At 44.3% G+C, this 92,256-nt stretch carries 95 protein-coding genes, 5 tRNA genes and 1 other RNA gene (1 of these 101 running past the window's edge); 59 read left to right on the forward strand and 42 right to left on the reverse strand.

The window, feature by feature from the left end; genetic code table 11:
- The 7 genes from J4227_02745 to J4227_02775 form a co-directional block, all read right to left on the reverse strand.
- Window positions 1-1,072, reverse strand: partial view of a hypothetical protein gene (locus J4227_02745; GenBank protein MBS3109423.1) — the 5' portion only. It extends 185 nt beyond the left edge of the window; only the first 1,072 of its 1,257 coding nucleotides appear in the window; its start codon is at window positions 1,070-1,072; its stop codon lies beyond the left edge, outside the window.
- A 24-nt stretch (window positions 1,073-1,096) separates the two neighbouring features.
- Complete coding sequence (locus tag J4227_02750) at window positions 1,097-7,702, reverse strand: S8 family serine peptidase (protein MBS3109424.1); 6,606 nt, start codon at window positions 7,700-7,702, stop codon at window positions 1,097-1,099.
- Window positions 7,703-7,805: 103 nt separating this feature from the next.
- Window positions 7,806-10,805, reverse strand: a complete 3,000-nt coding sequence (locus J4227_02755) for a hypothetical protein (protein ID MBS3109425.1) — start codon at window positions 10,803-10,805, stop codon at window positions 7,806-7,808.
- Window positions 10,802-11,059 (reverse strand): hypothetical protein, encoded by a 258-nt coding sequence (locus tag J4227_02760; GenBank protein MBS3109426.1) that lies wholly within the window; start codon window positions 11,057-11,059, stop codon window positions 10,802-10,804. The genes J4227_02755 and J4227_02760 overlap by 4 nt, the downstream gene beginning before the upstream one ends.
- Before the next feature lie 483 nt (window positions 11,060-11,542).
- Window positions 11,543-12,496: a VWA domain-containing protein gene (locus tag J4227_02765; protein MBS3109427.1), complete on the reverse strand. Its 954-nt coding sequence runs from the start codon at window positions 12,494-12,496 to the stop codon at window positions 11,543-11,545.
- Between the two features lies 1 nt (window position 12,497).
- Window positions 12,498-13,412 carry a DUF58 domain-containing protein gene (locus tag J4227_02770; GenBank protein ID MBS3109428.1) on the reverse strand — a complete coding sequence of 305 codons (915 nt, stop codon included), beginning with the start codon at window positions 13,410-13,412 and terminating at the stop codon, window positions 12,498-12,500.
- Between the two features lie 80 nt (window positions 13,413-13,492).
- Entirely contained in the window at window positions 13,493-14,479 is a 987-nt protein-coding gene (locus J4227_02775; protein ID MBS3109429.1) for a MoxR family ATPase, read from the reverse strand.
- Window positions 14,480-14,700: 221 nt separating this feature from the next.
- Between J4227_02775 and J4227_02780 the strand changes: the two genes are divergently transcribed.
- On the forward strand, window positions 14,701-15,549 hold the full coding sequence (locus J4227_02780; protein MBS3109430.1) for a stage II sporulation protein M: 849 nt from the start codon (window positions 14,701-14,703) through the stop codon (window positions 15,547-15,549).
- Between the two features lie 46 nt (window positions 15,550-15,595).
- Here the strand turns inward: J4227_02780 and J4227_02785 are convergent, their stop codons facing one another.
- The 4 genes from J4227_02785 to J4227_02800 form a co-directional block, all read right to left on the reverse strand.
- Entirely contained in the window at window positions 15,596-16,318 is a 723-nt protein-coding gene (locus J4227_02785; protein MBS3109431.1) for a hypothetical protein, read from the reverse strand.
- Window positions 16,319-16,364: 46 nt separating this feature from the next.
- The gene (locus tag J4227_02790; GenBank protein ID MBS3109432.1) at window positions 16,365-18,386 is read right to left on the reverse strand and encodes a minichromosome maintenance protein MCM; all 2,022 of its coding nucleotides are present in this window, start codon (window positions 18,384-18,386) and stop codon (window positions 16,365-16,367) included.
- Between the two features lie 51 nt (window positions 18,387-18,437).
- Entirely contained in the window at window positions 18,438-18,977 is a 540-nt protein-coding gene (locus tag J4227_02795) for a TATA-box-binding protein (protein ID MBS3109433.1), read from the reverse strand.
- Window positions 18,978-19,411: 434 nt separating this feature from the next.
- Window positions 19,412-19,699: a hypothetical protein gene (locus tag J4227_02800; GenBank protein MBS3109434.1), complete on the reverse strand. Its 288-nt coding sequence runs from the start codon at window positions 19,697-19,699 to the stop codon at window positions 19,412-19,414.
- Between the two features lie 404 nt (window positions 19,700-20,103).
- Between J4227_02800 and J4227_02805 the strand changes: the two genes are divergently transcribed.
- From J4227_02805 to J4227_02820, 4 genes are all read left to right on the forward strand, one after another.
- A complete protein-coding gene (locus J4227_02805; protein MBS3109435.1) occupies window positions 20,104-20,298 on the forward strand; it encodes a MoaD/ThiS family protein in 195 nt (64 codons plus the stop codon).
- Between the two features lie 8 nt (window positions 20,299-20,306).
- Window positions 20,307-21,302, forward strand: a complete 996-nt coding sequence (locus J4227_02810; protein MBS3109436.1) for a TIGR00269 family protein — start codon at window positions 20,307-20,309, stop codon at window positions 21,300-21,302.
- Between the two features lie 53 nt (window positions 21,303-21,355).
- Window positions 21,356-22,051, forward strand: coding sequence for a hypothetical protein (locus J4227_02815; GenBank protein ID MBS3109437.1), 696 nt, complete (start codon window positions 21,356-21,358; stop codon window positions 22,049-22,051).
- Between the two features lie 153 nt (window positions 22,052-22,204).
- The gene (locus J4227_02820) at window positions 22,205-22,570 is read left to right on the forward strand and encodes a hypothetical protein (GenBank protein ID MBS3109438.1); all 366 of its coding nucleotides are present in this window, start codon (window positions 22,205-22,207) and stop codon (window positions 22,568-22,570) included.
- Window positions 22,571-22,626: 56 nt separating this feature from the next.
- Here the strand turns inward: J4227_02820 and J4227_02825 are convergent, their stop codons facing one another.
- From J4227_02825 to J4227_02835, 3 genes are all read right to left on the reverse strand, one after another.
- Window positions 22,627-23,097: a hypothetical protein gene (locus tag J4227_02825; protein MBS3109439.1), complete on the reverse strand. Its 471-nt coding sequence runs from the start codon at window positions 23,095-23,097 to the stop codon at window positions 22,627-22,629.
- Window positions 23,087-23,884, reverse strand: coding sequence for an amidohydrolase family protein (locus J4227_02830; protein MBS3109440.1), 798 nt, complete (start codon window positions 23,882-23,884; stop codon window positions 23,087-23,089). The genes J4227_02825 and J4227_02830 overlap by 11 nt, the downstream gene beginning before the upstream one ends.
- Before the next feature lie 57 nt (window positions 23,885-23,941).
- Window positions 23,942-24,026, reverse strand: a tRNA-Gly gene (locus J4227_02835).
- 160 nt (window positions 24,027-24,186) lie between these two features.
- Between J4227_02835 and J4227_02840 the strand changes: the two genes are divergently transcribed.
- The 6 genes from J4227_02840 (at window position 24,187) to sufC (ending at window position 31,150) form a co-directional block, all read left to right on the forward strand.
- Window positions 24,187-25,668 carry a leucyl aminopeptidase gene (locus J4227_02840; GenBank protein MBS3109441.1) on the forward strand — a complete coding sequence of 494 codons (1,482 nt, stop codon included), beginning with the start codon at window positions 24,187-24,189 and terminating at the stop codon, window positions 25,666-25,668.
- A 208-nt stretch (window positions 25,669-25,876) separates the two neighbouring features.
- Entirely contained in the window at window positions 25,877-27,286 is a 1,410-nt protein-coding gene (sufB, locus tag J4227_02845; GenBank protein MBS3109442.1) for a Fe-S cluster assembly protein SufB, read from the forward strand.
- 49 nt (window positions 27,287-27,335) lie between these two features.
- Window positions 27,336-28,634, forward strand: coding sequence for a Fe-S cluster assembly protein SufD (gene sufD / locus J4227_02850; GenBank protein MBS3109443.1), 1,299 nt, complete (start codon window positions 27,336-27,338; stop codon window positions 28,632-28,634).
- A gap of 4 nt (window positions 28,635-28,638) precedes the next feature.
- Complete coding sequence (locus J4227_02855; GenBank protein ID MBS3109444.1) at window positions 28,639-29,868, forward strand: SufS family cysteine desulfurase; 1,230 nt, start codon at window positions 28,639-28,641, stop codon at window positions 29,866-29,868.
- A gap of 2 nt (window positions 29,869-29,870) precedes the next feature.
- The gene (locus J4227_02860) at window positions 29,871-30,326 is read left to right on the forward strand and encodes an SUF system NifU family Fe-S cluster assembly protein (GenBank protein MBS3109445.1); all 456 of its coding nucleotides are present in this window, start codon (window positions 29,871-29,873) and stop codon (window positions 30,324-30,326) included.
- Between the two features lie 65 nt (window positions 30,327-30,391).
- Window positions 30,392-31,150 (forward strand): Fe-S cluster assembly ATPase SufC, encoded by a 759-nt coding sequence (gene sufC / locus J4227_02865; protein MBS3109446.1) that lies wholly within the window; start codon window positions 30,392-30,394, stop codon window positions 31,148-31,150.
- 52 nt (window positions 31,151-31,202) lie between these two features.
- Here the strand turns inward: sufC and J4227_02870 are convergent, their stop codons facing one another.
- The 4 genes from J4227_02870 to J4227_02885 form a co-directional block, all read right to left on the reverse strand.
- Window positions 31,203-31,661 (reverse strand): hypothetical protein, encoded by a 459-nt coding sequence (locus tag J4227_02870; GenBank protein ID MBS3109447.1) that lies wholly within the window; start codon window positions 31,659-31,661, stop codon window positions 31,203-31,205.
- A 20-nt stretch (window positions 31,662-31,681) separates the two neighbouring features.
- Window positions 31,682-32,035: a DUF4346 domain-containing protein gene (locus J4227_02875; protein MBS3109448.1), complete on the reverse strand. Its 354-nt coding sequence runs from the start codon at window positions 32,033-32,035 to the stop codon at window positions 31,682-31,684.
- Between the two features lie 93 nt (window positions 32,036-32,128).
- The gene (locus J4227_02880; protein ID MBS3109449.1) at window positions 32,129-34,486 is read right to left on the reverse strand and encodes a DNA polymerase II; all 2,358 of its coding nucleotides are present in this window, start codon (window positions 34,484-34,486) and stop codon (window positions 32,129-32,131) included.
- A 393-nt stretch (window positions 34,487-34,879) separates the two neighbouring features.
- Entirely contained in the window at window positions 34,880-35,503 is a 624-nt protein-coding gene (locus J4227_02885) for a hypothetical protein (GenBank protein ID MBS3109450.1), read from the reverse strand.
- A 246-nt stretch (window positions 35,504-35,749) separates the two neighbouring features.
- Here J4227_02885 and J4227_02890 point away from each other — a divergent pair, with 246 nt between their 5' ends.
- Window positions 35,750-37,021, forward strand: a complete 1,272-nt coding sequence (locus tag J4227_02890; protein MBS3109451.1) for a citrate transporter — start codon at window positions 35,750-35,752, stop codon at window positions 37,019-37,021.
- A 54-nt stretch (window positions 37,022-37,075) separates the two neighbouring features.
- On the opposite strand, the gene folA is transcribed toward J4227_02890, so the two are convergent.
- The 3 genes from folA to J4227_02905 all read right to left on the reverse strand — a co-directional run bounded on the left by folA (window position 37,076) and on the right by J4227_02905 (window position 39,273).
- A complete protein-coding gene (gene folA, locus J4227_02895; protein MBS3109452.1) occupies window positions 37,076-37,558 on the reverse strand; it encodes a type 3 dihydrofolate reductase in 483 nt (160 codons plus the stop codon).
- Window positions 37,559-37,592: 34 nt separating this feature from the next.
- On the reverse strand, window positions 37,593-38,438 hold the full coding sequence (locus tag J4227_02900; GenBank protein ID MBS3109453.1) for a thymidylate synthase: 846 nt from the start codon (window positions 38,436-38,438) through the stop codon (window positions 37,593-37,595).
- A 286-nt stretch (window positions 38,439-38,724) separates the two neighbouring features.
- Window positions 38,725-39,273, reverse strand: coding sequence for a DUF1003 domain-containing protein (locus J4227_02905; protein ID MBS3109454.1), 549 nt, complete (start codon window positions 39,271-39,273; stop codon window positions 38,725-38,727).
- A gap of 340 nt (window positions 39,274-39,613) precedes the next feature.
- Here J4227_02905 and J4227_02910 point away from each other — a divergent pair, with 340 nt between their 5' ends.
- A complete protein-coding gene (locus J4227_02910) occupies window positions 39,614-40,252 on the forward strand; it encodes a hypothetical protein (protein MBS3109455.1) in 639 nt (212 codons plus the stop codon).
- Between the two features lie 23 nt (window positions 40,253-40,275).
- Here the strand turns inward: J4227_02910 and J4227_02915 are convergent, their stop codons facing one another.
- From J4227_02915 to J4227_02950, 8 genes are all read right to left on the reverse strand, one after another.
- Entirely contained in the window at window positions 40,276-40,599 is a 324-nt protein-coding gene (locus tag J4227_02915; protein ID MBS3109456.1) for a hypothetical protein, read from the reverse strand.
- A 157-nt stretch (window positions 40,600-40,756) separates the two neighbouring features.
- Window positions 40,757-42,844: a VWA domain-containing protein gene (locus J4227_02920; protein ID MBS3109457.1), complete on the reverse strand. Its 2,088-nt coding sequence runs from the start codon at window positions 42,842-42,844 to the stop codon at window positions 40,757-40,759.
- Between the two features lie 100 nt (window positions 42,845-42,944).
- Entirely contained in the window at window positions 42,945-43,250 is a 306-nt protein-coding gene (locus J4227_02925; protein MBS3109458.1) for a hypothetical protein, read from the reverse strand.
- Between the two features lie 71 nt (window positions 43,251-43,321).
- The gene (pcn, locus tag J4227_02930; protein MBS3109459.1) at window positions 43,322-44,065 is read right to left on the reverse strand and encodes a proliferating cell nuclear antigen (pcna); all 744 of its coding nucleotides are present in this window, start codon (window positions 44,063-44,065) and stop codon (window positions 43,322-43,324) included.
- Between the two features lie 108 nt (window positions 44,066-44,173).
- Window positions 44,174-45,511 carry an RNase J family beta-CASP ribonuclease gene (locus J4227_02935; GenBank protein MBS3109460.1) on the reverse strand — a complete coding sequence of 446 codons (1,338 nt, stop codon included), beginning with the start codon at window positions 45,509-45,511 and terminating at the stop codon, window positions 44,174-44,176.
- A gap of 48 nt (window positions 45,512-45,559) precedes the next feature.
- Window positions 45,560-45,907, reverse strand: a complete 348-nt coding sequence (locus J4227_02940) for a hypothetical protein (protein ID MBS3109461.1) — start codon at window positions 45,905-45,907, stop codon at window positions 45,560-45,562.
- Window positions 45,908-46,089: 182 nt separating this feature from the next.
- Window positions 46,090-46,173 (reverse strand) — tRNA-Leu (locus tag J4227_02945).
- Between the two features lie 133 nt (window positions 46,174-46,306).
- Window positions 46,307-46,552, reverse strand: a complete 246-nt coding sequence (locus tag J4227_02950) for a hypothetical protein (protein MBS3109462.1) — start codon at window positions 46,550-46,552, stop codon at window positions 46,307-46,309.
- Between the two features lie 191 nt (window positions 46,553-46,743).
- On the opposite strand from J4227_02950, the gene J4227_02955 reads away from it, so the two are divergent.
- The 4 genes from J4227_02955 to J4227_02970 all read left to right on the forward strand — a co-directional run bounded on the left by J4227_02955 (window position 46,744) and on the right by J4227_02970 (window position 48,947).
- The gene (locus J4227_02955) at window positions 46,744-47,142 is read left to right on the forward strand and encodes a hypothetical protein (protein ID MBS3109463.1); all 399 of its coding nucleotides are present in this window, start codon (window positions 46,744-46,746) and stop codon (window positions 47,140-47,142) included.
- Between the two features lie 125 nt (window positions 47,143-47,267).
- Window positions 47,268-47,387, forward strand: a tRNA-Leu gene (locus J4227_02960).
- A 287-nt stretch (window positions 47,388-47,674) separates the two neighbouring features.
- Entirely contained in the window at window positions 47,675-48,391 is a 717-nt protein-coding gene (locus J4227_02965; GenBank protein ID MBS3109464.1) for a hypothetical protein, read from the forward strand.
- Window positions 48,357-48,947 carry a recombinase family protein gene (locus J4227_02970; GenBank protein MBS3109465.1) on the forward strand — a complete coding sequence of 197 codons (591 nt, stop codon included), beginning with the start codon at window positions 48,357-48,359 and terminating at the stop codon, window positions 48,945-48,947. Before J4227_02965 ends, J4227_02970 begins: the two co-directional genes overlap by 35 nt.
- 70 nt (window positions 48,948-49,017) lie before the next feature.
- Here the strand turns inward: J4227_02970 and J4227_02975 are convergent, their stop codons facing one another.
- Window positions 49,018-49,953: a hypothetical protein gene (locus J4227_02975; protein ID MBS3109466.1), complete on the reverse strand. Its 936-nt coding sequence runs from the start codon at window positions 49,951-49,953 to the stop codon at window positions 49,018-49,020.
- 109 nt (window positions 49,954-50,062) lie between these two features.
- Here J4227_02975 and J4227_02980 point away from each other — a divergent pair, with 109 nt between their 5' ends.
- Entirely contained in the window at window positions 50,063-50,281 is a 219-nt protein-coding gene (locus J4227_02980; protein MBS3109467.1) for an HTH domain-containing protein, read from the forward strand.
- 362 nt (window positions 50,282-50,643) lie between these two features.
- Here J4227_02980 and J4227_02985 read toward each other — a convergent pair whose 3' ends face one another.
- The 3 genes from J4227_02985 to J4227_02995 all read right to left on the reverse strand — a co-directional run bounded on the left by J4227_02985 (window position 50,644) and on the right by J4227_02995 (window position 52,183).
- Window positions 50,644-51,216: a hypothetical protein gene (locus J4227_02985; protein ID MBS3109468.1), complete on the reverse strand. Its 573-nt coding sequence runs from the start codon at window positions 51,214-51,216 to the stop codon at window positions 50,644-50,646.
- 5 nt (window positions 51,217-51,221) lie between these two features.
- Window positions 51,222-51,920, reverse strand: coding sequence for a DUF5131 family protein (locus tag J4227_02990; GenBank protein ID MBS3109469.1), 699 nt, complete (start codon window positions 51,918-51,920; stop codon window positions 51,222-51,224).
- Between the two features lie 86 nt (window positions 51,921-52,006).
- Window positions 52,007-52,183: a hypothetical protein gene (locus J4227_02995; GenBank protein MBS3109470.1), complete on the reverse strand. Its 177-nt coding sequence runs from the start codon at window positions 52,181-52,183 to the stop codon at window positions 52,007-52,009.
- A gap of 381 nt (window positions 52,184-52,564) precedes the next feature.
- Here J4227_02995 and J4227_03000 point away from each other — a divergent pair, with 381 nt between their 5' ends.
- Window positions 52,565-53,416 (forward strand): hypothetical protein, encoded by an 852-nt coding sequence (locus J4227_03000; protein ID MBS3109471.1) that lies wholly within the window; start codon window positions 52,565-52,567, stop codon window positions 53,414-53,416.
- Window positions 53,417-53,446: 30 nt separating this feature from the next.
- Here the strand turns inward: J4227_03000 and J4227_03005 are convergent, their stop codons facing one another.
- Window positions 53,447-53,941 carry a hypothetical protein gene (locus J4227_03005; protein MBS3109472.1) on the reverse strand — a complete coding sequence of 165 codons (495 nt, stop codon included), beginning with the start codon at window positions 53,939-53,941 and terminating at the stop codon, window positions 53,447-53,449.
- A 505-nt stretch (window positions 53,942-54,446) separates the two neighbouring features.
- Between J4227_03005 and J4227_03010 the strand changes: the two genes are divergently transcribed.
- Entirely contained in the window at window positions 54,447-55,109 is a 663-nt protein-coding gene (locus J4227_03010) for a hypothetical protein (protein ID MBS3109473.1), read from the forward strand.
- Between the two features lie 128 nt (window positions 55,110-55,237).
- A complete protein-coding gene (locus J4227_03015) occupies window positions 55,238-55,729 on the forward strand; it encodes a hypothetical protein (protein ID MBS3109474.1) in 492 nt (163 codons plus the stop codon).
- A gap of 79 nt (window positions 55,730-55,808) precedes the next feature.
- Here J4227_03015 and J4227_03020 read toward each other — a convergent pair whose 3' ends face one another.
- Genes J4227_03020 through J4227_03040 form a run of 5 tightly spaced genes read right to left on the reverse strand, consistent with a single transcriptional unit; the run spans window position 55,809 to window position 58,326 of the window.
- Window positions 55,809-56,456 (reverse strand): HAD family hydrolase, encoded by a 648-nt coding sequence (locus J4227_03020; GenBank protein ID MBS3109475.1) that lies wholly within the window; start codon window positions 56,454-56,456, stop codon window positions 55,809-55,811.
- A gap of 39 nt (window positions 56,457-56,495) precedes the next feature.
- Window positions 56,496-56,777, reverse strand: coding sequence for a peptidyl-prolyl cis-trans isomerase (locus J4227_03025; GenBank protein ID MBS3109476.1), 282 nt, complete (start codon window positions 56,775-56,777; stop codon window positions 56,496-56,498).
- Window positions 56,778-56,803: 26 nt separating this feature from the next.
- Entirely contained in the window at window positions 56,804-57,187 is a 384-nt protein-coding gene (locus J4227_03030; GenBank protein ID MBS3109477.1) for a hypothetical protein, read from the reverse strand.
- Window positions 57,188-57,198: 11 nt separating this feature from the next.
- Complete coding sequence (locus J4227_03035; GenBank protein ID MBS3109478.1) at window positions 57,199-57,432, reverse strand: hypothetical protein; 234 nt, start codon at window positions 57,430-57,432, stop codon at window positions 57,199-57,201.
- A 12-nt stretch (window positions 57,433-57,444) separates the two neighbouring features.
- Window positions 57,445-58,326, reverse strand: a complete 882-nt coding sequence (locus J4227_03040; GenBank protein ID MBS3109479.1) for a hypothetical protein — start codon at window positions 58,324-58,326, stop codon at window positions 57,445-57,447.
- 249 nt (window positions 58,327-58,575) lie between these two features.
- On the opposite strand from J4227_03040, the gene carA reads away from it, so the two are divergent.
- From carA to J4227_03160, 24 genes are all read left to right on the forward strand, one after another.
- Window positions 58,576-59,667: a glutamine-hydrolyzing carbamoyl-phosphate synthase small subunit gene (gene carA / locus J4227_03045; protein ID MBS3109480.1), complete on the forward strand. Its 1,092-nt coding sequence runs from the start codon at window positions 58,576-58,578 to the stop codon at window positions 59,665-59,667.
- Window positions 59,668-59,695: 28 nt separating this feature from the next.
- A complete protein-coding gene (locus J4227_03050; protein ID MBS3109481.1) occupies window positions 59,696-60,208 on the forward strand; it encodes an NUDIX domain-containing protein in 513 nt (170 codons plus the stop codon).
- Between the two features lies 1 nt (window position 60,209).
- Window positions 60,210-63,452: a carbamoyl-phosphate synthase (glutamine-hydrolyzing) large subunit gene (gene carB, locus J4227_03055; protein MBS3109482.1), complete on the forward strand. Its 3,243-nt coding sequence runs from the start codon at window positions 60,210-60,212 to the stop codon at window positions 63,450-63,452.
- Between the two features lie 143 nt (window positions 63,453-63,595).
- Entirely contained in the window at window positions 63,596-64,513 is a 918-nt protein-coding gene (pyrB, locus tag J4227_03060; GenBank protein MBS3109483.1) for an aspartate carbamoyltransferase, read from the forward strand.
- A gap of 44 nt (window positions 64,514-64,557) precedes the next feature.
- Window positions 64,558-65,742 carry a dihydroorotase family protein gene (locus J4227_03065; protein MBS3109484.1) on the forward strand — a complete coding sequence of 395 codons (1,185 nt, stop codon included), beginning with the start codon at window positions 64,558-64,560 and terminating at the stop codon, window positions 65,740-65,742.
- Window positions 65,743-65,771: 29 nt separating this feature from the next.
- The gene (locus J4227_03070) at window positions 65,772-66,419 is read left to right on the forward strand and encodes an orotate phosphoribosyltransferase (protein ID MBS3109485.1); all 648 of its coding nucleotides are present in this window, start codon (window positions 65,772-65,774) and stop codon (window positions 66,417-66,419) included.
- Between the two features lie 37 nt (window positions 66,420-66,456).
- Entirely contained in the window at window positions 66,457-67,167 is a 711-nt protein-coding gene (locus tag J4227_03075) for an orotidine 5'-phosphate decarboxylase (GenBank protein MBS3109486.1), read from the forward strand.
- A 44-nt stretch (window positions 67,168-67,211) separates the two neighbouring features.
- Entirely contained in the window at window positions 67,212-67,856 is a 645-nt protein-coding gene (rpe, locus tag J4227_03080; GenBank protein MBS3109487.1) for a ribulose-phosphate 3-epimerase, read from the forward strand.
- A gap of 47 nt (window positions 67,857-67,903) precedes the next feature.
- The gene (locus J4227_03085; GenBank protein MBS3109488.1) at window positions 67,904-68,239 is read left to right on the forward strand and encodes a hypothetical protein; all 336 of its coding nucleotides are present in this window, start codon (window positions 67,904-67,906) and stop codon (window positions 68,237-68,239) included.
- A gap of 48 nt (window positions 68,240-68,287) precedes the next feature.
- Complete coding sequence (coaE, locus tag J4227_03090; protein MBS3109489.1) at window positions 68,288-68,860, forward strand: dephospho-CoA kinase; 573 nt, start codon at window positions 68,288-68,290, stop codon at window positions 68,858-68,860.
- Between the two features lie 4 nt (window positions 68,861-68,864).
- Window positions 68,865-69,380 carry a pantetheine-phosphate adenylyltransferase gene (coaD, locus tag J4227_03095; protein MBS3109490.1) on the forward strand — a complete coding sequence of 172 codons (516 nt, stop codon included), beginning with the start codon at window positions 68,865-68,867 and terminating at the stop codon, window positions 69,378-69,380.
- 128 nt (window positions 69,381-69,508) lie between these two features.
- On the forward strand, window positions 69,509-71,215 hold the full coding sequence (locus J4227_03100; protein ID MBS3109491.1) for a hypothetical protein: 1,707 nt from the start codon (window positions 69,509-69,511) through the stop codon (window positions 71,213-71,215).
- A 55-nt stretch (window positions 71,216-71,270) separates the two neighbouring features.
- Complete coding sequence (locus tag J4227_03105) at window positions 71,271-71,933, forward strand: hypothetical protein (GenBank protein ID MBS3109492.1); 663 nt, start codon at window positions 71,271-71,273, stop codon at window positions 71,931-71,933.
- Window positions 71,917-72,873: an SMC-Scp complex subunit ScpB gene (locus J4227_03110; GenBank protein ID MBS3109493.1), complete on the forward strand. Its 957-nt coding sequence runs from the start codon at window positions 71,917-71,919 to the stop codon at window positions 72,871-72,873. The genes J4227_03105 and J4227_03110 overlap by 17 nt, the downstream gene beginning before the upstream one ends.
- Before the next feature lie 64 nt (window positions 72,874-72,937).
- Complete coding sequence (gene gyrA / locus J4227_03115; GenBank protein MBS3109494.1) at window positions 72,938-76,603, forward strand: DNA gyrase subunit A; 3,666 nt, start codon at window positions 72,938-72,940, stop codon at window positions 76,601-76,603.
- Between the two features lie 56 nt (window positions 76,604-76,659).
- The gene (locus tag J4227_03120; protein ID MBS3109495.1) at window positions 76,660-77,799 is read left to right on the forward strand and encodes a hypothetical protein; all 1,140 of its coding nucleotides are present in this window, start codon (window positions 76,660-76,662) and stop codon (window positions 77,797-77,799) included.
- A gap of 65 nt (window positions 77,800-77,864) precedes the next feature.
- Window positions 77,865-78,350, forward strand: coding sequence for a nucleotidyltransferase domain-containing protein (locus J4227_03125; protein ID MBS3109496.1), 486 nt, complete (start codon window positions 77,865-77,867; stop codon window positions 78,348-78,350).
- Window positions 78,347-78,775: a hypothetical protein gene (locus tag J4227_03130; GenBank protein ID MBS3109497.1), complete on the forward strand. Its 429-nt coding sequence runs from the start codon at window positions 78,347-78,349 to the stop codon at window positions 78,773-78,775. Before J4227_03125 ends, J4227_03130 begins: the two co-directional genes overlap by 4 nt.
- Before the next feature lie 379 nt (window positions 78,776-79,154).
- An RNA gene (gene rnpB, locus J4227_03135) (RNase P RNA component) lies at window positions 79,155-79,498 on the forward strand.
- Between the two features lie 349 nt (window positions 79,499-79,847).
- Window positions 79,848-80,024, forward strand: a complete 177-nt coding sequence (locus tag J4227_03140) for a preprotein translocase subunit Sec61beta (GenBank protein ID MBS3109498.1) — start codon at window positions 79,848-79,850, stop codon at window positions 80,022-80,024.
- Between the two features lie 8 nt (window positions 80,025-80,032).
- The gene (locus J4227_03145; protein ID MBS3109499.1) at window positions 80,033-80,371 is read left to right on the forward strand and encodes a nascent polypeptide-associated complex protein; all 339 of its coding nucleotides are present in this window, start codon (window positions 80,033-80,035) and stop codon (window positions 80,369-80,371) included.
- A 253-nt stretch (window positions 80,372-80,624) separates the two neighbouring features.
- Window positions 80,625-81,110: a hypothetical protein gene (locus J4227_03150; GenBank protein MBS3109500.1), complete on the forward strand. Its 486-nt coding sequence runs from the start codon at window positions 80,625-80,627 to the stop codon at window positions 81,108-81,110.
- Window positions 81,091-81,543, forward strand: coding sequence for a hypothetical protein (locus J4227_03155; GenBank protein MBS3109501.1), 453 nt, complete (start codon window positions 81,091-81,093; stop codon window positions 81,541-81,543). Before J4227_03150 ends, J4227_03155 begins: the two co-directional genes overlap by 20 nt.
- Before the next feature lie 96 nt (window positions 81,544-81,639).
- Window positions 81,640-82,233, forward strand: coding sequence for a hypothetical protein (locus J4227_03160; protein ID MBS3109502.1), 594 nt, complete (start codon window positions 81,640-81,642; stop codon window positions 82,231-82,233).
- 3 nt (window positions 82,234-82,236) lie between these two features.
- Here the strand turns inward: J4227_03160 and J4227_03165 are convergent, their stop codons facing one another.
- Entirely contained in the window at window positions 82,237-83,583 is a 1,347-nt protein-coding gene (locus J4227_03165; protein MBS3109503.1) for a phenylacetate--CoA ligase family protein, read from the reverse strand.
- 64 nt (window positions 83,584-83,647) lie between these two features.
- Window positions 83,648-84,058, reverse strand: a complete 411-nt coding sequence (gene msrB, locus J4227_03170) for a peptide-methionine (R)-S-oxide reductase MsrB (protein MBS3109504.1) — start codon at window positions 84,056-84,058, stop codon at window positions 83,648-83,650.
- A gap of 130 nt (window positions 84,059-84,188) precedes the next feature.
- Between msrB and J4227_03175 the strand changes: the two genes are divergently transcribed.
- Window positions 84,189-84,869 (forward strand): helix-turn-helix domain-containing protein, encoded by a 681-nt coding sequence (locus J4227_03175; protein ID MBS3109505.1) that lies wholly within the window; start codon window positions 84,189-84,191, stop codon window positions 84,867-84,869.
- Between the two features lie 122 nt (window positions 84,870-84,991).
- Window positions 84,992-85,591, forward strand: coding sequence for a hypothetical protein (locus J4227_03180; GenBank protein MBS3109506.1), 600 nt, complete (start codon window positions 84,992-84,994; stop codon window positions 85,589-85,591).
- A 46-nt stretch (window positions 85,592-85,637) separates the two neighbouring features.
- On the opposite strand, the gene J4227_03185 is transcribed toward J4227_03180, so the two are convergent.
- Window positions 85,638-85,708, reverse strand: a tRNA-His gene (locus J4227_03185).
- A gap of 202 nt (window positions 85,709-85,910) precedes the next feature.
- On the opposite strand from J4227_03185, the gene J4227_03190 reads away from it, so the two are divergent.
- From J4227_03190 to J4227_03245, 12 genes are all read left to right on the forward strand, one after another.
- Window positions 85,911-86,447, forward strand: a complete 537-nt coding sequence (locus J4227_03190; protein MBS3109507.1) for a 30S ribosomal protein S13 — start codon at window positions 85,911-85,913, stop codon at window positions 86,445-86,447.
- Between the two features lie 10 nt (window positions 86,448-86,457).
- The gene (locus J4227_03195) at window positions 86,458-87,195 is read left to right on the forward strand and encodes a 30S ribosomal protein S4 (GenBank protein MBS3109508.1); all 738 of its coding nucleotides are present in this window, start codon (window positions 86,458-86,460) and stop codon (window positions 87,193-87,195) included.
- A complete protein-coding gene (locus J4227_03200) occupies window positions 87,192-87,617 on the forward strand; it encodes a 30S ribosomal protein S11 (GenBank protein MBS3109509.1) in 426 nt (141 codons plus the stop codon). Before J4227_03195 ends, J4227_03200 begins: the two co-directional genes overlap by 4 nt.
- Window positions 87,618-88,403 carry a DNA-directed RNA polymerase subunit D gene (locus tag J4227_03205; protein MBS3109510.1) on the forward strand — a complete coding sequence of 262 codons (786 nt, stop codon included), beginning with the start codon at window positions 87,618-87,620 and terminating at the stop codon, window positions 88,401-88,403.
- Window positions 88,404-88,509: 106 nt separating this feature from the next.
- Window positions 88,510-88,593, forward strand: a tRNA-Leu gene (locus J4227_03210).
- A gap of 136 nt (window positions 88,594-88,729) precedes the next feature.
- Window positions 88,730-89,311 carry a hypothetical protein gene (locus tag J4227_03215; protein MBS3109511.1) on the forward strand — a complete coding sequence of 194 codons (582 nt, stop codon included), beginning with the start codon at window positions 88,730-88,732 and terminating at the stop codon, window positions 89,309-89,311.
- Window positions 89,312-89,320: 9 nt separating this feature from the next.
- Window positions 89,321-89,671 (forward strand): 50S ribosomal protein L18e, encoded by a 351-nt coding sequence (locus J4227_03220; protein MBS3109512.1) that lies wholly within the window; start codon window positions 89,321-89,323, stop codon window positions 89,669-89,671.
- 18 nt (window positions 89,672-89,689) lie between these two features.
- Complete coding sequence (gene rplM, locus J4227_03225) at window positions 89,690-90,106, forward strand: 50S ribosomal protein L13 (protein ID MBS3109513.1); 417 nt, start codon at window positions 89,690-89,692, stop codon at window positions 90,104-90,106.
- Window positions 90,103-90,501, forward strand: a complete 399-nt coding sequence (locus J4227_03230; GenBank protein ID MBS3109514.1) for a 30S ribosomal protein S9 — start codon at window positions 90,103-90,105, stop codon at window positions 90,499-90,501. The genes rplM and J4227_03230 overlap by 4 nt, the downstream gene beginning before the upstream one ends.
- 18 nt (window positions 90,502-90,519) lie before the next feature.
- A complete protein-coding gene (locus tag J4227_03235; GenBank protein ID MBS3109515.1) occupies window positions 90,520-90,717 on the forward strand; it encodes a DNA-directed RNA polymerase subunit N in 198 nt (65 codons plus the stop codon).
- 64 nt (window positions 90,718-90,781) lie between these two features.
- Complete coding sequence (locus tag J4227_03240) at window positions 90,782-91,420, forward strand: hypothetical protein (protein ID MBS3109516.1); 639 nt, start codon at window positions 90,782-90,784, stop codon at window positions 91,418-91,420.
- Window positions 91,421-91,432: 12 nt separating this feature from the next.
- Complete coding sequence (locus tag J4227_03245) at window positions 91,433-92,140, forward strand: hypothetical protein (protein ID MBS3109517.1); 708 nt, start codon at window positions 91,433-91,435, stop codon at window positions 92,138-92,140.
- Window positions 92,141-92,256 lie beyond the last annotated feature (116 nt).

A 92,256-nucleotide genomic window follows, 5' to 3' on the forward strand; every position in this document is an offset into this window, starting at 1 on the left:
CAGACCAGTTGAAAGAGCCAGACTCATTTGAATGGTTCGCAACTTTGTACTGGAAATACGCAGACGCTGACTGCTCGCTGTCCCAGAGGTAGTCTTCGGCGCTCAGGTTCACATCAACATAGGAATTGCCGTCGTTCCTCAAGAGAAACGGCGGGGGGGAAAGGTCAGTTGTATTGTCCCTCTGGCCTATAAGCATGCTGCCGAAATCAACTGTGCTGTCAACCAGGGTCAGGCTGATCAGCGAATTCATTGTAAAATTGAAGACAGTGCTGTTTTTCGCATTCCCGAAACTGTCGTAGACAACAACCCACCACTGGTACCAGTAATTGTCATCGCCAAAATATCTCAGGTCAGCCGGGATAGTATAATTTGAGTAGTTGATAAGGTTGTACTGCCTATTGTCAACTGCACAGCCGCCCTGGCATGTTATGAAAAGGCTGAATTGAAGAGTATCATTGTCATAATCAGACGCATTCCACTGGAAATTTGGAGTGCGGTTTGTTATTATGGAATTGTTTGCAGGATAAGTCAGGTTCATGGAATTTGGCGGATTATTCAGCCTGCAGCAGATTTTCCTATTGTACTCACTGCAAGAGCCAACATGCGCATTTGTATCGTTGTTGTCAGTTGCTACTGACGATGCTATTGATGTCAGGCAAGAGTAATTTGCAGGGCATGTGTCGTTGTAATGGCCACATGTAATGTTGCCATAAACAGAATTTATGCAGGCGCTGTTATTGTATGAGCTGAAAGTGGAAATCTGGGCATGGGAGTCTGTTGTCTTGTTAAGGTTAAGGAATTTTGTCCCAAAGCAGGAAGTATTGACCGTATTGTTTGACATCGAAGCGTCGCAGCACAAAGCAAAGGGATAGCTTGCCACTGAAGGCAGTTCAGCATGCGCATTGTAATAGCCTGCTGAGTCATTCCTGAAAAAAAGGTAAGATGAATCGCTGCATGTCCCTGCAGTGGATATTGTGCAGTTGAGCCCGGCGCCTATGGAAGCATAGCTATATATTAATGCCAGGCCAAATACAAGCGCAAGCAATACTGCCCATTTGTTGTTTAGTCTCATCTTTTGCATCCTGCTGATTGCATCTTATCCTGTGCCCTGCACAAGCCTTCCTCCATTCTCCTTTATTAGCCTCGAGCTTCCATACTTGCTCACATTGCCCGCATTTGTCACGTTCGCGCCAAGAATTGTCATGTTGCTGTAAGTCCAGAGGTATATATTCTTTTTTTGCAGGTCGCAGTTATCCAAAATTATGCAATTCAATGCACTTAGGGTCCAGTTGCCTGATGAAGGACAGTTGCAAAGAGGCGACTGCACAGTTAGCCCCTGCTGTGATGTCTGGTTCAAATTGCCTGCCAGGTCCTGCACATATGCAGTATAAGGGTATGCGCCAGGGCTCAGGCTTGTATAATTCTGGTACAGCTTGTATGTTCCTGCCCTGTAAGAGGCATTAATTTCCTGAATGGAAATAATCCTGTTCCATATCTTTACTTCATCAAGGATTCCAAGGTATGCCTGGGTTTCATCAAAGCCGCCGCATGCAGCGTCTTCCTCTTGCCCCAGAACAAGACACCCTGTGATTTGCAGGCTTCCATTTGACATGTTTTTTGAAATTTTTGGCACACCATCCTTGTACATGTAAACAGTTCCATTGTCGCCATCCCTTAATATCACAATATGATGCCAGTCACCGTCATTGAGCGTCACTCCTGTACTAAACGAAGCATCCTTAATGAAAACACTTGCGCCATAATTGAAAATCAAGAACTCATTATTCCCGGTTGCGGATGAGCCATGAATAGGTGTGCCAGACTTCGAAGTGTCTGAAGACTTGGCCCAGAATTCAACTGTAAAATTATTCAGGCCATCCATTGCTGACCTGCTTAGGTTCACCCAGCTGGATGTTGTGCCGTGCAAAAGCACGCCGCTTCCAAACCTGCCGCTTGTTGTTGAGCCTGAAAAGACTGTCCCATTATTCCCGTAAGTTGACCAGTCCCTCGCAAATGTGGAATTTTCCCCTGATTCCCTGTTGAATCGCCACCATCCTTTCAGGCTTCTGCCGAAATCAACAAATGCTGTTCCAAGATAATCGTCTGAAACAGAAACATTCACAATAGCCCATGGCTCTGTTGTTATCAGCCCATTACTCTCAGTTGCCTCATCAAATGATATCTGCGGATAGACCTTGTCCACCTTTAGCTCAATCAATTCTGTTGCATTTACATTTCCCGCCCTGTCCTGCACATAAGCCTTGAAATTGTAGCTTGTGTTGTCAACAAGGTCTGTGAAATTGCGGTAGAGACTGTAAACGCTTGCATTATAAGTTGCGTTGATTTCCTCTGGCGACAATGGGCGGTTGAAAATCTTGACGTCATCAATGAAGCCCGGGAAATTTCGCCATGCACCATTCTGTGTCCCTCCGATAAAAATTGAATTGTTAGTTTGTGAGGCATCCATGACCCCGCTTACAGCAGTTATTGTTATTGTCCTGCCGTCAATATAGGTCCTAATGTGGGTTCCATTGTAGGTCCATGCAATGTGGTGATAAGTGCGGTGGTCAAGAGTCACAGAAGAGGAATAATAATTTGTGCTGCCTATATATGTCTGGGACCTGACAATAACTGAGCCAGGATTGTCAAACAACTGCACCCCATTCCCATTTCCCCAAAGGCCGTGGTGTATTATTTGTGTCTGGTTCGTGCCACCCCATTCCTGGGTCTGGTTGCGGACCTTGAACCAAAGCGAATATGTGACATAGGAAAAATTCAGGGACGCATCAGCCGGAACCACGATCCTGTCCACAGCGCCATCAAATTCCATCCCTCTCCCCATTTTGCCTTCAGCATAAACCGGGCAGCTGGAAGGCACGCATGTTGCATTATTCTCATAGCTTGACCAATCCCTGAAATAAGTGTCATTCTCGCCTGTCTCATTGTTGAATCTCAGCCATAAAACCAGGCTCTTGTTCCAGTCAAAGAATGCAGTAACATTTGTGCTGTTGTCAAAAACAGTCACATTAACCCATGTCCAGTTCCTGCTGATGTAACTGCCATTCCTGTCATTTGTGTAGTCGAACGTGATATTGGGCTTGTCGCCATCGTACCAGGTTCCTGCCAGGCACACTTCCAATATGCCATCGCTGTCCGGGTCAGTTGACACATTATTGGCATAGCATGCAGAATCGTAAACGCATTTGCTGGCCTCATTGCAGCATGCCCTGTCGCTTGAGCTTGTTGTGCAGCTCCCTAAATCACATGTCCTTGAAAGCCCGTTTTCCCCACTGTCATCGCCGCAGCAGGCCGTAGCAGTGACATCCCCGCCAAGGTCCCAATTGCTTCCTCCTGTGATTGCAGTGCAGATTTCTGAAGTGGAGTCCCCTCCCATCCAAAAACTGCCATGGCAGTATGCCTTTGTTGGGATGGCTCCAACCATTTCGCCTGTGTCATAGCATGTGTTGTTCAGGCCACAGCTTGTTCCACTCCTGCAGCATGTGTTGTTTGTTGTTGCGTTATATCCTGTTGGGACATCTACCCCTCCCCTGTCATAAACATTATATTCTGTGCCATAGCTTGTCCTGTAAGCCTCAAGATTGTCAATAACAATCTGCATTTCAGTATCAGAATTTGAATAATCCCACATTCTCCAGTAATAATCAGGGTTGGTCTGCGCAGGGGTTGTCAGTGTGCCATTGAAATGGCCTGACTCATTTGCCTTGCACGTAAATCCAGACATGCTTTTGGTAAATACTGAGCCATTGGCCAGATGGACTGTCCCTGTTGTTGTGGCAGCATCCTGGCAGCATGAATGGTTGTTGTCCCTGAACCGCATGTACCATCCAGAACCTGAAGAATCATTTATGCATTTGTAGTCGAACTCCACAGTAAAGGCAGTGCTTGGGAAATTTATTTCCGGAGTCCATTGTGCCATAACCTGGTCCCAGGTAGAATCGCCGTCAGCCTGGATATACCAGCTTCCGCCGTCTATGTTTTTCCCGCTGGAAATGACATAAAAGCAAATGTTTGCAGCGCCGCAGGTAGTGTCTTCTGTCCAGTTCCATCCGTCAGAGCCGCTGTATTCTGAAAACCTTCCATTTGTGAAAACAGTCAAGTCATCCCCGCAGCAGCCTAAGGTCGATGTGTCAGGATATTCCCCCACATTGCTTTCTCCTGCGTAAGCGGCATTCCAGCTTATGTTCAGGGCAAAGGTGCTGCTTCTTGGGCTGATGACACCCTTCTCACGGCCGCAAACATAGCCGCACCAGTAATCTGCGTAATCCGATGTATCGCATTGCAGCCATGTTCCTGTCCCGCCAGATGAATAGCAATAGCCTATACTGTCATTCCCGCCAAGATTCAGATGATTATATGCAGAATTCGAATTTACAGCAGGAGTGGCATCTGGAGTGAAACATGATTCACCTGCAACGCAATCAGACGTTGCGCTGCAGCATGCATCTTCAGCATTAACAAAAACAAGCTCAGAAGAGGAGCTGTAGTTCCTCTCTATTATTGTATTTTCATTTGAATCGTCGCCGCAACACGTGCTGTAAGAGCCTTCGCCGCCAATGCTCCAATTATATGTTGATGTGCAGCCTGATGCAGATGATGTGCAAAGTGACTCGTTTGTGTCCCTGTCATAAAGGTAAGCGCTTATTGTGCAATAGCCTGCACCGCTGCAATTCTGGCCTCCATAGAATGTTTCGGATGAACAAAAGTCAGTATTGTTGCACTGGCCTGTCACTGTAGTGCCGCTGCCAGAGCAATAAGTCCCAATATTGTTATTATAGCTGGTGGTAGCGCATGAAGCAGCACCGCCTGTGCAGAAGCCCGTTCGCCCTGTTGTAACACAGACGCTTGCGCATGAAGTATTGGTCGCTGAACAATCATTGTTTGGATCGTCATTTGCATTGGCATAGGTGCACGTTCCACTTCCACTGCAATACCGGCATGTGCCTGAGCATGTTGTTCCAACTGTGTCTTTTGTGGCGTTTGCAATATTATTGCATGTTCCTGCGCCATCACATTCCTTGCAATCGTAGCAATTTGCTGCTTCCTGCCCTGATGCAGGCGTCTGGCAGGTTGAATAGCCAGCAGTGCATTGGCTTGCGCAGGTTCCAGAGCATGTAGTTCCGGTGTTATAGCCGCAGGTTCCTGAAGTTCCTGAGCATACTGAACTGTCCAATATTGTCTGGCCAGAGCATGTGTAGGAGCCTGTGCAATCACCTTGCGGATCAGTGTTTCCAGGAACTATTTCACAAAACTCATCTCCAAATCCATCCCATTCACAGCACGTGCCTATATCATTACATTCAACTTGTGTATCACAAAAAACGCCTGTGCAAGTGCTGCCACAGACACCCTGGCCGCGATACTGCGTATCATATCCTGTGCCATTTACTGCAATGCCTGTGAAATTGTTTGTAATGTTATTTGTTATTGCATTGTAAATATTCAACCGCGACCATACTACTGTCTCTTCATTTATTATGCTCCCTGTTGCTATCAGCAATTTTTTCATTTGTGCATTATCCAAGGAATCATTGTACTGGTAAACCAAAGCAGCCCCTCCTGAAACAAAAGCTGCAGATATGCTTGTTCCTGAGGCAAGTTCCGCATTTGCATTATGGTCAACAGAATCAATGTCCTCCCCAGGGGCCAAAAGGACAATGGCATTATTGGAGCTGGTAAGGGCAGATAGACGGTCATTTTCTGTGGACGCACCAACTGGAAGAGCTGTTTCTGCACAAGCAGGGCTGACAATTGTGTTGTTGTACGTGTTTCCTGCTGCTGCAACAGTAAGTATGCCAAGCCCGCTCAGCTCATCGACTTTTTGCGCAACCGGATTATCATAGCATATCCCAGTATATCCCCCTGCACCAATGCTCATGGATATTATGTCAACATTTTGCTCCTTGCAATATTCCAGCCCTGCGAGAATGTCTGATTCATAGCCAATTCCCTGGGAATCCAATACCTTCACTGCTATCAGCTGGGCAGCAGGCGCCATCATGTATGTGATGTACGAAACCAAGGTGCCGTGGCCATTGTCATCCTGGTAATCATTGGTCTGGGCCAGGACATTATACCCATACGCAGTGTTCTGCACAACTGATGGGTTTACTCCTGTGTCAAGGGCGCAAATCTTTATTCCTGAGCCGTCCAATTGCAAGCCATAGGCTGTGTTGAGATAATACTCTTTTGCCTCACCAAGCATGATTATCTTTGATGAGTTTTCAAACAGGAGGCTGACTGGCTGGTCAAGATAAACCTTTTCAATGCCCTTATTGCCTGTCAATTTCGACAGCCTTGTCTTGTCCATATGGGCAACATCAATATCATCAGTAACAGCTATTTCGCCTATTTTTTTGCTTGATGGGGTTTTGTACTTCACAATAACCCTAATGGGCTCAGAAGCCCTCTCCAATTCATGGATTACATTCTTGTCAACATGGAACTGGTATCTTGCAAATATCAAATCCTCTTCTGTGTAATTGGAGGCATTCTCCACCCAGCCTTGGTCCAGGTCAGGAAACAGGCCAGTGATGAAGGACAATCCTTTCCCAGATTCATTACCTGCCTGGCTTTGGTCCATGTCTGTGTCCATTACATAATCAATTCTGTCAATTGTGACAGCTGAATCATCAACTTCAAAAACCAGTGAATAATTTTCCCCTGGCAAAGAAATGTTGCAGGTGTCTTTGCATTCAAGGCTGAAATCCCGGATATCAGGCTCAACAAATGATGCAGGCAACTCTGCCCATTGGCCTGAATAAACGCTGTCATCAGCTTCGTCGTAATACACCACCTGCGCCCTTACTATGTTGTCATTTCCAGCTGAATTTTTCCCAACAAAAACATTGTAAGCGTCATCCCATCCTGGCGCTGATGGAATAAACCCAAGGACATTGCAGCATGATTCGCTGCCATAGCATTCATATGACGATTCAGCAGTTTCAATGTTTTCAATTTCCCATCTTGTGCATGTGCCCTCAACTTTTGCATCAATTGAGAATTCTGTTCCACTGGCATCAAAATCAACCACGCCTTTTACAGATTCAACGCCGTTGTCATCCTGGTCAAATGCGGAGCCGGAATTGTAGGCAAGCTTCACTGAAATGTCCTGCGCCGGCACAAAATCTTCCTGCTTCACTGCTTCACTCGGGGCTGATACGGGGAAAGATTCTCCCTGCCCAAGGCTGAGTATCTCCAATCTTGTGCCATTGAAACCAAGGTAAACCCTGGCAGGCCCTTCGCCAACCACTGCGCCAGTAAGCTTTACTGCAAGCAGGTTTCCCGGCACAGCAGGCACCCAGGCGTATTCACTGTTTTCTGAAAAAGTTTTGCCAACGGGCAAAGAGTACCCTATACCCTGGGCAGGCTCTTCAAGCACGGCAAGGCCAGTAATGCCTTGCCGCAGAAATAGAAAAAAGCCGGATATGAACACGATGGCCAGGAAAACTGCCAGGCCAACTGCCAAATATGTCTTGCCTGATTCAGTATGTTTCTTGATGGCATTTTCAAGCGTGGCAATATGGCTCTCGCTTTTGCTAATCCAGTGCAGCAGGTTTTCCCCCTTAATCCTTGTCTTTGGATTCCTGGCCTGCAGCTGGAGAAGCCTTGTGTGGAAGCGTTTCCACTCTTCCAAGCTTTTCCTAAGTCTCTCTAATCTACCCTTTCTTTCCGATGCTTTCATCGGCAACCCCGGCCTCTTTATTGATAATCAAGCGAATAATCGTAACCCACAGAAGGAACCAGCCTGCGAACGCTATGCAGGAATGGTTTTTTCATTGTGAGGCTTATGGACATGTTGCATCAATTGTGTTTGTTGATTGTATGATAATGCAGCCGGAGGCGTTTACAAAGATTGAATTGGTGCCGGACTCAAAGGCAATAGCTTCAACTGTGAGGTTGCCTGTAATCACAACTTCGTCATCAGTCCCGGCTGACAATGTTATTTTGTCTATTAGGACAGTGCCTGCCTGTCCAATTGTTATATCATCATTAGCTGCGTCAAAGCTCAGAATATTCCTCATGCTGGAGCCATCACCTGAATATATGGCACCTGTTCCTGACGCGCCTGTCTGCCATACCATGACTGCATCAGTTTTCCCGTCGAGAGACTGATTGAAATAGCCAGGAGTCACATTCAAGGGGCCGGATGTGAGATTTGCAGTTACTCTTGCGCTGCCTTGCACATGAAGGGTGTCTTTCGGGCTGCTTGTGCCTATGCCGACTGTTCCTGAGTTGTTGATGACCATGGCGATGGTTCCGGTGCCAGGCCCTGATGTCGCGCCAACCTCGAAAACCAGGTCATCCCAGGATGCGAGCTTCAGGCTGTTCACGCTTCTTGTCATGCTGAAAAGGTGTGTTGAACTGGAATAGCCCTCAAACCCATCGCCTCCGCTGGCCACTTCTGACCTTATGTTGCCGCCTGAAATATGCAGCTTGGTAGATGGAGCAATACCTATTCCTACGTTGCCTGTCCCATCAACAAGCAGGCCAGAGCCTGAACCGCTGCCAGTCACATTAAGAGTGCCTTTCAGATGCAAAGTATAAGAGGGAGTGGTTGTATTGATGCCGACATTCCCATTTTTGTCCAGAGTCAAGCCATCTGACCAAGTTACAGTGCCCCCGGCCGCGACATCCTTTGCATATCTCATGCTGAACAAATCGCTGTATTTATATAATGCAAAGTTTGATGTTGATGAGCTTTTCCAGCTCCCTGCCCAGTAGGCATCGAAAACAAGGCCTGTATTGTTGTGGCTATAAGCCAAAAGCTGTGCCACCGGATGAGTATCTGCAGTTGTATGGAACTGTAGATGGGGACCTGCTACACTTCTGTCATCTCCATAAATCCTTAATTTTGCCCCGCCCGAACCTGAATAATTTATTGGGCCAATGCTAACATTACCTGAGCCGTCTACAAATAATACTCCCGGGCCAGTTGCGTTGCCGGAGACATTCAGCGTTCCACGGACTTCCAATGCACTTGTCGGGTTAGTAGTGTTTATCCCAAATTCCCCGGATGTTTCAATAACAACCCGATTAGTGGCACCATCTCCAGTGGCAATATAAAATTCGTTACCGCCTGTTCCTGCAACGTCACTGTCCATTAAGCCATGTGACCACTCCGTCGCGCCACCACCTGTTGCATATCTCACCCTTGCACCCCGGTTTGTCGCAGCCCTGTCCAATGAGAAATCTGCATTGTCAGCAGAATCAACTGTAACACCTGCTGCTGTACCAGCCACTGTGACATCACCGCCTGTCGGGGTTATGGTCAAATCACCATTGGTGTCAGAAAGGAATGTTGTGTAAGATGAGCCATCAGCAAAAGTTAGCCGCAACTGGTCCGTGGTTGATGACAAAATATCCAGTTTTGCATCTGGCCCTGAAGTGTCTATCCCAATCAGTCCTGTGCTTTGCACCATTACTGAGCTGTTGAGCGAGCCGGAGCTGTTCCATAATGCAATATATCCAGCCGCGCCTGAGCCGTTGACAGAGCCTGTTCCGGCACCCCCTGAATCAGAACCACATGTCCCAACTCCGCTGCTCCATTTGAGAACTTGGTCATCCGCACAGTTGGTGGCAAGGACAATATTTGTTGCATTTAATGTTCCGGAAACAACAAGTTTTGAGCCAGTTATGTTGGTGCCAATGCCAACATTTCCGGAAGAATCCAGAACCAAAACCTCACTGCCCTGCGCCGCCGAGCCTGGATAGAAATTTATGTCACCCGAAGCTTCTATATTCAGGGCATTTGCCTTTTGTGCAAGGCCGCTTCTTCCGACATTTATTTTTGCGAAGGCTGCATCAGCTGTGCCCATTATTAAGAATGTATTCTGGTTTGCAGCTGTGTTGTTTATTAGTACACCATTTGTGCTTGAAGATGTGATTATTGTCAATGGTGCAATGGGGGCGGACGTCCCGATGCCTACCTTGCCAGAAGAATCAACCATTAATCCCGTTGTCCCTCCGGGAGACGCGTTGAACGTTCCTTGTATTTGGAGTGTTTGCGTAGCGTTGGATGTGTTTATACCCACTTTTCCATCGGAGTCGATTCTTAATCGTTCAGTCATTATACCTGCATTTTTTCTGGTCTGGAATGTAATGGCTGTATCAAGATTTGTGGCATCGGTAATAATTGCACTTATCCTACCAACATTTGCCCATGTACCACTAGCGCGTTGCGCATTCATAATAATTGCAGTTCCAATTCCATCTTCGGCAGTTCCTGTTGTTCCATGCCAAACCGAAAGAACATCGGTAACAGCATTGTTTGTCGAATCATTGGCCCTGACATCCAACACATGCGCTGGCCCTGTTGTTCCAATTCCAATTAATCCCGCACTCTGATAAATTGTTGAGCTATTAATCTCATTAGTGCCATTCCACAAGGCAAGATAACCAGCAGTGCCTGAGCCATTAACACTACCTGAACCACCACCTCCTGCCTGCGAATCAACATAAGCCTTAGTTGCTGCATCTGTATCTGCAGTTGGCGTGGCAAGGCCTATTATCTTGTTCCCCGCCATGCTCAATACACCTGATAAATTCAATGTGCCGGAAATATTCGCATTGCCTGCGACTGTAAGCCTAAATGAGGGATAGGTTGACCCAATTCCAAAATAATTTGTGATAAACAAGCTATCCGGGAATGTGTAATTGCCTGACTCAAATGTGCCAGAGGCTATGGCAGCAGCTCCGTGGCCAGGGTCTGCTGCGAAGCTTTGCTGCGAAAGCAAAGCTACAATGAGCACCATTGCAATTGTCCACTGAAATTTGTTGCTCCTCATTTTTTCCTTTTCTCCCTGGCCCTGTTGTAGCATGTCCAGATGGTCCTGTCATCCCTGTTCAGCATCACGGCAATCTCATGGTATGTCAGCCCCATGGAATCCTTCATGAACTCAGAAATTGCCTCGAGCACGCTGACCTGCCTGTCCTGGAAGATATGGGTTGGCAGGAGGATTTCAGCCGATTGCTGCATAGCAGTTGCTTTAGAATCATTCTTTCCTTGCTCCCGTTCCCTCTTTCTATTCGCCACTATCACAACTCTTATTGCCGGAATGTTATTTACTTACATTGTAAGGACTATAGTTTTTTTATTTATCGACTATAATTTAGTACATTGTAAGTAAACCTCTATTTATATTTTTTTATTTTGTCCTGAAAACAGTCCCCCAACGAAAAAATACTTACAATGTAGGTATACCTTATTTATATTTATCGGAGTAATATTATTGCCTGAAGAAATTGACTGACAGTGTAAGTATTTATATTTTTTTCTATTAATCATTATATAATACAATATATCTTTTCTAATACATACAATGTAAGTATTAATTTTCGGCAATTATTTTTTTTAAATTTCTTACATTGTAAGTATACTAAATTAAAACTTTTTTTGTACTGACAATGTAGGTAATCCATATAGAAAACTTTTTGCCAGGACTGGAAGGGCAATTGAATCTTTACTTACATTGTAAGTAACAAATATCATAACTAAGAAAATTAAACCAGAAATCGGATTTCACTAGGGCAATGTCCTGTATCTTGTGTTAATCAGGCCCCAAGAAAGGAATATCATTGCCAATCCTATGAGAAGAAGGGGCAGCTGCAATTTCATGTTGATTTTTTGCTGGCCCGTTGTCACAATTGTATTGAACGCCTGCTTCAGCGACTCAGGGTCTGAAGCAATAAAAAAACTGCCGCCGGTTGTCTGGGCAATGTACTTGAGCGTGTCCTCATCTAATGTGGAGACTATGTCCTGCCTGATAAAAGTCCCGCCTGACTCTGTTGCCATTCCGATTGTATGGATGACTATGCCGTGGCTTTGGGCATAGTCAATGCCTTCTATCACTGGAGTGCCCACTGTATCCCTCCCATCTGTCAAAAGCACAATGCTTCGGCTCATGTCTTCACTGACAAGAATATTCCCGGAAGTTACCAACGCACCGCCAATATCAGTCCCGCCAACGCTTTTTACAGTTATCTTGTCTATGACCGGCTTAAGGTCATCCAGATTGTCGGTAATCTGGCTGTCCACGAATGCAATTCCTGAAAATGAAACCAGGCCAACCCTTGTGCTGGAAGGCAGGGCGTCAAGAAAAATGACAGCCGCGCCTTTGGCTGCCTCAAGCCTGTTTGGCTCAAAGTCATTCGCAAGCATGCTGCTGGAGGCATCTATTGCAAGCACAAAACTCTGCTCGCTGCTTTTTCCCAAAAAAGTGTAAACAGGGTCAGCAGCTGACATAATCAGAGTGGTGATTATCAAAATCTGCACGAGCAAAAGCCAAATGTTTTTTGAAATGAGGGTGCTGTTTCGTATATTTTCCTGGTCACCGCTCACCCTCTTTATCGCTTCAAAATTCGCAAAAACCCATGACCTGGCGCGCAAAAACCTCAGCGAAAAAAGGTGGATCAGGATCAACAGCGGAATGCTGAGAAGCAGCCAAAGGTATTTTGGGTTAAGGAAAATCAATTCCATTTCATTTCCCCCTGAACAAGACCTTTCTCAGCTTTTCAACAAAAGGCTCGTCAGTATGAAGAACAATGAATGTGCTTTGCGTCATGTGGAACATGTATCTTATATGCTCGAGCTGCTCTTCGTTGTATTTTTTGTACTTCTCTGCAATCCTGTTGGGGTCCATGAGAATCTGGTCTTTGCTGAAGGGGTCGGAAATGACTATCTGCCCTATATGGTGGCCTGGCGGAAAAGCATCGTCCAAGGGGTCCCTGACCATTATCCCTACAATCTCATAGCGCGCAGATGAAAAAGTCTTGAATATCTCCTCCCATCCTTTTTTCAGGCCAAGAAAATCGCTTATAATTATGACCAATGCAGGCCTTTTTTGGTAGTTCATAAGCTGGGAAATCGCCCGCCCAAAATCACAGGGCCCTTCATAATAGATGGGGTTGGTAAGCTCCCTGACAATTTTCATGAATTGCCTCTTGCCAGCTGCTGGCGGAATAATGTTGCTCAGCCTGTCAGTGAACATCATCAGCCCGATGTTGTCGCCTGAATCTGCAAGGGCGTAGCTTAAGGTGGCAACCAGCTCTGCAGCGTATTCATTCTTAAGCTTGTCATGGGAGGCATACGACATGCTTGAGCTTACGTCAAGGAAAAATAGTATGTCCTTGTTCTGCTCCTCAGAATAAATCCTGATGAGGGTTTTTTTCGCCCGAAAGCTGGCAATCCAGTCTATTCTTCCTGCATCCTCACCAGGGACAAAATCACGGAATTTTTCAAATTCCACGCCTTTAGAGCCGAAGATGGCCCTTCTTGAGCCGACCTGCCTTTTTCCTGAACCGGTCTGCTTTTCCTGGGAGCCTGCTATATCCTTCTTTGCCATGATGAACGCCTTTCTCATCAATGGCTTCAGGTCCAGCCTAATTTCTTTCATATCAAAGCCCCTTTATTATCCTGATAAAAAACATGCATTCATAATGACAAGCTTTTCCTTTCCTGAAGATTGCATGGCAACTATGGGATTGGCACTTTTTCGAGCATTTCCTTTATTACCATCTCAGATGTGACGCCTTCTGTCTGGCCTTCATAGTTTATTGATATCCTGTGCCTGAGAGTATCCAAGGCTACCTTCTTTACATAGTAGGGGGTTACAAAATTCTTGCCAGCCATCAGGGCTTCTGCCTTGGCACCAATGAACAATCCAAGGGTTGCCCTGGGCGATGCGCCCCATTCAATGTATTTTCCCAGCTTCATATCATACTTGATTGAGTTTCTTGTGGCATCCACTATTGAGACAATGTACCTCTCAACTTTATCATGCAGGAAAATATTCTTTGCCGCCTCCTGGATGTCAAGAATCTTGTTTTGGTCCATGATGGGCTTGAGGCCAAAGGATTCAAACTTGTTGATGGTCATGTTCCGCCTCAAAATTTCCTGCTCTTCGCGGATATTGGGGTAGCCAACATTGACCTTGAACATGAACCTGTCAACCTGCGCTTCAGGCAACGGGAATGTTCCAAGATTCTCAATTGGGTTTTGGGTTGCCATGACAAAAAAAGGGGCCGGCAATTCGAATGTCTCCCTGCCAATTGTGACCTGCCTTTCCTGCATTCCCTCAAGCAAGGAGGACTGCACTTTTGGCGGGGCTCTGTTGATTTCGTCTGCCAGCACAAAATTGGAAAATATCGGGCCTTTCAGCACGTAAAAACCCCTGTCCTTTTCATAAGTATTAATCCCCACAATATCAGATGGAAGGAGGTCTGGCGTGAACTGGATTCTCTTGAAGTCGCATCCCATCACAGTTGCAAGCGCCCTGACAAGCAGTGTTTTTCCGATTCCAGGCACGCCCTCAACAAGAATGTGGCTGCTTGCAATAACCCCCCTGAGCATGGCATTCACAGTTTCGTCCTGGCCAACCATGACTTTTGCTATTTCCTGCCTTACTGCCTGCAGCATTTCGCCATATTCCTTTATTTTTTCTTCAGCGGTATCTTTAGCCATAATGCAAGCATTCCATTACATATTATATATATTTGTTGCCTTACTCTGGAATGGTAACGATCAGGGGGCATATCCTGTATAACCTGAGGCTTCTCCAGGCCCTGCTAATTCGGGCAATACTTATCCCAAGAATGCCCGCAAAACTGATGGCAAAACGTAAACTTTTCTACTAAGCCTCCTGCCCCAAAAAATATTTATACTGACTCGATAAAGAGACAGGTATGGTTTTGGAGTCGCTGATTAACCCGTTTGCAGCGGAAAGCAGGCCGCAAAAGATGATTCTCTACGGCGCGCTCTACAGCTCAATAGCAGTTTTTCTGAGCCTCTGGATTTTCGAAGGCCAGGCAAGCCTTGTCATGGTATTTTTGACGACAATGGCATGCATACCTCTTATTTACAATACCATAAAAATGGAGGAACAGAAGGACGAAGAAATAGCAGAAGAGAAAAGCCTGCTGAAGGAGCATGCAAAGGCGCTTGAATTTTTCCTTTTTCTCTTTCTTGGCATGGTCATGGCAATGGCTTTCTGGTACATTGTCCTTGATGCTTCAATTGTTGAACAATTATTTTCAGTCCAGTCATCAACAATCAACAGAATAAACTCGCCAGTCACCGGCAATGCAGTCCAGAATGCGCTTTTTGTCCAAATTTTGCTCAACAACCTGCAAGTCATGATGTTTTCTCTGCTATTTGCTTTCTTATACGGGGTAGGGGCAATCTTTATCCTGACCTGGAATGCTTCAGTGATTGCAACCGCTGTTGGGAATTTTATAAGGACAGGCATTGCAGAGGCAGCAACAATGCTCGGCCTGGCCAAGAGTGCGGCATATTTCAAGGTTTTTTCGCTTGGCCTGCTGAAATACGCCATCCATGGAATCCCTGAGATATTTGCCTATTTTGCAGCTGGGCTGGCAGGCGGGATCATTTCAGTTGCCATGCTAAAGCATGGGCTTGACATGGACAAATTCAAGCGAATAATCATTGACACGCTTGATATAATCCTGATTGCGCTTGGCACGGTTCTCCTCGCGGCATGGCTCGAAGTTTACATAACCCCCCTTGTTTTCTAGAGAATTCAATTGCTTTCAGGCAGTGAAAGCAGGAGACTGAGATGGCTTATTGCAGAACCTTGTATTTGCCAGTTCTCGCCTCAAAAATCTCTCCCTGCTCCATCAATGTCCTCAATACTTTATCGAAAAGCCCTGCATCAATCCCAGACTTCTCCTTAACATCATCTATGTCTGCCCCTTTGCCACTGTCCATTTTCTTTATGAGCTCATATATTTTCTGGGCAGGGCTCACAGCATCCGGCTCTTCAGGTTGCCCAACAGCCCCATCAGTTTGCATTTCCCCGATATTTTTTGCTTCTTCTGCCACAGCCAAATTTTCACCTTTTTCTTTGCCTGGATGCGATTGCAGGCCTTCAGTGCCTGTTTCTTCCAAATCCTGCTTGAGAAGCTCCAGTTTTCTGACATCAAACCAGCGCATGTCCTGCAGAACCCTTATCGTTTCAGGGAGAATATATATCTCATCATTATACTGCCTTACCTTGCCAATGACATTCACTATCTGGCCAATGCTTAGCCCCTCAGGCATAGCAGGCTCGCCAAAAAACCTAAGGTTGATCATCCCGGTGCCATCATCAATACCTGCAATGCCCCTTTCAGGAGCAACCGATACAACTGTCCCCAAGAGATTCAGCCTGGAAACCCTTTTTTCATTTTCTGTCAGGACATAATTTGGCTCCCATCCTTCCATCTTGATGAATTTGCCCCTAAGAAGGTCAACAACCCTGATTTTATGCGACACCAGACGGTTTACCGGAGTTTCAGAAACCATTTTATTCTCCTTGCCTGCGCTCTTCTCCCCCTTCCAGACCTAAGCGCTACATCCTGCTGATATGTCCGCGCCTTGGCTCAAAAATATCGCCGCTGCGCTTCAGCTTTTCAATTGTCTCTTCGACCTTGTCTTCCTTGATTCCTGCTGCCTGGGCTTCCTTTACAATCTCCTCAATTGGGATAACTTTTCCAAACCTCCCCTCAAGCTCTGTGATGATTTCCTTAATGTTGGATATCTTGACCCTTTCTGTTGCCGGGACGCCGGTTGTTATCCTGTCTATGTCTATTTTTCCTGTCTCAGGGTCAACGCCAATCTCGGCCAGGCAGTAATGCAGCAGTTCAACTGCTTTTTTAGCGTCAGCAATCTCAACAACATTTGAGAGCCTGATTCGGGCTGCTGCCTCGGCAAGCCTTACGAGGGCTTCAAGCTGCCTTGCAGAAATCGGGATGCTTCTTGAGCCTGATTCCTCTGTATAGCCCTTGCTTCTCATGCTCAGGTAATATTCCTTGATTTCCTCGAGGGCATCATCAGTCAGTGCAGGATGGATGTTCCTTCGCGCATAGGCAATGTATTTTTTCAGAAGCCTTGACGGCACTTCAGGCTCGTCCATTTCAGGATTCTTATGCAAGGTGAGTATATGGTCAGCAACCCTCTGGTCCTTGTCACGGTCAGGCAAGTCTTTTATTGGAAAGATAAGGTCAAACCTGTTGATAAGCGTAGGTGGCAGGTCAATCTGGTTTGCCAGGACTTCATAAGGGTCAAACCTGCCAAATTTTGGGTTGGCTGCTGCAAGCACAGTTGTCCTGGCTATCAATGTTGCCTGGATATTTGCCTTGCTGATGCTTATTGTCTGCTGCTCCAATGCTTCGTGCATTGCAGCCCTGTCATCTGTGCCCATCTTGTCCATCTCATCAATGCAGCAGATTCCATTCGAGGCAAGAACCAGCGCGCCAGCCTCAAGGGCCCAGCCTTTCAGGAATTCGTCCCGGACAACAGCTGCTGTCAATCCAGCGCCGCTCACACCTTTTCCGCTGACATACCTTCCTTTAGGGGCTATCATATTGACCCTTTTCAGGAGCTGTGACTTACCGCTTCCCGGGTCACCGACAAGCAAGACATGCATGTCTCCCCTTGTGACCATGCCATCGCTTCTTTTTTTCTGAACGCCGCCCGCAAGCTGCAGAAGCAATGCCTCCTTGACTTTTTCGTGGCCGTAAATTGACGGCGCCATTGACCGCACAAGCCTTTGGTAAAGCATTGGGTCTGCTCCCAGCTCCAATATCTCCCTTTCCTCGGCCGGTGAAATCTCAATGTCAAAATAATCCTCTTCAACCCCCACAATATTGTTTGCATCCACAAAAAGGTCAAACCGTGTAGACTGGCCGCCTGTCTTGAGAATAATCGGCACTTCCTTTACCATGCCAACAACCCTAACCTTGCTTCCGGGGTTTGTTTTTTTCTCAGTTATCGGGCTGACAAGGTCTTCCTGGAGAAAAACATTGATTCTCTTTGGCTGCTCGCCTCCTTCCAGGTTTTCAGGGGCTTCCTCAAGCACAATGCCCTGCGCATCAACCAGTTCCTTGCTGAGCAGGCGGAATTTTCCCTTTCTCCCGCATCCGCATTTTGTCGGCTCCTTGAATTTGGAGTCAAGCTGGAGGACTGAAATAACATTGCCGCAGCTAGGGCATTCGAATTTTGCGCTTGTGACCTGCGGCCTCACATCAGATTTTTGCCTTACAACACCCTCCATGAAAAGAAGCTTGCCGATGTGGTTGCTCCTGATGTTCCTTATCATTATTGTCTGGTTTTTTGGCAGGTTGTCAATCCTGACCTTGAAATTTTTTTTCTCGCCAGGCAAGTCAAAGCTCTGGATTGCAATTTCAGCAGCCCTGACAACTTCTTCAGGCTGCTCCAGCATTATGTCCGCAAGATCCGGGTCAAACAACGAGAGAACCTTGAAATCAATATGGATAAAATATTTGCCCGCCTGGGCGTTGCTGACAAGCTTGTCAAAATATTCTTTCTCCACAAACTCTTTTAGCCTGTTCACCTGTTCAGTTGCATCCACGATAGCTACACCTATGCCTTTGATTATTTTCGGTTATGGCGAAAATCTTGCTCACACAACTTTTTTTAGATTTTCAATCAGCTTGTCAAGAGCCTTGTGCACTTCTGCCTCACTCTTGGTTCCGGTGCACACCACTTTGCCATTACTGAAAAGCAGGAATGTGGCTTTGGCCTGTGGCAGCTTGTAAACAAGCCCCGGGAACTGCTCAGGCTCATATTCTGTGTTGTCCAGTTTCATGGCCAGTGTATTGAGGTTAAGGTCCATCCCAACTGTGCCTGAGGCAACTATGTTCTGGATCTTGATTTCAGGCTTGATTGTGATCTTGACATTTATTTTTTCCAGGCTTTTGATAATTTTCTTAATGCTTTCTTCCACTTTGTCCATGCTCCTGGCTCCTGTGCATACAATCTTGCCAGAGCTGAAAATCAATGCAGAAGTCTTTGGCTCCTTAATCCTTATAACAAGCCCAGGGAATTGTTCCGGATTGTATTCTGTATTGCTGAGGGTGGCAGCCATTTTTTCCAATGGGATGTCATGTTTCAGAGAAGTGCTTACCACGATGTTAACCACTTGAATTTCCTTTTTTCCCATAATAACACCTCGAATATTTTCGTTCTGGCCTAACTGCCATTTGCATGTTTTTTATAGGGGTTGGCCGTCATTAAGCCACCTGCGCTAAAATGAATGCTCCCCCTCCAATCAATACATAACCCCTTATTGAATCAACGCTGCAAAAGCAATCAGCTGCAGCCGGCCAAATTTTTTTGGGCTTTTGGCCATTTTCGCCAGCCGCCGTCCTTTAAATACCATTTATAAACCTATAAAAAGCTTGGCATTTATAAAGACTTTTGTTGGGCGATATATAAATCAGAGAAGATATGCCTCCATTGCTTCCTGTGGAATTCACGACGGCAAGGCTAAATAAGAGTGCATGCAATCTATAAACTGTTTGCCTAAACCATAGCAATATTGGGCAATTTCATAAGAAAAAAAGAAAAAAATGGAGCCCAAGCCCCTGCTGAATCCTAATTAAGCATCATGCTTTTGCCCAATAAGAGCTCATCATCATATCCCTCAATTTCAAGCTCCTCGGACAGTGTGTCAAATCCAATCCCGGCGTTGAGGATAGCTGAATTAAGGATCCTATTGCCACAAATCTTGCATATTCCTTCGTGGAGCAAATAGCCAAAAGAGTCGCTTATGACTCTGGCTATTTCCGGGCCGGCGCCGTCATTCATCCAATTGCCAATCTCCTTTTCAAGGCAATACTGGCAAACTGCTTCCTCACTGGGTATGTGCTTTTCCTGTGGCATTTCAACCGCCTCCGTTTTTTTATAGCCCAATGCCTGGTCCAAGCATCCTGGAGTAGAATTATATGGTCGAAGACGCCCCGCAGATGCCTGAACCCGGTTTTTTGGGCTTTAGCGTCTTTTAGGGCAATTAATTGTTGTTCGCTTAATGGCAGAGCCCAAGCTATTATATGAATTATGCCAGAACATTGGCATTTGGGAATTTTTCCCGGTTGTGAACTCAGGGCCTGACATTTTCATAATTCTCTTTACAATCGTTACTTATATTTAAATATTTGTGATATGCCGATTCCAAGCGGAATATTTAGCCGATTAACCAAAGCTTTAATTAAACTTAAAATCCACCCATCTCCTATAAGCACCGTGCATGAGATAAACCGGGCAAAGCACATCATGGGCAAGGAAAAATGAAAATCTTTTTGGAAAGGCAGAACCAGAAAATAAGCAGGAAATTCAATGGCAAGGCACTTGACCTTATCAAGCAGCTTCGCCTGAACCCTGAAGAAATACTGATTGTAAAAAACAGCAGCCTCGTTACTGAGGATGAGCCCTTGTCTGATTCTGATGAGGTCAAAATATTGTCTGTAATCTCCGGCGGTTAGATAGCAAGATGAAATGCACAACATGCAATGAAAGGGCAGTTTTCTCCAACCCAAAATTATGCAAAAATCATTTTACTTCTTACTTTGAAGGCAAGGTGAAGGACGCAATAAGGCGTTTTAGGCTGTTTTCGCGGAAAGACAGGGTAGCTGTTGCAGCATCAGGCGGAAAGGACTCCACTGTGCTCCTGCACCTGCTCAGGAAATTGGGCTACAATGTTGAGGCACTGGCAATCGACGAGGGAATTAAGGGATATCGCGACAAGACCCTTGAAATCCTGAGAAAATTCTGCAATGGGCATGAAACAGGGAAAATCAGGCTCAGGATTTACTCATACAAAAAGGAATTTGGCGCAGAGCTGGACAAAATGCTCACACGCATGAACTATATCCCGTGCTCAATCTGCGGCACTTTCAGGAGGTACCTGCTCAACAAAATGTCAAGAGGATATGACAAGCTGGCAACAGGCCATAACCTGGATGATGAAGCCCAATCAATAATGATGAATTACCTCAAGAACAATCTCAGCATAACTGCCAGGCTTGGGCCGTCATCAGGGATTGCCAGGGACAAAAAATTTGTAAACAGGGTAAAGCCCCTGTATTTCTGCTCTGAAAAAGAGGTCATGGCATATTCATTTTTGCACGGGCTCCAATCTGATTATTCTGAATGCCCGCACGCGCCTGAATCCTTCAGGGCAAAAGTCAGGGACGCGCTTAATGAATACGAGCGGGCCAGGCCAGGAACAAAAAAAATGATTGTGGAAAGGTTTGTCGAGCAATTGCCCATGCTGAAGCAGCATTTCAGGAAAATAGAGAAGAAAAGAGGCCTGGCCGAGTGCGAAAACTGTGGGGAGCCAAGCCATTCCAGGATATGCAAAGCCTGCCAGTATTCAGAGGAATATTCTGAAAGCGTAAAAGCGCGCGGAAAATCCCCCCGAAATCACCATGGCAATAATGACAAAGGCTTAAATAGCACAAAAGCTCAGTTTTTGCAGGTTAAATAAAATGCCGAAACAGAAAGAATGGTGCAGAAATAAATGATGGAATGGCGATAAAAATGATTGACATTGTTTTTCCCAATGGAAATGAAAATGACTTTATCAAAATGGCCAGCAGGCTGGGCTATACAGCAATTTGTTTTGCTTACACCGGTGAAAAAATAAAGGCCCCGGGGAATACTGCTGAATATAATGCATTAGGCAAACAGCTCAATGTTGAGATCTTTTTTGCTGCAATTGCAGGAAAATCCGGAAATTACCCTTTTTCTGAAAACATAAGCCTGAATATTGCAATTGCAGAGCCTTTTCAGGACCTCAGGCCTTATTTTGAGGTAAAGCGGACAGACATTATGCTTGGCCTGGAACAGAACCAGCCGAGGGATTCCTCGCATTCACGCAATTCCGGGCTCAACCAGGTCTTGGCATCGCTGTCAAAATCAAATGAAATCTCCATTGGCTTTTCCTTTGCGCAAATCCTGGATTCCAAGGGGATGCTTAAGTCGCAAATTCTTGGGAGAATCAGGCAAAACATACGCCTGGCCAGGAAATTCCGGCTGGATACAACTATGGCCAGTTTTGCAGCAAATCCGCTCGGAATGCGGAATCCACATGACATGGCAAGCCTTTTTGCTGTGCTTGGCATGACGCATGCAGAAGCGGCAAAATCACTCGAGCATGCGCATAGGCAGGCCTTGGCAAATGCCGAACAGAAAAGGCCAGGCTACCTTGGCAAGGGCATGAAACATGGTCCCTGAAAACCCAATCAAAGAAAAATATATATAATCAGAAATATTTACACCTGGAGAGTAATACGGCCAGTATGCAAATGGCATCGCAGTACAATTCACCGGATGCCAAAGGGCAGATAACTGAAGGCACTGGCACGGCCAAACAACGGAGATGAAATAATGCTTGAAAAACAGATTATGGTTTCGTGCAGAAAGTGTGGAGCTAAGACGCCATCAACCCTTTTGAAAATGGACCTGGATGAAAAAATGATGGTGTGCCCCAACTGCCTTAAGGCCAAAAAGACTTTAGCCCATGACAAAAAAACAGACCCTGACATTGTCGCAGCACATACTCCTGCAACAGAAAGCTCAAGATTGGGATCCGCAAGGATTGGAGGGCCAAGGATTTCAAGCATTGAAAGGAGAGGCGAGACGCCAAAGGTCATTAATATCTGCAGCGCCTGCCATTATAAGTACAATTTTAATCCTGAAACGCAAACACCAAGAAACTGCCCGTACTGCGGCAAATCCCCGTCAGCATTTTGAAGCAGGACCACTAATTTTCCATATTTATTTTTAGAATTATCTCCATGCCCACCCTATCATGTGTATAGCATTCTCAAAACACACACATTCTGGGCTATGTGAATTCTGGTCCGCAGCCTTTCCTTGTCAGGCATTGCCGCAGGATCCTTCATCTGGTCCATGGCATAATCAATCAAGCTCCTTATTTTGGCTGCATATTTTTCCTCGGCCGGCATTTTTTCCCTCAGCTCCGTATTAAGCGCCAGCTCCAGATAGTATTTGGCTTTCTCAATGTTGCCCCTTTCAAAATAACTGTCAGCATACAGAAGGCTGGAATAAATCCTGAGATAATAGAGCATTTTCTTGTTCCGGCTCCTGATAAATGGGTCAAGGTTTTCCACAATATGCCTGACAGCCCGGCTGTCGCCTGCAACAAATTCAAGGTTGCCAAACAAGTCTGAAAATCTTTCAAACGGATTGCCTATGCTGGCGCCTTTCAAAATCTTTTCAGCATATTCCTCAATCACATTTTTTGGCTTATCTGCCATCCAAGCACCTTTGCAGATTATTCTTGAATATATTGGCCAGTGCATCACTGTCAATATCTGCTGCTTCTGCTATGTCCTTCAGGAGCTGGACTCCTGCCTCCATGTCACCATATGGCACATCTGAGCCGAAAATAATCCTATCCGCTTCGACCCTGTCAATGAGGTCGATTAAATCATAGGCCTTGACAACAGATGTTTCAAAATACACATGGCGGTTGTCCACAGAGCGCACAGCGTCTATTACATTGTCAAGGTCAGCGATCCCGGCATGGCCGAAAATGAGCCTTAAACTGCCAAATTCTGACAAAAGCTTTCTGACATCCAGGCCAATTTTTCCCATGCCAAGGCCGGTATGCATTAGGATTGGAATCTTATTTTCAGATGCCCAGCCGAAAACCTCCTTTGCCTTTGGATCAAGAATCTTGAACTTCTGCGCCCTCGGGTGGAGCTTTATCCCCTTGAAACCCTGGGACTTTCTAAGCACGGCCTCATTTTTCCACGCTGGAAAATTCGGGTTTATCCTGAAAAAAGGGATAATCCTGTCAGGGTATTTCATAAATGCCTTGTATATCCTGTCATTGGGCGCATGAAAATCCTCACCCGCAGCGACTTCATCAAATGGAAAGGCAACACATTTTTGCAGCTTGCTTATTTTCATGAGCTGGAGCAGCTTCTCTGCCTCAAGGCTTAAGCCATCCCTGTCAGTGCCTATGTGGGTGTGGCAGTCCCAAACCTCAAAATCGCGGGGCGCTTCAGTTTTCAGAAAAGGCATCTTTAATTTAAGCATTTTTTAACAATGATTGGGCAATCTATATGAATTTTGCGGCACCTGCCATCCTATGAATGCGGCTGCCGGGATTCGAACCCGGGTACCAACCTATCTTCTGCTCAAATGGGAGGGTTGTATCCTACCGCTAGATTACAGCCGCAGAATGTGAGATAACACCCTGGCGTAAGCCAATTGACACACCCAAGAAAACCCAATAAAATAAAAAGCTTCACATGGATGCAGCCTATTTACAACCATGCCATACGAATTCTGTGCCATTAATGATAAAGATTTTAAATCAGGCGCGATTTTAACCAGCAATGCGAGTCAAAGTAACTTCCAACAAGCATTGGGTTTCCACAAAGGACACGGTATTTCTCGGGCTGTTTGAAGGAGAGACAAAACTTGCCCTGCAGGGCCTGCCTGATGAAGACAGGGAATTTTTGCATGACAGCATGAGATCACTAAGCTTTACAGGCAAGGCTGACCAGGTATTGAGCTTAAGGCTGCCAACCAAAATAAACGCAATTGCAGTGGGCCTGGGCCCACAGGAGGGATTTTCCCTTGCACAGCTTAGAAACGCAATTGCATCAGCCATTAAAGCAGCAAACAAAGCAGGAGTAAAGGAAATCGCGTTTTCCCTGGCAATTTCTGAGCTTTTCAACAAATCCGATGCTGCAAAATCAATAGCCGAGGCAGCCATTATGTCCGGCTACAAGTTTGAAAATTTCAAGGCAGAGAAGTCACAGCAAACAGTTGAAAATATAGTCCTGAGCGATGCCAATGATGAGGAAAAAAAGGCCATTGAGGCTGCAGCAGATGCGGGCCAGCTTTTTGGGGAATTGAATATCAAGGCAAGGGATTTGGTTAATACCCCTCCTTCAATTGCAACCCCTATCTATATGGCAGACCAGGCCAAGGCAATAGCCAAGGACTGTGGCCTGGCACTAAAGGCATATGGCCTGAAGGAAATCCAGGGAATGGGCATGAATGGCATACTTGCAGTCAATTCCGGGGCACATGCCGAGCCCAGGCTTGTGGTTATGGAATACAAGGCAAATTCAGACAGGACAATTGCACTTGTCGGCAAAGGAGTCTGCTTTGATTCAGGCGGCCTGGACATTAAGCCTGCTTCTGCAATGGATACGATGAAGATGGACAAGGCAGGCGCAATTGCCGTTATGGTGGCAATGGAAGCTGTTGCAAAGCTGAAGCCAAGCATCAATGTGGTGGGCATAATGCCGTTTGTCCAGAACCTTGTAAGCGACTCATCGTACAAGCCAGGGGATATCATCAGGACAATGTCAGGCAAGACCATAGAAGTCCTTAACACAGATGCTGAAGGAAGGGTCATACTTTCAGATGCGCTGCATTTTGCTGTTGAAAAATACTCGCCAGAGGCGGTCATTGACCTGGCCACCCTGACAGGAGCCGTAATAATCGCGCTTGGAAATAATGTGGCAGCCCTGATTGGCAATGACCGCGGCCTTGTTTCAAAGCTGATAGTAGCCGGTTCAAAAACCTATGAGCGCCTGTGGGAATTACCGATGTTTGAAGATTATGCCGAGCTGATGAAAAGCGACCATGCAGATGTAAAGAATGTCATATCAAATACCCCCGGAAATCCAGCAGGCACCATAACTGGCGCAGTTTTTCTTTCGCATTTTGTCGGCGAAGCCAAGTGGGCGCACCTTGATATTGCAGGCACAGCCTGGGCAAATGAGGAAAAAGGGTATAACAGCAAAGGCGCTACGGGATTTGGCGTCAGGCTGCTGGCGCAATTTCTCATGGATTATGAATAATTGCACAATTAAGAAGGTACAAATTCCCAGACATTATTCTTCACATCTGCTTTTATGCTTATAGGCAAACTTTATAAATAATTAACAATAGTTAATTAATGCTTATTGCTTTTTCCTTTTGCTATGACAATTAACCCCGTTAATGACTTAACATTATAAAGCGCAAAATCAATCCAGAATATGGCCCTTTGGCTAAATTACCAATACCATGGATCCCGACAATATCATCCAGGCAACAATCTCCAAGGAAGACTTGGACACGCCCAATGAAGAACGGTACAAGTTCAAGGCATCGCTTGGCCTAACCAGGGAAATAGTGGAAACCATATCCAGGATGAAGAATGAGCCAGACTGGATGCTCCAGAAAAGGCTTCATTCCTTTGATGTTTTCATGCAAAAGGACATCCCAAAATGGGGGGTTGACCTGTCGCCTTTGGACCTTAAGCAGATTATCTACTACATGCGGCCCGACGCCGAAAGAACGCAAAAATGGGAAAACCTTCCTGAGGATATCAAGAAAACATTTGAAAGGCTCGGCATCCCTGCTGCTGAAAGAACGGTTCTCGGGGGTGCGGGTGCGCAATACGAGTCTGATGTTGTCTATCACAGCCTGAAAAAGGAATGGGAGGACAAGGGTGTAATTTTTGAGGATTGTGATGTTGCTGTCAAAAAATATCCGGAGATTGCGAAAAAATACTTCATGACAAAATGCGTCCCTGCAGAAAACCACAAGTTTGCGGCGCTTCACGGCGCTGTTTGGAGCGGTGGCACATTCATTTACGTTCCTGAAGGAGTCAAGGTAACGATGCCACTGCAGGCATACTTCAGGATGAATGCCAAAAACATGGGGCAGTTTGAGCACACCTTGATCATTGTTGAAAAAAATGCAGAAGTGCAGTATATTGAAGGATGCTCTGCACCACAATACAGCGTTAATTCTTTGCATGCCGGGTGCGTTGAGATATTTGTCGGCGAGGGGGCAAGGGTAAGATACAGCTCAGTTGAAAACTGGAGCAGAAACACCTGGAACCTGAACACCAAGAGGGCGATTGTGGAAAAAAACGCAACCATGGAATGGATTGGCGGGAATATGGGGAGCGGGGTCACAATGCTTTATCCCTGCAGCATGCTGGTCGGCAAAAATGCACGGGCTGACCACATAAGCATAGCTTATGCAGGGAAAGGCCAAAACCAGGACACTGGAGCCAAGGTTTTCCACATGGCGCCTAACACAACATCCATAATCAAGTCAAAAAGCATCAGCAACGAAGGGGGCATTGCATCGTACCGCGGCATGCTGAAAATCATCAAAGGCGCTGTGAACTCAAAAAGCATGGTCAATTGCGATGCGCTAATAATGGATGACATAAGCAAATCCAACACTTTCCCGTTCATGGATGTAAAGGAGAATGCTGTAGATATTGGCCATGAAGCTACTGTTGGCAAAATCAGCGATGACCAATTGTTTTATCTCATGAGCAGGGGGCTGTCAACAGAACAGGCAACTCAAATGATTGTATCTGGATTTATCGAGCCCATTGTCAAGGAACTGCCCCTTGAATATGCGGTGGAATTAAACAGGCTTATACAACTGCAGATGGAGGGGTCTGTTGGCTAAGGCAGCTGTGCGATGCACGTCCTGCCTTTAATTGATTAGACTGAAGGAAATGGCAATAAGGCACCAAAACACAGAACAAGATTTTGCCCAACATGGCAAAACAGGAAAAATACAGCAATGGCTTGAGGCCATGAGAAAAAAGGCTGAAGAAGCTTTCTTCGACCAAAAGATGCCCGACAAAATCCATAGCATGAACCTTGACATGGTCAATGGCATGATTGGCGACGGGAAACAGGCAAAAAATGAAAGGGATTCTTCGAACGCGCAAAGGATGCCGCAGGGAGTGAAAATAATTTCCGAAAAAAGCCCTGATGCCCTTGCCAGGCAGGGCATAATCATCACGAGCCTTGCAGAGTACCTTGAAAAAAATCCAGGAATGGCCCAAGGCAGGCTATACTCGCAGAGCTTCACGGAAAATAAATTTGCAGCCATGAATTCAGCTTTCTGGAACAGGGGGATTGCAGTGCACCTGCAAAAAAATGCAAGGTCAGATGACCCAATTCATATTTCATATGAACTTACTGAAAAGCTAAATTTTGACAGGGCATTGATTGTGGCAGAGCCAGGCAGCAAAGCCATAATCATGGAATCAGTCCATGCCTCTCCCAATTCTGCTGTTGGCAATGATGAAAAAATATTGAGAAGCCACGCAATTGAGGTTTTTGCAGAAGACAGCTCTGAGATTTTCTATGGGAAGATACAAAACATGCCTGACAATGTATATGACATCAGCATAAAGAAGGGAAAGATTTCCAGCAATGCAAAAATTGACTGGATGGACTGCACTTTCGGCGGCAGGACAACAGTGTCAGAATGCTTCACAGACTTGGCAGGGCAAGGCGCCAAAACCAACAACTGGGGTTTATTCTATGGGAACAAGTCCCAAAAATTCGGCATTTTCCTGAGAAACCAGCATTCTGCACAGGATACAGTCAGTGACATGCTGACCAAGGGAATTTTGGATGACAAGGCGAATTCAATCTATGAAGGCACTGTGAAAATACGGGAGGGTGCAAGGGGCTCAAACGGCTATCAAAAGCAGGATGTTTTAATCCTCAGCCCAAAGGCAGCTGCAGATGCAAAGCCAAACCTTGAAATTGACAATAATGATGTGAGATGCACGCACGGAGTCACGATTGGGCAGCTCGACAAGGAAAAAATGTTTTACCTCATGAGCCGAGGGCTGAATGGGCAACAGGCAAAAAGAAAAATGGTGGAAGGCTTTCTTGAAGCAATGCTTTCCAGGCTGACTGTGCAACGGCTAAAAGACCAAACCTCGCAAATAATCGCTGAAATAATGGAGAACATGCCAACTGACAATACCAAACCAAATGGCGGTGCTGCCTGAAATGCTGGACGTCACAAAAATCAGGAAGGATTTTCCGATTCTGGGCAGGAAAATCAATGGGAAGAGCCTGGTTTATCTTGACAACGCAGCAACCTCCCAAAAACCGGTTTCTGTAATCAGCGCCATCAAGAATTATTATGAAAAAAGCAATTCCAATATCCACCGGTCTATCCATACCCTGAGCCAGGAAGCAACAGAGTCTTATGAGGGCGCAAGGAAAAAGACTGCAAAACATGTGAACTGGGAGGAAGAGGCCACAATATTCACAAGAAACACAACAGAAAGCCTCAACCTGGTAATGCGTGCATGGGGCATGAAGAATATACGAAAAGGCGATGAAATTGTGCTCACAGAAATGGAGCATCACAGCAACCTTGTGCCATGGCAGTTCCTTGCCAAATCCAGGGGAGCGCAGCTGAAATTCCTGTCAGTAGACGCCAAAACCGGAAAAATAAAGACTGACGAATTCCACAATAAAATCACAGGAAAAACCAAGCTTGTAAGCGTCTGCCACATGTCCAATGTGCTCGGAACCATAAACCCTGTCGATGAAATTGCCAATATTGCGCATGAGAATGGGGCGATTTTTGTGCTTGATGCAGCACAGTCGGTTCCGCATTTCCCATTCAACGGAAAGCAGCATGACTTTGATTTTGTCGCATTTTCAGGCCACAAAATGCTGGGCCCCATGGGAATTGGCGTCCTGCTTGGAAAAAAAGATATCCTGGAAGAAATGGACCCTTTCCTTTTTGGAGGGGACATGATTGCGAGGGTGGAGCTTGAAAAAACAGAGTATGACACGATTCCGGGAAAGTTAGAGGCAGGGACACCAAATGTCGCAGGCGCTGCAGGACTTGGGGCAGCAGTTGATTATTTAAACAAGATTGGCATGGGCAATGTGAAGTCCCATTGCGACAGCCTGACAAAATATGCCCTTGAAAAATTAAGCGAAATCAATCAATTGACACTGTATGGCCCAAAAGACACGAAAATGCGCGGCAGTGTTATTTCCTTCAGCCTGGGGGATGTCCATCCACATGACCTCTCGACTTTGCTCGACCGGGATGGGGTTGCAGTGCGGGGCGGCCATCATTGCGCAATGCCGCTCACAAAAGTTCTGGGCGTGACTGCCACGACCCGGGCAAGCCTTTACCTCTACAATACCAAGGAAGAGATTGACCAATTGGCATTGTCACTGAAAAAAGCATCAGAGGTTTTCAAGCTGGATAGATAAAAATGACACAGAAGCCAAGCCATGACACAGGAAAAGGGCAGGGTGTGAATTTCCAGGACCCCCTTTACAGGGAAAACATACTTGACCATTACAGGCATCCAAGAAATTTTGGCAGGATTGAAAACCCAACTGTCACATTTCACGGTGATAATCCAATTTGCGGGGATGAAATTGATATAGCCCTGCAACTGGACAAAAATAAAATTACCGATGCCAAATTCATTGGCAGGGGCTGCGCAATCAGCCAGGCTTCAGCTTCCATGCTGATGGAGACCCTGCCTGGCAAGACGATGGAGCAGGCTTCGGGAATTTCAAAGGACAATATAATGGAAATGCTGGGCGTTGATGTGAATGCAACACGGCTCAAATGCGCCATATTGCCGCTCAAAGTGCTGGAAGGCGCCCTTTTCCTGCACAAAAAAGAGAATGAGCATAAGCTGAAAAAAAGGAATGGCTGATTTGGGATGGGCAATCCAAGATAATATTGAAATTAAGCATTGCGGATAAATTAAAGGTGATTGAATTGAAAGAGCTTGAAATACAGAATTTGCATGTCGAAGTTGAAGGCAAGGAAATACTCAAGGGAATAAACCTCACGGTCAATAAAGGCGAAGTTGCGGCATTGATGGGCCCCAATGGCTCGGGCAAAAGCACGCTGGCTTATACCCTGATTGGCCATCCTAAATACAAAATCACAGAAGGAAAAATATTTTTCAAGGGAGATGACATCACATCCCTGCCTGTTGACGAAAGGGCAAAAAAGGGCCTATTTCTCAGCTTCCAGTACCCGCAGGAAATCCCCGGGGTGACAATGGGCAACTTTTTGCGCACAGCATGGATGTCGCTCAAAGGTGAGAAGATTTCTGTCATGGATTTCATGAAAAAAATGAAGGAAAAAATGTCAATGCTGAAAATGGACCCTTCCTTCTCCACCAGGTACCTCAATGAGGGCTTTTCAGGAGGCGAGAAAAAGAGGGCCGAAATATTGCAGATGGCAGTGCTTGAGCCGGAAATGGCAATACTTGATGAAACAGACTCAGGCCTCGACATCGATGCGCTGAAAATCGTGTCAGAAGGGGTAAACAGCCTAAAGGGCCACAACCTTGGCGTGCTTATCATCACGCATTACCAGAGAATACTCAATTACATCAGGCCTGACAGGGTGCACATACTTGTCAATGGGAAGATTGCCAAGAGCGGCGGGGCAGACCTTGCCCATCATCTGGAAGAGTTTGGCTATGACTGGTTGCATGAGGAGGATGCCACAGGCCAGCCAAAATAATTTTTTGCATTTCAAATTTTCCGCCAGCCACACACTTGGCATGCCATAAAGATCAGACCCTGATTGGGATTTCTTCCTTGCTTATCCTGTCCACCGTCTCAAACATGCTCCTCAATCCCATCTCAAGGCTGTCTTCATCGCAAATCTTAGAATGCGTATATGGGTAAATTATCCATTTTTTGTCTGTCTGTGAAAATGGGTTGGCAAAGTACACGCAAAAATTCCTGTGCTTCACCAATTCCTTCCAGTTGTCCAGGAGGGCCTTGAAAGCCTCAGGAGTATTGAAAGTTACAACAGCCAGATGCATATCCTCATCAGCTGCAAAATATTTCAGGGCATCATAGAATGACTGCAAGACCGGCCGGATAAGCACAACCTGTTCCCTGTCCCTGTATTTTACCAGGAGCTCAGAGCCCTTTTCCTCAATTGCATTGAGGTTTTTGGCAATCAGGTTTTTGTTCTTAATGAACTCCCTTGCCCAGTCCATGAGAAACTGCGTTGCCTTTTCCATAGCCAACCCTTTTTTTGCCGCTACTTCCTTTTGCCCTTGATTTTATTTTCCTTGTTAACCAGCTCATCATCCTGCACATACTTCAGGCCGAGCTGCATGGCAACATAGGCCTTCTCAAGCTCCTTCCCAAGATAGGCGGCGTGGTCCAGCCTGGAGACCATGCCAAGCTTTGCCATTGTGAAATATATTTCCTGCGGGGTCTTGCCTGTCACCATTGCCTTTATGCCGTGCTTTCCCTTTTTTGGCAGCCCGGGGCAGTAGCCTACTTCCATCCTCTCGAGCCTCTGGTTTATCCTTATCAGAAAATAGCCCTTTGGGTCCATTTTCCAGTCCTTGTACTTGTCATAGCTTCCCTTGATAATGCGCATCTTCATGCCCCAGCAGAATTTGCATCAATATATAAAATTTACCAGCGTTAGATGGGAATCTATTTTTCTTCCCCGCTCCAGCCGAAACAAAGCATGAATTTATCCAAAATCAGCAAGCGAGGACTGCTTATGGCCTTTAATGACCTCGTCAAAGCTCTTGTCGAAGAAAACAAGCACTGAATCTGCGAGGGGCTTCACCTGCTTTTCTATGTAATGCTGGTAATCAATCCTGCTTTTCCTCATTTCAACAGGCTCGGGGCCGTTTTCTGTCATGTAATACTCAATAAGCCCTGATTTTTTCCTGCCCATCATTCTTGCAGCCTTTATATGCGGAGGCGTTGTTTTGGTGTATTCATCAACAGATTTCCTGATGGCTTTTTTGTAGATGAGCAGGCCATCATATTCCCCTTTTTTCAGCTTATCAACAAAATCATTTACAAACTCGTCGATTCTTTCGCCCTTGAAAATAAGCTCGAGCATTTCAAGCTGGAATTTCTTTGCGAGGCCGGTCCAGTCCCTTCTCACAAATTCCAGGCCAACGAACTCCATCTTGTCCTGCCCCTTCACCTCAACAATGCCCGCATACCTTTTTTTGGCGCCCTCTTCGCTTCCTCTCACTTTTGGCATGAGGAATTTCTTGTAGACTTTCTCGAATTCCAGCTCAAGGACACTGTCCCTCCCGTAATTGTCCCTGATATACTTCCTGAAAAACTCATTCATGCCGTCCTGCAATTCATGCCCTATCCTAACTGCGTCCTTGTATTCCAATACTGTCTCAGGCTTCACAAAAATTGAGTCGGTGTCGCCATAAATCACCATGAAACCCCTGTCAGCTATTTTTTCAGCGCAGAGCTTGATGAAGAACTGCCCAAAATGGGTAATCGCATTGGCAATCTCCAGGTTGTAAAACCTGCATGTCGGGTTTGCCAGGACGCCGAACAGGGAGTTCATCAGTATCTTGATTGCATTTGATTCCAGCTTGTTGTTTTCCTTCTTTGCCCGGTCCCTCTGCTCCCAGAGCTGCTGGATAAGCCTCGGGAGGATGCCATCCCTGTTCCTGAAATGAGCGCCATTGGGCGCCTCAATCAGCTCATCCTTCTTGAAAGAATGAATCCTGTCCCTTTTCACAAAATCCAGCGGGTCAATATTCATTGTGCGCATGATGCTCGGATACAGGCTCTTGAAGTCAAGGACAATTATGTTCTCATAAATGCCAGGGACTGATTTTCTCACAAAGCCCCCCTTGATCCTTTCGTCAGACTCATTCGCAGCGCTTGAAGGCGCAACATAGCCGTTTTTCTGCAGCTCTTTGAGGTAAAGGGAATCAAGCGAGGCGACGCTTGCATTTACCCTGTCCAGCTGCATCCTTGTCAGCATGCTTCTACGGATTGTGAGCTCAACCAGCTTCTGCTTTTCCAGGATCTCATAAACAAGCTCGGAGTCATGAAGGTTATAATTTATCAGGTGCTGGGGGTCTTTTTCGAATGCCTTTTCTATTTCCTCCTTCCAGCTTTCACCCTGCTGGATTATCTTTTCCTTGCCAAGGAGGCTTTTTGCAACTGTATTGAGCTTATAGTCCTCCATTTTCACGAACGACATCTTCATGAGGTGTATGCCGTCAAGCACGGCCCTGCCAACAACATCTGCCTTGGAGTCCAAGAAGAACGAGTCCGTCATCCTGAGCTTGCTGGCTTCATTGCCCCTGCCAAGCGCAAAGGGGATTTTGTAGCGCTCCATCCTTTCCTTGATAACCTTCAAATCAAAATCTATAAGGTTCCAGCCTGTTATAATATCCGGGTCAAGCTTATCGACCAACTCCTTGAACCGCAAAAGCATCTCCTCTTCATTGTTGAAGCTTTCTGCATGCTGGAAATCACCGGGCTTTGCAATAAGGACTTTCTTGTAATCCTCTGCATAAATTGAAATGCTGAATATCCTTGTAGCCTCGCCGTCGGTTTCAATGTCCATGGAAAGAATCCTGAGATTTGGCTGGTAAACAGTCGGAGAAATCCCAGGCTCATAATAGACCCTGTCCACTTTTTCCCCTGCTTCACGGCCTGCCTGGTGCTTGCCTTCAATTTTTATGCAGCCCTTGATGTCCTGGTCGATCAGGTACCTATATGTGAACCTGATATCAGCTTCATAGCATCCAATGCCATTTTCCACAAGGACCTGCTTGGCGCCTGGCACATCCCTCGGATTCCATAGCACAACCTTGGACACTTCATTCTCATCAAAATCCCTTAGGCCCGTATCCTCATAATCTGCCTTGACAACAGCTTCTGCCTTTTTCCTGTCTGCTTTTTTGATGAAGAAATATGGCCTGGTGTGCTTAATCACAAGAAAGCTTTCCCCACTTTCCAGGCGGCCATAAAGGTAGATAAACGCCTTTTCGAGATTGTCAACAACCCTGATTCTATATGTCGGGTACACGATAAATCCATTAATGCTGTCCATACGCCTAAAAAATGGAGGGAATTATATAAATCTTAAGTAAGAATGGGCGCTGTCCAGAATCTCGCCTTCGGCTCGAGTTTTGGCATCTGTTCGCCTTCAACTCTAGGAAAAAATTGCATTTTTCTCTCTGGAACTTGACATGTCAGAAATCGACTTCGCACGCTCCGAGCTTTAGCTCGGTGAAAGAATATCGATTTCTGAGCATGATGGAAATCTTCGATTTCCAGCATCCTTGATGCTCAAGAACTGCTCACTTTTTAGGCAGTATCCAAACACGCTGCCTGCTTTAGCAGGCAGTTCTTGACAAGCCTCACAAAATTGATGCCAAAACCAAGTCTCTGGACAGCGCTGTAAGAATGAAACCCAAACAAACAGGAAAGAAATAAGAAAAAATTACGCAAAAGCGTATTTCTTGTCAACTTCCACTGCACCTGATGTCCATTTTTCATCCAATTTAGCCAATATTGTGTTGAACAATATGTAAGTGAATGCCATGCCAAGTGCAAACAGCCCCCTTTCGTAGGCGATAACAGGGATAAGGCCTATCCACTGGCTTGCAGTCATCGGCACTGTCCAAATCCAGAGTGCGCCACCAACTGCATGCTGGGTGAATGTGGCGCCAAGGCTTTTCAGCATAAGCATGTCCCCGTACTTTTTCGGAAGTATATATGGCAGCATCGGTATTGTCCAATACAGCGTGAAAAACCAGACAGTTCTGCCAACAGGATGCAGCAGGAACATTACAATGGCCATCGCCGGTATAAATATGCCAAGCCTCTTTTTATTTCGGGAACCGAAATAAAATGTTGCGAATAAAACGGGGATGAGTCTCAACATGTTGAGCAATGTCCATTGGCTTCCCTGCAGCAAATGGTTGGAAACCTCTGCCAGCAGAACTGCTGTAATTCCGAGAAAAGGACCAAGGAATATGCCTGCAACAGGCGCAAAAAACTGAAAGAGCGTAAAAAACTGGTTCTCAGCGCCCACAAGGGCTGAAAAATTGATTCTTTGTGCCACAAGCGCCAAAACGAAAAAGATGCCAAAAAAAGCGATTTTTTTAGTGGTCAAATTTTTTTTCAAGAATTTTTTTAGATGCAATGTCTCACCCTTTTTCTGACAAAAGTCCAGTCATTTAAAAAGCTTTTGAATGGCCCGATTTTTTGGCGCCTTCATCCATGTCAATTGGCTTGCATTGCATTCAAAGCCATACCAAAACTATTTAAACTGGGAAAAAATGAATTTGGCAAGAGAGGTTTTGCGATAATGGATTTCTTAAAGTTCGCCACACTGCTAATTTTCTTAGTGGCATACATACTTATGGTTGGCTATTACAACAAAAAAGCAAGAATTATCTGGGCTGCTGTCATGGCCCTGCTTTTGCTGACTGTCATTTCACCCATGGAAGCACTTTTTGCCATCAATGGGAACGTGCTCGGCATCTATATCGGGATGCTGTTCATAAGCGAGGTTTTCATTTTCTCAAAAGTGCCTGATTTCCTTGCTGTTAAGCTTGTCAACAAGGCAAGCCGAATGTCAACGGTGCTTATCCTGGTCGCTGTGCTTTCAGGATTACTGTCGATTGCGATTGAAAATGTGGCGGTTGTGCTGATCGTTGCGCCGATTGCATTGGCCCTTTCCAAAAAGCTTGAGATATCCCCTGTTCCACTGCTGACGGCAGTTGCAATTTCCTCAAACCTGCAGGGCGTGGCAACCCTAATTGGCGACCCGCCAAGCATGCTGCTTGCGGGATTCGCGAAAATGACTTTCAATGATTTCTTCTTTTTTGATGGGAAGCCTTCCCTGTTTTTTGCTGTGCAAATCGGGGCGGCTGCGTCACTTTTTGTCCTCTATTATTTTTTTAGGCGCCATTCAAAGCCCCATCAACAATTCGAGGAGGCACGGCCAAGGAGCTTTTTTCCATTGTTCCTGCTTTTATTTTTAGTGTTGGCCCTGGCATTTTCATCATTCCTGGACCCTGAATTTCGCTATATGGCCGGGTTAATCTCGATGGTTTTTGCGCTTGCTGCAGTTATTTGGTACTCTTTCCAAAACAAGCCTGATGTGCAGCCTATGCTCAAAAGGGTTGATTGGGAAACAGGCGCGTTCCTTGCCGGCGTATTTATTGTGGTTGACAGCCTTATCAAAGTGGGGGTCGTGCAGGACATGGCCCGGCTTATTTCAGGGTTTACAGGAACGAGTGTTTTTTTTACATATATAGTGATTGTTGTCGCTTCCCTGGTTTTTTCAGCCTTTGTGGACAATGTCCCCTACATCGCAACCATGCTTCCTGTTGTCTACCAAGTTTCTGAGATAATGCATGTCAGCCCCTACCTCTTTTATTTTGGGCTCCTGATAGGCGCAAGTGTGGGCGGCAATATAACACCCATAGGCGCATCAGCGAATATTGTCGCAATGGGCATTGCCAAGAAAGAAGGGCATAATCCCCGATTCTGGGAATTTGTCAAAATGGGGCTGCCTTTCACAATTGTCTCAGCAACAGCATCATCTGTCTTTGTCTACCTATGGTTTGCCTAGAAAATCTTGCAGCAATTTAGACTTTACACATGTGTCAGACCTTAGGCATTAATCTCAAGCCTTTTCCAAATTGACAAAAGAATATTTCAGCCCATCTTCATCATTGACCTGGCTTTCTTCGCTGACAATTACCCAATCATCACTGTTGTATTCAGGAAAAAATGCATCGCCTTCAAAATCTGCATCAATAAGCGTAAGATACATCCTCTTGGCCAGGGGCAGGAACATTGTAAAAACCTGTTCTCCTCCTATTATCATGGCTTCACTTGCGTTCCTGCACAATTGAATGGCTTCTTCAATTGAAGTGGCAGTCTGGCAGCCTTCCTGCCTGTAGCTTTTGTCCCTTGTAAGGATTATATTTATCCTGTTGGGCAAGGGCTTTCCAATGCTTTCGAATGTTTTTCTGCCCATGATGACTGGCTTGCCGGATGTTATACCCCTGAACCTTTTCAGGTCAGCAGAAAGCTTCCACGGCAGGGAATTATTTGTTCCAATCACCCTGTTTTTCCCGATTGCGGCTATTATTGAAATTATCATTTTAGCCTGTCTTATATTATCTTGCGCTAATAAATCAAACTGCCATCGGCGCCTTGATGGAAGGGTGGCTTTGATAATTGTCCAGCCTTATATCCTTCATGGCAAATTTGTAAATGTCCCTTATCTCTGGGTTGAGCCACAGGCCCGGAAGCGGAAATGGGGTCCTGGCCAGCTGTTCCCTTACCTGCTCAAAATGATTGTGGTAAATATGGGCATCTCCCAGCACATGCACAAAATCGCCTGCCTTCAAGCCAGTTGACTGGGCAACCATGTGCAGCAACAATGAGTAGGATGCAATGTTGAATGGCACGCCAAGGAACATGTCACATGACCTTTGGTACATCTGCAATGACAGCCTGCCACCAGCAACAAAGAACTGGAAAAAAGCATGGCACGGAGGCAGGGCCATCATGTCCAATTCACCGGGATTCCAGGCATTGACTATGATCCTCCTGCTTGTGGGATTTTCCTTGATCATCCTTATTGCTTCTGAAAGCTGGTCAATTTCCTTCCCAGATGGCGATTTCCATCTTCTCCACTGCACACCATAAACCCGCCCGAGGTCGCCTTCGAATCCTGCCTTTGGCTTCCAATAGTTAGCTTCGCCATTGGCTGTCCAGATTGTCTTTTTTGAATTATCCCTTGTGCCATAAAGTATCTCGGCCAGCCGTCTTTCATCATTTGAGCCCTCAATGAACCAGAGAAGCTCAGAAACAACGCTGTTCCAGGCGAGCTTTTTTGTTGTCATGGCAGGAAAGCCGTCTTCCATCCTGAACCTTAGCTGCATTCCAAAAATTGCCCTTGTGCCAACACCTGTCCTGTCTTTCCTGTCAGTGCCGTGCTCAAGAACCTGTTTTAGGGCGTCCAGATATTGTTTCATAGCCCAGAATTAAAACACGACTTTTAATAAGATTTTGCTTTTTCAGGCTCTGCTTGTTTAGGCTTTGCCCAAAAACTCGCCTTCCGGCTCGGTTTGGGCATCCGCTCAGCATTGCAGCTTTTTATGCATTGCATTTTTCTCCTCTGCAACCCCGAAAAATGCTTCAACCCACCAGGAATGGGCTTCGCAAAATTGATGCCCAAACTCACTTTCGGGCAAAGCCGCTCTTTTATAGCTGCCGGAAATAGGAACTGGGCCAGCGCCAATGCACCACTCATGTACCTGGCTAAGCGTCCTGTCCATCATCATGTGGCCAGGGCTCTTCAATTTTCTCGATGCCTGCGCCGCTCAGCAGGCTGTCGCCTTTAGTCGCATCAGGTTCACGCGCTTCTTTCTTTTTGCCTTTTCTGCCCCTTGGCTTTCTCGAGGCTTCTTTTATAATTTTCTTGACTGGCTCGCCGAAGGCATAGTTTTCCTTTATTTCCTTCAGCATGGCCAGGATTTCAGCAACTTCCTTTTCTGTCTTGAGATTGACCTGATAGTCCAGCTCGGCATTCAGCTCTGCCTGCCTTGCCATTATATTCTGGCTGATCATGATGAATGTGGACAGGTAAATTGCCTCCAGGCTGACTATCATTGTGAGAAGACCGAATGGATATGGGTCAAAGACATATTTTGGGCCAAAAAGGCCCTCATTCATGAGCATCCACAGCCCGAACCAGACTGTATGGAAATACACAAAACCCATTGTTCCGGCAAAATGGGTTATCTTGTCGGCAATCCTGATCTGGAAAGTCTCCAGCTTTTCGAACTCAATGTTGAGGTTCTTGGACATGAAATGGACGACTTCATTTGTCACATACCATTTCCCGTCCTCCTGCCTGCCTTCGTTTATGCAGTCTTCGCACCTGCTGAAGGATTCGGCCTTCTTGAAGGCGGTATAATTGTCGCAGATTGAGCACTCATAGACCCCTGAAGAGGGAACCCTCTCACCGACAAAGTAGCTTGCCTTGAATTTCTTAGGCAAGATGCTGAATACCTTCTTTTTTTTCTGGTTATTTTCCATCAACCCTGCAAATATCAGAGCCAAATAAATATTTTTTGCTGTGCAAGGGGCATCTGCAAAAAATTTATATAAGGGTCGTGGCAATGAATGAATCATTCAGGGCGTCCCAATGGCAGAAATTAACACCTCCTCAATCATGATTCCGGATATATCTCTTTCCAACCTCTCTGTCACAGACTTCTTTGCAGACATCAAGTCCCTGGCCCTTTTTGTGCTGGCAATGGTCATCTATTCAGTATTTGTCTTCAAGTTCTATCTTTTCCTTTCCAGACGGGACATCCTGAAGCTCAAGGATTACGAGGCTGCCGGCGGATTTGCCGGCTTTATGAAGTTCCTTGCCAGGGTCACCGGCCATACTGTACAAAACCTGGTGCTTATTCCAGTGCTTGTCTTTTTCTGGTTTGGAGTGCTTTCAATCCTGATGCTCTTGCTTTCGAGAAACCATACACCTGACACAATACTCTTAAGCACAATCTCAATCGTTGCCGCTGTCAGGATTACAAGCTATTACAACGAGGACTTGTCAAAAGACCTGGCCAAGATGATACCTTTTGCATTGCTGGGAATTTTTCTTGTGGACATATCATATTTTTCCCTTGAAAAGAGCATTGAAGTCGCTACACAGCTCCCTCTATACTGGAAACAGTTTTTTTATTATCTGGTATTTGTTGTTGCAATAGAATTTGTTATGAGGGGAATTGATTTTCTGAGGCACGGCTTTAAAAAACCCGATAATGGAAAGGAATAGAGCTGAATTAGCCACTAACCTGATTAAGCTGAGTAATTGCCGCCAGGATTGTAGCTTGCAGAATAGGCAGACCTGGATGCGTTGTATCCAGATGAACCCGGGGCAGAAACTGAGCTGTATTTTCCAACATTGCTGTCGCTGGCCAGCATTATGCCTATGCCAATAGCAGCGGCTGCAGCAACTATGAGGCCAATATTTGCCCCTCCGCCTGATGACTGGGATGGCTTGGCATGGCTGTCATGGGAGTGGGATTCTGGCTTAGCATGATGCTCCCCTCCATGGTGGTCAGCTTTGGCAGGACTGCTGTGATGCTCCCCTCCATGTGCCTCAGCTCCGTGATCACTCATCCTTTCACCTTTACACTTTCATATTTTTGTTTGCTTTGCGCTTGCCAAGCACGCTTAGTGCTTTTTGCTTGGAGTTGTAGCGTTAAACGGTTGTTTATATAGTTTTTGGAGCCTTCTGCCAGGCACAGTTTCATGTCCACTAATTTTTCCTTATAGCCTACTGGTCCCAGAACATTACTTTTCCCAAAACAGCGTCCTCCAGTGCAAGAGTGGGGTCGCCCAAGGCTTCAGCTTCCTTTTCAAAATAGATTTTGAAATCACTTACCATCCTCACATACTCATCAGAAACATGGAGTGGCACCGACTGCCTTTCCCAGCGGCCGAGCGCAATTTCCATATCATCAGGTGGGACTATTATGCCTGTTTCATAGTTCATTACCGGAACAGCAGGCCTGCTTTCTGTCATGCCTGCCCTTTCATCATTGACCCAGTTCTTCATCAGATTTACATATCTTGCCAGCAAAATCCCTTTTCTTATGCCTGTATTGTCAAACCAGTCGGCTTCCCTGTCAGGCAAGGTGATTGAAACCTCATCCCCTCCAACTTTGCCTTCCCTGTCCTCATAACTGGATTTGAGCACCAGGGAATTTGATGCGCCTGTTTTCTTCAATTTCAGAATGACAATCCCACCTTTTGTCTCGCCGCCCTGCCTTTTTGACGGGAAAAGGGTGTTTACTTTCATTATTTCCCCTGTTGCCTCATTTGCCTCAGGAGAGCCATAGACTTTCTCAATTTCGTAGCCTACTGATTCAACTTTCAGCAGTAGATTGAATACCAAAGGAGTAACCATATATTCAAACTCGTCATCCATCCTGGCCTTGAATTCGCTGCCAGAATGGACAGAATAATAATTTGCGCCCCTTATCTTTGTTATGTATTCAATCAGCTCTGTGTTGAAATCAACACCAACGCCAATGAATGTGGTGTACACCTTGTTATCCGCGTTTGCCCTTGTCATGCCAAGCAGGCCTTCTTCTCCTGTCATGCCTATATTCGGCATTGCATCTGTGATGAATATTATCCTGTTCTCATATTCAGCAGGGTCTGCATTAATGTATTCCTCAAAAAGCCCAGACCCATCCTTGTATCCCGCTTCAAAATATGTTCCTCCTCTTGGCCCGATCTCGAGAATATGGGACTTGATGGCTTCCATGTCCGTGTCTCCAACCCTGCTTATCCTCTTGCCAAGGTAAGCATGGTCGTCAAAAAGCACCATGCCGAAGCTGTCGTCAGGCTCCAAATGGCCCAATAATGCGGCAACAGACTGTGTAGCAATTTCCATTTTTGTCATCCCTTCATATTCATCAGGCTCTTCCTGGAACGGTTTTCGGTTTCCAAACTGGTCATAATAATACTTGTTGAACCTGGATGACATTGAGCCGGAGATGTCCAGGACAATCACCAGATTGAGCTTTTTCCTCTGGAAATCAGCTTCCTTGATTCCGGAATTAAGGCCAACCTGCAGGTAATATTCGTCCTCTTTGGACAGCGGATCCTTTGAAATAGCATAACTGTATGACGGGCAAAAAAGCTTGTCACAAGGCTTTGCTTCGCCTGTGTCAAAGAAATAATCATAATACAATCCTTCATATGTTATATCCGTTGGGACCGGAAGGTAGCCATTCCTTATGTTCTCCCTGAAATTGTTTATGTCCTTTGCGCCGCCAACTGAAAAGCCAATGGTGTCTGATGCTGAACCAGCTGATTCCATTAGAAGTGCGCCACCGACTGAAGAGCTCCTGATAGTTATGGTACCGTAGAGGCCTTTCATAAATAATGGCACAAGCATTGCAGCAGCAAGCAAGACCACAAGAATGAAAATCGATATGAGCGCAATTTTTACACGATGCCTGATAGAGTAATAAACACCATAAATCAGGGCAATAATCCCCGCTGATGAAACAATAATTGCAGCTGTTTCCAGCTGGAATAAAAACGCTGCCAATATCATCAATCCACTGAAGACGAACGGATACAAGACAAGGGCAATGCCAAGCCTTTTCCTGCGGTTGATTCCTCTCTCATCAGGTGTCCCCTTTGCAATCAGGTAAATGCATGTTCCAAAATAGGCCAGCAGCAAAACAATGCCTGCCCATACAACATAATTGTTCATAATTATGCTTGACGCAGGGGAATAAACCCAATCATCTGTGCCCCTCACCAACCTGTTTACAATGTATAATAATATGAGGACCCCGGCAATTACCGTCGGAATTTTTACTTTGTTGTGCTTGAAGTCTATCATTATTGGCATAGCAATGCTTGTTGATATAAATAAGTATCCTTGGCTTTAAGATGGATGGAAGTCTTTGCAAAAAATCAAACCGAATGCATGGATTCTTAACCTAGTGTGGAAATAGAAACTCTCCGAGCAAGAAAAGAATACCCCCTACTCCCATTAACATTGGTATGTACAGCAACCATGCCCTGTCCTTATGCTTAATAGTGGCAACAACGGAACTTATTCCTCCAGCTATGACCAAAAGCATTGCAACCAGGCCAGGGATTATGACATAAAATCTCGCGACGTCATCATTACCGGGTCCGGCTATCATTATTGCAACCCCATACTGGATATGGATGTATGCAAAAGCAGAAACAGTTAACCAGAAGGAAACCTTGCCTATTTTTGTCTTGGGGAACCAATACATAACATTCCCTTCGTATAAGACGATGTTGGCCTATTAATAATAAAATTTTTTAAAACCATTCTGCCAGGGCACTAGTCCTTGTCAACCCTCGGCGCAAGAATGAATGCAAGCATTATCTTGTCCACTTCCTTGTACTCAAGCTTCAGTGGATAATCCTTGTTGAACTGGATTGTGACATTCTCTGATACCTTGCTTCCCTGTATCATTTTTTTAAGGTATTCAATAGAATATTTTGCCCTTATCTTTTCTTTTGACTCGCTGATTATCTTTGTGTCAGCATCTTCCTTGACATCGGTCCTTGAGTTGCTGAGGTCGCCCTCTGCTTCCATATGGAACTTCTTGCCATCCACATTGAATGAAACCGACTCTCCTACAATATCAGCATCCTCAATTGCATCGTTCAGGATTGAGCTGGTTGTCTTGACAGCAACCGGGAACTTTAATTCGGGCACTCTTTGCTCTTTTTCATCCATGTCAATGACTGCGAGCGAGAAAGTCCTTGTTGTCGCGCCCTTTAAGGTGAGCTTTAGCTTGTTATCTTCCATTTCAACTGTAAGAGTGTCGTTTGGCTTTGCCCTTCTCAGCACCTGCTTGAGGTTTGAGAGGTTTATGCCAATATCCACTTCCTTCTTGACATCGTATTCAACAAAGCAGCTGCTAAGAAGCTTGAAAATCACCATGGCCACATTTGCCGGGTCCATTGCCACAAGCTCTATGGCATCAGGAGTAACCTTGAATCTGGCCTCATTCACCAGCTCAGAAATGATTGAAATGCTGTCCTTGAAATATTTTGGCTCTGCAAGTGATAGCTTCATTTTACACCCCTATGTTCAAGCAATGTGGTAATCTTGTGATATTTAAAGCTTCACATTTTTGGCATAAAATATGCACATTTAACGTCGGCAAACTCGGATTTTCAGAAATCACTGCCTGATTTCAATCCTTCCGCCGTTTCGCATCAGAAATACATTTCTACCGCGCCTGTATCCCAATTCTTCCGCAAGGGTCAGGAGCTGGCCGGTTTTTTCAGGGTCGCCATGCGCCGGGATTATGTTCTTTGGCCGGAGTATCTCCAAAAGCTCCCTTATATCCTCGCGCCCGGCGTGTCCTGAGACATGGATGTCCCTGAAAATCCTGACATGAAATTTGTTGAGCTTGCTTTCAAGGGCATCCCTGCAGGTCCTGTTCAGCTCAGTCGGAATGACCTTGCAGGAAAATATCACATGGTCATCAGGGTCGAATTTCCAGCCAAGTTCGCCCTCAACCATCCTGGACAATGTTGCCTTGGGCTCGCCCTGGTGCCCTGTTACAACCAGGAGGTATTTTGACTTGCCCTCTTTCATGATTTTTCGCATCCTTTTTTTGACCTGGCTCCGGTATTTTACGATCTCGACATCCTTGGAAAAATAGGCAATGCCGCAATCTTCAGCTGCATAGACATATTTGGACAATGACCTTCCCATGAAGACTATCTTTCTTCCCATCTTCTTTCCAAACTCGACAATGCTCCTCAGCCGTGCAATGTGCGAAGAGAATGTCGTGACAACCACTGCCTTTTTCCTGGAATCTGTCCCAAGCATGACATCCTTCAGCAGCTGCTTTGCAACGCTTTCAGATGGCATCTTAATCGGGCTTCCGGCATATGTAGAATCCACGACAAGGCAATGTATGCCTTTTTCCCCAAGCTTTTTCAGCCTTTCGAAATCAGGCTTTTTGCCCAGAGTCGGGTATAAGTCAAACTTGAAGTCATTGGCATAAACAACAATGCCTTCAGGCGTATGCAGGAAAGCCATTACAGTATGGGGAGTGGAATGGGTAATCTCAAAGAACTCGAGCTTGAGGTTATTGCTTATCTTGTATGTCCCGTTGCAGTTCAGCACCTTGATCTGGCTCCTGAACACCCTTTTATCATCTTTTACTATCCTGCTCAGGACCTGGGCTGTGTACGGCGAGCAAATGACAGGCGCGTTGAACCTGTTGGCAAGGAATGGGACGCCGCCCAAATGGTCCAGGTGCGCATGGGTGGGCACGATGGCCACGACTTTTTCCTTCCAGTCCTCAATTGCTGAAATGTCAGGCAAGGCCTGGACCTTTATCAATTCCCTTGTGTCCCAGACAACCAGGTCCTCGTCATCTGTGTACCTTATGTAATTCTCAAGATGCAGCCCAATGTCGAAAATTACAACTTCCTCGCCGACCTTGACTGCTGTGCAGTTCCGCCCAACCTCGTCAAAGCCGCCTACTGTGCATATTTCAACCATAAAAGGATAAGAGCCATTGTTTCAGTATAAATATATTTCCAATATGGATTAGCCTTCAGTCTCGTCAAAGAATAACTTAAGAATTTCACCGATTTCCCTTAGGGCATGATTCATTCCGAGGGCCCGTTCCAATGCGACAGCAGGGAACCTTCCCAGCTCCCTGAAATCATCTATGCCCCTGACATTTTTCCCTTGCCCGCTCAAGATTATGACCTCGGCATGTCTGTCAATCTCTTTAAGCAAAAGAGCGACTTTTGACCCTTCCTCATGTTCGTTCAAGAGTCTTTGGCAATGGACTCTAATGTCATCAGCCTTATGCATTATATCTTGCCTATCTGCACGATTATGAACTAAACCAACCAGCTCCTTTATCTCCCTATGGAGGCTTCTTACCATGCCATGATCATTTTAAGGATTAATATTTATAATTATTGTTCCACATTTAATCTGGATGTGCTGTGGTTATGATTTTGTTCAGAGATAGCCCAAGCTGCGCCATTAGCGATAATTCAAAAACAGGGAAATCGCGTCGAGAGGCTTTATGCCTCTCTTGTTTTTGTGCAGTTTTTCTCAAAAACTGCGGGGGAAGGGATTCGAACCCTCGTAAGCACTAAGCTATACGGCCCTGAACCGTACCCGTTTGGCCACTCCGGCACCCCCGCAAATGTAGCGACATTTGATAACGCACTTAAGTGGGGTCTTCCTCACTTTGTTCGGAAACCCCACGAACTCTATACCATTCGATAAAGTCAGCAGGAAGAGGCACTTTTGGATGTTTAAAAAGCTATTGCCACACTAAATAAATGGGATGCTTAATGCAAATACCATTACCAGTATTTTCAGAACTATATTTGCTATTATGCCGTATGCAAGAGGCCGATTTCTATTGTAGAACACAAAGACCAAAACCACCAATATTGCGGATTCCAGCCAAAAGTTAGTGCTCCATCCAATCAAAGGAAGCACAAAGCCCAGAACCAGGCCAATTAGCCAGTGGGCCACGAAAAGCCCGGCGAGGAACCAGAGTATCTCCTTTAGCATTCAAATCACAGATAATCCACTTGCAATAGGATATAAATAATTTACTATGGGGCTGTATGAACAGCACAATCAGTTTTGTGGAATGCGGTTCCTATCATTTTTTTGGCCAGTTCCATGATAAATCAATTTACTTAGTAATATTTATATACTGATTAATCAATATCTTGGCTTAGATATAGGTGATTACCAGCATGAAACTCATCTTTGCAGAGGAAGACTCAATTTTCGGGATTGTCATAGGCTTAATCTTGGTCGGACTTTCCGGGAAGTATTTTGGCTTGCCTAAAAACCTGGATATTCTCTGGGGCATATTGTTCTGCGTTTCGCTGATCCTTTCATTCCTTGATTTTTTCCATAGCTTTTCCAGGATTCACAGGCACATTTCCCTTGTTGCCCTTCACTGGATTACAAATGTGATTGACATCACGCTTGAGATTACTTTTGTGGCATTGTTTTTCAACATGAATATCCCCTTGGTGAGCACAATGACCGTGCCATTATTCCAGGACATGGCCTGGCTGTTCTATGCCGGGGCATGGTTTGTGGTAAGCAATGTATTCTGGACAATAATGTACCCGTTTGCTGAATAAGCCAGGATCCGCAAATTTCTGATTAACCAAAGACACGAGCTTACTGCCAGGGCGCATTTGAACTAGGGATCATTTAATTAGCTTTTTAAAAGGAAGTTCTTTTCATTTCTCCAAGCCAGATTCTCGCGGAGGTAGCAAAGTCTGGCCAAATGCGATAGACTCAAGTTGCCATGCGTAATGTTCGCTGGACCCATGATAAATCTATTCCCTTAGTGGGTTCGCAGGTTCGAATCCTGCCCTCCGCACCTCATCTTCTAATTTTATCGACGACAATTTCAAAAAGTCTGAAAATTATACACACGATTTTACACAAAATAATGCGTATAATCTTGCCATAAATTTCGACAAAAAAGACCAGTTTTTCGAGTTTATTGACCTTCAAAACTACAGTTCTTGCCACGTAATACACTTAAAATCCTACTACAAGAAGCACTTTCACAACAAGTCATTTGAAAGCCCTATAGAATTGCAGAAATACATACACACGAAAACTAAAGGTTTAAAGTCAATTATTATGACTGCTCGAGTATACTTGAGATTCTTAGAGCAATACGATATGCTACAAAATGCGATTGTTTTGAAATACTTTAAAGTGCTGAAAAATAAAGAAAGCAAAAAAGACTTTTTTGTCCCAATAGACGAAGAAGTCATCAAGACTTTCAATAAAATAAAGAGTCATAGTGCATTGCGATTAATCTACTTGATATTAGCTACTTCAGGAGTGAGATATGTTGAATGTCTGTCCTTCTTAAAAGACTATGACAAAGATAAGTTTACTGTTCATTCTAACTATGTAAGCTATAATGTGTCTGAGCTTCGACACACTAAAAATATTAACAATATCTATCTGCCATTGTTTGTCTACAATCAGCTTAAACCTGTAACAAATTCATATCACTGCTTGAGACAGAAATATCATCTCAGAAAGTGCAGTTTTTCGCTGAAATATCTTCGAAAATGGCAATACAATTTCTTGATATACAACAGTGTGCCTGAATCTGTAGCTGACTTTATTCAGGGACGAGCTAACAGGTCAATATCTGCCAATCATTACTTAGCTAGAAGCCAACAAGCTGACTTCTGGTATGCTAAAGTTTGTGACAAGCTAGAGTATCTATTTTCTGTTATGCAGCCTCAGAAAACTAGCACAAGTTCTCAGGCATACTTGGGCGAGCTAAATTCTGTTAATTCGGTAACTATTCGAGGTGAGACAAATGAAAGTAGGAATATACGCAAGAGTAAGCACTAAAGAGCAAAATGTCGAAAATCAAATGAGTGAGCTAACGAAATATTGTCAAGCCAGAAACTATGAAATCTTTAAAGTGTATACTGAGGTAGGAGTGTCTGGCAGCAAAGAGTCAAGACCCTCATTTGACTGCTTAATGAACGATGCTCATAAACGCAAGTTTGACATTCTGCTTGTCTGGAAACTCGACAGACTTAGCAGAAGTCTTAAGCACTTACTCAACACCTTAGACACTCTAAACTCGCTAAATATCTCATTTGTGAGCTACAATGACAACATAGACACAACTACTCCTCAAGGCAAGCTAATGTTCCAGCTAATTGGTGCCTTTGCTGAGTTTGAAAGAGAACTAATCCGTGAGAGAGTTTGTCTTGGTCTAAGACGTGCTAGGACCCAAGGTAAAGCTCTAGGACGCAAGAAGTTAGACATAAACAAGTATCAAGTAGCACAACTTCGAAGTCAAGGCATGAGCTTAAGAACTATTGCTAAAGAACTTAATGTTAGTGTTGGAACCGTCTATAACTTGTTAAGTGTTCAAAAAACCCTTCTGCCAAAATGAGTTTTATTTATAAGTAAAGTGAGCTAATTTGACTGTTCAAATAACATGTGTTTATTGAACACCAATCTAGTTAGTTAGACTGTTTTACACCACTGCATACGTTATATAGCTTAGAACAATAGGGTATATCATTTTGTTTACAATCAGCATCACTAAGACATTCTACGCATTCATTTAGTTGAACGTAGGTTTCATAATTAATTTTACACTTTCTTAGAAGTATTTCATCATCTCCGGAACCAGCGTGCCATCCCCATTGGTAGCAATCAGCATTAGATGTGCACTGAACACAAGTTCCCTTCTTACATGCAGGATGATTTTTATCCTTGCAGTTATCATCAGTTGAACATTCAACACAATTATTATTGATACAATAAGGCTTGAAAGAGAGACAGTCATTATTAGAGGCACATTCACCACATTTGCCATTAGTTCCACAATGTGGTTTATCTCCAGATTTGCAGTCTATATCACTACTACATTCCGTGCTTACACATTTATTATCCCTACAATAAGGTGTAGTGCTGTCACATTCACTATTGTAATTGCAACAACCAGCTATTTTTTCATGCTCACAAGTGTAAATAGTCTCCTTACTGCAAACCTCATTTGTGCAGACATCAAAATCATAGCATAATTCAGCACAATTATCAGTAAAGTATGATGCAAACCCGTCAACATACCAATTTCCTTTATCATATATCAAATGAACAGCTGGTGATTTGAGCTGAACAAACATATTGCCGGAAACAGTATAATAAGCATAAGCATCCTTTTCATTCTGAATAACAACCTTGTCATATATTATTTGAAAATTGTTTTTGTCTACCACACTTTTTACAATCATAAAAACAGTGAAATCAGTTTCGTTTCTCAATTCCCTTAATGAAGGTGTGAAATAATGATAGAGTGAAATCCAGTCTCCATTCTGAAAGGCGATAGCAAATCCTTGTGCAGTTTGAATAGCCTTATTTTCTTTATTTGAGCAAGCTGTTAGAATTAGCAAGCTTACAACAATAAAGAATAATTTTCTTTGTTTCGTGTTCTCACCTAGTTATACCTGTTACAATATTATGGCATCTTTTCATATATAAATCTTGGTATAATATTGTAACATGAAACGTAAGCCCTTAGAGATAAAAAAGCAGATTCTCAAGATTCTAAAAGAAGAACGTGAGATAAGTGTCAAGAAACTAGAAAGAAAAGTCAATACTAACTACCAGACTATTTTGAATAACTGTGAAGAGCTTGAGTTCTTTGGGCTTGTCAAGATAAGTAAAACTAAAGAAAAGAGTCTGAATGGAAGAGAGTATCTAACTGTAAAAATAATTTAGAAAATTCATTTCTGTTATGACAATTGAAATGAGCGAATGAAAAGCTGAGAGGCTATCTAGCCCTTTTATGTATAAAATACTCAATGTCCTGAAAACTTGAAAGAAACCTTAAGCCCTTTAATATGTAAAATGACGTTTAATTTGACTAAAAAAGAGTGTTTGCCCTTGGATTCTTAAATGCTAAAGTGTATATTGCCAGTATTGGAAATCCAAGGACCCTCTTTAATTCTTACACTCTATTAAATGTCTTCATTTATCACCTCTTTAATGCAAAGTCGCATTCTGCTTAATCACTTACTTAATCATTTAATATATATCTCACTTAATGAATATCTCTCTATTTTGATTAATATCTCTCTCTTTCATTGACTTTCTATTTCTTTCCATAAGTAAGTCTTTCTATTCTTATTATATACGCTAAAAGTTCTATCTTTCAAATTTGTAGTCTTCTTATTTGCAGATAGATAGTTTGCCAAGCAAATAAATGCATTCTTAGACAAAGCTAATGGAAATTCAAAGCTCATAAGCAACTGTCCCGCATTTTCATTATAGCCAATAACAGAATTTATTACATATGAGACTTGCTCACCTTCTCTGCTTTTAGCAAAGTAATGATATTTCTTGCATTTCCCACTAGCTTCTTTGAAAGTTACCTGCAAATTGACTTTCTCAGGAATCGTATTGTGCTCTCTTAGAATGCCTTCCGCAATCATCTTTTTAAATTCTTCATCATCGAATAAGCTAGATTTATCTAGATTATCAGATTCTTTATTGCCAATTAGCTGCCACAAAAAGTCAATTCTATCATCGCTTATTGCAATTCCAAGTTTATCAGCCAATTCTTTCAGTGTCTCTTTTCTGTTATAAGGAAATAGTCCTTCTTTCTTATATTCTTTATATGTTTTTAACAAATTTATCTCTTCTTCACTAAACATCTTTATCACCTATTTTCAACAAAAGACAAGATTTTTGCTTGCCCAACTAACCAATTAATTTTTGGAAATTCCTTTATCTTTTTTGCATATTTGAAATTGTCTTTCATCCAAACAGCAATACCAAGCTCTCTTGCCTGAGCAATTAGCTTATCAGCCCACTCTTGCTTTGGCTTTTCTGCATCATAATTCGAATTAGCTCCAATTATAATCCAATTAATACCAGTCAAGTCTATATTTATTTCTTCTAATAATGGCTCAAATGATATAAATTTCAGATTTGCTTTAGTTTCTTTCAGAAATTGCAAATTCTTATTAGCTCTTGCCTGAGTATCTAGTGTCGTCCCAATCCACACATTCTTATATTTTCTCCAATCCCAATACTTATATCTCTCAGGATTCTTAGTTAGCAACTGAAATGTGTGCTCAGAATGTTTATTGATATCAGCCAAAACAGCTTCAATCCAATCTACAATAACCCATTCTCCAAACATATCAGCAGCACTACCAACAAAAATCTTAGCTGACTTCTCTTTTATCTCATGAAATCGATTCAGTCTTTCAGCATGAAATCTCGGCGTCATATCATAACCCATTCTTATGAGATAACAATATGAACATCCATGAAGACATCCACTAACAGGATTCCATGAGTAATCGCACCAGTCAATTTTATCTTGACCTTGCTTATTGAATGCTTTTACCATTCTATCACCTCCTTTATAGCTCTCGCTAATATATTTCAAAATTCAAACAAGTTTAGCGAATCGTTAATTCAAATTACTAATAGAAATCATAACTTTATATCACCCCCTCTTTCGATAGAGATGATTCTATTTCTTGCAATTTCATAGATTTTGTTGCTTTTAGAAATCACAACAAAGTTGCTATCTTCCTTGAGAATTACGCCTTTAATAGCTATATCTTTGCCATTATCACTAAAGACAATCTTATCTTTATATTCATTCATTTCTAATTTTCATCTCTATTGCATTTCTAAGAATTCACTTTACTTCAATATCTATTATAAATGTATTAGTATATAAATCTTTCTATTTTTCACTATCAAATAGTAGTCCTTAAATCAGATTTTCATATATGAAGATAAATATAAAGATATTATATATGAAAATAATTAGTTCATGCTCGATAAAAGAATTCTGTTTTGTTAATGGCTATAAAGCTCTAACAGCAACAGACCTAGTGACTGAGCTAGAAAGAAGTAAAAAGCAAAGAAGCATCGGGAAACCCAGCTAGAGCCAGCTTGGTGTCAAAAGGTGAGTAGTATCTCTACCAAGCTTTATATATGGTAAATTTCTAGAATTGTGTGAATAAGCAATGGAGAAGAAAAATGTCACTTACAGTAACAAAGGAATATTTTTATAAGAACTTTGACAAAGAAGATAATAGATATGTTGGTGACGATATAAATTCTGAGAAAGCAAGAAGTTTTGATTTCAAAAACCATCAACAGATTGTCAAAGACATTAAGGAAATCTGTCTAGACAGCCCATTAAAAATTGAACGAATGCGAAATATTGTGAGTGTTTGTCTGAATATACTCATTGAAAATAAGAGAGACATTAATAAAATTTCAACTCTAAAAGAATTGTTTCAGCAATTTTCATTCTTTATGGCAACTACCAGTGAAGATGAAGTTTATTATGAATGTCCCTGCACACAACCCTATCTTTATGAACTAGATTGGTTTAACGTAAAGGGAACAGATAATGTTTTTTATGTTGGTTCAGAGTGTGTGAACAAGTTTGGAGATGAGGAATTCCAGAGTGACCATAAGAAGAAATTAAAAGAACAACTTACATTAGTTAAAATAGACAAAATTTTAGAAGGTCTAAAAACCAGTAAGGAAGACTTATTATTTTTTTGCAGGATTAATTATATTGAAATTTATGACAGCTTAAGGAGTAGTGATAGTTTAACTAACCCGCAGATGGACAAGCTACAACGGGTTGTTTCAAAAGAATGGAAAACATTCTTTAGTATAGTCAATGGGTCTAACTATGATGTAGGAGATTATGTTAAAGAACATAGACCTGCTTTTAGACATTATTTAGAGTTGATTGAAGATAGATATCAGCCACTGTTTGTAGCATTGCTTAGAAAGAGAAACTTAACTGGAAAACAATATAATGCATTAGGAGTGAGTGGAAAAATAATACTCAGAAAACTGCGAAGCGTTTAAAAGTAACTACAATCTTAATTGGGATATTATTTATTTAATATTGGAAAAACGTCTTTTTAATATCTCTCGTTTAACATTTTCAGGAGACATTGCTTGCTTTTTAGTTATACGAATAACACCCGACTTTCCAAAAGGTAACTCGTTCTGAGGAATACCTTTATAGACTAATCCCATTGAAATGGTCACAAGAGATTCAATAATTCTCATCTCAACTTCTTCATCACCCTTATAGATAAATATTAGTGAATCAACATCCTCTACTAAAAAAGACCGAATTACATCTGCAATAATGATATCTTGCTTTTGTTCTTCACTATCGAGAATTTCAAATATCATTTTTTTATTATTGCGAAGTTTGAAATATACATCTGGTTGATAGTTAACAACTAACTTTGAATTGTAGTCGGTGATTGACAATGGATGACCATTTCCTGTTAGCACTTTCTTAACTCTTTTGCGTTTTTGTAGCTCTTCTCCAACTAAAATAACTCCTTTTTGAACTGTGGAATGATAGAATGATACCATAAATTCATCTCCACGCAAAAAAGGATACTTTCCTTCTTTTTCTGCTTCCTTTTTTATGAACGTAAAATGACACTCTTCTTCTCGTCATATTACCACCCCCCCATAGTCAAATCGAATAGATTCTTACTTAAAAACACTTACAAATCTATTATAATTTATTTATATTATTAAAGTTTATTAATCTCCACTCTGTCGAGGCTACCAAACCTTTTATACTAATATCTCCTCAATAATGTGCATACTATATACATCGTTCATACGCATAAAAATGAAAACTCGAATCAATCTCACAATCGAAAATCAGCTTGTGAATTTGCTGAAAAGAAAGCGAATAAATATATCTAAATACGTCGAGAAACTTGTAACAGCAAACTTATTAAATATGTGTTCGAATCAAGACAATTGTTCCCTTAGTGGGTTCGCAGGTTCAAATCCTGCCCTCCGCATACATCTCTCTAAGTTTATTAGCGATAAAAATAAATAGAGCACAATAATGAATGTAAACATGCCGGCAAAAAAGATTACAATTCCGATTCTCATACATGTGGCAGGCGTATACAGACACACTGAAATCCATGGGAAAAAAGAGAGAAAGAAAAGCGATGCCTGGGTCAGGTATATTAAAAAAATAATCAAGAAAAACAAAGAAAATACAATAAGCGAATTATTGGATAAAAGTAAACCTGTATTTCCGAAAATTACCAGGGCAATTACATCTTTTGGAACTTACCTAGATGGAGATTGTCATTTTGAACAGCAAGTGCTGAATATTATTCACAGAAATCAAAAAAGATTTAACTTGCTTCAACACTTAGGATTTAACAATAATTCACAAAATGTTGGCAAATCACCTTTAAGCAATATTGAATTAGAATTCATAGTCATGGGCGGCGAGCTTAATAACTGTCATTTGACAGAATTTAAGGATGTATTGGCGTGGTGTGTTAAGAATGGGGGAAAATTTTCCAGATTAACAATTATTTTGCCAGCTGAAGGCATATTTGAAAGTGCGGTTCCTGCAGATCAGGTATACAATAAATATATACTGCATGGTTCTAATTATCATGACGTTTTTGAGAAGTACATTGAAGCATGCCATAGATATCCAACTCAAATTCAGATTGACCATTCTCAAAAATCTATCGTTGTGACAGTTATCAAGAAATGAGCAGATTTCTGCCTTATGGTTTTTATATTCAGACTACCAAATTGGTTATACTTGCCTACTATCATCCTGACATTTTCTTGGCTTTTCATTTGCCAAGCTTTTTAAATTTTATATCAGTTATATGCTCTATGGAGCGCAAGAGAATATTAATCCCATTAAGCAGTAAGAGTTCAAACTCCAAAACTGATATACCTAAATTTACCTTGCCCCAAAGATTGGTATTCAACGCATTGACGCTTCTTTTTAACAACAGGATGTATCATTTTGATGATGTCCATGAACTCAATGATTATCTTGCAGGCCATGTGTTTAGCTATCTGGACAGAATTTCATTAAAGGATGTTTTAATTGAAAATGTTTCGCCTTCTGGAGATGGGACTCTGCAGTATATCACTCTTGCTGACCCTGACGGGCGGAGCACCATAGATGCACTGGCGACACTGCCCAAAATAGACACAAGGGACGGATTACCTGAGGATAAATATGAGATGCTTAAAGCTTCGGAAGGGTTGCGCGGGAATGTAATCATCAGAAGATATGAAATGCCTTTGTCTGCTGTTAACTATATTGTCAATTTTGAGTCTGACCATCGCGGCCAAGTGCTGAGCCAGTCCCGCTGAAATCGGTGGAAATTTAACCTGCAAAATATTTTCAGGATTTCTGTTTAATTATCAAATTCAGCACTTTCCAAAAAAGAATTCACCTGAACAACGAAATAACATCAGCAACATGCCTGAATGTCAAGTTTGCCTTTGTTTTTCTCTGAGCTGACCAAACCAATGCGGTCAGAAGTTTCTCTTTTTTTGCCGGAATAATATCAGCCTCGACCCTGTCCCCGACATAGAGAATATTTTGAGGCGGAATTGGCCTGGTCAGCTTTACCATCTTCCTGAACCCGTCAGGATAAGGTTTTGGCCTTTCTACATCCTCATTTGTCAGAATATGCTGAAACAGTTTTGGATTAATGCCCAAGTGCGACAATATTTTTTTCACAAAAGCTTTCTTTCTATTGGTGAATATGGAGTGGCCAATGCGCATGGTTTCAAATGCCCTAAACATGTCAACAGTCCTTTTGTCCGGATGAATAAAAGGCATCAAATCAATTTTTTGATGCTCCTCCTGCCAAAAATCCTTGGATTTCCCAAGAGTCATGAATACTGATGAATGGCTGCCATGTTTTCTATAAAGCCCCATATATTCAGACTTCAATCCTTCACCAATAGGCTTCTTTGTTATCTTAGAATACAACTGAAATCTCCTTTGATACTTCACCTTTTCAAATTCAGGCGGCATCTTGTAGAGAGTTCCATCCAAATCCCACCAGATATACCTGACATTGGAAATCATATCTGACTATGGGGCGGATGCCTTAATAAATTTTAAGATTTACTGTGCATCAACCAGCTTGACTATATGCCAGCCGAACCGGGATTTCACTGGCTTTGAGATCTGGCCCCTTTCCATTGAAAAAGCGGCATTCTCAAACTCCCTGACCATCTGGCCCCTTCCAAACCAGCCCAAATCGCCGCCATGCTTCCTGGACGGGCAGATTGATTTTTCACGGGCAACTTCCTCAAAGCTTTTTCCATGCGTCACGTCAAAATAAACCACATTTGCCTCTGACTCGGTTTTTACAAGAATATGCGATGCCTTGACTTTTTTTGCCATGGAATTCACAACTATCTTAGAAAATATTATCTGCCCAGCTTGTGCAGCTTCCCTTCAATGTCGGTCAGTTCAAGCTCAAGCCTTTCCATCTCTGTTGCAGGCGACTTCTCCTCTTCCACAGAAACCCTCGGAGACGGCCTTTCCTGGCCCTGCATTGGCTTGCCCAGCCTGATGCTGGTCTTAGGGAGGAGACTTTTCAGCTTTGCATTCATCTTGGCGATGTCAGCCATGTTCTTTTTCAGCTTTTCAATCATCAGCCTTTTCATTTCCCTTTTTTCCCTGAACATCTCATACCTTTTCAGGACATCCACCATCTTTTTCGAGGCTTCAAGGAGCTGCCTGCGCAGTTCCAGGGGGCTTTCTATCCCGACAAAGAAATTCTCCTCCTCAGATTTGTTTTTAGTCGCCAAGCAGATCAACCTTAAAGTGACTCGGGCTCAAACAGGACCTTGTCAACATGCTCAACCTTCTTTTCAATCTCTTCAATTTCAGTATGCCAAAGGTCAAGCTCTGAATCCTCATCGTTTTTCATCTCATTAATCTTGTTGAGGGTTTCCTTTGCATCCTCAAGCTTTGCCTTGATGGTGCCAACCAGCTCCAGTATGTCCTTGTATTCGTCCACCTTCACAAAAATCTGGGCCCCTTCTTTTCTCATGCATTATCACCCTCATTCATTGAGCTCAAAAACTTTCTTGTCCACCAGCAAAAATCTTTTTTGCAGGTCTGCTATGTTGCGCCTCCAGCTTTCGAATTCCCTGTCCATATTGGCTTCTATGCCGGTGACTCTCTCAATTGTATCGCCTGCCTCTTTCAGCTTTGATTTGACAAACTCATTTTTTTCAAGTATGTCCTTGTAATCAGTCATGGTGATAAAAAGCGGGCCCCTGGCCTGCCTCTTCCTCCTGCCTTCCTCCATATCAGTCCTTTCAGCAGCAAAAAAGTCAGCTGAAGAAGCTGCAGGCGCAGCTGGCCTTGGAGGAGGCTCCAGCTCACTATCCTGGCTTTCCTGCCCGAAGAATGCATTGTCAGAAGAATCAATGGGCTCCGGAACATACGGCGACTTTTCAGGACCTGATGCTGCGCGAGGCGGTGCTTCCAGCTCCATTTCCTGCTCAGGGAGCATGCCCTTGATCTGCGGAGGCTCCTGTATCTGTGCGGAATCACTTGTCCAATCATCCTTCTCAGGCTCAAGGCCAAGCTCTTCCCTGCTTTTCAATCCTGGAGCAGAATCAAACTGGAAATTGTCAGGGGGCAAATCTATCTCCGGAGAAAACGGCTTTCCCATGATATCCCTGTCAGCCATTCTCGGCGGCTGCGCATAAGGCGGTGCCCCTGCTTCATCTGGATATCCACCTGGTGGCGGACCCAGCGGAGGGAAATCCCTCTGCGGCGGCATAGCCTGCATGCCTTTGCTTGCCTGCCTGGCTGCAGGAGGCATGTCCGGGAAAGAATCGCCATGCTCTGGCAATGGCGGAGGCGGCGGTAAATCAAGTTCGCCTTGGTTTGAAACCCCTTTATTCGTTTTCTTTAAAAACCCTAAAAAAGCCATTCACCCCACCGAGTAATAAAATAATCAAGACATTATTAAAAGATTTAGGACTATTCAAAAATGGCAACAACACCCATGGAACAATTCCAAATAATTTTTTTTCATATTGGCAATGGCACCAACAGTATGGCATGATGCCGGGCTTATTTATCCGCATTAATTTTTCTGCCTTTATGGTGCCTTTATAGGGGGTGGGCCCAGCTCAAAAGACAATCTTTAAATAGGGCGGGCACGCACCATATTTTTTTAATGGGGGACAATAAATCTTCACAGGAATCAAGCTTAATTCTCAGTGACGGCTCAATTTATTATGGCAAATCCATTGGCTCCACCGGGTCTGTTGCAGGGGAAGTTGTATTCAACACAGGCATGGTGGGATATCCTGAGGCCTTTACAGACCCGTCATACAGGGGCCAAATTCTTGTCCTGACTTATCCACTGATTGGCAATTATGGCGTGCCTGACCATGAAATGGAAAACGGCCTGCTGAAAAGCCTGGAGTCGGACAGGATACACATTGCAGGGCTGATAATAAGCGATTATTCATTCAACCACAGCCACTGGCATGCGGCAAAATCCCTTTCTGACTGGCTGAAGGAAGAGGGGATTCCGGCGCTTTATGGCATAGACACAAGAATGCTGACAAAAAAGCTGAGGGAAAAGGGAGTGATGCTCGGCAAGATTGAAAACCAGGGGCCCGTGGCATTCGACGACCCAAACAAGCGCAACCTCGTTGACGAGGTCAGCATAAAAAAGCCGGTTGTCTACAACGAGGGCAAAAAAACCAGGATTGTGCTGATTGACTGCGGCGCAAAATACAACATCATCAGGAGCCTGATAAAGAGGGACGTGACAGTCATACGTGTTCCATGGGATTATGATTTCTTTGGCATGAAATTCAACGGTGTGATGATCTCAAACGGGCCAGGCGACCCAAAGATGTGCAAGGCCACAATCAACAATGTGAAGAAATTGCTGGACAGGAAAATCATAACTTTTGGGATTTGCCTGGGCAACCAATTGCTGGCGCTTGCCGCAGGCGGAGACACCTACAAGCTGAAGTACGGCCACAGATCGCAGAACCAGCCCTGCAAGGAAATTGGCACGCAAAGATGCTACATCACAACACAAAACCATGGCTTTGCAGTTGACACAAACAAGCTTCCCAAAGGATGGCACCCCTGGTTTGAAAATGCAAATGACGGAACCAATGAGGGGATAAGGCACGAAAGCGGAAGGTTTTTTTCAGTCCAGTTCCATCCCGAGGCCGCGCCGGGCCCCGTTGACACAAATTTTCTTTTTGACATATTCACAGAGAAGGTCAGGAAAAATGCGAAATAAGAGAAAAACAAAATCAATGCAAAAAACCATGGCAAAAAAGGATGCCAAAGAAGAGGTTGCTGTTGTAGACAGGAATGACAGGCTGATTGGCAAGGCAGACAGGGAAAGCGTGATCAGAAACAGGAAATATTTCAGGGCAGTCAGGATTTTCATAAAAAACAAGTCAGGGGAGTTTACCCTGCTCAAGCGCACTGAAAGCAAGATTGTTTTTCCAGGCTGCTGGGAACTGGGTGCGGGCGGGGCAGTGAAGCCCGGGGAAACTTACCTCGCAGCAGCCAAAAGGGAGATCAAGGAGGAGCTTGGTATTACAGATCCCAACCTGAAGCTCATAAGAAAAGTGAGAATTGAAATCCCCGAAGAAAACCTGTTTGTCAAGGTTTACAGTCTAACTTACGACGGGAAGTACAAGCTGCAAAAATCAGAAGTGACTGATTTCATGACTTTGCCAAGGGAGAAAATAGCAGGCTTTGGCAGGAAAAACAAAATCCACTATCCAACCTTCAATTATTTTGCAAAATTCAGCAAGGAGAGGCTGTTGTAAAATGCCGGGCCCCGACAAAAAAACCAAGCAAATCATTAGGCCAAAAAAAGTCCTGATACTTGGCAGCGGCGCTCTTAAGATAGGCGAGGCTGGCGAATTTGACTACTCCGGAAGCCAATGCATCAAGGCAATGAAGGAAGAAGGCATCAAGACAGTCCTTGTCAACCCAAATATTGCGACAATCCAGACAAGCGAACACCTTGCAGACAAGGTGTATTTCCTCCCGGTGAACCCGGAGTTTGTCGCTCAGGTCATTGAAAAGGAAAAGCCCGAGGCAATCCTGCTTTCCTTTGGCGGGCAGACAGCATTGAACTGCGGAGTTGACCTGCACAAACAGGGAGTTTTCCAGAAGCATAATGTAAAGGTGCTCGGTACCCAGGTGCAAACCATAATTGACACAGAAGACAGGAAGCTGTTTGTAAACAGGCTGAATGAGATTGGAGCCAAAACCCCGAGAAGCGGGGCTGTTACAAACATCCAGCAGGCAAAAGAAATGGCAAAGAAGATTGGCTATCCTGTCATGACCAGGGTTGCATATGCACTCGGCGGCCGGGGCTCAGGCGTTGCGAGGAACGAGGCGCAGCTTGTCGAGATGGTGCAGAAATCATTTTCATTCACAAACCAGGTGCTGATTGAGGAATACCTGCATGGCTGGAAGGAAATCGAGTATGAAGTTGTGAGGGATTCATACAACAACTGCATCACTGTCTGCAACATGGAAAACTTTGACCCCATGGGAATACATACAGGGGAGAGCATTGTGGTTGCGCCTTCGCAGACCCTTACAAACCATGAATACCACAAGCTGAGGGAAATCGCAATCAGGGTCATCAGGCACCTTGGGATCGTCGGGGAATGCAATATCCAGTATGCGCTTGACCCAAAAAGCGACGACTACAGGATAATCGAAGTCAATGCCAGGCTGTCCAGGAGCTCTGCGCTTGCGTCAAAGGCAACAGGGTATCCACTGGCCTTTGTTGCTGCAAAGCTTGCATTGGGCTACTCACTTTCTGAAATCCAGAATTCCATCACAAAAAAGACAATGGCATGCTTTGAGCCTGCGCTGGACTACATTGTTGTGAAAATCCCAAGATGGGACCTCAATAAGTTCAGGAAGGTTTCCAGGAAAATCGGCTCAGAGATGAAATCTGTCGGCGAGGTCATGGCCATTGGCCGAAAATTCGAGGAAGCCCTGCAAAAGGCAATAAGGATGCTGCAGGTCGGGATGTACGGGGTTGTCTGCAATAATATGCACTTTGAGGATGTCAGGGAAGAATTGCAGAACCCGTCTGACAAACGGCTGTTTGCCATTGAAGTTGCCATGGAAAAGGGGATAACAGTTGATGAAATCCATGAGCTTACCAGGATTGACAAATGGTTCCTTTACAAGCTCAGGAATATCGTTGAGCTGAAGAAAAAGCTGTCAGGCAAAAGGCATGATTCCCTGACAAAATCAGATATCCTGGAGGCAAAGCAGCTTGGATTTTCTGACAAGCAGCTGTCAATAATCTTCAGGAATTCCGAGGCAGACATGCGAAAGCTCAGGCGGAAATTCGGGGTTTTGCCGTGCGTAAAGCAGATTGATACCCTGGCGGCTGAATACCCTGCGCAGACAAATTACCTGTACCTTACATACAACGGGGTGGAAGATGACCTTGATTACAAAAAAATACAGGTGCAGAAGGACAATACAGTGATTGTGCTGGGCTCAGGGCCGTACAGCATCGGAAGCAGCGTGGAATTTGACTGGTGCTGCGTGAGCAGCGTCCTATCGCTAAAAGGAATGGGCTACACCACTGTGATGATAAACTACAACCCTGAGACTGTCTCCACTGACTATGACATTTGTGACCGGCTCTATTTCGACGAGCTCAGCTTTGAAACAGTGCTGGACATCTATGAAAAGGAAAACCCAAAAGGCATGATAATCTCCATGGGCGGGCAGATTCCAAACAACCTTGCCCTGAAATGCCACAACGCCGGCCTGACAATCCTGGGCACGCCTCCTGACAGGATTGACGCAGCTGAGGACAGGGGGAAATTCTCAAGCCTGCTGGAAAAGCTGGAAGTGGACCAGCCCGAATGGAAAGAGCTGAAGAACCTTGCTAATGCAAAATCATTTGCGCAGAAAGTGGGGTATCCTGTCCTGGTCAGGCCATCCTACGTCCTGAGCGGCTCGGCCATGAATGTTGCGCGAAATGAAGAGGAGTTTGAGGTGTACCTCAAGAATGCAGCCACAATCTCTGAAGAGTACCCTGTTGTAATCTCAAAATTCATTACAAATGCAAAGGAAATTGAGATTGATGCTGTTGCCAGGGACGGCATAATCCTGATCTGGGCCATAACAGAGCACATAGAAAATGCCGGCGTGCACTCAGGGGACGCGACAATGGTGCTTCCTCCACAAAAGCTCTACATAGAAACAATCAGGAGGGTCAAGCGAATTGCCAGGAAAATAGCAGGCGCACTGAAAATCAACGGGCCGTTTAACATCCAATTCATTGCCAAGAATAATGACGTGAAGGTAATTGAATGCAACCTAAGGGCATCAAGATCGTTCCCATTTGTCTCAAAAGTGCTGAAGCATAATTTCATTGACATGGCGACAAGAATAATCATGAAGCAGCCGGTTGAGGCCGTGCAAAGCGCGCTCCTTGACATTGATTATGTCGGGATAAAGGCGCCGCAGTTCTCGTTTTCCAGGCTGCGCGGCGCTGACCCAATCCTGAATGTAGAGATGGCATCAACAGGAGAGGTGGCATGCATCGGAGACGATGCGCAAGAGGCTCTTTTGAAGTCCATCATATCAACAGGCATTGAGCTGCCGAAATCATCGCTGCTGGTAAGCGTATCAGGCGAGGCAAACAGGCTTGAGATCCTGGAAGGCATCAGGAGCCTCTATACAAAAGGATTCAAGATTTATGCAACAGAGTCCACCTCAAAGTTTTTGGCAAGCAACGGCATCAAGAATACCATGCTATACAAAATCCATGAGCAGAAAAAGCCCAACACTCTCGACTACCTTAAGGAGGATAAGCTGGACATGGTCATCAATGTTCCTGACCAGGCGCCGGAGGAGCTTGAAAATGTGGAGATAGATGATGATTACACTATCAGGAGAATGACAGTGGACTTTTCAGTCCCGCTGCTCACAAATATCCAGCTGACCAAGGCCTTCCTGGACGCTCTTAATGAGAAGCAGCCAAAGGACCTGGCAATAAAATCATGGGATGAATATGACTGACGGGCATGGCTGACCGACGTTTCAGGGCTGTGTTGGGCCAAACACTGTCACAATTAAGCAAATTTGGCAAAATTAGACTAAAATTTATAAGCCAGTTCGGCATAACCATGCCCGGGCAGCATACCCGGCTAAAGGGGGTTAGAATGAGTTTCAAGGGAAGGGACATAATTTCAATTGACAGCCTGTCGAAAGAAGACATACTCCATATCCTCGAGGTTGCGCATGGCCTGGAAACCAAGCCCAGGCCAACACTCCTTAATGGGATGATACTCGCCTCTGTTTTTATCGAGCCGTCAACAAGGACAAGGCTTTCATTTGAAAGCGCAATGTACAGGCTCGGCGGGAAAGTCCTGGGCTTTGGGGATGCGAGCCTGACATCAATGACAAAAGGCGAATCCCTTGCTGACACTGCCAGGATAACCAGCACATATTGTGATGTGATAGCTGTGAGGCACCCGACTCCCGGGACAGCGCAGATATTTGCAGACAATGCTGATGTGCCTGTAATAAACGCAGGAGACGGCCCAAACCAGCACCCCACTCAAACCCTTCTTGACATGTACACAATCAAAAAAGCAAAGGGCAAGCTTGACAACCTTACTGTCGGCTTTCTCGGAGACCTCAAATACGGGAGGACTGTGCATTCATTGGTAACAGCTCTCTCACATTTCAAGCCCAGGTTTTATTTTGTCTCGCCCAGGTCGCTTGCAATGCCTCCTGAGCAAATCAAGACACTGGACTCACAGGGAATAGAATACCATGAAACAGATGATTTCTACGGCACCCTCAAGCACTTTGACATTTTGTATGATACAAGGATACAGAAAGAAAGGTTCCTTGACCCTGCTGAGTATGAAAAGCACAAAGGGGTCTATGTCGTGGACAAAAGGATAATTGAATTCGCAAAAAAAGACATGAAAATACTGCACCCCTTGCCAAGGGTGGATGAGCTGAGCCCTGAGCTTGACGATACGCCCTATGCACTCTATTTCCAGCAGGCAAGGAACGGCATACCAGTAAGGCAGGCGTTGCTTGCCCTGGTGCTTGGAAAAATCAGCTGATAAAACATCCAACTGATAAACCATATAATTGGCGCAATTTCAAAATGCTAGTAATCAAGAATGCCCGGGTCCTGTCCAAGGGCAAACTCACAAAAAAAAACATCATTGTTGAAGGCAGCAGAATAAAAAAAGTGTCCAACAGCCTCACAGCACGCAAAAATATCATAGATGTGAAAGGCAAAATTGTCCTGCCTGGCCTGATTGACCCCCATGTCCACATGAGGGAGCCTGGCTTTGAGTACAAGGAGGATTTTTTCTCAGGGTCAAAAGCTGCAGCTGCAGGAGGCATTACAACCTTCCTTGACATGCCTAACAACAGGCCGCCTATAACCTCTGTTGCTGCGCTAAATGTCAAGCGCAACCTTGCGACAAAATCAATTGTCAACTATGGGTTTCATTTTGGCACAGACGGGGACAATATCGGCGAAATCCAGCAAGCCTGGAAGTCAAACATTGCATCTGTGAAAATATTCATGGATGAGTCAACAGGCAAAATGACTGTCACTGACCACAAAAAGATTAAACAGGTCTTTGAAAACTCAAAAGCCGTTGCCGTGCATGCCGAGGGCAAGAATGTGGAAACAGCAATGGCCATTGCAAAATCAACAGGCACAATGCTTTATCTTTGCCACCTATCCTCAAGGGAAGAAATGGCCATGCTGCACAGGCACAAAATGAGGAATGTTTTTGCAGAGGCAACGCCGCACCATCTTTTCCTGACAAGCGCGGACGCGAACCAGTACAACACCATGAAGCCTTTCCTGAAGCCCAAGGATGACCAAAATGCCCTGTGGGAGGCCATCAAAAAAGGGCTGATTCACACAATCGGGACAGACCATGCCCCTCATACAGCGCCTGAAAAAGAATTGGGGACTGTCTACGGCGTGCCAGGCCTTGAGACTGTGCTTCCGCTGATGCTGGATGCTGTTAACAAGAAAAAAATCAGCCTTGACAGGCTTGTGGAGCTAACATCAGAAAATCCAGCAAGAATATTTAAAATCAAAGGCAGGGGCCGCATAGAGAAAGGCTATTTTGCAGACCTTACAGTTATTGACATGGATATGGAAAAGGAAGTGCAAAACAGCAAGCTTTTTACAAAGTGCGCATGGTCCCCCTTCAATGGCTGGAAACTCAAGGGGTGGCCCGTGATGACAATAGTGAACGGCCAGGTTGTTCATGACAATGGAGAGATTCACCACATAATGAGTGAAGAAGTGACTTTTGGTTAAAATGAGGGGCATGAACGGGGAGGATGGAGATGGAACATAAAAAAACCGCAGAAAAGGTTGCCAAGCTTTTGCTGGAATTAAAGGCAGTCACGCTCAGCCCTGACAGGCCCTACACTTATACATCCGGGAGCAAAGGCCCGATTTATTGCGACAACAGGCTAATCCTGTCTTATCCTGACAAAAGAAAGGAGATAATCCGGGCGTTTGCCGCCATGGCAAAAGAAAAATTCCATCATTTTGATATTGTTGCAGGCATAGCAACAGCAGGAATTGCGCATGCAGCCCTGCTTGCCGAGGAAATGGGCAAGCCGATGATTTATGTGCGGTCTGAGGCAAAAGACCATGGCAAGCAGAACCAAATCGAGGGCAAGCTCGAAAAGGGGCAAAAAGTCCTTGTTATTGAAGACTTGATCAACACTGGCGGAAGCTCTGTAAATGCAGTGAATGCGCTAAAGGATGCAGGCGCAGAGGTTGTTGCATGCATGGCCATTTTTACCTACAGCATGCCCAAGGCAGAGCAGCTTTTCACTGATGCAGATTGCCCATTGCATGCGCTATCAGACTTTAATACTCTTGTTGAGCAGGCAGTAAGCACAGGCTACATAGACGAAATGCAGAAAAAAACACTCCTGGAATGGCACGCTGACCCAAAAGCATGGTCGGAAAAATTTAATTAGCATAATAACAAGCAATGCAGAAAAGCAGGGCATGACAATGAAAATCATCAAACAGGACAAAAGTGTAATCCCCTCACTTGATGTTGACACTATTGAAAGGATGAGGGAGATTGTTGAGGAAACATGCTCCATTGACGGGATAGGGGCTTATAAAATTGGGTTCGAGCTCGTGATCCCCTATGGCATGCAGCAAGTCACACAAACCATTCGGGAAATCACCGATATCCCAATAATATATGACCACCAAAAAGCGGCAACCGACATACCCGACACCGGATTAAAATTTGTGCAGGCCTGCAAGAAATCTGGCGCAGATGCGGTCATATTTTTCCCGCAATCAGGCCCGGCAACTGAGCTTGAATGGATTAAGGCTGCAAATGAGGAAGCCATGCCGGTTATTGTTGGCGGGGAAATGACGCACCCCAAATACATGGCATCGGATGAAGGGTTTATTTCCGATGATGCGCCCAGGAGAATATACGAAATTGCCGCAAGGAATGGAGTCCTGGATTTTGTCGTGCCCGGAAACAAGCCTGAAAGAATAATGTACTACCGCCATCTTCTGGAGTCCCTTGTTGTCAAGCCCACTCTTTATTCGCCTGGCCTGATAAGCCAGGGAGGGAAGCTAAGCGAATCAGCAAAGGCAGCAGGCGAACGATGGCATGCAATTATTGGAAGGGCCATATACAATGCCAAGAACATAAAGGCAGAGGCAGCAGAGATCTGCAAGGCATTAATGGAAAAATAGGACAGGACTGAAACACGGATTGACAAAGGAGGCTGTGGCATATCATGGGAAAGCATGAAATCAAGATTGTGCCGTCAGTATTATCAGCCAATTTCGGCAGGCTTCAGGAGGATGTGGACAAGGTTGCAAATGCTGATTTGATCCAGATTGATGTAATGGACGGGCATTTTGTGAAAAACATCTCTTTTGGGACAGTTGTAATGAAGGATATCAGGACAAAACTGAAGCTTGATGCGCACCTGATGATCGAAAATCCGGAACTGTACATAAAGGACTTTGCAGATGCAGGCGCAGACATCATCACATTCCATGTTGAAGCAGCAAAGGACCCGATGAAAGTGATTGGGCAGATAAAAGCCCTTGGCAAAAAAGCAGGCATGGCAATCAATCCCGAAACGCCGGCAAGCAGTGTTTTCGAATACCTTCCACACCTTGAGCAGGTCATAGTAATGACAGTAAATCCTGGCTGGGGCGGGCAGAAATTCATCGTCGAATGCCTTGACAAAGTCAAGGAAATCAGGGCAAGATGGGACGGGGACATAGAGGTTGACGGCGGAGTCAATGACAAGACCATTGCTGACTGCGCCAGGGCAGGCGCAAATTTGTTTGTTGCAGGGTCATTTGTTTTCAAAAGCAACGACCCAGCAGGCCAGGTGGAATTATTGAGGAAAAAAGCCAGCCACAAATAATAATCTATATCCTCATACGGCATTAACCTAAAAAGGGAGGGATGCAAATGGCAGAATGGTATCGAACAGTGACACCCTTTATGGAACAGAATAGGCTCCTTGCTGACCATGCGCAGCCGGTTAATCTGCTTGTGCATGGCTCGATGCACGACGTTGAGGGGCAATTTGAAACTGCCGAGCATTATTATGTCGCTGCATTGATGCAGGGGCCTGACACTCCAGCTCCCTACGATGCGCTCTTGAATTTGTATGGAAATTTACTGACGCAGCCAGAGCCTTTTAGGGCCAAGGAAGAAATCATGGGAAGGATGCAGGACCTCGAGGACCTTGCAGCGCAAAGAAGGCTTTTGGTCCACGCAGGCTCTGATACACTGGATGCATAATCCATTTGTCCGCATTGCTTATAAATACAATATCGCTTAAGGCTTGTCATGATAATCACTGTAACCGGCAAGGCAGGGAATGGCAAATCTACAGTTTCTAAAATTCTTAAAGCCAATCTCATGAATGCTAATGTGATTAGACCTGACATTATTGGCATCAGGCTGCTTTCAGAACCTGACCTCAGGAAAAAGCTGGCCAGGGCTTTTGGCAGGCAAATAATCGTGAAGGGCAAAATAAGCAGGAGGCGCCTGGCAAATGCAGCCTTCAAAAGCAAAAATTCACTCAGCAAACTGAATTCCATAAGCCACCCTGCCATGATCCAAAGAATTTTGAATAGGGCAAGAAGAAACAAAATCAGCATCATTGACGCAGCCCTATTTAAGGAACTGAAGCTTGACAGGATATCGGATGTTGTTGTGCTTGTAAAGGCAAAAGACGAGGCAGTACGGAAAAGGCTTTCAAAATCATTTTTCCGGAGAAGAAAATTCCAGAGCGAGCCAAAAAGGCCAGACTTTATAATACATAATAACTCCTCATTATCGGCACTGAATAAGGATGTTAAATCAGTTGCCATTGCTATCCGCAAAATGCAAGGCATGAAGCAAATCAAACTGGCTTGAGACCATGGAAAAAATAACTCAAAAGGCAAAAAACAATAACCTGGCCATTTATGCAGGATCATTTGACCCAATTACTTATGGGCATATTGACATCATCAGGCGGGCGCTTAAGCTGTTTGACAGATTGATAATAGCTGTTGGCGAAAATCCAAACAAAAAACCGCTTTTTTCAATGCAGGAAAGGACTTCAATGATACAGGAAGCAACAATAGGCCTGAATGTGAGCGTTGAAAGCTTCAGCGGCCTGCTTGTTGAGTTTGCAAGGAAGCACGGGTGCAATAAGCTAATACGCTCACTACGCGCTGTGTCTGATTTTGACTTTGAATTCCAGATGGCAATCATGAACAGGGAATTGGACGGCTCCATAGAAACTGTTTTTCTGATGACAGACAAGGAATTTTTTTATTTAAGCAGCGGCCTGGCCAAGGATGTTGCAAGGAAACAAGGAAAGCTGGAGAAGCTTGTCCCGCCGAATGTTGAAAAGAAGCTGAAAGCCAAATTTAATTTTCGAAATAAGTGAAATAAATCTGGGTTTTTAACATAAACCTGGAATTCCTGGGCTTTCTCATTATTTTTCAGCGGATTCCCCGGTTATTCTGTGGCTTTTGCCTGGAAAGGCATTTTAATTTTGCCGGACCTACCTTTCCAATGAAAAAATTTGTTGAAATTCTCAGGCACGGGATTAAGCATGGGATTAAATATCTTAAATATCCTAGGAGAAATTTTCGGGATGCTGCCCTGAATGTGCTTTTGCCGGATTATTCTTCTTTTTTCAGCATCGTAATCATCCTATCAGCAACATTCATGGCAATGCCCATGGGGCTATCACAGGCTGATGAGCGTGATTTGGCCATTGAAGCCACGCTGCCAGCTGAATTGGATTTGGGCAATTCAAGCTATCTATATTATGACCGGCTGTTCCGTATCACCAACCTTGGCAAAATGCCAGGCATTACTGATTCAATTGATGCAACTGTTGATTATAATGTCAGCACTGGCGAAACCATGCTGCATACCTCCCAGTTCACTCTTACCGGAATCAACAGCTATAAGGTCGCAGGCACTGGAAATTATAACTTTACGCAGCCGGGAAATTACACAATCTGCGGCAAAATTTCCAATGCCTCGGTTTTTGACCCAAACCCTGGCAATAATATAGCTTGCCAACTGACTGTTATCGCGGGCGCACACCTGCCTTCAAACATCTCCCTTAACCAAAGTGATGAATTGAATGAAAGCCCAATAAATATTACTTTTAACCAGTCCATCAACATCTCAATCAACGAAACCGGCAATGTTTCCCTGAATGAATCAGCCGGAAACACAACGCTTAATGCCAGCCTGAATGTAACTTGGACAACACCAAATTCTTCTGTCAAATGCAATATGACCCTGCAAATCAAAACACCCAAGGATCTTTTTGAGGACGAGAAAATCACATTCAGCCATGAAATATCAGGAAAAATTGAAAATTACTCAATTGTCTACTGGATTGAAGACCTTTTTGGGAATATCCTGAAGGAGCCCGTGGCAACTACCAATACAAACAGCAAGCAGTTCACACCAAAGCCACATGAAAATGATATGGTGATTGTGATCAAGGCAAAATTGGAGGTGGCTTGCCAGATTTTTGACAATAATTCGGCCATTGCCCAAAAAATTATCATCTTCAAGTCGGGAACTTACAATCCCCCTGTAAAAGGCGCAGGCTGCAGTTCAAAACCTGATTGCGACTGCGGTGGTGGGCAAGGCTCGGTTCTTGCCTGCCAGCCTGTGTTGAATGCAACGCGCCAGGCAAAGCCGGGAAAAATCAACAGCTTCTATACGCGGGCCAAAACCCCAGATGAGGAAATAAACCTATACTACAATGTGAACCCAAATCCGGATTCCAGGCTGTTGCTTTACAAGCTGGAACTCCTTGAGAATATAAGCATAGGCACGGCAGGCCAGAATGGAAACTCAAAAGGCAATTTAACAGCGCAATTGACATCAGGAGGAAATGTATTTGCATTAATGCTCCAGAAGGGGTCCAATCTTGATGACCTTTCCATGCTTTATTTTTGGAACCAGCCTGACACAACTGGCAATTCTGCCGGGGCAGAATCCGGCGAAGAAAGGCTCCTGCACAAAACAGAGTCCAATGCAAGATATGAGCCAGTCTCAGCGGCCAATGCCCAAGAAACTGCAGGCCAGAAGCTGGCTGCAGAATCAGAATTGCCTGCCAAGATGCCAACCGGAAGCGTTGTGTATGAATCCGGGCAATCAAAAGCAGGGAAAACCATACCCTACATTCTCGGCGGCACTGCTGCGCTGGCAGCCTCGACTCTTGTGTGGAAGAAGTTCAGGCCGGGCTAGCGTTGCAAAACTTGAAGTGGAAAAGCTTTTTAAGAGAGCCTAATTTCGGCATTTCATGGGTTTCTTCAGCAGGAAAAAGGAGGCTTCCGGGAAAAAGGCCAAGGAAGCAGGGCCAGCTGGCGTGAAGGCAAGCATGCCTGAAAGCGATAGGATAGAGGCTGGGCAGCTGCAGACCAGAATCATAGTGGAAATGATAGGCAAGCCAAAGGAGCACATGGAAGCCACTTTCAATGACCTGCTAAAAAAGTTCTCAGATGAAAAGGATATCTGCATAACAAAAAAGACAATATCAAAAACAAAAAAAGACGGGGAGCTTTTTTCCAGGTTTGCAGAGGTTGAATTCTGGGCAAAAGACCTATCGACCCTGTTCGGGATAGGCTTTGACTACATGCCATCAAGCGTGGAGATTATCAAGCCGGAACAGGTTGTCTTCCAGGTGCACAGGCTGAATGCCTACCTGAACGAACTGCAGGGAAAACTTCACCATGTTGACATGCTCGCCAAGACCGCCCAGACAGAAAAGGCCATTGTATCTGACAATTTTTTCAAGATGATGGCAAACTCAATAATGCTCAGCCTTGCCAATGGGCCACGGACCGCAATCGAAATAGCAAAATTCACCGGAATAAGCGCTGAAGTGCTCCAGAACAAACTGGCGTCATTGGCAGAAGACAAGAAAATCCGCAAAGAGGGAGACAAGTATGCCCTTGTCAGATGATGAGCTGAAAAATAAGGCCGAGGCCTTACTGTTCTCAATAGGAAAAAGCATTGACATAAATGACATGGCAAGGCTTCTGAGGTGCAAGGAAATCGGGCAATTGAGCGCGGTCCTGCAGGAAATCAAGGATGGCTATGCTTCAAGGCAGTCACCAATGATTGTTGTAAATGATGGAACGCAATGGAAGATTGTTGTGAGGGAAAGGTACACTCCTGTTGTAAAGAAAGTTGTTGCGGATGTGGAGCTCAGCAAGACCCTGATGGAAACCCTTGCCATGGTCGCATGGAAAAATCCAGTCAAGCAGTCTGAAATCATAAACATCAGGAGCAACAAGGGATATGACCACCTTAATGAGCTCGAGCGAATGGGGTTTATCACAAGGAAAAAGTACGGCAGGACAAAGCTGGTCAGCCTGACCGAGAAATTCTTCAATTATTTCGAGCTTTCAGGCCATGACGACATAAGGGAAGCCTTCAAGAAAATCAAGGAGCTTGAAGAGCAAAAAATACAGGAGTATGCCCATAAAAAAGCTGATGCTGACATGAAACGAGCCAAGGCCCAGGAAACTAAGCAAATCAATGAGAAAGCATTCCTGGACAAGATTGACAGGCAGCTGGAAACAGGGCCGGAATCAGAGCAAGCAACTGGACTTTCAGAGGAAAATCCCAAGCAGCCGCAGGCAGTGACTGAAGCTGACCTTGAGAAGGATGTGGAAAAGGCAGAGACAGAGGAGAATGCCAGGACAGGCGCTGATGAGGGTGATTTTGAAAAGCAGATAGAGCAATTCCAGGATGAAGAGGAAAAGGGCTTTGAAGAGGAGGACAGGGATGAGGATTATGATGAAAAGCTGGATATGGAAGGCATGCCTAACCTTGATGAAAATATAAAGAAACAGAAGCCCAAAAAAGATGATGAGGAAGAGGATTCTGGCTCAAAATAAGCAACATTTTACCATCCCAAAACCACAACCCTTTTAAAGCGAAATTTCTTTCATTTTACCGACGATGGAAAGTTCTCCGGAAAGCCCGCATAGGGACCAAAAAATTGTGCCAAAAATAATAGAAGAGGAGATGAAGCGCTCCTACATAGATTATGCAATGTCAGTCATTGTTGGCAGGGCACTGCCTGATGCAAGGGACGGACTAAAGCCTGTGCACAGAAGGATTCTTTTTGCAATGAATGAGCTCGGCATGCTGCATAACAGGCCGTTCAAGAAGTCAGCAAGGATAGTTGGCGAAGTCCTTGGCAAATACCATCCCCACGGCGACACTGCAGTTTATGATACGCTTGTAAGGATGGCGCAGGACTTTTCCATGCGCTATGCCCTGATTGACGGGCAAGGAAATTTTGGATGCTTCACAAAAGATACCCAAGTCCAGCTTGCAGATGGCAGAAAACTGTCATTTGGGGAACTTATAACGGAGGACACTTTAGGCAAATCCAATTATACATATACCCTTGATGAGTCTGGAAAAATAAAGATTGCCAAAATAATCAATCCTCGGCTTACCATCAAAGACTCCAAAATAATGAAAGTGGTGCTTGACAACGGGGAAAAAGTGAGGTGCACTCTTAATCACAGATTCATGCTTAAGACAGGAGAATATGTAGAAGCTCAAGATCTCAAGCAGGGGGATTCCTTGATGCCCTTTTATGCAAGAATTTCTGATAAAGAAGAATATTCCAAAGACTTGATAGGATACAACTTGATTATGCAACCCGCTACGCAGAAGTGGACTTTTGCCCATGTTATTGCAGATGCATACAACCTTGAAAAAGGAATTTATCAAAGATCAAGAGGGAAAGTTAGGCATCATATAGACCATAACAAGCTAAACAACAATCCTGAAAACATACAGAGGATGCACTGGGCCGAACATTTCAGGCTTCATGCAAGCCTTGCAAAGGAAAGACATGCCACAGATACGGAATATGTGAAAAAACTGGCGCTTGGAAGACAAGAATTCTGGAAAAAAGGAGAAAATAGAAAACTCTATTCAGAGAGGCTTTCTAAGAGAAACAAGAAAAACTGGCAGGATGACACTTATAGGAAAAAAATGTCAGAGACTCTTTCTAGGGTAAATAAAGAGCATTTCAGGAAAAATCCCCAATTGAAGCAGGTATTTAGCACAAGAGCCACCAAGACTCTGAAAAGACTCTGGCAGGACCCAGAATATCGGGAATTTATGCGGGAAAATATAATCAAAGGAAATAAAAACCATACAACCAACCAAACGGGAAAGAAGAAATTCCTGAGCATTTGCAAGGCAGTCCTTGAAAAAGAAGGAACATTGAACGAATATATCTATGAGGTTTACAGGTCTGTAATATATCCATATGGCCATGCACCAAACTGGGAAACCGGATTTGAAAAATATTACTCTGAAAAGGGAGTGCTGGACCTTGTCAATGAAGCATGTAAAAATCATCAAGTTGCATACACCGAAACTCTGGGCTATACAGAAGATGTTTATGATTTGACTGTTGATAAAACTCATAATTTTGCCTTGGCAGCAGGAGTGTTTGTCCATAATTCAGTTGATGGTGACAATCCTGCAGCCATGAGGTACACCGAGGCAAGGCTGTCCAGGGCCGCAGAAGAGCTGTTGCAGGACATAGACAAGGAAACTGTGGATTTCCAGCCTAATTTTGACGACAGCCTGACCGAGCCGACTGTGCTTCCATCAAAAATGCCCAATCTCCTGCTCAATGGAAGCTCAGGGATTGCAGTGGGCATGGCAACAAACGTCCCTCCCCACAACCTGAACGAAGTTGCTGATGCCACAATTGCATATATCGATAATCCAGACATCACAACAGAGCAGCTCATGAAGCATATCAGGGGCCCTGACTTTCCAACAGGCGGCATGATCTATTCATCCGGAATCCTGGAATCATATAATTATGGAAGGGGCAGGGTGATTATCAGGGCAAGAGCCCGGACTGAGGAAAATAAGGGAAAGCAAAGGCTCATCATCACTGAAATCCCATACATGGTCAACAAGGCGCAGCTTATAGAGCAGATAGCAGACCTGGTCAGGGACAAGGCAATTACAGGCATCGGAGACATAAGGGATGAATCAGACAGGGAAGGCATGAGGATTGTTGTTGAAATCAAGAAAGACTCTGACTCAGATGTTGTGCTCAACCAGCTTTACAAGCACACAAGGATGCAGACAACATTCGGGATTAACATGCTGGCTCTTGTTGACAACGAGCCAAGGACCCTCAGCCTCAAGTCAGTAATCGGCCACCATGTCCAGCACAGGGAAAATGTCATAAGGCGCAGAACGCAGTTTGAGCTGGGAAAGGCAGAGAAAAAAGCGCATATCCTGGAAGGCCTGATAATTGCGCTGAAAAACATTGATGCCATTGTCAAGCTCATCAGGGGGTCAAAATCAGTTGACACTGCAAGGCAAGGCCTTGTCGCGAGTTTCAGGCTCTCAACTGAGCAATCAAACGCAATTCTCGACATGAGGCTTTCAAAGCTCACGTCCCTTGAGCAGGACAAGATCAGAAATGAGCATGCTGAAACAATCAAGCTGATAGCAGAGCTTAAGTCAATTTTGGCAAGCCAGCTGAAAATACTGGGCATGATCAAGTCAGAGCTGCAGGAGCTAAAGGCAAAATACGGGGATGCCAGGAAAACAGAGATTGTGCTTGGCGGGGAGAGCATAGACATAGACATTGAGGATTTGATTGAAGAAGGCACAATGGCCGTAACCATAACCCATTCAGGCTACATAAAGAGGCTGCCCATAGACACCTACAAGCAGCAGAAAAGGGGAGGGAAGGGCGTCATTGGCGCAGGAAAGAAGGAAGAGGACTTTGTCGAGCACCTTTTCATTGCGCATACTCATTCATACATCCTGTTTTTCACAGACCAGGGCCAGGTGCACTGGCTAAAGGTTTACCAGCTTCCAGAAGCAAGCAGGCAAGCTACAGGAAAGGCAATTGTAAACCTGCTTGAGCTGGATTCCAAGGAAAAAATCACTGCTTTTGTGCCTGTGGCAAAGTTCGATGATGACCATTTCCTGGTTCTGGCAACAAAAAAAGGCATAATCAAGAAAACCAGCATGACCGCATATTCCAATCCCCGAAAGGGAGGGATACGCGCAATCAATCTCGATGAGGGCGACACGCTTGTAAGCGCAAAGCTGACTGATGGAAATTCAAATCTCATACTAGCTTCCAGGTTCGGCAACGCAGTGCATTTCAGCGAGAGGGATGTCAGGCCAATGGGAAGGACAAGCATGGGTGTCATTGGCATGCGGCTGAAAAAAGAGGACGAGGTTGTGGACATGGTCATCGCAAGGCCGGAAACAACCCTTTTGACAATCACAGAGAATGGATACGGCAAGAGGACGGCAATTGACGAGTATAGCATCATCAGGCGCGGCGGCCAGGGAGTGATCAATATCCAATGCAATGAGCGGAACGGAAATGTCATTGCTGTCAAGGCTGTTGCGGACAGGGACGACCTCATGCTCATAAGCAAGAATGGAATCATAATACGGACACTTGCAGGCGACATCTCGGTCATTGGCAGGAATACGCAAGGCGTGAGGCTCATGAAGCTGGAAGACAATGACAAGGTCGTTGCAGCAGCGAGCATCATCAATGAGGACAATGGAAACGGCCTGGGCACAGTGGCGCCAGCTCCGCAATAGCGCTCAGGGCAATTTCTCGACAAAGCCTTATAAATTGGCATGGCCTTATGGATTCTATGGAAGCATTTGCAGTAACAAACAATGGAACGGAAAATTGCTGCGCAGCTGAAATCAAGGAGCTTCTGGGCGCAGATTCCGAGACTGCAAACGGGATTGTTCTATTCAATGCGGCAAAGTACCAGGACATATGCAGGCTGGCTTATGCAGGGCAAAGCATCTGGAGAACTGGCGAACTTCTCGGAAAGTTCAAGTTCAGGGAAAATTTTTTTGATTCCCTGGCCGGGCATATAGCGAAGTCCGGAATAAGGGACTGGATAAAGCCAGAAACCAGCTTCAGGGCGGAGTGCATCAGGCGCGGCAACCATGATTTTAGCAGCGTTGATGTGGAAAAGGCAGCTGGTGAGGCGGCACTTGAGTCGCCTGGCGAAAAATTAAAGGTTGACCTGAAAAACCCGGATGTCAGGCTTCTCATTTACATATCCGGCAATGAATGTTATTTTGGAATAGACTTTGCGGGGATTGACCTTTCAAGCCGGGACTACAAAATTTTTGCGCACAGGGACAGCCTGAACGGCACAGTTGCCTATGCAATGGTGAGGCTTGCCGGCTGGGACAAGAAAGGGGGGTTGCTTGACCCATTCTGCGGCGGAGGGACAATCCCCATAGAAGCCGCATTTTACAGGACAGGCGTTGCAATTAACCATTTTCGCAAGGACAAGCTGGCGTTTGCCAGGATGGAGCTGGGCTTTGACCAGAAAAAATTCTTCGAGGAGATTGACGGAAAATCCAAGTTTCCGGCCAAGGTCAATGTGTTTGGGTCGGATGCCCTCCTTGCCGCTGTCAATGCGTCCAACAAGAATGCGAAGATAGCAGGAATCCACAAGGGGCTGGTCCTGAACAGGATTGACATAGAATGGCTTGACACAAAATTCAAGGAAAGCTCAATTGACTTCATTGTGACTGACCTGCCTGAAAAAACCAGGATGTCAAATGCCAAATACCTGGACAAGATTTACTCTGAATTCTGGTTCCAGCTGGATTTTGTGATGAAGAAAGACGGTGCTGTGGTTGTTGTGGCATGCAACACGTTTGACGACATGAAAAAGGACGCAGGGAAATTCAAGTTTGTGCTGGATAAGCAATTTGACATATGGCAAGGCAAGGAAAGGTTGTTGGTGGGCAGGTTTGTGAGATAAAAAACTGAAAACTTAACCATGTATAACAGAAAGATTTATAAACAACTGTTAATATTATTTAACATATGTTAAAAATATTTAATGATTTGAAGCCTTTTTTTGAGGATGTGTACAAAGAGGTCTCTGTAAGGCAATATGCCAAGGCAATAAAAATAAGCCCGCCAACAGCTTCTAAGATGCTTAAAGATTATGAAAAAGAAAATTTGCTTATATTGGATGAAAAAGGAATTTATATATACTTTAGGGCAAACAGAGAAAATTACATATTTAGAAATTTAGCAAAATTATATTGGTACTCTGTTATTTATCCTCTGACCAAAAGCCTTCATGAAAAAATATTATATAGGTGCATAATCCTTTTTGGCTCTCTGGCGAAGGCGGAAAATACATCGGGGTCGGATGTTGATTTGTATCTGGATATCGATGAAAGGGAAGTTGATGTTTCAGAAATGAAGGGGGTTTTGAAGAGGGAAATCCAGCTCCATTTCAAAAAGTCCATGAAAAACAATTATCTCAAGGAAAATATCGAAGAGGGCATAATAATAAGATGAAGCACAATATTGATTGGCAGGGCTGTAAGGCTAAATTGCTGGCCAAACCAATTAAGCCCGATCTTGGAAAGATCAAATCCATTTTGGAGTCTGCCAAGGACAGGGAAACAACTGCAAAAATGCTCCCTATAAATGAAACTTCAAAAGAAACAGTTGTTTCCCTTATGTATGATGTCCTGAGGGAATTGCTTGAGGCATTGGCAATAAAGCATGGCTACAAAATATACAATCATGAGTGCTACACATCATTTCTTATGGCCATAATCAAGGATGAAGTTTTTGCTAGGGAATTCGACTCCCTTAGAATGCTGAGAAACAGCATAAACTATTATGGCAAGAGAATAAGCATTGATGATGCAAAGTCGTCGATTTCTTCAACTGAGGATTTATTAAAAAAAACAAAGGCTTTGTTGAAATCAAAATGAGGAAAAACCATGTTTGGCAAGGCAAAGAGAAGCTGATTGTCAGCAGGTTTGTGAGATAGCAAACTTTTTAATGATAAAAATTATATTCATCAACATGGCAAAAAATGCTTTTCATGAAGGGGCGTTCTTCTCCGCAATAAGGGAGGATTTTCCACTTTGGGCAGGTTTGATAAGGTTATAAATGCAGACGTGCTTGATGCTTGGGTTTATCCCTCTCCAAAAATACTTGATAAAGTTAATAATTATCTCCTTCATTTGATTAGAACATCACCGCCCATCTATAGCGAAGGGCTGAAGAAAATCAGGCGTTTGCTGAGTATCTGAAATTCTCATTTATTTTCCCTACACCTTTTTAAAGGGCTATTCCTTCTATTTTCACGTAGGGCAGCGCTTGGCTGACGGTGTTGCAGCAATGCAATGCTGAGGAAAGTCCGCCCACACTCGAAAAGGCCACTTTCACAAGAAAGGTCCTTAAACGGACGGCAACCACTCAGAAACGATACATCCGTGGGATAAGATGATGCCGCGAAGGCTTCCGCGAGGGAGCTGAGCTAACCGGCAGATGTTTTTCACGGGAATGGTTAAACGGTGAGCCCTGGCTTGTGCAAGTCCTTAGGACGCTTAGTTGAATGCCAAGACTTGCCATCGAAGCAGCAAGGCAGCAGAAATGATGTCAACACCTGCTTTTTGGGCAAGACAAAAGGCGGCTTACAGCTGCCCTACAAATCTTTTAATAAAGGTTTGACATGTCAGAAATCGACTTCGCACGCTCCGAGCTTTAGCTCGGTGAAAGAATATCGATTTCTGAGCATGATGGAAATCTTCGATTTCCAGCATCCTCATGATGATCAAGAACTGCTCACTTTTTAGGCAGTATCCAACCCCGCTGCCTGCTTTAGCAGGCAGTTCTTGACAGAAAACAAGGGAGATTTCGCTTTGCTCAGTCTTGCGACGCAATGCGCTTCTAATCACCCTATTGCTATTCTTTATTCAATTATAAACAGCTTTGATAATCATCTCTGCCTGCATATTATCACAAACATTTTTAAACCAATATGCATTCTGGATTTGCATGTCAAAAGACAACAAGATTCAGATGCCATCCGGCATGGGCGGGCTGGTGCGGTATTTTGACGAATACAAAAGCAAGCTTGAAATCAGCCCAGGCACGGTTATTATCCTTACCATCCTTGTCGCAATCTTGATGATCCTTCTAAATGCATACGGCAATGCTATTTTTGGATTATAGGTGGTAACTTGTTTCCGAATATCAACAAACGGCAGATGGAACAAGCCATGAAGCGCATGGGCGTTTCGCAGCACGACCTTGAGGCAGAGGAAGTCATTATCCGGCTAAAAGACAAGGAAATTGTGATCTCCCCCGCCAGTGTCGCTAAGATAAACATGATGGGTCAGGCGTCATACCAGGTTTCAGGGCCTGAAACAACAAGGGCACTTTCATCCGAGCTGGAAATAAACGAGGATGACATACAGACCGTGATGGAGCAGGCTGAAGTGGACAAAGAAACGGCATCCGCTGCAATTAAGAAGCATAATGGAGACCTGGCCCAGACAATCATGGAGCTAAAAAAGTAGCCCAATACAACCAGTTTTTTTCCAATTCTAAAATCAAATTTTCGGCTTAGTAGAAAAGTTTACGTTTTGCCATCAATTTTGCGAGCATCTGGAAATAAGGCAGACAGCAGTTTTCGAAGTTCCAGGGAGAAAACTGCTCTCATGAATAAGTATCTCATGCGAGCCGATGGCAAAACCTGAGCCTTCAGGCGAAGTTTTCTACTAAGCTAAATTTCCCCAATCTTTTTATACTTAAAACCCTATAATTGCCCCTATGGGGGCATACGGGGAACACGCTGAAAATGCGAAGAAATTCATAGACAGGGCAGACCATCTATTGACCGAAACATACCCGGTGGTAAAGGACCCGCGAATGCTTCTTGCAGTTCTTCAGAATGTGTACAATGCCTACAAAAGCATGATGCTTTTCTACCTGTACCGGGACTTTGAGCAGGGCAAAATACCAAGCTTTGACACAGATGAGGACAACATGATCAGGATTTTCAAGGCAAGGTGCGAAAGGCGGTACAGGATAAGCGAGGAATATGTGAGGATTTTGGAGGAAACAAGGAATGCACTCAAGCAGCACAAGTCAAGCCCAATGGAATTTTCAAGGCAGGACATTTTTGTGATTGCAGACAATGACTATAACATGCAAAAAATTTCAACCCAAATTCTCAGGGATTACATTGGCAAGGCAAAGCTATTTATAGAAGAAAACCGTACTTCAAATGTTAAGCATGAACGAGTTTTTGGATGACTCCAAAGAGGAGCTTAAGAGGGTTGACCATCTTATCTACGTCAGCCTGAAATACACCCGGACAGTAGATGTTTTTAAGAGCATTCTTGAGCGCCTAATCGCATGCTTTGACACATCTATTGCAGGCCTTCTGCATATTGCACAGGACAAAAAGAAAATCCCTTCCATGCCTGTTTCACCGACACTGCGGGTTGAAATCGTCAAAAAGCTTTACAGCAACGATGAGCAGATATTGCAGTACATGGATTTTTACATATTCCTTAGGCGGCTAAACAATGCGGAATATACAAAGAAGAATGAATACCGAAGGCATGTCACAATGACCGCTGTTTTTCCATCCGGCGAAATTGTGGATGTCACCATGGATACAATCCACGGATATTATGACAAGGCGTCTCAATTCCTCCTCTACCTCAAGGAAAACATTCTTTGAGCCTTAAGCCATTTCTGTAGTTTTATTACTGTTTCATTCAAGCTTCTTCGGCCCGGAGCCACAAAATTAAAAAAGGCGAGATGCTCATGATGATGCATGAAAGGAAAAAAGGGGTTAAAAAGCAGAGGAAAGGCTGGCGGAAGCACGAGGCTGGCCGGCCGGCGCACGCCAAAGGCCAAAGCAATGTCGGGCCCCAGCGTCCCTGCGAATGAAATTTCTGAACGTGCACTGTCGAAAATCAATGTCCTCAGGGCATCCCGCAAAGTTGACTTCGCCAGGACTCCTAATAATATTGTCTATTGGTCAACCCTGCTATTGTTGCTGATTTGCAACCTTGTTGTGTCAGTGGTCCTCATACCATTCATTATAGTGCTTTCAGGGTTCAAGTTCTATTTACTCATAATCTTTTTTGCGCTGATTTTTGGCTTTCTTTTTAATTTGCTAATAATGGACATTGAGCACATAGAACCGGGGCATCATATATTTGCCATTATTTTCATACCGCTGCTGGCAGTCATGAACATATTCATCATGGTCAGCGTCTCGAACAAGATTGCGCAAATACTGTCCATGCTGAAATACCAGGACCCATTCATGCCGTCTTTTGTCTATTCCTTTGTTTTTTTGCTGCCTTACACAATTTCCTTGGCGAAGAAAGAGTCAAAGAAAGACCATTCACTTCATGTGTGACCTTTACACCTTTTTGGAATTCTTCAGGGGAATGAATCTCCTAAGCTTTGCCCTTTTTGTTCTTTTTATAGATTTTACATAACTTATCCTTATATCCTTAAGCGTGCTGCATTTATTCAGGAAATTCCAGATCTTTTTTGTGTGCTCAGGGGTCCAGTCCCTGGATTTGACTATCTTGACATCAAGCCTTGTCAGGGATTTCTGGGCAATCTGGTACTCAAGCACCCCTCCCAGCCTGGGCAGGATGTAAATAAATGTTGAAGAGAATTTGTTTCCAGACGGCAGGACAAAATAATCTGAAGCCCTGCCTTTCAGATTCTCAATCAATGGAAAGGATATCCCGCATGGGCATTTTCTCCCTGACATTGCTGCAATATCCCCTAGATTGTATCTTATCAACGGCATTGCATAATTGTTCAGGTCAGTACAAATGACCTCCCCTTCCTCGCCAGGACTGGCTTCCTTGCCATTTTTTATTATCTGGATGACCAGTGAATCTGAATTAACATGCAGTCCATCATGCATCCTGCATTCCCATGCAGCCTGCCCATATTCCTCGCATGCATATGTGTTGGTAACCTTGGCGCCGAAAACCTTTTCTATCCTTTTGCGGACATCATCATCCAGGAACTCAGCGCTTATCAAAATTGTCCTGGGTTTCTTGACATCCAAATTATTGTCCAATATATATTCAGCCAGAAGATTGACCCTGCTTGGATATCCCCTGATGCCGTCTGCATCATATTCCCTGAAAATCTTGTATTGCTCAGCAATGCTAATTTCCCATGGCACATGCTTTTGCCTGAAAAGGCCAAGCAGGCCTATTAATTCCTCAGGATAGGAATAGAAAGAAAACAACAGTGATTTGTCAAATGCCGAAAAGCCATGCAGGAACAAAATCCTCCTCCCTTCTGCCAGCCTGCGCCTCAGCCCTTTCTTGGACATATAGATTTTCAGCGGGGTTCCGGTTGAGCCTCCGGTTGTTGTGAGGGTCAGGTCTTTTTGGCCAAAGCACGTAGACAAAAATTCCCTGTTATCTGCATTCTGAAATGTCCTTTTCTCAGTAATGGGTATCTTTGCCAGATCATCCACAGACTTTATGTCTTCAGGTGTTATATCATGCCCATCAAAAAGTTTTTTGTAGTAAGGAACTGTCTCATACGAATGCCTTATTATTTTTCTCAGCCTGTCATCCTGAAACTGCTTAAGCTCTTCACTGGTCATCCGCAGGTTTTTCTTTATTTTTAAATATTCAATGTAGTCATTGAGGCTTGTTATGTTCCCCAGCCTATTAAGTATCCTTCCAATAATATTGCCCGGGTTTCGGTATTTTTTGCAGTCATTGCACATACAGTGCGTTAACAAACGCGCGCTTTTAAATTTAAGTTAATCTGAATCCTGAATGCAGCTATGGCTACTCTTTCTTCTTCAGCTCAAGTGAGGCAGAATTAATGCAATATCTAAGGCCTGTTGGCATTGGCCCATCATCAAAAACATGGCCCAAATGGCCGCCACATCTCCTGCAAAGAACCTCGGTTGCAGGAATCAGTGAGCTGTCATCCGGTTTTTCCACGATATTTCCAGCATTCTTTGGGGCATAAAAGCTCGGCCAGCCGCAATGCGCGTCAAACTTTGTCCCTGATTCAAACAACGGGGTACCGCAGCCTGCACAGATATAAGTGCCATTGTCCTTTGTATTCCAGAACTTTCCTGTGAATGCCAGTTCCGTGTCTTTCTGCCGCAAGACCCTGTATTGCTCAGGGGTAAGCTTTTCCTTCCACTCTTCCTCTGTTTTGGGCATTTTATCTTTTTTTTCTGTGCTCATTTTCATCATCCTCTCATATAATCCTGAAAAAATGCTCATATATATACTATTCCCAGATTTCACAATAGATTCCGCCATAACTCATCTTCAGATTAAATTATTTATACTAGATGCTCATTTATGCCACCTGATGTGGATAACCAAATTAAAGCTAAGGCATGATGATTGCCCCATTGTCAGCAGATGCCAAAAATTCAGCCTGATTGTTCTTTCTTATCCCAGCACATGGTATGGGGAAAATGGCAGGAAATTTGCAACAACTACCTGCTTCTTCCAGAGCCAGGACGAAGCCCGGAAGAAAAAATTCATGGACGACCTCAAGGCTGACAGGAGAATTTCCAGCATTGAAACGTCAGGGGATATTTTCACCTATGAAATCAGGCTTGCCCCTGACGGCGAGCATGTCATGCTATACCATACAAAGCAGATATTCTTTGTTAAGCCAGTGGTAAATCATTATGACGGCCACGAATACTGGGAAGTTGCATCCTGGAAGAAAGAGACTCTCCAGAAATTCATAGAAGACCTGAAAAAGCATATGAACGTGTGCATCATAATGCGAATGGAAAATTCCCCGCTCACTGATATTTATTTCCCAAATGTCATGCCAAAGCTGTCATCAAAACAAAAAAAAGCATTGGAGCTGGCATACCATAATGGATATTATTCATACCCGCGCAAAGTTTCGCTGTCCAAGCTAGCTAAACTGGCAAATATAGGCATATCAACTTTCCAGGAGCATCTTAGGCGCGCAGAGCATAAACTTTTGCCAATAATCATCGAATATCAGATGAAAAATCAAACCGAATAGTTTCGGCTTTTTCTATTAATACAGATACAAACCCGAATATTTCCGGGTAAAAGTCTTTATTTTAGGAGATTATACTACTTTTTAGTAAATAAAAAATCGATAAAAATCAACAGGTAGCAAATATGAAACTTAAAATTGATGGTAGATATCCGGCACTTGATTCAGATCAACTTTCCCTGCAAGGCGCATTGGTTTCCTTATTCAACTGCAGGCAAGGGTTGTACCGCGAGGGCTTTTCATCCATGCAACCTGGATTTGAAATTTTTATGGGGGTTACTAGGGAAAAAATTTATGGCACTTTTAAGCTGAAAAATGGCGCAGAGCTTGATAAAAGATCGATACACATCACCGAAGCCAATAATATTGATTCCATAATCCTCAACTTGATTGAAAACGAGGCAATTTTCACGCCAGGTGAATATGCAGGTGACAAAGTTATGCATACTGACATGATTAATGCAAGCCAAGAAAACCGCGATTCTCCTTATTATTTCGTGCGCCTAACAATTGTTGACACCACCAGAAAAAAGGCGCGAGGGATAAACAAATTGTTTTCTAGTCGAGGTAAATCATTTGCTGTTACATATGATTTAACAGTTAATAGCACCACCGTTGGCAATTCTGAAAAAAAGGCAGTAGATGATTATGCCAGAGTTGTGCAATCATCACTGGCAGAACCTTATGACAATATAAAAAAACAAATAGAGAGGCTTTTGCCTTAATTTCCAGTTACTTAATTCTCAGGTTTTCAATAATAGAAGGTTATAGGGCGACCAGCGAGAATCGAACTCGCGCCTAAAGCTCCACAGGCTCTCATGCTACCATTACACCATGGTCGCCATGACGAAAAAGATAAAGTATATCGGATATAAATGTTTGCACAATATACAGTGGGCATATACAATAAAAACCTTTATAAAGCCCCCATTTCTCCCAGAAAGCATTAGCCCGAGTTCGTAATCGAGCGTTTAATAGGGCTGGATGGATATTCTACTATATTCTCCAGCAGGGCATTATGCATCCAGGCAATACTGATTTAAAATGGAACAAAAACAACCAACTCCAGCACCCAAGGCTGAAGTGCCAAAAGATTTCAGGCACCTAGTCAGGATCACGAATACAGACCTTTTGGGCGAAAAGCCAATTGGCCATGCCCTGCACAAAATCAAGGGCATAGGGTTCATGTATGCCAATGCTGTCTGCACAGTTGCGCGCATAGACGCAAGGAAACAGACAGGCCTTCTGACAGACGCTGAAATTGCAAAACTGGAAGAAGTCATTTCCAATCCGCTCAAATACAGCATTCCGGTATGGATGCTGAACAGGAGAAAGGATTACGAGGACGGAACAGACAAGCACCTTCTTACAGCTGATTTTGATTATTCCAGGGACAATGACATAAAGCGCCTTAAGAAAATAAGGGCTTACAGGGGCATAAGGCACATGCTTGGCCAGCCTACCCGTGGCCAGAAGACCAAGTCCAACTTCAGGAAGAACAAGGGCAAGGTTATGGGAGTCAAGCGCGCCAAGGTTGCGCCCGGAGCAGCGCCTGACAAGGGCGATAAAGGCAAGAAATAACTGATGCTATATGGGAGATCCAAAAAGAACCAGGAAAAAGTACACCATGCCAAGTCACCCGTGGCAAAGGGCAAGGATGGAAGAGGAAACCAAGGTCAGAAATACTTATGGTGTCAAGACAAAGCGCGAAATCTGGAAGATGAATTCAATGCGCAAGAATTTTGCCGAAAGGGCCAAATTCCTTATTGCCAGCAGGACAGCGCAGTCAGAAATTGAGAGGAACCAGATTGTGCAGAAGCTGCTCAGGCTTGGCTTGATTGACCAAAACTCCAAATTCGAGGATATTCTCGGCCTCGGCATTGAGTCTATCATGGAAAGAAGGCTCCAGACACTTGTTTGGAAAAAAGGCTTGGCCAAATCCCCTCAGCAGGCCCGGCAGTTTATTGTCCATGGCCATGTTGTAGTGGCAGGCAAGAAAATTTCAAGCCCTTCCTACCTGGTTAACAAGGCAGAAGAGGCGCAAATCATCTTTATGCCAACGTCAACCCTGGTTGACCCTGAGCATCCTGAAAGAGTCCAGTCAAAAGCGCAAATTGCAGCAATGAATGCGCCTCCTGAATCAGCACCGGCAAAAAAAAGTGGGCAGGACCAGGGCCGGAGAGATTCCAGGCACGGCGGCGCCAGAGGGAGAGGCGGTAACAATCGCTACAGGAAAACAGGCCATAACACATCAAGACAATCACAGCCAAGGCACGGGAGCGGAGCCCATGAGGCGAGCAAGGGCAAGGAAGGAGAAGATAAGAAATGAGAAGGGAAAAGGAACAAAGCTATGATGCAGGGCACAACATCCGATGGGGGATTGCACACATATACTCATCTTACAACAATACAATCATACACATCACTGATATTTCAGGCTCTGAAAGCATTGCAAGGACATCCGGCGGCCAGGTTGTCAAATCCGACCGAATGGAAAGCAGCCCAACAACTGCAATGATTGCTGCAAAAAAGGCAGCTGAAATTGCAATGGAGAAGGGCATCACAGGAATCCATGTCAAGATAAAGGCTCCAGGCGGCCATAACGGGCCGTCCAATCCAGGGCCAGGTGCCCAGGCCGCGGTCAGGGCATTATCCCGGGTTGGCCTGAGAATTGGAATTATTGAGGATGTTACTCCCATGCCACATGATGGCTGCAGGAAAAAGGGAGGAAAAAGAGGAAGGCGAGTATAAATGCAAATAACAATGCTAAGCAAGGACAAGGAAAAAACCCAGCTGTCTTTTTTTGTTAAGGACACAACACCTTCAATGATGAATCTCCTGAGAAGGACCATCATGAACAGTGTACCAACAATGGCCATTGAGGAAGTTGAATTCCGGAAGAACAGCTCTGCACTTTATGATGAGGTGATTGCACACAGGCTTGGCCTGGTCGCGCTTACAACAGACCTGAAATCCTATGAGCTTCCTGAATCCAAGGACGGAGAGATTGAATATAATGCCAAGAACTCTGTAAAAATGGTCCTAAAGGCAAAAGGCCCAGGCACAGTTTATGCCTCAGACCTCAAGTCAAAAGACCCGGCTGTGAAGCCGGTGTTCCCGAAGACAATAATAGCAGTTTTGCTGAACGACCAGGAACTTGAGCTGGAAGCAACAGCAGTCTTGGGCACGGGCAGTCAACATGCAAAGTGGAGCCCGGGCCTGGTTTATTACAACCATAATGCGATTATCACAGTCAATAATAACAGCAGCAAGCTCGAGGAATGCAAGAGCAAATTGCCGCCGCAAATTTTTGGAAAGGACGGCAAAGTTGACAAGGAGCTCATTACCAGATTCAACCTGGTGGACGCAGTTGATGGCATTTGCGAAGATGTCATCAAAGTTGAATTGGAGCCCAATAATTTTGTCCTCAACATAGAAAGCTGGGGGCAACTTGCTGTCAAAGACATGGTCAAATCAGCTTTTGACATCATCACTGAACAGACAGAGGATTTGTCAAAGGCAATCAAGCAAGGCTAATCATGCACGCCTTCACTGTACGATCCACGCTTGGCATGGAGTTCAAGGGATTGAACAATGCGAAATCCCTTCAAGACTAATGTCGTCTTCAAAGGGCGAAACCTTTGCGGGGGTGCCGGAGTGGCCAAACGGGTACGGTTGAGGGCCGTATAGCTTAGTGCTTGCGCGGGTTCGAACCCCGTCCCCCGCAGTTTTTTAACAAAAAACTGGGAAAAATTTGGGAGCATAAATTTCCCAAACGCGATTTACAGAACTTGATAACGTCGCTAACGGGGATCGCATACATACAGAACAAAAAAAGGGGAAACTGGCAAATTACACGCTCAATGCAGCCTGTATTTATCATTAAACCAGACGTGAAAAGGGTTTGCGCAGTCAATGTAATCAAGGTCGCGGCCGCAGCAGCGATTATCGTAGCAGCAGTGACCTACTCAAAGTACCTATTCGACATAAGCATTTTTGTCGAAGCTTTTGAGCTATCAACGGAAAGCCTTCCGGACACAAAAACAATAGTCGCCAATTTTGTCATGGGGATTTTGCTGGCGTCTTTGCTGACTTTCGTTGTCAGCTACTTGTCTGTGAGCAAAAGACAATATATCTTTTACCCGGACAGGCTGGAAGCAGACAAGAACTTCATGATATTCAATGTGGGCAGGGTTGTTGTCCCGCTGATGAATATCGTAAGCGTAAGGTCAGATAGCCAGGGCGAGCAGAAACTGTTTGGCATGGGTCAAATTGAGTTTGAGCTTTCAGGTTTGCCAGAAAAGCAGGCAAAGCTTGACAACATAAGGAAGCCGGAATCATACCTTCCATATATCCAAAGGCTCATTGACAATGTAAAGGCGCAAAATGCCTCACAATATGCATTTCAAACCCAGCTCAGTTCAACATTGAACAGAACAATTTAAGTGATAATCATGGAAAAATCAAACATGCAACTGAATGCACTGATACACGAGCTCAAGAAAGTGTCAACGCTTGAGAACGTGGGGCTCTGGAAAGCCCTGGCAGCTGACCTAGAAAGGCCCTCAAGGCAAAGAAGGGCAGTAAATCTGTCCAGAATCAGCAGGGTTGCAAATGAAAATGAGATTGTCATTGTGCCGGGAAAAGTGCTTGCAAGCGGCGAGCTCACCCAAAAGGTAACCATTGCGGCTTTCAAATTTTCCAAGCAGGCGATGGACAAGATCACAAAGAAAGGAAAGGCCATAACCATAATGGACCTGCTCAGGGAGAATCCCCGAGGCAAAAATGCCAGGATAATCGGATGATAATTCAGGATGATAACTATGATAATTGACGCAACAGACCATGTTTTGGGAAGGGTGGCAAGCTTTGTTGCCAAGAAAACCCTTTTAGGAGAAACCGTGGAGATAGTTAATTGTGACCAGGCTGTTATAACAGGCACGAAAGTCAACATAATGCACAGGTACAAGGCCAAGACTTCAAGAGGCGACCCCTTCCATGGACCATATATAGGGAGGCAATCCCATATGATGTTCAGGAGAACAATAAGGGGCATGCTTCCAAGAAGGCAGGAAAAGGGGCTGAGCGCCTACAGGAGAATAAAATGTCATATTGGCGTGCCAGAGCACCTGAAGGACAGGAAGTTCGAGCAAGTCAAGGGCGCTGATATTTCAAAGATGTCCAACCTAAAATACATGAAACTGGGAGAAGTCTGCAAGCTCCTTGGAGGGCGAATATGAAAGTCGTTATCACATCCGGCAAAAGAAAAAGGGCAATAGCCAGGGCATCATTGAAGCCCGGAAAAGGCAGAATCAGGATTAACAAGATTCTGCTCGAGGCCATACCTTCCTCGTTTGTAAGGAACAGGCTGCTTGAGCCATTGATGCTCTCGGGCGATTTATCCTCGCAGGTAGACATAGATGTTTCAGTTGCAGGCGGCGGCTCAACAAGCCAGGCCGAGGCAGCAAGGCTCGTAATTGCAAAAAGCCTTGTCCAGTTTTCAAAGGACAAGCAGCTTGAGCAGAAATATCTTGCTTATGACAGGCATTTGCTGGTTGCGGATGTCAGAAGAAAGGAAACAAGAAAGCCAAATGACTCAAAGGCCAGAGCAAAGAGACAGAAATCATACAGGTAAAATTGAAGGTGATACACCATGATAATTCCAGTAAGATGTTTCAGTTGCGGAAAGCCAATTGGCCACCTGTGGGAAGAATACACTGAGAAAGTCAAGTCAGGAGCGGATACAAAAGCTGTCCTTGATTCCCTGGGCATGGATAGGTACTGCTGCAGATCGACCTTCCTGGGGCATGTAGACCTGATAAAGGAAGCAGCTGCGTTTAAGAAGTTTTGATTTTATTTATTATTTCTCTCTAAAAAAGGTGATTCTGGCATTATCCAATTTAAGGTGCTGAAATATGGGACAAAATGTAAATGGAATCACAGTGGAAAGGAGAACACCTGATTATTTTGTAATTCATCAATCATCATCCGGCTATCATCTAGAGCTACTCCCCTTAAGAGTCCCGCCCTTTGTTAGTGTTTGTTTCAGATCCCCGGATGGCAAAGTGGTCACAGACAGGGATTTGAATATGTATCGACACCCGGATTTAATAAATTTTAAGCCCGATCCTTCATTACAATATATTGAAATCGGGGCAGGCTTGGGCGAATTAACAACAGCTATTGCAGCATCAAATCCGGAAAAATTGCCGATAATTATCGATCCAGCTGACTACATTACAATGGGAATAATTCTCGAAGGCACATTGACAAAGGATTTGACACCGTTAATGCGGCATCGCCTAAAAAAGGTCCTTGATAGGCAAAATCTTGTCATTTCAAACAAGGTACAGCTAATAAATATGACACTTGAAGAGGCAATGGTCCGGCATCCAGAAATACGTGGCACCGGGGATGTAGTAATTGACTATCACGGCCCCGTGAATCATGAGAATACCCCTCTTAGCTATATTGAAATACTTAACCTGGAAAGGCAATTGCGAACACCCCTGGGAAAGCACATCTTCTGGGGCACTGCAATTGAAGGTGCTTAATATACTGTTAAAATGATGAACCTCCTAACACTTTCCGAACAAGAAGAATTTGAGAGCAATGTACATCAGATACAGAAGAGAGCCTCTCAAATATGGGCGTTACGGGAAAATGGTCCCTTGGGTCCGCATTTTACAAATCATTTGGAATTGGCCAATTATGGCTCTGGCAAGGCAGTAGTAAAAACAAGCAAAAAGCTCTCTGAAATTTTATTCAAATTGGAAACCATAAACTTAATCTTCCATGGTTTGCCTGCTGAATTTATGGACAATGAATCAAGACTGAAATATGAAAAGCATATTTTGGAATATCTCAATGAACAAGGATTGAATGTGCCTGAATTAGTGTATTCCGACGCAAAAGGGGCTGTCACCACGCTCTATTTGGCACATACACCTATTGTTGAAAATCTTAGGGGGCAGGACCAGGAACAAACAATAGCAAGACTTACAGAAGGCTTAATGGGCATCCATGATTTTGGCATGCACGGCGGGGCATCTGTTTATAATGCATTCATCCACAATGGCAAGAGATACTGGAGCGATTTTGAAAGATTCCAAAAGACAGGTGCAGTTTCGCTTCTTCTGCATGATTTGCACCACTTTATACAATCTGTTTCGAAGCATTCTCATATACCATTAAGGAAGGCCGAGGAAATTGTGCTAGATGCATACAAGAAACTACCGGTGCGGCGTGCTTATATGCCAATCGGCTTTGGATAGTACAATCCCTTTTTCTCTGTGCTATCCCATTATTAGTTTACACATAAACATCACTCGGTGATGTTTATGTACAAATTGACATTTGAAAAAAGAGTTTGGATAGTAAAGCAATGGCA

This window comes from Candidatus Woesearchaeota archaeon (genome assembly GCA_018303405.1).
Lineage (GTDB): Archaea > Nanobdellota > Nanobdellia > Woesearchaeales > JABMPP01 > JAGVYD01.

What these genes read in the sequence shown, in the direction of transcription:
- J4227_03230 (MBS3109514.1), top strand. Translation starts at nt 90,103, where the DNA reads ATGAAAGTCGTTATCACATCCGGCAAAAGAAAAAGGGCAATAGCCAGG.
- J4227_03215 (MBS3109511.1), top strand. Translation starts at nt 88,730, where the DNA reads ATGCAGCCTGTATTTATCATTAAACCAGACGTGAAAAGGGTTTGCGCA.
- J4227_02800 (MBS3109434.1), bottom strand. Translation starts at nt 19,699, where the DNA reads ATGCCACAGGAAAAGCACATACCCAGTGAGGAAGCAGTTTGCCAGTAT.
- J4227_02890 (MBS3109451.1), top strand. Translation starts at nt 35,750, where the DNA reads ATGGATTTCTTAAAGTTCGCCACACTGCTAATTTTCTTAGTGGCATAC.
- J4227_02830 (MBS3109440.1), bottom strand. Translation starts at nt 23,884, where the DNA reads ATGCTTAAATTAAAGATGCCTTTTCTGAAAACTGAAGCGCCCCGCGAT.
- J4227_02875 (MBS3109448.1), bottom strand. Translation starts at nt 32,035, where the DNA reads ATGAAGATGCGCATTATCAAGGGAAGCTATGACAAGTACAAGGACTGG.
- J4227_03190 (MBS3109507.1), top strand. Translation starts at nt 85,911, where the DNA reads ATGGAACAAAAACAACCAACTCCAGCACCCAAGGCTGAAGTGCCAAAA.
- J4227_03180 (MBS3109506.1), top strand. Translation starts at nt 84,992, where the DNA reads ATGAAACTTAAAATTGATGGTAGATATCCGGCACTTGATTCAGATCAA.
- J4227_02785 (MBS3109431.1), bottom strand. Translation starts at nt 16,318, where the DNA reads ATGGTTTCTGAAACTCCGGTAAACCGTCTGGTGTCGCATAAAATCAGG.
- J4227_02990 (MBS3109469.1), bottom strand. Translation starts at nt 51,920, where the DNA reads ATGGTAAAAGCATTCAATAAGCAAGGTCAAGATAAAATTGACTGGTGC.
- J4227_03125 (MBS3109496.1), top strand. Translation starts at nt 77,865, where the DNA reads ATGTTAAAAATATTTAATGATTTGAAGCCTTTTTTTGAGGATGTGTAC.
- J4227_03110 (MBS3109493.1), top strand. Translation starts at nt 71,917, where the DNA reads ATGCCCTTGTCAGATGATGAGCTGAAAAATAAGGCCGAGGCCTTACTG.
- J4227_02940 (MBS3109461.1), bottom strand. Translation starts at nt 45,907, where the DNA reads ATGGTAAGAAGCCTCCATAGGGAGATAAAGGAGCTGGTTGGTTTAGTT.
- J4227_02980 (MBS3109467.1), top strand. Translation starts at nt 50,063, where the DNA reads ATGAAACGTAAGCCCTTAGAGATAAAAAAGCAGATTCTCAAGATTCTA.
- J4227_03100 (MBS3109491.1), top strand. Translation starts at nt 69,509, where the DNA reads ATGAAAAAATTTGTTGAAATTCTCAGGCACGGGATTAAGCATGGGATT.
- J4227_02915 (MBS3109456.1), bottom strand. Translation starts at nt 40,599, where the DNA reads ATGAGTGATCACGGAGCTGAGGCACATGGAGGGGAGCATCACAGCAGT.
- J4227_03085 (MBS3109488.1), top strand. Translation starts at nt 67,904, where the DNA reads ATGGCAGAATGGTATCGAACAGTGACACCCTTTATGGAACAGAATAGG.
- J4227_02780 (MBS3109430.1), top strand. Translation starts at nt 14,701, where the DNA reads ATGGTTTTGGAGTCGCTGATTAACCCGTTTGCAGCGGAAAGCAGGCCG.
- J4227_02765 (MBS3109427.1), bottom strand. Translation starts at nt 12,496, where the DNA reads ATGGAATTGATTTTCCTTAACCCAAAATACCTTTGGCTGCTTCTCAGC.
- J4227_02825 (MBS3109439.1), bottom strand. Translation starts at nt 23,097, where the DNA reads ATGGCAGATAAGCCAAAAAATGTGATTGAGGAATATGCTGAAAAGATT.
- sufB (MBS3109442.1), top strand. Translation starts at nt 25,877, where the DNA reads ATGGATCCCGACAATATCATCCAGGCAACAATCTCCAAGGAAGACTTG.
- J4227_02755 (MBS3109425.1), bottom strand. Translation starts at nt 10,805, where the DNA reads ATGAGGAGCAACAAATTTCAGTGGACAATTGCAATGGTGCTCATTGTA.
- J4227_03140 (MBS3109498.1), top strand. Translation starts at nt 79,848, where the DNA reads ATGTCAAAAGACAACAAGATTCAGATGCCATCCGGCATGGGCGGGCTG.
- J4227_02810 (MBS3109436.1), top strand. Translation starts at nt 20,307, where the DNA reads ATGAAATGCACAACATGCAATGAAAGGGCAGTTTTCTCCAACCCAAAA.
- J4227_02925 (MBS3109458.1), bottom strand. Translation starts at nt 43,250, where the DNA reads ATGTATTGGTTCCCCAAGACAAAAATAGGCAAGGTTTCCTTCTGGTTA.
- J4227_03040 (MBS3109479.1), bottom strand. Translation starts at nt 58,326, where the DNA reads ATGGCTTTTTTAGGGTTTTTAAAGAAAACGAATAAAGGGGTTTCAAAC.
- J4227_03220 (MBS3109512.1), top strand. Translation starts at nt 89,321, where the DNA reads ATGGAAAAATCAAACATGCAACTGAATGCACTGATACACGAGCTCAAG.
- J4227_02985 (MBS3109468.1), bottom strand. Translation starts at nt 51,216, where the DNA reads ATGTTTAGTGAAGAAGAGATAAATTTGTTAAAAACATATAAAGAATAT.
- J4227_03010 (MBS3109473.1), top strand. Translation starts at nt 54,447, where the DNA reads ATGCCGGCAAAAAAGATTACAATTCCGATTCTCATACATGTGGCAGGC.
- J4227_03065 (MBS3109484.1), top strand. Translation starts at nt 64,558, where the DNA reads ATGCTAGTAATCAAGAATGCCCGGGTCCTGTCCAAGGGCAAACTCACA.
- J4227_02840 (MBS3109441.1), top strand. Translation starts at nt 24,187, where the DNA reads ATGCGAGTCAAAGTAACTTCCAACAAGCATTGGGTTTCCACAAAGGAC.
- coaE (MBS3109489.1), top strand. Translation starts at nt 68,288, where the DNA reads ATGATAATCACTGTAACCGGCAAGGCAGGGAATGGCAAATCTACAGTT.
- msrB (MBS3109504.1), bottom strand. Translation starts at nt 84,058, where the DNA reads ATGAGCACAGAAAAAAAAGATAAAATGCCCAAAACAGAGGAAGAGTGG.
- J4227_03050 (MBS3109481.1), top strand. Translation starts at nt 59,696, where the DNA reads ATGGCAAAAAAGGATGCCAAAGAAGAGGTTGCTGTTGTAGACAGGAAT.
- J4227_02905 (MBS3109454.1), bottom strand. Translation starts at nt 39,273, where the DNA reads ATGTCCAAGAACCTCAACATTGAGTTCGAAAAGCTGGAGACTTTCCAG.
- J4227_03020 (MBS3109475.1), bottom strand. Translation starts at nt 56,456, where the DNA reads ATGATTTCCAATGTCAGGTATATCTGGTGGGATTTGGATGGAACTCTC.
- J4227_03205 (MBS3109510.1), top strand. Translation starts at nt 87,618, where the DNA reads ATGCAAATAACAATGCTAAGCAAGGACAAGGAAAAAACCCAGCTGTCT.
- J4227_03015 (MBS3109474.1), top strand. Translation starts at nt 55,238, where the DNA reads ATGGAGCGCAAGAGAATATTAATCCCATTAAGCAGTAAGAGTTCAAAC.
- J4227_03105 (MBS3109492.1), top strand. Translation starts at nt 71,271, where the DNA reads ATGGGTTTCTTCAGCAGGAAAAAGGAGGCTTCCGGGAAAAAGGCCAAG.
- J4227_03120 (MBS3109495.1), top strand. Translation starts at nt 76,660, where the DNA reads ATGGAAGCATTTGCAGTAACAAACAATGGAACGGAAAATTGCTGCGCA.
- coaD (MBS3109490.1), top strand. Translation starts at nt 68,865, where the DNA reads ATGGAAAAAATAACTCAAAAGGCAAAAAACAATAACCTGGCCATTTAT.
- folA (MBS3109452.1), bottom strand. Translation starts at nt 37,558, where the DNA reads ATGATAATTTCAATAATAGCCGCAATCGGGAAAAACAGGGTGATTGGA.
- J4227_03165 (MBS3109503.1), bottom strand. Translation starts at nt 83,583, where the DNA reads ATGTGCAATGACTGCAAAAAATACCGAAACCCGGGCAATATTATTGGA.
- J4227_02935 (MBS3109460.1), bottom strand. Translation starts at nt 45,511, where the DNA reads ATGGTTGAAATATGCACAGTAGGCGGCTTTGACGAGGTTGGGCGGAAC.
- J4227_03005 (MBS3109472.1), bottom strand. Translation starts at nt 53,941, where the DNA reads ATGGTATCATTCTATCATTCCACAGTTCAAAAAGGAGTTATTTTAGTT.
- J4227_02820 (MBS3109438.1), top strand. Translation starts at nt 22,205, where the DNA reads ATGCTTGAAAAACAGATTATGGTTTCGTGCAGAAAGTGTGGAGCTAAG.
- sufD (MBS3109443.1), top strand. Translation starts at nt 27,336, where the DNA reads ATGGCAATAAGGCACCAAAACACAGAACAAGATTTTGCCCAACATGGC.
- J4227_02860 (MBS3109445.1), top strand. Translation starts at nt 29,871, where the DNA reads ATGACACAGAAGCCAAGCCATGACACAGGAAAAGGGCAGGGTGTGAAT.
- J4227_02770 (MBS3109428.1), bottom strand. Translation starts at nt 13,412, where the DNA reads ATGAAAGAAATTAGGCTGGACCTGAAGCCATTGATGAGAAAGGCGTTC.
- J4227_02805 (MBS3109435.1), top strand. Translation starts at nt 20,104, where the DNA reads ATGAAAATCTTTTTGGAAAGGCAGAACCAGAAAATAAGCAGGAAATTC.
- J4227_03000 (MBS3109471.1), top strand. Translation starts at nt 52,565, where the DNA reads ATGTCACTTACAGTAACAAAGGAATATTTTTATAAGAACTTTGACAAA.
- J4227_02995 (MBS3109470.1), bottom strand. Translation starts at nt 52,183, where the DNA reads ATGAATGAATATAAAGATAAGATTGTCTTTAGTGATAATGGCAAAGAT.
- J4227_03245 (MBS3109517.1), top strand. Translation starts at nt 91,433, where the DNA reads ATGATGAACCTCCTAACACTTTCCGAACAAGAAGAATTTGAGAGCAAT.
- J4227_03160 (MBS3109502.1), top strand. Translation starts at nt 81,640, where the DNA reads ATGAAAGGAAAAAAGGGGTTAAAAAGCAGAGGAAAGGCTGGCGGAAGC.
- J4227_03240 (MBS3109516.1), top strand. Translation starts at nt 90,782, where the DNA reads ATGGGACAAAATGTAAATGGAATCACAGTGGAAAGGAGAACACCTGAT.
- J4227_03025 (MBS3109476.1), bottom strand. Translation starts at nt 56,777, where the DNA reads ATGGCAAAAAAAGTCAAGGCATCGCATATTCTTGTAAAAACCGAGTCA.
- carB (MBS3109482.1), top strand. Translation starts at nt 60,210, where the DNA reads ATGCCGGGCCCCGACAAAAAAACCAAGCAAATCATTAGGCCAAAAAAA.
- J4227_02910 (MBS3109455.1), top strand. Translation starts at nt 39,614, where the DNA reads ATGGCAGAAATTAACACCTCCTCAATCATGATTCCGGATATATCTCTT.
- J4227_03175 (MBS3109505.1), top strand. Translation starts at nt 84,189, where the DNA reads ATGTGGATAACCAAATTAAAGCTAAGGCATGATGATTGCCCCATTGTC.
- J4227_02880 (MBS3109449.1), bottom strand. Translation starts at nt 34,486, where the DNA reads ATGGACAGCATTAATGGATTTATCGTGTACCCGACATATAGAATCAGG.
- pyrB (MBS3109483.1), top strand. Translation starts at nt 63,596, where the DNA reads ATGAGTTTCAAGGGAAGGGACATAATTTCAATTGACAGCCTGTCGAAA.
- J4227_02795 (MBS3109433.1), bottom strand. Translation starts at nt 18,977, where the DNA reads ATGGGAAAAAAGGAAATTCAAGTGGTTAACATCGTGGTAAGCACTTCT.
- J4227_03155 (MBS3109501.1), top strand. Translation starts at nt 81,091, where the DNA reads ATGAACGAGTTTTTGGATGACTCCAAAGAGGAGCTTAAGAGGGTTGAC.
- J4227_02815 (MBS3109437.1), top strand. Translation starts at nt 21,356, where the DNA reads ATGATTGACATTGTTTTTCCCAATGGAAATGAAAATGACTTTATCAAA.
- J4227_02970 (MBS3109465.1), top strand. Translation starts at nt 48,357, where the DNA reads ATGAAAGTAGGAATATACGCAAGAGTAAGCACTAAAGAGCAAAATGTC.
- J4227_02775 (MBS3109429.1), bottom strand. Translation starts at nt 14,479, where the DNA reads ATGGCTAAAGATACCGCTGAAGAAAAAATAAAGGAATATGGCGAAATG.
- J4227_03195 (MBS3109508.1), top strand. Translation starts at nt 86,458, where the DNA reads ATGGGAGATCCAAAAAGAACCAGGAAAAAGTACACCATGCCAAGTCAC.
- pcn (MBS3109459.1), bottom strand. Translation starts at nt 44,065, where the DNA reads ATGAAGCTATCACTTGCAGAGCCAAAATATTTCAAGGACAGCATTTCA.
- J4227_02750 (MBS3109424.1), bottom strand. Translation starts at nt 7,702, where the DNA reads ATGAAAGCATCGGAAAGAAAGGGTAGATTAGAGAGACTTAGGAAAAGC.
- J4227_02900 (MBS3109453.1), bottom strand. Translation starts at nt 38,438, where the DNA reads ATGAAACAATATCTGGACGCCCTAAAACAGGTTCTTGAGCACGGCACT.
- gyrA (MBS3109494.1), top strand. Translation starts at nt 72,938, where the DNA reads ATGGAAAGTTCTCCGGAAAGCCCGCATAGGGACCAAAAAATTGTGCCA.
- J4227_03035 (MBS3109478.1), bottom strand. Translation starts at nt 57,432, where the DNA reads ATGAGAAAAGAAGGGGCCCAGATTTTTGTGAAGGTGGACGAATACAAG.
- rpe (MBS3109487.1), top strand. Translation starts at nt 67,212, where the DNA reads ATGGGAAAGCATGAAATCAAGATTGTGCCGTCAGTATTATCAGCCAAT.
- J4227_02920 (MBS3109457.1), bottom strand. Translation starts at nt 42,844, where the DNA reads ATGATAGACTTCAAGCACAACAAAGTAAAAATTCCGACGGTAATTGCC.
- J4227_03070 (MBS3109485.1), top strand. Translation starts at nt 65,772, where the DNA reads ATGGAACATAAAAAAACCGCAGAAAAGGTTGCCAAGCTTTTGCTGGAA.
- J4227_03200 (MBS3109509.1), top strand. Translation starts at nt 87,192, where the DNA reads ATGAGAAGGGAAAAGGAACAAAGCTATGATGCAGGGCACAACATCCGA.
- J4227_02955 (MBS3109463.1), top strand. Translation starts at nt 46,744, where the DNA reads ATGAAACTCATCTTTGCAGAGGAAGACTCAATTTTCGGGATTGTCATA.
- J4227_03235 (MBS3109515.1), top strand. Translation starts at nt 90,520, where the DNA reads ATGATAATTCCAGTAAGATGTTTCAGTTGCGGAAAGCCAATTGGCCAC.
- carA (MBS3109480.1), top strand. Translation starts at nt 58,576, where the DNA reads ATGGGGGACAATAAATCTTCACAGGAATCAAGCTTAATTCTCAGTGAC.
- J4227_03130 (MBS3109497.1), top strand. Translation starts at nt 78,347, where the DNA reads ATGAAGCACAATATTGATTGGCAGGGCTGTAAGGCTAAATTGCTGGCC.
- J4227_02950 (MBS3109462.1), bottom strand. Translation starts at nt 46,552, where the DNA reads ATGCTAAAGGAGATACTCTGGTTCCTCGCCGGGCTTTTCGTGGCCCAC.
- J4227_03075 (MBS3109486.1), top strand. Translation starts at nt 66,457, where the DNA reads ATGAAAATCATCAAACAGGACAAAAGTGTAATCCCCTCACTTGATGTT.
- J4227_03150 (MBS3109500.1), top strand. Translation starts at nt 80,625, where the DNA reads ATGGGGGCATACGGGGAACACGCTGAAAATGCGAAGAAATTCATAGAC.
- J4227_02870 (MBS3109447.1), bottom strand. Translation starts at nt 31,661, where the DNA reads ATGGAAAAGGCAACGCAGTTTCTCATGGACTGGGCAAGGGAGTTCATT.
- rplM (MBS3109513.1), top strand. Translation starts at nt 89,690, where the DNA reads ATGATAATTGACGCAACAGACCATGTTTTGGGAAGGGTGGCAAGCTTT.